At 49.7% G+C, this 115,343-nt stretch carries 96 protein-coding genes, 3 pseudogenes and 1 riboswitch (1 of these 100 running past the window's edge); of the genes and pseudogenes, 79 read left to right on the forward strand and 20 right to left on the reverse strand.

Going from position 1 to position 115,343, the window contains the following annotated elements:
* Window positions 1–173 precede the first annotated feature (173 nt).
* The 4 genes from tnpA to DWX00_RS08800 all read left to right on the forward strand — a co-directional run bounded on the left by tnpA (window position 174) and on the right by DWX00_RS08800 (window position 5,540).
* Entirely contained in the window at window positions 174–515 is a 342-nt protein-coding gene (gene tnpA, locus DWX00_RS19865) for an IS66 family insertion sequence element accessory protein TnpA (protein ID WP_199669430.1), read from the forward strand.
* Window positions 508–861 carry an IS66 family insertion sequence element accessory protein TnpB gene (gene tnpB / locus DWX00_RS08790; RefSeq protein ID WP_055227435.1) on the forward strand — a complete coding sequence of 118 codons (354 nt, stop codon included), beginning with the start codon at window positions 508–510 and terminating at the stop codon, window positions 859–861. Before tnpA ends, tnpB begins: the two co-directional genes overlap by 8 nt.
* Window positions 862–1,012: 151 nt before the next feature.
* Entirely contained in the window at window positions 1,013–2,659 is a 1,647-nt protein-coding gene (tnpC, locus tag DWX00_RS08795; protein WP_118595065.1) for an IS66 family transposase, read from the forward strand.
* Window positions 2,660–3,614: 955 nt separating this feature from the next.
* On the forward strand, window positions 3,615–5,540 hold the full coding sequence (locus DWX00_RS08800) for a hypothetical protein (RefSeq protein WP_118595066.1): 1,926 nt from the start codon (window positions 3,615–3,617) through the stop codon (window positions 5,538–5,540).
* 258 nt (window positions 5,541–5,798) lie between these two features.
* On the opposite strand, the pseudogene DWX00_RS08805 reads toward DWX00_RS08800, so the two are convergent.
* A pseudogene (locus tag DWX00_RS08805) lies at window positions 5,799–6,338 on the reverse strand (helix-turn-helix domain-containing protein); the annotation flags it as partial.
* Between the two features lie 218 nt (window positions 6,339–6,556).
* Here DWX00_RS08805 and DWX00_RS08810 point away from each other — a divergent pair.
* From DWX00_RS08810 to DWX00_RS08820, 3 genes and pseudogenes are all read left to right on the forward strand, one after another.
* The gene (locus DWX00_RS08810) at window positions 6,557–6,826 is read left to right on the forward strand and encodes a hypothetical protein (RefSeq protein WP_055227428.1); all 270 of its coding nucleotides are present in this window, start codon (window positions 6,557–6,559) and stop codon (window positions 6,824–6,826) included.
* Window positions 6,819–7,097: a DUF4160 domain-containing protein gene (locus DWX00_RS08815; RefSeq protein ID WP_055227426.1), complete on the forward strand. Its 279-nt coding sequence runs from the start codon at window positions 6,819–6,821 to the stop codon at window positions 7,095–7,097. The genes DWX00_RS08810 and DWX00_RS08815 overlap by 8 nt, the downstream gene beginning before the upstream one ends.
* A gap of 502 nt (window positions 7,098–7,599) precedes the next feature.
* Window positions 7,600–7,782: pseudogene (locus tag DWX00_RS08820) on the forward strand (AAA family ATPase); the annotation flags it as partial.
* A 140-nt stretch (window positions 7,783–7,922) separates the two neighbouring features.
* Here DWX00_RS08820 and DWX00_RS08825 read toward each other — a convergent pair.
* On the reverse strand, window positions 7,923–9,095 hold the full coding sequence (locus DWX00_RS08825) for a sensor histidine kinase (protein ID WP_118595067.1): 1,173 nt from the start codon (window positions 9,093–9,095) through the stop codon (window positions 7,923–7,925).
* Window positions 9,092–9,772, reverse strand: a complete 681-nt coding sequence (locus DWX00_RS08830) for a response regulator transcription factor (RefSeq protein WP_082424906.1) — start codon at window positions 9,770–9,772, stop codon at window positions 9,092–9,094. Before DWX00_RS08830 ends, DWX00_RS08825 begins: the two co-directional genes overlap by 4 nt.
* A gap of 99 nt (window positions 9,773–9,871) precedes the next feature.
* Here DWX00_RS08830 and DWX00_RS20555 point away from each other — a divergent pair, with 99 nt between their 5' ends.
* From DWX00_RS20555 to DWX00_RS08845, 3 genes are all read left to right on the forward strand, one after another.
* Complete coding sequence (locus DWX00_RS20555; protein WP_055218540.1) at window positions 9,872–10,015, forward strand: CD1871A family CXXC motif-containing protein; 144 nt, start codon at window positions 9,872–9,874, stop codon at window positions 10,013–10,015.
* Window positions 10,008–10,922: a 4Fe-4S binding protein gene (locus DWX00_RS08840; RefSeq protein WP_117804789.1), complete on the forward strand. Its 915-nt coding sequence runs from the start codon at window positions 10,008–10,010 to the stop codon at window positions 10,920–10,922. The genes DWX00_RS20555 and DWX00_RS08840 overlap by 8 nt, the downstream gene beginning before the upstream one ends.
* Window positions 10,923–11,005: 83 nt before the next feature.
* Window positions 11,006–11,947: a TlpA disulfide reductase family protein gene (locus tag DWX00_RS08845; protein ID WP_022461280.1), complete on the forward strand. Its 942-nt coding sequence runs from the start codon at window positions 11,006–11,008 to the stop codon at window positions 11,945–11,947.
* A 370-nt stretch (window positions 11,948–12,317) separates the two neighbouring features.
* Here the strand turns inward: DWX00_RS08845 and DWX00_RS08850 are convergent, their stop codons facing one another.
* Together DWX00_RS08850 and DWX00_RS08855 are read right to left on the reverse strand one after the other, a co-directional pair.
* Window positions 12,318–13,787, reverse strand: a complete 1,470-nt coding sequence (locus tag DWX00_RS08850; protein ID WP_117804788.1) for a PTS transporter subunit EIIC — start codon at window positions 13,785–13,787, stop codon at window positions 12,318–12,320.
* Between the two features lie 210 nt (window positions 13,788–13,997).
* A complete protein-coding gene (locus DWX00_RS08855) occupies window positions 13,998–14,477 on the reverse strand; it encodes a PTS sugar transporter subunit IIA (protein ID WP_117804787.1) in 480 nt (159 codons plus the stop codon).
* Between the two features lie 536 nt (window positions 14,478–15,013).
* Between DWX00_RS08855 and DWX00_RS08860 the strand changes: the two genes are divergently transcribed.
* The 4 genes and pseudogenes from DWX00_RS08860 to DWX00_RS20560 form a co-directional block, all read left to right on the forward strand.
* On the forward strand, window positions 15,014–16,354 hold the full coding sequence (locus DWX00_RS08860) for a TrkH family potassium uptake protein (protein WP_117804786.1): 1,341 nt from the start codon (window positions 15,014–15,016) through the stop codon (window positions 16,352–16,354).
* A 19-nt stretch (window positions 16,355–16,373) separates the two neighbouring features.
* Complete coding sequence (locus tag DWX00_RS08865) at window positions 16,374–17,021, forward strand: potassium channel family protein (protein ID WP_022462603.1); 648 nt, start codon at window positions 16,374–16,376, stop codon at window positions 17,019–17,021.
* A gap of 235 nt (window positions 17,022–17,256) precedes the next feature.
* Window positions 17,257–19,245, forward strand: a complete 1,989-nt coding sequence (locus tag DWX00_RS08870) for a DUF4118 domain-containing protein (protein WP_118595068.1) — start codon at window positions 17,257–17,259, stop codon at window positions 19,243–19,245.
* Window positions 19,238–19,324, forward strand: a pseudogene (locus tag DWX00_RS20560) (DNA-binding response regulator); the annotation flags it as partial. The gene DWX00_RS08870 and the pseudogene DWX00_RS20560, both read left to right, overlap by 8 nt.
* Before the next feature lie 285 nt (window positions 19,325–19,609).
* On the opposite strand, the gene DWX00_RS08880 reads toward DWX00_RS20560, so the two are convergent.
* Together DWX00_RS08880 and DWX00_RS08885 are read right to left on the reverse strand one after the other, a co-directional pair.
* Window positions 19,610–20,890 carry a metallopeptidase TldD-related protein gene (locus DWX00_RS08880; protein WP_118595069.1) on the reverse strand — a complete coding sequence of 427 codons (1,281 nt, stop codon included), beginning with the start codon at window positions 20,888–20,890 and terminating at the stop codon, window positions 19,610–19,612.
* Window positions 20,890–22,311, reverse strand: coding sequence for a TldD/PmbA family protein (locus tag DWX00_RS08885; RefSeq protein ID WP_118595070.1), 1,422 nt, complete (start codon window positions 22,309–22,311; stop codon window positions 20,890–20,892). The genes DWX00_RS08880 and DWX00_RS08885 overlap by 1 nt, the downstream gene beginning before the upstream one ends.
* Before the next feature lie 244 nt (window positions 22,312–22,555).
* On the opposite strand from DWX00_RS08885, the gene DWX00_RS08890 reads away from it, so the two are divergent.
* From DWX00_RS08890 to DWX00_RS08965, 16 genes are all read left to right on the forward strand, one after another.
* Window positions 22,556–23,485 carry a beta-ketoacyl-ACP synthase III gene (locus DWX00_RS08890; protein ID WP_118595071.1) on the forward strand — a complete coding sequence of 310 codons (930 nt, stop codon included), beginning with the start codon at window positions 22,556–22,558 and terminating at the stop codon, window positions 23,483–23,485.
* 51 nt (window positions 23,486–23,536) lie between these two features.
* Window positions 23,537–23,764, forward strand: a complete 228-nt coding sequence (gene acpP / locus DWX00_RS08895; RefSeq protein WP_022462597.1) for an acyl carrier protein — start codon at window positions 23,537–23,539, stop codon at window positions 23,762–23,764.
* A gap of 30 nt (window positions 23,765–23,794) precedes the next feature.
* Window positions 23,795–24,733, forward strand: a complete 939-nt coding sequence (gene fabK / locus DWX00_RS08900) for an enoyl-[acyl-carrier-protein] reductase FabK (RefSeq protein WP_022462596.1) — start codon at window positions 23,795–23,797, stop codon at window positions 24,731–24,733.
* Window positions 24,730–25,650: an ACP S-malonyltransferase gene (fabD, locus tag DWX00_RS08905; RefSeq protein ID WP_118595072.1), complete on the forward strand. Its 921-nt coding sequence runs from the start codon at window positions 24,730–24,732 to the stop codon at window positions 25,648–25,650. Before fabK ends, fabD begins: the two co-directional genes overlap by 4 nt.
* A 28-nt stretch (window positions 25,651–25,678) precedes the next feature.
* Window positions 25,679–26,419: a 3-oxoacyl-[acyl-carrier-protein] reductase gene (gene fabG / locus DWX00_RS08910; RefSeq protein ID WP_022462594.1), complete on the forward strand. Its 741-nt coding sequence runs from the start codon at window positions 25,679–25,681 to the stop codon at window positions 26,417–26,419.
* A gap of 16 nt (window positions 26,420–26,435) precedes the next feature.
* On the forward strand, window positions 26,436–27,671 hold the full coding sequence (gene fabF / locus DWX00_RS08915) for a beta-ketoacyl-ACP synthase II (RefSeq protein ID WP_118595073.1): 1,236 nt from the start codon (window positions 26,436–26,438) through the stop codon (window positions 27,669–27,671).
* Window positions 27,672–27,707: 36 nt separating this feature from the next.
* Window positions 27,708–28,223 carry an acetyl-CoA carboxylase biotin carboxyl carrier protein gene (accB, locus tag DWX00_RS08920; RefSeq protein WP_055218562.1) on the forward strand — a complete coding sequence of 172 codons (516 nt, stop codon included), beginning with the start codon at window positions 27,708–27,710 and terminating at the stop codon, window positions 28,221–28,223.
* 26 nt (window positions 28,224–28,249) lie between these two features.
* Entirely contained in the window at window positions 28,250–28,687 is a 438-nt protein-coding gene (gene fabZ / locus DWX00_RS08925) for a 3-hydroxyacyl-ACP dehydratase FabZ (protein ID WP_022462591.1), read from the forward strand.
* Window positions 28,684–30,030 carry an acetyl-CoA carboxylase biotin carboxylase subunit gene (locus DWX00_RS08930; protein ID WP_117801507.1) on the forward strand — a complete coding sequence of 449 codons (1,347 nt, stop codon included), beginning with the start codon at window positions 28,684–28,686 and terminating at the stop codon, window positions 30,028–30,030. Before fabZ ends, DWX00_RS08930 begins: the two co-directional genes overlap by 4 nt.
* A gap of 557 nt (window positions 30,031–30,587) precedes the next feature.
* A complete protein-coding gene (locus DWX00_RS08935) occupies window positions 30,588–32,297 on the forward strand; it encodes an acetyl-CoA carboxylase carboxyltransferase subunit alpha (RefSeq protein ID WP_118595074.1) in 1,710 nt (569 codons plus the stop codon).
* Between the two features lie 705 nt (window positions 32,298–33,002).
* Complete coding sequence (locus tag DWX00_RS08940; RefSeq protein ID WP_118595075.1) at window positions 33,003–33,407, forward strand: YbaN family protein; 405 nt, start codon at window positions 33,003–33,005, stop codon at window positions 33,405–33,407.
* Window positions 33,404–33,751: a nitrous oxide-stimulated promoter family protein gene (locus DWX00_RS08945; RefSeq protein WP_022462170.1), complete on the forward strand. Its 348-nt coding sequence runs from the start codon at window positions 33,404–33,406 to the stop codon at window positions 33,749–33,751. The genes DWX00_RS08940 and DWX00_RS08945 overlap by 4 nt, the downstream gene beginning before the upstream one ends.
* Window positions 33,752–33,764: 13 nt before the next feature.
* The gene (locus tag DWX00_RS08950) at window positions 33,765–35,504 is read left to right on the forward strand and encodes an ABC transporter ATP-binding protein/permease (protein ID WP_118595076.1); all 1,740 of its coding nucleotides are present in this window, start codon (window positions 33,765–33,767) and stop codon (window positions 35,502–35,504) included.
* Window positions 35,504–37,234, forward strand: a complete 1,731-nt coding sequence (locus DWX00_RS08955) for an amino acid ABC transporter ATP-binding/permease protein (RefSeq protein WP_118595123.1) — start codon at window positions 35,504–35,506, stop codon at window positions 37,232–37,234. Before DWX00_RS08950 ends, DWX00_RS08955 begins: the two co-directional genes overlap by 1 nt.
* A gap of 63 nt (window positions 37,235–37,297) precedes the next feature.
* Window positions 37,298–37,491, forward strand: a riboswitch (cobalamin riboswitch).
* Between the two features lie 294 nt (window positions 37,492–37,785).
* Window positions 37,786–39,090: a sirohydrochlorin cobaltochelatase gene (locus DWX00_RS08960; protein ID WP_117761012.1), complete on the forward strand. Its 1,305-nt coding sequence runs from the start codon at window positions 37,786–37,788 to the stop codon at window positions 39,088–39,090.
* 139 nt (window positions 39,091–39,229) lie between these two features.
* Window positions 39,230–39,841, forward strand: coding sequence for a hypothetical protein (locus DWX00_RS08965; protein WP_022462174.1), 612 nt, complete (start codon window positions 39,230–39,232; stop codon window positions 39,839–39,841).
* Between the two features lie 112 nt (window positions 39,842–39,953).
* Here the strand turns inward: DWX00_RS08965 and DWX00_RS08970 are convergent, their stop codons facing one another.
* On the reverse strand, window positions 39,954–40,412 hold the full coding sequence (locus tag DWX00_RS08970; RefSeq protein ID WP_022462175.1) for a DUF2798 domain-containing protein: 459 nt from the start codon (window positions 40,410–40,412) through the stop codon (window positions 39,954–39,956).
* Between the two features lie 359 nt (window positions 40,413–40,771).
* On the opposite strand from DWX00_RS08970, the gene DWX00_RS08975 reads away from it, so the two are divergent.
* Window positions 40,772–41,596, forward strand: coding sequence for a TrmH family RNA methyltransferase (locus DWX00_RS08975; RefSeq protein ID WP_022462176.1), 825 nt, complete (start codon window positions 40,772–40,774; stop codon window positions 41,594–41,596).
* Window positions 41,597–41,687: 91 nt separating this feature from the next.
* Here DWX00_RS08975 and DWX00_RS08980 read toward each other — a convergent pair whose 3' ends face one another.
* The gene (locus tag DWX00_RS08980; protein ID WP_158568545.1) at window positions 41,688–42,563 is read right to left on the reverse strand and encodes an AraC family transcriptional regulator; all 876 of its coding nucleotides are present in this window, start codon (window positions 42,561–42,563) and stop codon (window positions 41,688–41,690) included.
* Between the two features lie 198 nt (window positions 42,564–42,761).
* On the opposite strand from DWX00_RS08980, the gene DWX00_RS08985 reads away from it, so the two are divergent.
* Complete coding sequence (locus DWX00_RS08985; protein ID WP_117761016.1) at window positions 42,762–44,306, forward strand: alpha-amylase family glycosyl hydrolase; 1,545 nt, start codon at window positions 42,762–42,764, stop codon at window positions 44,304–44,306.
* Between the two features lie 58 nt (window positions 44,307–44,364).
* Here DWX00_RS08985 and DWX00_RS08990 read toward each other — a convergent pair whose 3' ends face one another.
* Window positions 44,365–46,416: a HelD family protein gene (locus tag DWX00_RS08990; protein ID WP_118595078.1), complete on the reverse strand. Its 2,052-nt coding sequence runs from the start codon at window positions 46,414–46,416 to the stop codon at window positions 44,365–44,367.
* 136 nt (window positions 46,417–46,552) lie between these two features.
* On the opposite strand from DWX00_RS08990, the gene sigK reads away from it, so the two are divergent.
* The 11 genes from sigK to DWX00_RS09045 all read left to right on the forward strand — a co-directional run bounded on the left by sigK (window position 46,553) and on the right by DWX00_RS09045 (window position 59,376).
* Entirely contained in the window at window positions 46,553–47,179 is a 627-nt protein-coding gene (gene sigK, locus DWX00_RS08995) for an RNA polymerase sporulation sigma factor SigK (RefSeq protein ID WP_022462180.1), read from the forward strand.
* Between the two features lie 195 nt (window positions 47,180–47,374).
* Window positions 47,375–48,898 (forward strand): YifB family Mg chelatase-like AAA ATPase, encoded by a 1,524-nt coding sequence (locus DWX00_RS09000; RefSeq protein WP_117509525.1) that lies wholly within the window; start codon window positions 47,375–47,377, stop codon window positions 48,896–48,898.
* Between the two features lie 3 nt (window positions 48,899–48,901).
* On the forward strand, window positions 48,902–49,771 hold the full coding sequence (dprA, locus tag DWX00_RS09005) for a DNA-processing protein DprA (RefSeq protein WP_022462182.1): 870 nt from the start codon (window positions 48,902–48,904) through the stop codon (window positions 49,769–49,771).
* Window positions 49,772–50,138: 367 nt separating this feature from the next.
* Complete coding sequence (topA, locus tag DWX00_RS09010; protein ID WP_055227381.1) at window positions 50,139–52,220, forward strand: type I DNA topoisomerase; 2,082 nt, start codon at window positions 50,139–50,141, stop codon at window positions 52,218–52,220.
* A 259-nt stretch (window positions 52,221–52,479) separates the two neighbouring features.
* Window positions 52,480–53,301: a GTP-sensing pleiotropic transcriptional regulator CodY gene (gene codY / locus DWX00_RS09015; protein WP_022462184.1), complete on the forward strand. Its 822-nt coding sequence runs from the start codon at window positions 52,480–52,482 to the stop codon at window positions 53,299–53,301.
* Between the two features lie 347 nt (window positions 53,302–53,648).
* On the forward strand, window positions 53,649–53,933 hold the full coding sequence (groES, locus tag DWX00_RS09020) for a co-chaperone GroES (protein ID WP_022462185.1): 285 nt from the start codon (window positions 53,649–53,651) through the stop codon (window positions 53,931–53,933).
* A 36-nt stretch (window positions 53,934–53,969) separates the two neighbouring features.
* A complete protein-coding gene (groL, locus tag DWX00_RS09025) occupies window positions 53,970–55,595 on the forward strand; it encodes a chaperonin GroEL (RefSeq protein ID WP_022462186.1) in 1,626 nt (541 codons plus the stop codon).
* 268 nt (window positions 55,596–55,863) lie between these two features.
* A complete protein-coding gene (locus tag DWX00_RS09030) occupies window positions 55,864–56,535 on the forward strand; it encodes a hypothetical protein (RefSeq protein ID WP_118595079.1) in 672 nt (223 codons plus the stop codon).
* A complete protein-coding gene (locus tag DWX00_RS09035) occupies window positions 56,528–57,037 on the forward strand; it encodes a DUF6106 family protein (protein WP_022462188.1) in 510 nt (169 codons plus the stop codon). The genes DWX00_RS09030 and DWX00_RS09035 overlap by 8 nt, the downstream gene beginning before the upstream one ends.
* 69 nt (window positions 57,038–57,106) lie before the next feature.
* Window positions 57,107–58,564, forward strand: coding sequence for an IMP dehydrogenase (gene guaB, locus DWX00_RS09040; RefSeq protein ID WP_117509520.1), 1,458 nt, complete (start codon window positions 57,107–57,109; stop codon window positions 58,562–58,564).
* Between the two features lie 101 nt (window positions 58,565–58,665).
* Window positions 58,666–59,376 (forward strand): peptidoglycan recognition protein family protein, encoded by a 711-nt coding sequence (locus DWX00_RS09045; RefSeq protein ID WP_117761020.1) that lies wholly within the window; start codon window positions 58,666–58,668, stop codon window positions 59,374–59,376.
* A 97-nt stretch (window positions 59,377–59,473) separates the two neighbouring features.
* On the opposite strand, the gene DWX00_RS09050 is transcribed toward DWX00_RS09045, so the two are convergent.
* The 4 genes from DWX00_RS09050 to DWX00_RS09065 are packed head-to-tail and all read right to left on the reverse strand — an operon-like array spanning window position 59,474 to window position 62,463.
* Window positions 59,474–59,998: a VanZ family protein gene (locus tag DWX00_RS09050; protein WP_055227373.1), complete on the reverse strand. Its 525-nt coding sequence runs from the start codon at window positions 59,996–59,998 to the stop codon at window positions 59,474–59,476.
* A 43-nt stretch (window positions 59,999–60,041) separates the two neighbouring features.
* Window positions 60,042–60,866, reverse strand: coding sequence for a metal ABC transporter permease (locus DWX00_RS09055; protein ID WP_117801495.1), 825 nt, complete (start codon window positions 60,864–60,866; stop codon window positions 60,042–60,044).
* Entirely contained in the window at window positions 60,863–61,570 is a 708-nt protein-coding gene (locus DWX00_RS09060; protein WP_022462193.1) for a metal ABC transporter ATP-binding protein, read from the reverse strand. The genes DWX00_RS09055 and DWX00_RS09060 overlap by 4 nt, the downstream gene beginning before the upstream one ends.
* Window positions 61,570–62,463, reverse strand: a complete 894-nt coding sequence (locus DWX00_RS09065) for a metal ABC transporter substrate-binding protein (RefSeq protein WP_243037992.1) — start codon at window positions 62,461–62,463, stop codon at window positions 61,570–61,572. The genes DWX00_RS09060 and DWX00_RS09065 overlap by 1 nt, the downstream gene beginning before the upstream one ends.
* Before the next feature lie 13 nt (window positions 62,464–62,476).
* On the opposite strand from DWX00_RS09065, the gene DWX00_RS19870 reads away from it, so the two are divergent.
* On the forward strand, window positions 62,477–62,830 hold the full coding sequence (locus tag DWX00_RS19870; protein ID WP_173815799.1) for a hypothetical protein: 354 nt from the start codon (window positions 62,477–62,479) through the stop codon (window positions 62,828–62,830).
* Between the two features lie 2 nt (window positions 62,831–62,832).
* Here the strand turns inward: DWX00_RS19870 and DWX00_RS09075 are convergent, their stop codons facing one another.
* Window positions 62,833–64,617, reverse strand: coding sequence for an ABC transporter ATP-binding protein (locus DWX00_RS09075; RefSeq protein WP_022462195.1), 1,785 nt, complete (start codon window positions 64,615–64,617; stop codon window positions 62,833–62,835).
* Window positions 64,618–64,684: 67 nt separating this feature from the next.
* Window positions 64,685–66,448: an ABC transporter ATP-binding protein gene (locus DWX00_RS09080; protein WP_118595081.1), complete on the reverse strand. Its 1,764-nt coding sequence runs from the start codon at window positions 66,446–66,448 to the stop codon at window positions 64,685–64,687.
* Window positions 66,449–67,242: 794 nt separating this feature from the next.
* On the opposite strand from DWX00_RS09080, the gene DWX00_RS09085 reads away from it, so the two are divergent.
* The 3 genes from DWX00_RS09085 to DWX00_RS09095 are packed head-to-tail and all read left to right on the forward strand — an operon-like array spanning window position 67,243 to window position 71,123.
* Window positions 67,243–68,082: a carbon-nitrogen hydrolase family protein gene (locus tag DWX00_RS09085; protein ID WP_117761031.1), complete on the forward strand. Its 840-nt coding sequence runs from the start codon at window positions 67,243–67,245 to the stop codon at window positions 68,080–68,082.
* A 23-nt stretch (window positions 68,083–68,105) separates the two neighbouring features.
* Window positions 68,106–69,290 carry an iron-containing alcohol dehydrogenase gene (locus DWX00_RS09090; protein ID WP_118595124.1) on the forward strand — a complete coding sequence of 395 codons (1,185 nt, stop codon included), beginning with the start codon at window positions 68,106–68,108 and terminating at the stop codon, window positions 69,288–69,290.
* Between the two features lie 15 nt (window positions 69,291–69,305).
* Complete coding sequence (locus DWX00_RS09095; protein WP_117804118.1) at window positions 69,306–71,123, forward strand: N-acetylmuramoyl-L-alanine amidase; 1,818 nt, start codon at window positions 69,306–69,308, stop codon at window positions 71,121–71,123.
* A gap of 97 nt (window positions 71,124–71,220) precedes the next feature.
* Here DWX00_RS09095 and DWX00_RS09100 read toward each other — a convergent pair whose 3' ends face one another.
* Entirely contained in the window at window positions 71,221–72,453 is a 1,233-nt protein-coding gene (locus DWX00_RS09100) for an argininosuccinate synthase (protein ID WP_055218598.1), read from the reverse strand.
* A 282-nt stretch (window positions 72,454–72,735) separates the two neighbouring features.
* Here DWX00_RS09100 and argC point away from each other — a divergent pair, with 282 nt between their 5' ends.
* The 11 genes from argC (at window position 72,736) to holA (ending at window position 85,107) form a co-directional block, all read left to right on the forward strand.
* Window positions 72,736–73,776, forward strand: a complete 1,041-nt coding sequence (argC, locus tag DWX00_RS09105) for an N-acetyl-gamma-glutamyl-phosphate reductase (protein WP_022462202.1) — start codon at window positions 72,736–72,738, stop codon at window positions 73,774–73,776.
* 52 nt (window positions 73,777–73,828) lie between these two features.
* Entirely contained in the window at window positions 73,829–75,052 is a 1,224-nt protein-coding gene (gene argJ, locus DWX00_RS09110; RefSeq protein ID WP_022462203.1) for a bifunctional glutamate N-acetyltransferase/amino-acid acetyltransferase ArgJ, read from the forward strand.
* A 48-nt stretch (window positions 75,053–75,100) separates the two neighbouring features.
* Complete coding sequence (gene argB, locus DWX00_RS09115) at window positions 75,101–75,997, forward strand: acetylglutamate kinase (RefSeq protein WP_118595082.1); 897 nt, start codon at window positions 75,101–75,103, stop codon at window positions 75,995–75,997.
* Window positions 75,984–77,174: an aspartate aminotransferase family protein gene (locus DWX00_RS09120; protein WP_022462205.1), complete on the forward strand. Its 1,191-nt coding sequence runs from the start codon at window positions 75,984–75,986 to the stop codon at window positions 77,172–77,174. Before argB ends, DWX00_RS09120 begins: the two co-directional genes overlap by 14 nt.
* 292 nt (window positions 77,175–77,466) lie before the next feature.
* The gene (locus DWX00_RS09125) at window positions 77,467–77,898 is read left to right on the forward strand and encodes a DMT family transporter (protein WP_118595125.1); all 432 of its coding nucleotides are present in this window, start codon (window positions 77,467–77,469) and stop codon (window positions 77,896–77,898) included.
* Window positions 77,899–78,011: 113 nt separating this feature from the next.
* A complete protein-coding gene (locus DWX00_RS09130; protein ID WP_117801488.1) occupies window positions 78,012–78,716 on the forward strand; it encodes a helix-hairpin-helix domain-containing protein in 705 nt (234 codons plus the stop codon).
* A 17-nt stretch (window positions 78,717–78,733) separates the two neighbouring features.
* Window positions 78,734–79,423: a response regulator transcription factor gene (locus DWX00_RS09135; RefSeq protein WP_022462209.1), complete on the forward strand. Its 690-nt coding sequence runs from the start codon at window positions 78,734–78,736 to the stop codon at window positions 79,421–79,423.
* A complete protein-coding gene (locus DWX00_RS09140) occupies window positions 79,368–80,846 on the forward strand; it encodes a sensor histidine kinase (RefSeq protein ID WP_022462210.1) in 1,479 nt (492 codons plus the stop codon). The genes DWX00_RS09135 and DWX00_RS09140 overlap by 56 nt, the downstream gene beginning before the upstream one ends.
* Window positions 80,847–80,858: 12 nt before the next feature.
* Window positions 80,859–81,782 (forward strand): GerMN domain-containing protein, encoded by a 924-nt coding sequence (locus tag DWX00_RS09145; RefSeq protein ID WP_055227346.1) that lies wholly within the window; start codon window positions 80,859–80,861, stop codon window positions 81,780–81,782.
* Entirely contained in the window at window positions 81,779–84,052 is a 2,274-nt protein-coding gene (locus DWX00_RS09150; protein ID WP_117804122.1) for a DNA internalization-related competence protein ComEC/Rec2, read from the forward strand. The genes DWX00_RS09145 and DWX00_RS09150 overlap by 4 nt, the downstream gene beginning before the upstream one ends.
* A gap of 71 nt (window positions 84,053–84,123) precedes the next feature.
* Window positions 84,124–85,107: a DNA polymerase III subunit delta gene (gene holA / locus DWX00_RS09155; protein WP_118595083.1), complete on the forward strand. Its 984-nt coding sequence runs from the start codon at window positions 84,124–84,126 to the stop codon at window positions 85,105–85,107.
* A gap of 169 nt (window positions 85,108–85,276) precedes the next feature.
* On the opposite strand, the gene rpsT is transcribed toward holA, so the two are convergent.
* Complete coding sequence (gene rpsT, locus DWX00_RS09160; RefSeq protein WP_022462214.1) at window positions 85,277–85,540, reverse strand: 30S ribosomal protein S20; 264 nt, start codon at window positions 85,538–85,540, stop codon at window positions 85,277–85,279.
* Window positions 85,541–85,721: 181 nt separating this feature from the next.
* Here rpsT and gpr point away from each other — a divergent pair, with 181 nt between their 5' ends.
* The 18 genes from gpr (at window position 85,722) to DWX00_RS09250 (ending at window position 109,228) form a co-directional block, all read left to right on the forward strand.
* A complete protein-coding gene (gene gpr, locus DWX00_RS09165) occupies window positions 85,722–86,609 on the forward strand; it encodes a GPR endopeptidase (protein ID WP_055218620.1) in 888 nt (295 codons plus the stop codon).
* Between the two features lie 23 nt (window positions 86,610–86,632).
* Entirely contained in the window at window positions 86,633–88,039 is a 1,407-nt protein-coding gene (locus DWX00_RS09170) for a stage II sporulation protein P (protein ID WP_243030489.1), read from the forward strand.
* A 111-nt stretch (window positions 88,040–88,150) separates the two neighbouring features.
* Window positions 88,151–89,965: a translation elongation factor 4 gene (gene lepA / locus DWX00_RS09175; protein ID WP_022462217.1), complete on the forward strand. Its 1,815-nt coding sequence runs from the start codon at window positions 88,151–88,153 to the stop codon at window positions 89,963–89,965.
* Window positions 89,966–90,053: 88 nt separating this feature from the next.
* Window positions 90,054–91,187, forward strand: coding sequence for a radical SAM family heme chaperone HemW (gene hemW, locus DWX00_RS09180; protein WP_117804123.1), 1,134 nt, complete (start codon window positions 90,054–90,056; stop codon window positions 91,185–91,187).
* A 124-nt stretch (window positions 91,188–91,311) separates the two neighbouring features.
* Window positions 91,312–94,140: an excinuclease ABC subunit UvrA gene (uvrA, locus tag DWX00_RS09185; protein WP_117509506.1), complete on the forward strand. Its 2,829-nt coding sequence runs from the start codon at window positions 91,312–91,314 to the stop codon at window positions 94,138–94,140.
* Between the two features lie 168 nt (window positions 94,141–94,308).
* The gene (locus DWX00_RS09190; protein ID WP_117761048.1) at window positions 94,309–95,307 is read left to right on the forward strand and encodes a rod shape-determining protein; all 999 of its coding nucleotides are present in this window, start codon (window positions 94,309–94,311) and stop codon (window positions 95,305–95,307) included.
* A gap of 6 nt (window positions 95,308–95,313) precedes the next feature.
* A complete protein-coding gene (gene recD2, locus DWX00_RS09195; protein WP_055264890.1) occupies window positions 95,314–97,569 on the forward strand; it encodes an SF1B family DNA helicase RecD2 in 2,256 nt (751 codons plus the stop codon).
* A gap of 66 nt (window positions 97,570–97,635) precedes the next feature.
* Window positions 97,636–98,355, forward strand: coding sequence for a ComF family protein (locus DWX00_RS09200; RefSeq protein ID WP_158578787.1), 720 nt, complete (start codon window positions 97,636–97,638; stop codon window positions 98,353–98,355).
* A gap of 89 nt (window positions 98,356–98,444) precedes the next feature.
* Window positions 98,445–98,876 (forward strand): hypothetical protein, encoded by a 432-nt coding sequence (locus DWX00_RS09205; RefSeq protein WP_022462226.1) that lies wholly within the window; start codon window positions 98,445–98,447, stop codon window positions 98,874–98,876.
* Entirely contained in the window at window positions 98,873–100,051 is a 1,179-nt protein-coding gene (locus tag DWX00_RS09210; protein ID WP_118595085.1) for a hypothetical protein, read from the forward strand. The genes DWX00_RS09205 and DWX00_RS09210 overlap by 4 nt, the downstream gene beginning before the upstream one ends.
* Window positions 100,052–100,107: 56 nt before the next feature.
* The gene (gene cdaA, locus DWX00_RS09215; protein ID WP_022462228.1) at window positions 100,108–100,995 is read left to right on the forward strand and encodes a diadenylate cyclase CdaA; all 888 of its coding nucleotides are present in this window, start codon (window positions 100,108–100,110) and stop codon (window positions 100,993–100,995) included.
* Window positions 100,992–102,308, forward strand: coding sequence for a CdaR family protein (locus DWX00_RS09220; protein ID WP_158578789.1), 1,317 nt, complete (start codon window positions 100,992–100,994; stop codon window positions 102,306–102,308). The genes cdaA and DWX00_RS09220 overlap by 4 nt, the downstream gene beginning before the upstream one ends.
* 11 nt (window positions 102,309–102,319) lie before the next feature.
* Window positions 102,320–102,592: an HPr family phosphocarrier protein gene (locus DWX00_RS09225; RefSeq protein ID WP_022462230.1), complete on the forward strand. Its 273-nt coding sequence runs from the start codon at window positions 102,320–102,322 to the stop codon at window positions 102,590–102,592.
* 12 nt (window positions 102,593–102,604) lie between these two features.
* Window positions 102,605–103,705, forward strand: coding sequence for a UDP-galactopyranose mutase (gene glf / locus DWX00_RS09230; RefSeq protein ID WP_118595087.1), 1,101 nt, complete (start codon window positions 102,605–102,607; stop codon window positions 103,703–103,705).
* Window positions 103,706–103,833: 128 nt separating this feature from the next.
* Window positions 103,834–104,934, forward strand: coding sequence for an LCP family protein (locus DWX00_RS09235; RefSeq protein ID WP_158578791.1), 1,101 nt, complete (start codon window positions 103,834–103,836; stop codon window positions 104,932–104,934).
* 191 nt (window positions 104,935–105,125) lie between these two features.
* Window positions 105,126–107,726, forward strand: a complete 2,601-nt coding sequence (locus tag DWX00_RS09240; RefSeq protein ID WP_118595089.1) for a L,D-transpeptidase family protein — start codon at window positions 105,126–105,128, stop codon at window positions 107,724–107,726.
* A 111-nt stretch (window positions 107,727–107,837) separates the two neighbouring features.
* The gene (gene larE / locus DWX00_RS09245) at window positions 107,838–108,719 is read left to right on the forward strand and encodes an ATP-dependent sacrificial sulfur transferase LarE (RefSeq protein ID WP_330416931.1); all 882 of its coding nucleotides are present in this window, start codon (window positions 107,838–107,840) and stop codon (window positions 108,717–108,719) included.
* Entirely contained in the window at window positions 108,716–109,228 is a 513-nt protein-coding gene (locus DWX00_RS09250) for a dihydrofolate reductase (RefSeq protein ID WP_055218639.1), read from the forward strand. Before larE ends, DWX00_RS09250 begins: the two co-directional genes overlap by 4 nt.
* An 80-nt stretch (window positions 109,229–109,308) precedes the next feature.
* Here the strand turns inward: DWX00_RS09250 and DWX00_RS09255 are convergent, their stop codons facing one another.
* On the reverse strand, window positions 109,309–110,457 hold the full coding sequence (locus DWX00_RS09255) for a toxic anion resistance protein (protein WP_117801477.1): 1,149 nt from the start codon (window positions 110,455–110,457) through the stop codon (window positions 109,309–109,311).
* A 73-nt stretch (window positions 110,458–110,530) separates the two neighbouring features.
* Complete coding sequence (locus DWX00_RS09260; protein ID WP_118595090.1) at window positions 110,531–111,883, reverse strand: 5-bromo-4-chloroindolyl phosphate hydrolysis family protein; 1,353 nt, start codon at window positions 111,881–111,883, stop codon at window positions 110,531–110,533.
* Window positions 111,884–112,129: 246 nt separating this feature from the next.
* On the opposite strand from DWX00_RS09260, the gene DWX00_RS09265 reads away from it, so the two are divergent.
* The 3 genes in view from DWX00_RS09265 to DWX00_RS09275 are tightly spaced (at most 18 nt apart) and all read left to right on the forward strand, a layout consistent with a single transcriptional unit that may run on beyond the window.
* Entirely contained in the window at window positions 112,130–113,248 is a 1,119-nt protein-coding gene (locus tag DWX00_RS09265; RefSeq protein ID WP_118595091.1) for a DUF362 domain-containing protein, read from the forward strand.
* Window positions 113,249–113,266: 18 nt separating this feature from the next.
* Entirely contained in the window at window positions 113,267–114,259 is a 993-nt protein-coding gene (locus DWX00_RS09270) for an alpha/beta hydrolase (protein ID WP_117761068.1), read from the forward strand.
* Between the two features lie 13 nt (window positions 114,260–114,272).
* Window positions 114,273–115,343: the 5' portion of a DUF6320 domain-containing protein gene (locus DWX00_RS09275; RefSeq protein WP_117509492.1), read on the forward strand. 738 nt of this gene lie beyond the right edge of the window; 1,071 of the gene's 1,809 nt are visible here — the first part of the coding sequence; its start codon is at window positions 114,273–114,275; its stop codon lies off the right edge, out of view.

The raw sequence follows: 115,343 nt of genomic DNA on the forward strand, positions 1-115,343 counted from the left end.
TGGTGTGAGAGGTCGAAAATTCCTCATCAAGAGGAATTTTCTCCTACTCGATTACCCATTTTTATACCCATTTTTAGCCTGTCTGCTCGTAAGTAGGTAATCATCCGTATCTGTTTTTTTGTTTTTTATTCTGCTACAATCTCCTTAAAACTCAGGAGGTATTCTATATCACTATGAATAAAGAAGAAAAAGCAAAACTCTGGTCTGACCGTATCCAACAATACCAGACCAGTGGACAAACATGTAAACAATGGTGTACAGAAAACGGTATCCATTTATCTACGATGGGATATTGGATCCGCAGATTTGCAAAAGAAGAGCCGGCATCCGAATCTGAACAGGATATGGTCTTTGTCAGACTTCCATCTGAACAGGAAGCTGCCAGAAAGCTGCTCTCTGAGGAATCTTCATCGGTGCGTATTTTTATTTCAGACAGTATCCGTATTGAAATATCTGATTCCTGCAGACCGGAACTGATGGAATCTATACTGGGATTCCTGCAGCGCCATGCTTGACCTGGCAGGAGGAACAACGGTATATCTTTCCTGCGGAGTCACTGATCTGAGAAAAAGTTACAATGGTCTGGCCGCCATCATCAAATTAAAATTTCACCTCGACCCATACTCACGCTGCATGTTTGCGTTCTGCAACCGTCGGCGTACTTCTATAAAGATCCTTCAATGGGACGGATCCGGATTCTGGATCCTGATGAAACGGCTCGACCGTAATGCTTTTCACTGGCCGGATACTCCAGATGAACTCCGTCAGGTGACTCTGAAAGAGATCCACTGGCTGTGTGACGGGCTCTCTTTAAATCCCAGGGGTGCATTTGAGGAACACCATCCAAAGATCATCCTGTAAGCATAAGACAGCGGAGCTGTCAATCCCGTAAAAATCATGAAAAACATGGCATTCCCAGCGTATTTCCTATATCCGGAAACGCAGTTTTTTATAGGAAAACAGCTGGAACCATGATATACTTTTTATAACGCTAAAGCAGGGAGGACAGGACATGGAACCGATCTTTACAGATAAACAGCTGAATAACATGAGCCGTGAAGATCTGATCTCATTGATGAAGATCGTACAGGAACAGACAAAGAAGAAGGATACAGAGATCCAGCTGCTGAAGGATAAACAGAAAGAACTCGAATTTTTAAATGCCATGCTCTCTGACCGTCTTACCCTTGCGCAGAGAAAACAGTTTGGGGCATCCAGTGAAAAGTATGCCGAAGGCTATGAACAGATGAGACTGTTCAATGAGGCGGAAGCCAATGCGGATGCGGAAACAGAGGAACTTTTTGAAGAGATCCGGCCATCCTCTTATAAACGTAAAAAAAGAAAAGGAAAGAAGGAAGAAGATCTTTCCAATTTTGAGACCGTTGCGACCAGGACCTATAAACTGGAAGGGGAAGCCCGTTACTGTCCGGAATGCGGAAAAAAATACAGCGTAGTAACAAAGGAGACCGTAAAACGCCTGCGTTTTATACCTGCAAAGTTTGAGGTTGAAGAAGAGATCACTTATGTATACAGCTGTCCGGAATGCGGATCCATGAAACGTCCGGAAAAAGAACCTTCCCTGATCCGTAGGAGCATTGCTACACCTTCCCTCGTAGCAGGTATCATGAACGCTAAATATGTAAACGGGATGCCTCTGGCACGTCAGGAAAGAGAGTTTGCCAGATATGATCTCGATCTCTCCACAAAGACTATGGCGAACTGGATCATAAACTGTGCAGACAGATACCTGAAACCGCTGTATCAGCTGATGAAAGAGGAACTTCTGGAAAGCAGATATATCCATTGTGACGAAAGCCGGATCCAGGTACTCGGAGAACCGGATCAGAAAGGGACGACCCAGAACTGGATGTGGGTATATCTCACGGATGAATTCAGTGGTTCCCCGCAGATGGTACTCTTCGATTATGAAAGGACCCGTGCGGGATATCCTCCTGTAAACTTTTTAGGGGACAGGTTTCATGGGTATCTGACCTGTGATGGATATCAGGCTTATCACAGTTTAGGAGAAGGTATCATAGTAAGCGGGTGCCTTACCCATGCAAGACGACGTTTTGATGCAGCCCTCACAGCATTAAAAAAAGACTTTACAAAAGAACAGCTGAAAGAGACCATTGCATATCAGGCGATGTCAAGGATCGGGATCCTCTATAAGATCGAGGAAATGATCCACAATAAAACACCGGAAGAAAAATATGAGGAGCGCCAGAAACAGTCCCGTCCGGTTATGGATGCCCTGTTTGAATGGCTGCATACGATGGAAGATTCTGTAGACAGGTCTTCCCTTATTGGTGATGCCATTTTGTATACGCTTAATCAGGAAGCATATCTGAAACGCTATCTGGAAGATGGCCATCTCAGTATAGACAACAACAGTGCAGAACGTGCATTGAAAAACTTTGCAGTGGGACGCCGCAACTGGCTGTTTGCCAAAAGTGTACGGGGAGCTGGTGCCAGTGCCCTTGTTTACAGCATTACAGAAACGGCACTTCTGAACCATCTGAAACCATACGCATATCTGACTTATATATTGGATGAACTCAGAAAAATGGGAGCTTTTCCTAAAGAGGAAGAGTTAAAGAAACTGCTTCCATGGTCAGAAGATCTTCCGGAATACTGCCGTACTAAACTAAAAAAATAATACTAAGCCATCTGATATAGAATTTGGCAGACAGCCAGAAACAGTATCAGATGGCTTTTATAAAATGTCAATATACGGATGATTACCTACTTACAATTATCAGATAAAGTTCGGATATTATTAGAATTTTATAAATTTAATTACTGGCATCTTACGATGCCAGTAAAAAATAACAAAAAACTTTAGTAAGTTAATTTTAAAAAGCAAAGAGATTAAATTAAAACATATTTTCAGTTGATAGAAAATTAGTGGAGAGATATAATGAAGCAAATTAAATATTATGACAGAGTGTACATGTTTCGAGTGCGAAAGGTAAATAAACAGAAAAATACAGGGAGATTCGCACCGGAAAATGACAGGATGAAGAGAAAAGCGAAGAGAAGCTAGGTGAAAAAGAAAAGCTAGAATGAGAAATTTGGAAAAAATTAATAAAAATAAGAAGTGTTTAGCAGCAAAAATTATTTGAATTTGCAGTCGCCTTCCGTGAAGGCGTGAGTTGAGAAGTCCATGAGAAAGCCGTTCAAATATTCCACCGTGTCGCCTTCCGTGAAGGCGTGAGTTGAGAATACTAGCATTTAGACCCTATAAATGTGCTGTTATAGAACGCCTATAAAGATGTTCCTCCTGCTCATTTGAATATTCTTGGAATATAAGTCTTCAATAGCATAAATACGGACCAAGGAAGCTGTATGAGAAGAAACAGAAGAGTAGAAAGTAAATGCTAAAAGAAAAGATATTATAATAGGAAGAAACACGAGTAAAAAATATTATAAAAAGAAAAAAACAAAAAGTCATGAATTGATTGTTATGCTGGAACATAGGTGTTAAAATCAAATTATATTGTAAGTACGGGGTATATATACAGTAATAAATTTGAGAAGTTTGTGAGCGTTATTTGCGTATACAAAAAGTTTGCATTTCCAAGAAAGAATTGTATAGGTTTGGAGGGATGTCAATGAATACAAGAGCGTATATTCCAATGGATTTTTTGAATGTTCCAGGAACACAGCTTGAGAAACTGCCATGGGAGCATGAACAGATATTGCGGCGGTATCTCAGCATGTCACAGCATATTTGTGAATTGGATGAGTTATATAGTATGATGGTTTTTAACTTGGAAAATATGTTTGAGAAATTCTCTTTACAATTTGACGATCGTATATTCGCTAAGAGAGGAGAAACTGTAGATGTGATTCAGATCAATGCGTTGCTTTGCAATGCCGTCAGCGCAGGGCGGACATTGATAGAATCTATGGAGAAATTTGATGAATTCTATATTTCTAAGGATAAAAGTTTTAAGAAAAACTTCATTTCGAAAGCATATGATCAATATTCGGAGTATAAAATTGTAGACTTTCTGCGAAACTATATGCAGCATGGCCATATACCGATTCATTATGATGAAGAAAAAATTTATTTAGATCTGTCAGAAATTCTGGAGACCACACATCTGAAGATGAATAAAAATCTAAAAAGGATGTTACAAAAGGCCAAAAAGGATTTGTTAGAGTATGGAGTAGCAGATACAAGACTTTGCTGTGTCCCGCTTTTTTATAAGTATTTTCTTTTGATTCATAGATTGTATCGGGCATTTTATTCGTATGCTGAGTATACATTGATGCAGATAGGAGAAGAAAAGCGAAAATTATTGCAGGATCATCCAGAATATGTACGGCAAGTGGATGAGATTGCTTTTGCGCCAGTTTATCAGGATGAATTGGGGCAGCTTCATGGAGTAGCGGTAGAGGACGGTTATGAAGAGAAAATTCGGGAAAATATAACGTATGCAGAAGAAAAACTTCAGGAATACATAAAAGGAAATGGACAGATCTGCAGTTTACAGATTGACTATTGCCTGGAATATCGTATTCCGGAAATGATCCTGATTCATGAGGAGGAGCTGTCGGAAAATCTGGTGTCTTATTGCAAAAAGCATGGACATGAGATTCGGCATGTTTCTTTTTATACGTATTATAAAGATGATATGGATAGCTATACACGCTATAAAATGTTTCCGTATATCCAATTTGAGGAGAGTGTCGAATGGAATGTCCCATATGACAGGGTGACGATTCGGGATTTCCTTCGCACATTTCCAGAGGCAGAGGAAAAAGGAATTCTTGTACAAGCCAACAATATGGGCGGGGATGGAATACAGATCGCGCAGGCGGTTTTGCAGGGATGGAAAACATTTTTATATCACAGTTCCCAGATATTGGACACGCTGGGAATAAACTCCCTGGCTGATGCAATCGACTGGGCGTCACGGGTAGTTTTTATTTATCAGAGTATTGGATGGCTGAAGAAGTCATTTGGAAAAAGAATCGAGAAGAAACCGACTATTGAGCAATTGGAAGAATATATCAGGAGAGCAGAACGGTGGGAGCTATCGCAGCTTTCATCTACACTGCATGCAGCGCCGGAATTGTTGAAACTGGTATTGAGCGAAGTGGGATATATCAGCCAAGATGGTGAGTTGTTTGTATATGATGAAGTAATAGCTACGCAAAGAAAAGAGGAAGAACGAAAACGTAAGGCAGAAAAAGAAAATTCGCATGGAACCCAGGTAGACTGCAGGAAAATGAATAAGGTGATAGAAGAGCTTAATGTCACGATTTTGTATTATGCAAGTTTACAGAATGAGAAAAAGGCAGAGGAATGTGGGAAAGAGACGAGGATAGGAAAATGCGTGGAGCAGGTGATCTGCAAGTATAGAGAGTTTCTATGGTGGGACGAAGTGAGAGAAGAGCTGAAGGTGAGAGATCCATTGCCGGAAAAATTTACAGAGGAGATCCAAGGAAAGATTTGCAGGGATGTGAGAGCGTTGGAGGAAGAGCTTTCTGGAAAATGCAGGGAATTAGAAAAGAATGAGAGCTTCTGAAAATAGAAGAAATGAACATAAGATTACAAATAAAAAGAATAAAAAAGAAATTCTGTAATTTTTTTAAAATAGTGCATATTCCGCAAGAACTGCGCATCCGTTCCAGAGGAACGGAGCGCCATTCCGCTTCAAACTGAGCAAAGCTCAGCAGGTTTATTAGTTACCGTTGTTTACTCTACGATCTCTGCCAGGAAATTCAAGACGATATGCCTTGGATGTCATTCGGCTTAAGCAGGCATCTGCATAGGTGGAATCTCCAGATTGTCCCTGATAAATAAGAGGCGAAATGACCATGTCCTTTTGACGTAGTTCATGCTTTGTCATGTTTATACCAGCCCTGGACGAAGACAGACATTCCTTGTATTTGCGGTCTGCAAAGACAGCATCGTAACGGTACTTGTGAGCAATGGAACAATGATGGATGGCTTTCGGACATCCATTACAGACGTAAGGAGCCTTATCAAGACGGTTACACTGTTCTTTAACGAAATCAGGACAGGTTTGGTTACAGGTTGGACAGGAAGTACACTTAATGTTGCAGAGTATGATTTTCCTGCATACATTTGTTTTTCTGCAGTGATATCTATGAATGCAGAAGTTGTGAGCGTTAAGGAAGGATCCTTTATGATACCAATCACTTACACGATGGAGTTTCACTTCCTTCGAAATAGTTGTAGGATCTTTGCATAAGAAGCGGGCGATATCTTTAAAAGTGCTGCCGTTATTCAGGGAACGCTCAATGTATTTACGGTCTTCAAGGGAAAGATGTTTCTGGTTACCAGGAATATATTTACTCATAGAGATCTCCTTCTACTGCTGTCAGAAGGTCTTCATGAGCATAGCACGAATATATGAAAGATTAAACTCCACTCATGTAGGAGTAAATTCCACCGCATAAGCGGACGATGGAATTTACTTTTGAAATTTTCAGTGAAAGAATTTAGCTTTTAATCACATGACAACGACAGGGTATGATGCTATAATGAGTTTAAAAATAAGAAACGGGGTGACGTTGTATGATGTATCCATATATGACACTGGCAGATGAAACGGAGATTGTTCATTCACAAATTGTTGAAAAAGATGGAATGAAAAAAGTTATTGTAAACTTTGAACGACCAACAGAAGATGGATTTGATTCGGCAAGGTGTGAATTGCCTGATTACAAATGGACAGAACGCCAAGGATATTCGGATGAAGAAATAGCAATGTTTGAAGAACTCCTGCATAGTAATGCTCATTTGCTATACCGGTATGCGGAGAATGGGGGGATTCAAATTGCCTAAATTGTTTATGGTATGTGGATATACGGTATATTTTTGGTCTAATGAAAATGGAGAACCAATTCATGTTCATATATCAAAAGGTAAGCCTACTCCAAATGCGACTAAAATATGGCTTACAAAGTCAGGTGGATGCATTTTGGCAAGTAATGGAAGTAAAATTTCCAAGAAAGAGCTGAATGAATTGATGGAATTTATATCAGCACAGTTTTTCTTTATTTGTGCAAAATGGAAAGAGGCATTTGTGACGGATGAGATAGGATTCTATTGTTAAGCATATTGTAACTTATAGTACATCGGGGACCGGTCCCAAGGCGGTCAATCCAAAAGAAGATCACTATAATTCTGATACAAAGATAAGATTAAAAGATTTTCCTAATATTCCCATGACCTTAGCAAACGAGACACATGGGGGTATGCCCTATGAAAATGAATAGAAAAAGCGAGTAAAACGGCAGGGGTCTCGAAAAGGAGACGGCTGCCGTTTTACTCGCTTTTTACCAGGGTTTTCCAGCAGTACGATAGTTCCCGTCTACTCAGATTTTCATAGGGTCAGACCCCTAGAGTTGCGTGGACCAAAGGCTCTGGGCGACATCCGGGGCGTGACCTACATATACGGAATGTTCTACCGCTTCGGACTGATTGATGTGCCGTAAACGAGGCAAAGCAGAAGATAGGATCAACTTGCCATTTGAGTTCCCAAATGGTAAAATCAAAATGCACTGGGATATAATATCCTTTGCCTGTTAATGTAGCTTCGGAAAGGGCGTGGAAGAATGGCAGCGACGTTAAAACTTCCGGTTGGTATCGAAGATTTTAAGAAAATTCGCCAACAAGGTTTTTACTATATTGATAAGACAAGACTGATTGAACAGCTTCTTGACAGCTGGGGAAAGGTAAATCTTTTTACAAGGCCCCGCCGTTTTGGTAAGACCTTAAATATGAGTATGCTCCGAAACTAACGGATAATGAAAAACAAAGATATGGCGCGCTTGTCCGAATGCAGGACGGAAAATACGCAATGGACGAAGATACGCTGGAATCGGCACTCCAGACATTGCAGAACAGATGATATCATCGACTGGCTTTTGGGATGATGTCACTGTGTAAAGACTACCTCAAAGATCGTTCCGCCGGACGGGCTGGACTGAACGGTTATTCTGCCGTCATGTACGCGCACGATTTCACGAACTAGGGCCAGCCCAAGGCCTACTCCGCCGAGCTGGCGGCTTCTGGATTTATCTACACGAAAGAATGGTTCAAATATGCGTTCTTTTAATTCAGCCGGGATTCCGCTTCCGGTATCTTCTACGGACAGGCAGATGCTTTTTCCCTTCCGGTATGCGGTTACGGTAACCTGTCCGCCGAAATGGTTGTATTTGATTGCATTCTCAACAAGATTGTATACCATCCGGTAAATCAAAATGTCACTTCCGACCATAGTGGTATCTTTACAGTTCCCGATCAGTTTTATCTCCTTTTCCTGGGCAAGCGGTTCCAGATCCACCAGTACTTCATCGACAAGGGCGTCAACGGCAATGGTTTCATCCCTGCTTACTGTTTGAAGCTCACTCATATCGAGCAGTGTCTTGACCATTTTGCTGAGCCGGCCGTTTTGCTCTGTCACCATTTTCAGTGTTTGTAAGGTGTCGGCGTCATTGCCTGGATGCGGGGTGGAATGGTATAAATCGAGCTGTACCTGCATGACAGACAATGGGGTTCGAAGCTCGTGTGCTGCATTTGCCGTAAATTGTCTCTGGATTTCAAAAGCATCTGCGAGACGTTCCAGCATCTTGTTATACGAAATACGAAGCTGGTTCAGCTCTTTTACTTTGTTTTCTTCAATGCGCGAATCGGCCAGATTCTGTGCCTGCACCTCCTCGATTTTTTCGGAGAACTCACGAATGGGCCGAAGTGCATGGCCACTGATAAAATAGGTAGCGACACCGCCAAGAAGGGCCAATAAAGCGGAAAGGATCAGGCTGTTTCTTTTGTAGTCTGCTTTGTTGTTGTACACCTGAACAGAGAAATCTCTGGCAAATTCATCCCAATTGTCCTCCGGAATGCTGATATAGATTTGATCGGAACCGTCTGCGGTACCGTCTCCGCCCTGATCTCCGGCATCATCGCCCCGGGCATCTACGGTCTCCTGCAGGGAATCGATATAATAAATTCCGTTTTTATAGACAAGCAGGGTCAGACATCCACAGATGACCGCAATATACAGGGTAATGATACAGGTAAGTCTCCACTGCAGTGATATTTTTTTCATCGGTCGGACTCCTCTCGTATTTGATATCCTTCGCCTACTTTATTCAAAATCGGATCGTATCCAAGTACCGCCCTGAGCTTTCGCCGAAGCGAAGACATATGGACGCGGATGGATCCGCTGAAGCTGTCCACGGAGGCATCCCAGACATGCTCGATCAATTCTTCCTGGCTTACCGGTCTGCCAAGGTGGAGAAGCAGATATTCCAAAATTCCGTTTTCTTTTCTTGTCAGGGAAACCAGGGTTCCGTTGGCATAGGCCTCTCGCTTGATGGTATCGAATTTGATCCCGCCACTTTCCAGACAGACATCCTTCTGCACAAATTTTCTTCTTGTCAGACTGCGGATCCGCGCTTCCAGCTCCTGCAGATGGAACGGCTTTTCCATATAATCATTTGCCCCGGCATCGAGTCCTTCTACTTTGTCTGCAATCTGTCCTCTTGCAGATAAGATCAGCACCTTCGTTTCTTCGTTTTCCTTTCGGAGCTCTTTTAGAAGATCCATTCCGTCCATGCCGGGCAGATTGAGATCCAGGACAATCAGATCATAATTTTCTGCCAGGATGCATTCCAGAGCCTCCGCCCCATCATAGCAGGTATCTACCTCGTACCCGGCGGCGTACAGACTTCTGGCAACTGTGTCACACATTTGTTTCTCATCTTCCACGATTAATAATCTCAAAATTTTTTCACCTGCCCATTTCTTAACAATGATTTTACAACAGCTATTGTATAATATCAGAGTCAGCTGGTCAATCAATAAAATCAAAGGAGCAACCACATTTTGAAATGCAGAAAAATATCTCAAATTGTTCTAGTTATCACAGGCATAGCGATGATGGGCTATGGCGCCGTCAGAGGGGAAGCGGCTGCTGTGCTTGGGAAAGCAATTAAATTATGTCTGGAGTGTGTCGGAATTGGATAAGAAAAAGAAGTTACGATCAAAGAAAATAGCCGGAATACGCGGGTGGATCCAGGCAGCGGCCACACTGCTTACCAATCCTCATATCCCCAATTTTTTTCAGGGCAAAATATATCAGGGCAAAGCGAAAACGGTATGCGTACCGGGACTAAACTGTTATTCCTGTCCTGCCGCGACGGGAGCGTGCCCCATCGGAGCCTTTCAGGCGGTTGTCGGATCATCCAAATTTAAGTTTTCCTACTACATAACCGGGTTCCTGATTTTACTCGGCGTGACACTGGGAAGATTCATCTGTGGTTTTTTGTGTCCGTTTGGATGGTTTCAGGATTTGCTTCACAAAATCCCCGGAAAGAAATTCTCTACGGCCAGACTGAAGCCGCTGCGGTATCTGAAATATATCATCCTTGTTGTTTTTGTAATTCTTCTGCCGATGTTTGCAACGAATTCGATCGGGATGGGAGATCCGTTCTTCTGCAAATATATTTGTCCGCAGGGCGTTCTGGAGGGGGCGATCCCGCTTTCCATCGGAAATGTCGCAATCCGGTCTGCACTGGGCAAGCTGTTTTCGTTTAAATTCGGTATTCTGATTACGGTTGTCGTGCTCAGCATCTTGTTTTACAGACCTTTCTGCAAATGGATCTGTCCTCTTGGGGCAATCTATTCCTTATTTAATAAGGTAAGCTTTTTACATATCACGATTGAAAACAGCAAATGCGTCGGATGCAACCAGTGTTCCAGGGCATGTAAAATGGATATCGACGTGTGCCGGACCCCAAATCATCCGGAATGCATCCGATGCGGAGCCTGCATCAAGGCCTGCCCGAAGGATGCGATCCACTATCAGTTTATGGGAAAAACGTGTCAGAAAAAGGACACCGGAGATCAACAGTCAGAGATCAGAAACCATTGATTAGCAGCAGATCACGAAGCATCGAAGGATGATATTGAATTTTTGTTTTTTACATTATACTATCTTAAAAGGAGCCATAACTTATGAAAACCAAAAGAACTTTTATCCCTGTTTTTACACTCAGCGTAGCATTATTACTTACCGCATGCAACGGAAAAGAGGCTGCAGACACAAAGAAAACGCAGACAACCCAGACGGAATCCGGCACAGAAGCTGTTACGGGATCTGTTGCGGAATCCGGAACCGAAACGGCAGGGGCTTCCGGCACAAAGCTGGACGATTTATATCAGCAGGAGAACCAGATTTTTTCAGATCATGCGGATGTATGGAACAAGGTGTTTGGCATGATGAATAAAAGCACGGCTGATCCGAGCGGAAATTATGGGGATTATCTGGCAGACACGGTTGAAGCCAACAAGGACTCTTTTTCAGAGGACGAGCTGAATACACTGACGGATGATATTGCAACGATACGAAAAATCGAGGAACAGATAGCGGAAATGGAAAATGGCAATACAGCATCGGAAGATAGCAACGCGAAAAACGATTCCGAAGAGGCATCTCCGTTCCGGGATTTTTCGGGTCAGGATTATGATGGCAACACAGTTGACGAAAGTCTGTTTTCCAAAAATGCGGTAACGGTCGTGAATTTCTGGTTTACCGGCTGCAAGCCTTGTGTTGCTGAGCTATCCAAGCTGAACGAATTAAACGATGCAATCAAATCCATGGGAGGCGAGGTTGTAGGCATCAACACAGAAACCTTCGACGGAAATCAGGATGCGATCAAAGAAGCAGCAGCGGTTCTTGAAAGCCAGGGTGCGAAATACCGCAATCTTTCCATTGACTCTGCTTCCGCTGCAGGAAAGTATGCTTCCGATATTATGGCATTTCCTACCACAATCTTGGTCGATCGAAATGGAAATATTGTGGGAGAGCCGATGCTCGGCGGAATCGACAATCAGGAGAATTATGATACGCTGATGAAACAGATCCAGTCCGTGATTGATGCAGACAGCGCGAAGTAAGACGAGAGCTGCGGCGTTTTTTGGGAGAGAAAATGGGAGTGCGAAAAAACAAAGTTACGTTTTTTCGCACTCCTTTTCATAACAAGATTTTAAAAAAATACATTTACGAAACGATGTACTGTGCTGTACCTGTCCCGAAAAGCTGCTCGGTGCTTAGAACAAGAGCTGAGGTCACACGGCGATTCCCCACATATATGCACACGTTTTCGGAACCACCAGTAATCCGACCTTTGGTTTTGATAGCAGCCATTTGACAAACAACAGCCGGGTTCCTGCTCTGCGAAAGGGCAGAAAATAAGGAAAACTTTGCGCAATTAAAAGGAGCATACCGCAGCAGCGATATGCTCCTTTTGAACTACCTGGGTAAATATTATTCACAAAGTTTGGAGAAAGCGTCAGCTACGAACTGAACTTTTGTTCCAACGATAACCTGTACAGAGGTTTTGCCAGGTTTGATCACGCCTGCCACGCCGGCAGATTTGATTACCTTGTCGTTTACGGCAGTGATATCTTTCACTTCCAGTCGCAGTCTTGTAACGCAGTTATCAATGCTTGTGATGTTTTCTTTTCCGCCGCAGCCTTCCAGAATTTTAGCTGCGATTGCGGTATAGTTATCACTTGCCAGTTCTACTTTTTTCTCTGCTTCGAGATCGTCATCTTCGCGTCCAGGAGTCTTCAGATCCCATTTCTTGATAGCAAACAGGAATACGAAGTAGAATACGAGGAATGCTGCGATTCCAAGCGGAATGATCAGCCATATTTTCTGTGCTGCGGGCAGTGAGGATGAGAACAGGAGGTCCATAGCACCGGCGGAGAAGCTGAATCCTGCACGGAAGCCGAGAGCAACTGTGATCATAGTAAAGATACCATACAGTAATGCATAGATTACGTACAGAACAGGAGCAAGGAACATAAATCCGAACTCAAAAGGTTCTGTAACGCCACAGATGAATGCGCAGACTGCAGCAGAAGCTACCAGACCGATCGCAGCTTTTTTCTTTGCAGGTTTTGCACATCTTACCATAGCAAGTGCAGCACCAGGAATACCGAACATCATACATGGGAAGAATCCGGACATGTACATACCAAGGCTCCAGGTTACATCAGCAGATGTTTCACCAGCCCAGAAGTGCTTCAAGTCACCAAGACCGATCGTGTCAAACCAGAATACATTGTTCAGAGCGTGATGTAATCCGGTCGGGATCAGCAGACGGTTCAGGAATGCATAGATACCGGCACCGACAACATCAAGGCTGACAATAGATTTACCGATTGCTACCAGAGCACCGAACAGTAATGGCCATACCAGTAACAGAACAGCAGATACAACGATAGAAACAACACCGGAAACAATTGCTACACAGCGTTTGCCGCTGAAGAAGGATAACCAGTCCGGAAGCTTGGTGTCTTTGAAACGGTTATAGCAGGCAGATCCGATGATACCGGCCAGGATACCGATGAACGGGTTTTCGATCTTGTCAAAGGCCAGCGTCTTTGTAGCACTCTCAGCGATGGACGGGATGATAGTTGTAACAACTCCGGTAGAAAGAAGTGTTGTGATCATCAGCCAGGATGCCAGAGCTGCGATTCCGCCGGTACCGTCATTCTTTTCTGACATACCGACACCAACGCCGATTGCAAAGAGAATTGCCATGTTGTCGATCAGAGCTGCTCCTGCTTTTACGAGAAACAGACCGATCAGGTTTACTGCGCCCGAGATCTCGCCGCCCTGCATCGTTGCCGGACACAGCCGGTATCCGATACCCATCAGGATACCGCAGATCGGCAGTACTGCTACAGGAAGCATGAGGGCTTTCCCTAGTTTCTGAAGAAATTTCATATATTTCTCCCTCCTTAAAAGATAATTTATATAACTGGATACCTCCAATTAGATACGTGAATTTACCGAATCCATCCAATATACTTACAAAAGCAAGTGCAGAAAAGACATTGAGAGTGCATTTCACAAAAGCAAGTGAGAAAAGACTTCAAGCGTACATTTCATAAAAGAAGAGGATGAAGATTCATCTGACGAAAGATCAAAAAAAGATCAGGAAATACTGAGAACGGCTTCGTCTAAGGAAACTTCGCCCTCTTTTTTCAAGCTGATTTTCCCGTAATCATCGGTATTGCAAATCAGTACCGGAGTGACTGTGTTCAATCCGGCCCCGGTGATCTTGTCCAGATCGACATCCATCAGAAGATCTCCTTTTTTGACCTGATCGCCGGCTGCAACGTGTGCGGTAAACGGTGCGCCCTTTAGTGTAACCGTATCCAGGCCGATGTGGATCAGGATTTCGGTTCCGGAGCTGCTTATGAGCGTGATGGCATGAAGAGTATCAAATACCATGGCTATTTCACCGTCTGTCGGTGCATAAATTTTTCCCTCAGACGGAATCACTGCAAATCCGTCCCCCAGGATTTTTTCGGAAAAGGTAGGATCCGGGACTTCGGAAAGCGGAACTACTTTTCCTTTGCAAGGTGCGTAAAGAACATTTTCTTTGTTCTTTCCTTTTAGAAAATGAAACATAAAATTGATATCTCCTTTCGAAAATAAGGTGCGATGTTTTTTCGGGATAGGGATCCGAGTTCATCTGTAATTACGTTGAGTGATTTTTTGTGAAAAAATTTGGTGTTTTACCCTTTGATCCGTTCTGTTTGACGTAAAAAGTCAACAAAATGCCGTTGGAAAAGGAAACAGAGTATTTATTAAAAACAAAATTGCATAATTCTGCACGAACTTCTCAATAGATTATATACATAATAACTGATACGTAAGGATTTGTAAATACTTTTTTGATATTTATGACAAAAGAATCTACTTTCAAAAGGAGAAAAATCGGTAGTTTAACCAACTAATGCGTTACTGCGATAAAAGAAGAATATACACACATTGGGGTCAGACCCCATTACTGTTGTGGGAAACTTTTGGGCGGTTCCTGTTTTTTGGTTTGAAATTCGAAAAATCTTTATACAATCTTAATGCCATGGAAAAGGTATTTATACGTTTTTAAAGCGGAAGTCTCTAAAATAAGGAGGAATCAAAAAGAAGGAGTAAAAAGAGAAATGTGGAGTATAAAACTGCGATACAGGAAACAATGGTCGTCGTTTGAAATTATCATTCTTGGATTTGCGGGGGTAATTCTGGCAGGAGCACTGCTTTTGATGCTTCCTGTGGCTTCGCGGGAAGGAAATGTAACGCCATTTACAGAAACACTGTTTACTGCAACATCAGCCGCCTGTGTGACAGGACTGGCAGTCAGAGATACAGGAAGCTACTGGTCCGTCTTTGGACAGAGCGTGATTTTGCTGCTCATTCAGATCGGCGGTCTTGGTGTGGTTACGATCGCTGTTTCGATTGCGATGCTTTCCGGGAGAAAAATTTCCCTGATGCAGCGAAGCACGATGCAGGATGCGATTTCTGCCCCGAAGGTGGGCGGAATTGTGCGCCTGACGCGTTTTATCCTCAAAGGAACCTTTGGAATTGAACTGTTGGGGGCGTTGTTTCTTCTGCCTGTTTTTTTACGGGATTACGGCGGAAAAGGAATCTGGATGGCGTTGTTTCATTCTGTATCCGCATTCTGCAATGCAGGATTTGATCTTCTTGGAAAAACGGATCATCTGTATCCGTCCCTGACTTCTTATGTGGGAAATCCACTGGTTAATCTTACGATTATGGGGCTGATTGTAACAGGTGGAATCGGATTTCTGACCTGGGATGATATCTATACAAAAAAATACCATTTTCGTCAGTACTGCATGCAAAGCAAGGTGATCCTGCTTACAAGTCTGTTTCTGATTTTTGTTCCGGCGGCCTTCTTTTTCTTCCGGGATTTCGCCGGAATGCCGGTCAAGGAGCGGACGCTCTGCGCATTGTTTCAGTCCGTGACAACAAGAACGGCCGGATTTAATACGGCAGATCTTTCCGGGATGACAGGTGCTTCCCAGGCGATTATGATTGTTCTGATGATGATTGGCGGAGCACCGGGATCAACGGCTGGCGGAATGAAAATTACCACATTTGCCGTGCTGACAGCTAATGCGTCTGCTACGTTCCGTCAGAGAGAGGACACACAGATGTTTGGACGCAGGGTGGGCCAGGAGGTATTAAAAAATGCATCTACGATTCTGATGATGTATCTTTTTCTGGTGCTGATGGGAGGAATGGTGATCAGTGTGGCAGAAAATCTGCCGATTTCTGAGTGTCTGTTTGAGACAGCATCTGCTGTTGGAACGGTTGGCCTGACGCTTGGAATTACGCCGCAGCTCGGTGTTCTTTCGAAAGGAATTCTGATCGCACTGATGTTTCTTGGAAGGGTTGGCGGTCTGACGCTTGTTTATGCTGCGATGCCGGGGAGAAAGAGCGCACATGCAAAAATGCCGCTGGAAAAAATAAATGTAGGATAAGAAGAGAGGAAGAGATGAGATGAAAAATATTTTACTGATTGGAGTAGGAAGATTTGGGAGACATATTGCCATGCATCTGAATCAGCTTGGACATCAGGTGATGGCGGTAGACCGAAATGAGGAACGGATCGACGCCGTGATGCCGTATGTGACAAATGCACAGATCGGTGACAGTGTCAATGCAGACTTTCTGCGATCCCTTGGTGTTGGAAATTATGATGTCTGTATTGTGACGATCGGAAGCAGCTTTCAGGATTCGCTGGAAACCGCGTGTCTTTTGAAGGAGCTGGGCGCAAAATGGGTCGTGTCCCGGGCAGAACGGGATGTACAGGAAAAATTCCTGTTGCGGAACGGAGCGGATCAGGTTGTTTATCCGGAAAAACAGATGGCAAAATGGACAGCGATTCGTTACAGCTCGGATCATGTGTTTGACTATATTGAAATTGACAGTCAGTATGCGATTTTTGAGGTTGAAATCCCGGAGAACTGGATTGGAAAAAATGTCGGCCAGCTGGATATCCGGAAAAAATACGGTATTAATATTCTGGCAACAAGAAAATATGGAAAAACAGATGTTGCGGTATCTCCGGAGACAGTTCTGGATGGCGATGCTACCATATTGGTTCTTGGTGAATATAAAGCGATCCAGAAATGTTTTCGGATCTGAAAGAGAGGTGATTTCTGTGTTAAGTGTAGGACTGCTCTTCGTTACCCTGGTCGGTTTTTTGTCTGGAGGTGTGCTCGTGGATCAGATAGAGACATTTTTCACGGAAAACAGAAGAGAGGAACCGGAAACGGGACAAAATTTCACGGAAAACAGAAAACAAGAACAGGAAACGGGAGAAAAAAAGATTTCCTGACTATAGCTTTCTCTTCATTTATGATCTACAATAGGAGGTGGGGTGAGACAGTTGGAAAAAGAAAAACAAAAAAAAGAGCATATCCTGGTGTGTCTGTCCTCTTCGCCATCCAATGAAAAAATTATTCGGACTGCGGCGCAGATGGCGCAGGCGTTTCAGGCCGGATTTACGGCATTGTATGTGCAGACAGCAGAAAAAACAGAAAAAACACCGGAGGATCTGGCAAGGCTGCAGAAGCATGTTCGTCTGGCAGAGCAGAGCGGGGCAGAAATTGTAACGACACACAGTGAGGATATTGCCCTGCAGATTGCAGAATACGCAAGAATTTCCGAGGTGACGCGGATTGTCATTGGAAAGAGCATGACGAAGCAGGGCTATTTCCATCAGCGAAGGGTGTGGACCGAGCGTCTGACGGATCTTGTGCCTGATCTGGAAATTCACATCATTCCAGACTCAGACGTGTACCGGAGATATCAGAAACGAAAAAATTTTCCGGAGTGGATGGAGCTGCCTTCCTGGAAAGAACTGATGCTTACGGTTCTGATTCTGGCTGCTACGACCGGAATTGGAGAAATCTTTTTTCGGCTCGGTTTTACCGATGCCAATATCATTACCGTATATTTGTTTGGCGTCATGCTGACATCTATTCTGACCAGCGGTTATACCTGTAGTGTAATCAGTTCTGTGGCAAGTGTTATCCTGTTTAATTATTTTATGACAGAGCCAAGGCTTTCGTTGTATGCGTATGGTTCCGGCTATCCGGTGACCTTTGCGATTATGCTTGGCACTTCAATCCTGACCGGTACGCTTGCTTCAAAATTGAAAGAAAATGCAAAGCTTTCTGCACGAGATGCCTTTCGAACCAAGATTCTTTTTAATACCAGCCAGCTTCTGCAAAAGGCAGATGATGCGTCGGAAATTTTTGATATTACGGCAACGCAGCTGATAAAGCTTCTGGGAAGAAATCTGGTTGTGGCGCCGGTAGAAAAAAAGAAAAACGGCATTGTGCAGGGAACTCTTTATAACGCCGAAACAGGAATAAAATCAGAAAAAGTTTTTAATGAGAAAGAACAGGAAATCCTGCAGTGGGTTCTGAAAAACCGGAAACGGGCGGGAGCCATGACAGAACGTTTTTCTGAAGAACCGTATCTGTACCTTTCCATCTATGCGGCACAGAACAGATATGGTGTGATCGGCATTTTCATCGGACAAAAGCTACTGGATGCGTTTGAGAACAGTATCCTGCTTTCTATTCTGGGAGAGTGCGCCATGGCACTGGATCGGGAACAAAGTGCGAGAGAAAAAGAAGAGGCGGCAGTCATGGCGAAAAATGAGCAGCTTCGGGTGAATCTGCTGCGGACGATTTCCCATGATCTGCGCACACCACTGACATCAATTCTCGGCAATGCAGACTCTTTGATCAGTAACTTTGACGCACTGGACGAAGGGATGCGGAAACAGATTTTTTCGGATATTTATGAGGATGCCGGATGGCTGATTGAACTGGTGGAAAATCTGCTTGCGCTTACGAAAATAGAAGATGGAAGTGTAAAACTGCAGTTATCTGATCAGGTGGTTGAGGATGTAGTACGTGAGGCGCTGCGCCATGTAGAACGGCGGAAAAACGAACATAAAATTACGGTGGACTGCGGGGAAGATGTACTGCTCGCCCGCATGGATGCAAAGCTGATTGTACAGGTATTGGTAAACCTGATCAACAATGCAGTAAAATATACACAGGCAGGATCCAAGATCCGGATTACAGCCGGAAAAGAAGAAAAAAACGTATGGATTGCGGTGGAGGATAATGGACCCGGCATTCCGGCGGAGTGCAGGGAGCATGTATTTGAAATGTTCTATTCCGGAAAAAATAAGGTGAGTGACAGCCGCAGAAGCCTTGGCCTTGGGCTGGCGCTGTGCCGTTCCATTGTAAATGCGCATGGCGGGGAACTGGTGCTTCGTGACTGCGCTCCGCACGGTTGCCATTTTCGTTTTACGCTGCCGCTCAGTGAGGTGAATTTAAATGAATAAGACATTGATACTGGTCGTGGAAGACGATACGCCGGTCCACAACCTGATTACGACAACACTGAAAACACACGATTATAAATAACCACATTGGGGTCAGACCCCATTACTGTTTAGAAATTTTGTTCTTGTTTTGGCAATTCTGACACTGCAGACTGTACTGAATGACAATATCAAAACGGCAGAAGATGTTGAAACTTATCTGGGTCTTAACACCCTGGTCGTTGTTCCGGATTTTGGAAGCAAAAAGAAATCCAGAAGACGAAGAAAAGACTGAACATAAACACAGAAAATTAAAAAGGAGCATCTCCGGTTTCGAACTTGAAACCTGGAGATGCTCCTTTTTCGTATGCTGCAGAATGAAAAATTATTCTCCCGCCACCGTCACATCCCGCAGCAGTACCGCACACGGTACCACGCGGTTGTTGAGCTGCTGTGTCTCTTTCGAGAAAGTCAGATTTTTCAGCACATCGTCATAACGGGCGGAAAGTGATCCGCTGGTTGTCGGATGGGAGGTGGTTCCGTCGCTCTCATATGCGAGACGGATCTCACCGCCGCAGGTGCCGCTTACGGCATCCATATCAAACGCACTGAAATCGGTGATTTCTATATGCGGAATGCTGCGCAGCTCGTCGAGTGTTTTCGAACCGCCTTCAACTACCATGTTATTCATGGAAGTAGTATCCTTCATGTCGATATAATGGGCATGCTGAAGGCTGCCCCAGTAGGAGCGGCAGATGCCGTTTTCAAACAGAACGCGCTCGGCTACCGGCATACCGGTTTCGTCGTATGGCGCGTTTTTGGCAGAGCCGTCGAGCGTCGGCACGAGGCGGATATTCAGCGGATCGGCATCTGCGCCGGTGATGGCTTCGCCGATTTTTGTTTTTGCAACGCCCATATACTGATAAGAAGCGTTGGTATGCATAGCAAAATACTGGAAGAAGCTGCCGACGGCGTCTCCGCTTAAGAGAACATCGGCGTGCTCGTTCTGCCGGGTCGGAACAGCATTCAGACGCTGGCGGCCGGTGTGGAACATTCCGCGCACTTCGGCGATGATCTTCTCGGCAGATTTGTCGGAGAAGCGGAGATCCCTGTAGATCTCAATCTCATGATCATCCTTGCGGGAGTTTGTGACAACCTCGATCTCACAGTCAAAGCCGGAGAATGTGACATCGACACCGCGGGAATTGCGGATGCGTGTCTGCTTCTGATTGACAAAAATCTCATAGGAGTTTACGCGGGAATCCTCTTCCGATTTGATTTCCTGCATGGCCTGCACCAGTTTTACGAGTTCAGAGGTAAGATCGCGGGAGGCATCAGGCATTCCATCATTTGCCGGTGCATCCGATGGCTCTGCAATCGGGTACCATGGGTTCTGCACGAACTGTGCAGCGAACAGCGCCTGGTCAATTTCCTGCTGCATTTCTTCGCGGGAAATGCCCTGGTGGATTTCTTTTTCTGCGCTTCCGCGGAATTTCCCATCCTCACTGTCGAAAAAGACAGTCAGAAACGTGTGCGTTACTTTTTTCGCGCGGCTCATGTCGAGCTTCTGACCGATGAAAAATGCCTCGCGGGATTCGGTCTGCTCTTCGCGGATCAGAAAGTCGCTGGCTTTGCTTGTTTTTAATACATCGTATAATTCGTTCATCAGCCTAACCTCACTTTACATTTCAGATACGGGCCGCCATCGCTGACTTTGACCCATTCTTTGTGACCTTTTCCGCACATGCCGGAGCCGAAGAGCTCTTCTTTGTCGGAAACCATGGAGATGCTCTTTAAGAGATCCGGAACGTAGCCGGTCAGGGTGACAGGAGATACGACTTTTCCGGTCAGCTTACCGTCTTTGATCTCGCGGCCGAGTCCGACCATGCACTGGATGCCCCAGTGTTTCGGGTCTTCCATACCGGACTGAACGCTTTCGAGAAGATAGCCGTGCTCAATCGAAGCGATCATATCATCGAGTTTGTCTGTGCCTGCGGTGAAGTAGGTGTTGGTCATACGGGAGTAGACTTTGCGCTCGAAGCTCTCGCGTTTTCCGTTTCCGGTCGGCGTGGTGCCGAGGCGGAGTGCGCTTACGAGATCGCTGATGCCGGTAACGAGTGTACCGTGGTCGATGACTGTGGTGTCGGTGCCGAGCGTTCCCTCATCATCAAAAAGATAACTGCTGACCTGCTGTGCGCCGACTGCTCCGTCGTGCATGGAGGAGAGCTGGGAGGCAACAGGCTTGCCGATATACTCTTTGGCGAGTGCACGGTCTTTGACAAACATATCCATCTCGACACCGTGGCCGAATGCCTCGTGTGCAATCACGCCGGTGACATCCGGTGCGGTGATGACATCGTACATGCCAGGGGTGACCGGATCGGAGTGGAGCTTGTCGTACAGAACGGCGATGATTTCCTCAACAATCGCATCCATCTCATTTAAGATTTCCACGCCTTTCAGGCCGGAGCAGGAACGGTACGACATATTCTGTTTTCCGTTTTCTGTGCCGATTGCGGAAAGGGAGCCCTCCGAGAAAGCGTAGGACTGCATCAGATCCTTTTTGGAGGAGAGGAACAGCTTGTTGACACGGGCAAAGCTGACGGTACTCTGGAATTCCAGAATTCCTTCATGGGCAGCGCCGGCGTCGCAGAGCTTCCGAAGGTGGGAGAGAATCTCCTCTGCGGAGACGGTCTCCGGGTCAATCTCGATTTCGTTCTGCATCGTTTTGGTGATGGCTTCTTCCTGCACGAGAGGAGACTCCATCTGCGCAATGCCGAGTGCCTTTAATGCCTGAAATTCGGATTTCAGCGCGGAAGTAATTTCCTCCGCAAGATCTGCGGCATCGGTGAGGTTGTTGAAGGAATATTCGGTGTAGGAACCGTCCTGCCATGCACGGACAACGAAGCCGCGTTCACAGAAGTGATAATCGCCGACGGTGGTCTGATGCATGCTGACGCGGTAGGTCGTGCCTTTGACATCGGTGCAGAGCACGCTGACATAATCGAATTCGCGCTCGAGCAGACGGATCAGTTCCTGAATCTGTGGTTTGATTTCCACAAGATAGGATGACATTGGAACCTGCATAAGTCTGGTGTCCTTTCTGGAGCCTGCCGGAGTGTTCGATAGAGAACCTGCGCCGGGGCTCAAAATAATAGAATCCGGAAAAAATAGTTTCGAAAAAATCCCGAACATAGTTTCATTATAGAAGTGGGAAATGGAAAAAGCAATAAAAAAAGGTTGACAAAATGAATTTTGATGATATACTTTGAATATCAAAACATTTGAAAAGAAAAATGTTTGAGAATGAAATAAGCAAGAGGACAGTAAGGTGAAAAACGGCAGAATTGCGGGAACCGGTTCTTACGTACCGGAGACGATATGGAAAAATGAAGATCTGGAAAAGATGGTGGAGACGAGCGATGCCTGGATCCGGGAGCGGACAGGAATCGGTGCGCGCCACATAGCCGGGGAGGAGACGGTTGCCCAAATGGCAGTAAAGGCGGCGAGAAGAGCGCTGGAAAATGCCGGGATCTGTTCGACAGAACTGGATCTGATTCTCGTCGGAACCTCCTCGTCGGAGAGCATCTTTCCGAATACCGCCTGTCTTGTGCAGGATGAGATCGGAGCTTTCCGTGCCGCCTGTCTCGATGTCAGCGCCGCCTGCACCGGATTTCTTGCGGTGTATGAGCTGGGCCAGATGTATATCCGGAGCGGCAAGGCAAAAAACGTGCTGCTGATCGGCGCGGATGCCCTGAGCCGCCTGGTGGACTGGAGTGACCGCGGAACCTGCATTTTGTTCGGGGACGGCGCGGGAGCCGTTGTGCTGACGGCGGAGGAGCAGGAGACAAAAGCGTGCGAAAAGATCCATTCCGATGGAGAAAAAGGCGTGTCGCTGACCTGCGAAAAGGGAACGTATCTGCAGATGGACGGCCGTGCCGTGTTCCAGTTTGCCTTATCCCGCGTGCCGGAAGTCATCCGCGAGGTGCTCGCGGAAGCCGAGGTGCCGGTCGAGGAGATTGATGCGTTTATCCTTCATCAGGCAAACAGCCGCATCATCGACGGCGTGGCAAAACGACTGAAGGCGCCGAAAGAAAAATTTCCGCGGAATATCGAAGCATACGGCAATACGTGTGCGGCGAGCATTCCGATTCTGCTGGATGAGTGGAACCGGTCCGGCAGAGCCCAAAAAGGACAGAGAATCGTTCTCTCCGGTTTCGGAGCAGGACTGATCTGGGGCGCGGCGTACCTGGAATGGTAAGAAACGCCCATATAAAATAAGAAGAATAAGAAAAAAAGTGAGGACAAAAACATGTTAGAAAAAGTAAAAGAAACCGTAGCAGAAGCACTGGGAGCAGACATCGATACTATCACAGCGGAGACTTCCTTCAAAGAGGATCTCGGAGCAGATTCCCTGGATCTGTTTGAAATGGTCATGTCCCTCGAGGACACCTGCGGCGTGGAAATCCCGACCGAGGATCTGGAAACGATGGTAACTGTCGGTGATGTTGCAGAGTATCTGGAGCAGCACAAAAACTAAGAAAGATCGGGAAGCAGGAGGAAGCGATTCATGATCACAGAAGTGACAAAATTACTCGGGATTCAGTATCCAGTCATTCAGGGCGGCATGGCCTGGGTGGCGGAGCATCATCTGGCAGCGGCAGTTTCCGAGGCCGGCGGCCTTGGCCTCATCGGAGCATCGGCGGCACCGGCAGAGTGGGTTCGGAATGAAATCCGCGAAGCAAAAAAACTGACGGACAAACCGTTCGGCGTCAACATCATGCTGATGAGCCCGTATGCGGATGAGGTGGCAAAAGTGGTTGCCGAGGAAGGCGTAAAAGTCGTTACGACGGGCGCAGGAAATCCGGAGAAATATATGGAACTGTGGAAAAACGCTGGTATCCGCGTCATCCCGGTGGTCGCTTCCGTGGCTCTTGCAAGACGAATGGAGCGCGCAGGCGCAGATGCCGTTGTGGCAGAAGGATGTGAGTCCGGCGGCCATATCGGCGAGACGACAACGATGGCACTCGTTCCGCAGGTGGCAGATGCCGTAAAAATTCCAGTCATTGCGGCCGGTGGAATTGCGGACGGACGCGGCATGGCAGCAGCCTTTATGCTGGGTGCCGAGGCGGTTCAGATGGGAACGCGTTTTGTCGCTTCGAAAGAGGCCGTTGTGCATGAAAATTACAAGCAGCTGGTGATCAAGGCGAAAGATATTGATACCCGCGTGACAGGCCGCACAACCGGTCATCCGGTGCGGGCGATCCGAAATGAGATGACACGCCATTATCTGGAACTGGAAAAAGAGGGAGCTCCGTTCGAAGAGCTGGAAAAACTGACGCTCGGCGGTCTTCGAAGAGCCGTTGTGGACGGCGATGTCAAAACCGGAAGCGTGATGTCCGGTCAGATTGCAGGTATGGTAAAAGACGAGAAAAGCTGCAAAGAAATCATAGAGCAGATGATGAATGAGATGGAAGAACTTCTGAAAGGAGCACCGGCGCGGTTATGAGTAAAACAGCATTTATGTTTCCGGGACAGGGTTCCCAGTGTGTCGGCATGGGCGCGGATTTTTATGAAGCATGTCCGAAAGCGAGAACCGTCTACGATATGGCATCCGAGCTGATCGGGATTGATATGAAAAAACTCTGTTTTGAGGAAAATGAACATCTGGATCAGACAGAGTTTACCCAGATTGCACTGCTGACAACCGGAATGGCGATGGAGCAGTCCATCCGGGCGTGCGGCCTTACGCCGGATGTGACAGCGGGCCTCAGCCTTGGCGAGTACAACGCGATTGTGTCCGCCGGCGGTATGGAAATGGCGGATGCGATGAAGGTCGTCCGCAGAAGAGGCATCCTGATGGAGGAGGCCGTTCCGGCAGGCGAGGGCGCGATGGCGGCGGTGCTCGGCATGGAAGATGCAAAAATCGAAGAGATTTTGAGCGGGATTTCCGGCGCCTACATTGCCAATTACAACTGCCCGGGTCAGATTGTCATCACTGGATATGAGGCGGCAGTGGCAGAGGCTTCGGAAAAGTTAAAAGAAGCAGGCGCAAAGCGGGTACTTCCGCTGAACGTAAGCGGCCCGTTCCATTCCCCGATGATGGAAGCTGCGTCCCAGGGGCTGACCGAAGCGCTCGAGGGCGTCGGTTTTATGGAGTTGAAGATTCCGTATGTGACGAATGTAACCGGCCAGTATGTGCGTGATACTGCACTGACGCGCGGCCTTCTGATCCAGCAGGTGGCATCCGGTGTGCGGTGGCAGCAGAGCATCGAGGCAATGATTGCGGACGGCGTTGATACCTTCGTGGAGATCGGACCGGGAAGAACACTGACCGGCTTTTTAAGAAAAATCAACCGGGATGTAAAAGGTTACAATATCCGCACCTATGAGGAAATGCATCAGGTGTGCGAAACTTTATTATAGATAGTGGATTATGCAGCAGGAGAATGAGATGTTAAGTGGAAAAACAGCAGTAGTAACGGGCGCATCCCGCGGAATCGGGCGTGCGATTGCAGAAAAACTGGCGGCGGAGGGAGCCTTTGTTGTCATCAATTACAATGGTTCGAAAGAGGCGGCCGAAACCGTGCTTGCGGGAATCCGCGCGGCAGGAGGAGACGGCTGTGTGATGCAGTGCAATGTATCGGATTTTGCGGCGTGTGAAGCGTGGATGAAGGAAATTCTTGCTTTGTATGGGAAAATCGATATTCTGGTCAACAACGCGGGCATCACAAAGGACGGCCTTCTGATGGGCATGTCGGAGGAAGCCTTCGATCGTGTCATTGAGACAAACCTCAAGGGAACGTTCAACTGCATCCGCTTTGCGGCACGGCCGATGATCCGTCAGAAGAGCGGCTGCATCATCAACATGGCTTCTGTGGTCGGCGTGGCAGGAAACGCAGGACAGGCAAATTATGCGGCATCGAAAGCAGGTGTGATCGGCCTGACGAAAACAGCGGCACGGGAACTGGCATCCCGCGGCATCCGCGTCAATGCGATTGCGCCGGGCTTTATTGAGACCGATATGACGGAGGTTCTTTCGGATAAAGTGAAAGAAGCATCCGTATCCCAGATTCCGCTCGGCCATTTCGGAAAGCCGGAGGATGTGGCAAACCTGGCTGCATTTCTGGCATCTGAAGCGGCAGCTTACATCACCGGACAGGTGATTCACTGCGACGGCGGCATGGTGATCTAAGAAAAGGAGAGTTGGAATGAAGAGAAGAGTAGTCATCACAGGGCTGGGTGCGGTAACCCCGATTGGAAATACCGTGGAGGAATTCTGGAACGGCGTCCGCAAGGGAGCCTGCGGAATCGGAACGATTACGAAATTTGATACAGCAGAATATAAAGTACATCTGGCAGGCGAGGTCAAAGGCTTCGTGGCAAAAGAACGCATGGATTTCAAGGCGGCAAGACGAATGGGAACTTTCTCCCAGTATGCCGTTGCGGCAGCAAAAGAAGCGTTTGCAGATGCCGGCATTTCCATGGAGAATGAAGATCCGTTCCGCGTCGGCGTTCTGGTGGGCTCCGGCGTCGGTGATCTGAATGCATGCGAGCAGGCGAAAGCCAAAATTGATGCCGGAAATCAGTCCCGCGTCAACCCGTTTACCGTTCCGGTGATGATTGCGAACATGGCGGCGGGAAATGTTGCGATTGCACTCGGCGCGAAAGGAAAATGTACCAGCGTGGTAACGGCGTGTGCGACAGGAACGCACTGCATTGGCGATGCCTTCCGCGCAATTCAGTACAACGACGCGGACATCTGCGTGGCAGGTGGTGCGGAGAGTGCAATTACGCCGGTCGGCGTGGCAGGCTTTTCGGCACTGACCGCACTTTCCGAGTCGGAAGATCCGCTGCGGGCTTCGATTCCATTTGATAAAGACCGGAACGGTTTCGTCATGGGCGAGGGCGCCGGCATTCTCGTACTTGAGGAGCTGGAGCACGCGAAACAGCGCGGCGCGAAGATCTATGCAGAGGTAGTCGGATACGGCGCAACCTGCGACGCGTACCACATTACTTCTCCATTGGAAGATGGAAGCGGTGCGGCACGTGCGATGGAGCTTGCGATGGAAGAAGCGGGAGTAAAACCGGAAGAAGTTACTTATATTAATGCACACGGAACGTCCACACATCACAACGATCTGTTTGAAACGCGTGCGATCCGGAAAGCCTTCGGTGATGCGGCAGACCATGTGCTGGTCAACTCGACGAAATCGATGGTCGGTCATCTGCTCGGCGCGGCAGGCGGTGTGGAAGCTGTTGTCTGTGCGAAATCCATTCAGGACGGCTTCGTGCATCAGACGATTGGAACAAAGGAAGCAGATGCGGAATGCGATCTGAATTACTGCATCGGCGCTCCGGTGGAAACCGATGTGAAACTGGCAATGAGCAATTCCCTTGGTTTTGGCGGCCACAATGCGGTGCTGCTGTTTCAGAAATATGAATAAAGCGGCATCGTGTTCCGGTGCAGAAAGGAAAATAAGATGGAATTAGATCAGATTTTACAGTTGATTGATAAAGTTTCGGATTCTTCGCTGACCGCGTTTGATTACGAGGCTGATGGGATCAAGATTGCCATGGAGCATGGAAAAGCAGCTCCGGTGCAGGTGCAGATGAGCGGGGTTCCATCCGGTGCCGGTCTGCAGATGGCAGAGATGATGGGCGGAGCAAATGGCGTGACAGCGAAAGAAGCAGCCATGCCGGAGAGAAAAGAAACGGCAGGAAAAAGTACAGCGGCTGAGGATCACAGCGAAGCAGAAGAAGGCGTTTTTGTGACATCCCCGCTGGTCGGAACGTTTTATACAGCTCCGGCAGAGGATGCCGAGCCGTTTGTGAAGGTCGGCGACACCGTGAAAAAGGGACAGGTTGTAGCGATTGTGGAGGCCATGAAGCTGATGAATGAGATTGAGAGCGAAGTGGACGGCGTGATTGCGGAGGTTCTGGTGAAAAACGGCGAGATGGTTGATTACGGAAAACCGCTGTTCCGGGTAAAAGCGTAAAGCCGGGACGAGAAAGGAAGCAGCGAATGAACAGTTTGACAACGAAACAGATTCAGGAGATTATTCCACACAGACATCCGTTTCTGCTGGTGGATTACATAGAAGATTTTGAGCCGGGCGAATTCGGCATTGGGTATAAATGTGTGACGTACCGCGAGGATTTTTTTGCGGGTCATTTTCCGCAGGAGCCGGTGATGCCGGGCGTGCTGATTATCGAGGCGCTGGCGCAGGTCGGTGCGGTTGCGATTCTTTCTCTTGACGAGAATAAGGGAAAAATTGCATTTTTCGGCGGCATCAACAAGTGCCGCTTTAAGGGAAAAGTGAAACCGGGAGACAAGCTTCGTCTGGAGACGAAAATTATCCGCCACAAGGGACCGATGGGCGTCGGGGAAGCGGTTGCTTCGGTCGACGGCAAGGTGGTCGCGCAGGCGGAACTGACCTTTATGGTGGGGGCAGCACAATGATTCGAAAAGTTTTGATTGCAAACCGTGGGGAGATCGCGGTCCGGATTATCCGGGCATGCCGTGAGATGGGAATTCTCACGGTTGCTGTTTATTCGGAGGCGGACCGGGAGGCACTGCATGCGCAGCTCGCGGATGAGGCGGTGTGCATCGGGCCGGCGCCGTCGAAGGACAGTTATTTAAATATGGAACGTATTTTGAGTGCGGCGCTTGTGACGGGGGCGGATGCGATTCATCCGGGATTTGGATTCCTGTCGGAGAACAGCACGTTTGCGCGGAGATGCCAGGAGTGCCACATTACGTGGATTGGTCCATCTCCTGAGGTGATGGATCGGCTGGGTAATAAGTCTGAGGCACGAAATACGATGCAGGCAGCCGGTGTGCCGGTGATTCCGGGGACGAAGGAACCTGTTTTTGACTGGGAGACGGGTCTTTCTGAGGCCGACCGGATTGGTTTTCCGGTGATGATTAAGGCGGCGCTTGGAGGCGGCGGCAAGGGTATGCGCATGGCGGAGACGCGCGGGGAGTTCCAGAGTGCGTTTCAGACGGCGCAGAAGGAGGCTAAAAGTTCGTTTGCGGACGAGACGATGTATGTGGAGCGGCTGATTCGTCATCCGCGTCATGTGGAGTTTCAGATTATGGCGGACTCGTTCGGGAATGTGATTCATCTTGGGGAGCGGGACTGCTCGATTCAGAGGAATCATCAGAAGATGATTGAGGAGTCGCCTTGTGTGGCGATTGATGACACGCTGCGGGAGCGGATGGGCTCGGCGGCGGTCCGGGCGGCGAAGGCGGCGCATTATGCGAATGCGGGGACGATTGAGTTTCTGCTGGAGCCGGACGGGAATTTTTATTTTATGGAGATGAATACGCGGATTCAGGTGGAGCATCCGGTGACGGAGTGGGTCACGGGGGTGGATCTGATTCAGGAACAGCTTCGGGTGGCTTCGGGGATGCCGCTGTCGGTGACGCAGGGGGAGGTCCGGCTTTCGGGGCATGCGATTGAGTGCAGGATTAATGCGGAGAATCCGGCGAAGAATTTCAGGCCTTGTCCGGGGAAGATTACGGAGATGCATCTGCCTGGGGGATTTGGAGTACGGGTGGATACAGCGGCGTATGACGGGTATGTGATTCCGGCGTTTTATGATTCGATGCTGGCGAAATTGATTGTGCATGGGAGGACGCGTGAGGAGGCGATTGCGCGGATGAGGAGTGCGCTGGGGGAAGTCGTCATCGAGGGAGTCGACACTAACGTTGATTATTTGTATTCTATTTTAAATGAAGAGGAGTATCTGGCCGGGAGGGCGGATATTGAGTTTGTGGAGCGGTTGACGGAGAGATTGTGAGAGACGGACGCCGCCCGGCAGTACAGCAGAGGGGGACGGCGCGGTTTCAGAGGAAAGAAACACTAAGGTCTCCAGCATTTGCTAAAACCATTTTCAAAAATCCAAAACTCGCTGTCGCTCAGACAGTTGGATTTTTGAAAATAACGCAAATTCTGGAAGCCTAAGTGTTTCTATAGCAATCCCCGAAAATAATGCAAAAAATTCAGCACCGCAGAGCGTGAATTACTGCGTCACAGATTTTCGTCGTACCCCGGGACGCCTTCAAATCTGTTCCTTGCAATTCGCGCTCTGCAGCACTGCCTTTTTTGCATTATTTTCGGGTCTTGCTATAGTTCCTCCTGCAAATGCGCCGTCCCCCTCTGCTGTACTGCCGGGCGGCTGAGATCAGACACACGACTGGGAGAGTGTGGTCAGCGACACCGCAGGGCGGTGCGGCTGGGATGACAGGAGTGAGCGGTGAAGAGAGAATGAATGCCTCGATGGGTGAGGTGTGAGGTTGGAAGATTGTTATGGTGACAATAGAGTGAAAGTGTTATGACGTAAGGAGTGATGGTGGTATGATGCTGGGTAAGTATTTTAAGAAGACGGTGTTTCGGAAGGAGCACACGGCGGATGGGGTGGTGCCGGAGGCGCCGCAGGGGATTTTGAAGAAGTGTAATGCTTGTAAGGGGGCTATTTTTACGGAGGATGTGAAGAGGAATCTTTATATTTGTCCGAAGTGTGGGAATTATTTTCGGGTGCATGCGTATCGGAGGATTGAGTTTCTTCTGGATGATGGGAGTTTTGAGGAATGGGATCAGGGGATGACGGCGGGGAATCCGCTGGGGTTTCCGGGGTATGAAGAGAAGGTGAGGACTCTGCAGGAGAGAACAGGACTTACGGAGGCTGTTGTGACTGGTAAGGGACGGATCAACGGGATGGAGACGGTGATCGGGGTCTGTGATGGCAGGTTTATGATGGCCAGTATGGGTGAGGCTGTTGGGGAGAAGATTACGCGGGCGGTGGAGAGGGCGACGAAGCTTTCGCTGCCGGTGATTTTGTTTGCGTGCTCGGGAGGGGCGCGGATGCAGGAGGGGATTGTTTCTCTGATGCAGATGGCGAAGACGTCGGCGGCGCTGAAAAGACACAGTGATGCGGGGCTTTTGTATGTGAGTGTGCTGACGGACCCGACGACGGGCGGCGTGACAGCAAGCTGGGCGATGCTGGGGGACATTATTCTGGCGGAGCCGCATGCGCTGATCGGGTTTGCGGGACCGAGGGTTATTGAGCAGACAATAGGACAGAAACTGCCGAAAGGATTCCAGCGGGCGGAGTTTCTGGTGGAGCATGGGTTTGTGGATCGGATTCTGCCAAGAGAAGAGGCGAAAGAGGTGCTGTCGGAGATTCTGCGGATGCATGGGAAAGATATCGAAGTTTCCTCGGAAGTGCTGACTTTGGGGGATGGAGACGTGAAGCGGTCTTTGGCAGCACCAGAAACGGGAGAGAAAACATCGGCTTGGGACTGTGTGCAGAAAGCGCGGAAAAAGGACCGACCGGTGGGAGAAGATTATATTCGGGAGCTGTTTCCTGATTTTATTGAGTTTCATGGTGATCGACTGTATGGCGATGATGCGGCGATCATCGGCGGTATTGCATCGTTTGACGGCACACCGGTCACGGTCATCGCCGAGGCGAAAGGCGCGGATACGAAAGAAAACATCCGCCGCAATTTCGGCATGCCGTCCCCGGAGGGCTACCGCAAAGCCCTGCGTCTGATGAAACAGGCCGAAAAATTCCACAGGCCTGTTATCTGTCTCGTAGACACCCCAGGCGCCTTCTGCGGAATGGAAGCCGAAGAACGCGGCCAGGGCGAGGCGATTGCGCGGAACCTGTATGAAATGTCAGCGTTAAAAACGCCGGTTCTTTCTATTGTCATTTCAGAAGGCGGCAGCGGCGGTGCACTGGCACTCGCCGTGGCGGATGAAGTGTGGATGATGCAGAATGCCATCTACTCCATCCTGTCGCCGGAGGGATTTGCAAGCATCCTGTGGAAAGACGGCAAACGCGCGCTGGAGGCCGCCGAGGTGATGAAGCTGACGGCGGGGGATTTGAAGGAACTGGGAATTGTAGAAGAGATTGTGGAAGAGCCGGGGGAGTTTACGGTGGACACAATGCCAGTGGTGTGTGAAGAATTGAGAGGCAAAATTCTGAGATTCCTGGAAAAGTATGAGAAGATGGATGGGGAAGAACTGGTAGAGGAGAGGTATCGGAGATTTCGGGATATGTGAAAAGAAGATTTTGACATATTCTGAAATGCATGATATTATGATATTGAAAAGAGTGCTACCGATAGACGGTTAGTCCATATTTATTGGTTTATGTAAAAATAGTCGCCAAAGTTTGCAGGACTGGGCGGCTATTTTTGTGATTTCGCAGTATCTTTGCCGAAGTTGTATCCAAGGCTAAAGCAGGTTAAGCCGAAACTTACAACTGCTATGAAGTCGATAATACTCATGGCTTAGCCCTCCTTTCCAAGGAATTCCCATATAAAGGGTTTCTATGTAATCGGAGAGTCACAGTCCCTCCGTAGAAGGACTAACCGCCTACCGTTATGGCAGCACCCGTATATTGAGTATAACATCAATGGATTGACGGATGAACTGAAGGCGCAGCGTCGCCCTCCGTGAGGGCGTGAGTTGAAATGATGCGTCCCCACACAACCGGCCCGATTCCTTTGTCGCCCTCCGTGAGTTGAATCTTCAAACATTGGCGGAATTATTTAGAGTATGATGTATCACACTTCGTGAGTTGAAATAACAGCAGTTATTCTGCAAGCAGAGGAGCGTTCTCTCAGGAGTGAAATGTGTTTGACATGAAAGTTAAATAATGTTAATCTATAACTAGCGTAAGCGACAACTAACCGCTCATGTATTCGCAAGAACCATGAGCGGCTATTTTTCTATTTTAATATTCGGTGAGAAAGGAGGAAAATTGTGAAGAGTCCATTTAAAATATTTTGGATCGTACTCGGCTTTCTGTGCCTGGGATTTGGCACCATCGGCATTGTGCTTCCGATTCTGCCGACAGTTCCATTCTATATGGCGACCCTGTTCTGCTTTGCGAAAAGTTCGGAACGGCTGCACAGCTGGTTTATTGGAACTCAATTATATAAGAAGCATCTCGACAGCTTCGTACAGCATCGGGCGATGACGGTAGGAACGAAATGTAAAATCATCGGGATGGTAACGGTTGTGATGGCGATCGGCTTTTTTGCTATGAAGAATGTGCCGATTGGAAGAATCTGTATTGCTGTGGTATGGATGTGCCATATTTTGTATTTCTTCCTGCGGGTCAAAACCGTAAAAATAGAAGATCATATCCTAGGAGAAACAAAATGAACAAAGTAGAAAAAAAGCGGCAGAAAGAACAGTACGTCGTGGAAGAGATGATCCGCCTGTACTGCCGGAAGAACCATGGAAAAGAGGGGCATGCATCCGGCGGAATGTGTCCGGAATGTCAGAAATTAGCGGACTATGCAAAACAGCGGAGCCAGAAATGTCCCTTCATGGAACAGAAAACATTCTGCGCAAACTGCAAAGTACACTGCTACAAGCCGGAAATGCGGGAAAAGATCCGCGCCGTTATGCGGTTTTCGGGGCCGAGGATGCTGCTGTATCATCCGATTTTAGCTATCTGGCATTTAATCTGCAGCATGAGAGAGAAGCGAAAAGCAAAAGCATAAAAGAGAGGTACTTATGATTAAAACAAGACTGGTGGGGCTGCTGTCCCACGCGAAAAAGTATATCGTGTACACGATTCTGTGGCAGTGGGCGGCGCTTCTGTCGCAGGTGATCGCGGTATTTACGGTCGCCGATCTGCTGGAACGGGTCGTGTATGGTGCGGTAACGGCAGCGGCTGTGAAACGGACGATTTTTACACTGGCAATTGTTGTTGTGATCCGCTTTTTCTGCGAGCGGATGGGCGCGCGGTCGTCGTATCTTGCGTGTGTGGATGTGAAACGGATTCTGCGTGAGAAAATTTATGAAAAAATGCTGAAGATCGGTGCATCGTACAGCGAGCAGGTGTCTTCCTCAGAGGTCGTACAGGTGTCCACCGAAGGTGTGGAGCAGCTCGAAACATACTTTGGAAAGTATCTGCCGCAGCTGTTTTACAGCCTGCTCGCACCGCTCACGCTGTTCGCCATCCTCTGCCGGGTGAGCTTGAAAGCGAGCATGGTCCTTCTGATCTGCGTGCCGCTGATCCCAGTTTCGATCGTAGTGGTACAGAAGATTGCGAAGAAGCTGCTGAACAAATATTGGAGTATTTACACAGGGCTCGGCGATTCGTTCCTTGAAAATCTGCAAGGCCTGACGACCTTAAAAATCTATCAGGCCGACCAGCAGAAAGCCGACGAGATGGATGTGGAATCCCAGAACTTCCGCCGGATCACGATGAAAGTTCTGACGATGCAGCTCAACTCAACGAGCGTGATGGACATCGTAGCATACGGCGGCGCGGCGGTTGGCATGGCGGTGGCGGTATCGGAATTTCTGAAAGGAAACCTCACCGTGTCCGGAACGCTCTGCATTGTGCTGCTGGCGAGTGAGTTTTTCCTGCCGCTGCGTCTGCTCGGATCGTTCTTCCACATCGCGATGAACGGCATGGCGGCGAGTGACAAGATTTTCAAAATCCTTGATCTGCCGGAGCCGCAGGCGGGAGAACGGACGCTGCCGGACGGACCGCTGGATGTTGTGTTGGAGGATGTGCATTTTTCCTATGAAGAAGACCGGGAAATCTTAAAAGGCATTGACCTTACACTCCCGGCGGGCAGTTTTGTATCGCTGGTCGGCGAATCCGGCTGCGGAAAGAGTACGATTGCGGGTATCCTTGCGGCAAAGAACCGTGGATATACAGGGCGCATCACCCTGGGCGGTGTGCCGCTCTCGGAAGTCGCTGAGACGGATCTGATGAAGCACGTTGTTCTGGTCCGCCACAACAGTTACTTATTTAAAGGAACCGTAGAAGAGAACCTGCGCATGGCGAAACCGGATGCGACGAAGGAGGAGATGGAGGCGGTTCTGCAGAAAGTCAATCTGCTGGGATTCTTACAGACACAGAACGGACTGCAGACAGGGCTTCTCGAAAAAGCAGGAAACCTCTCCGGCGGCCAGTGCCAGCGTCTTGTGATTGCGCGGGCGCTGCTTCGGAGCGACAGTGCGGTGTATATCTTTGATGAAGCCGCATCGAATATTGATGTCGAGAGTGAAGAGCTGATCATGAATGTGATTCATGAACTCGCAAAGACGAAAACGGTATTGCTGATTTCCCACCGCCTTGCGAACGTCGTACAGTCAGATCAGATTTATTTCCTGAAAAACGGTACCATCTGCGAGCGTGGAACGCATGCGGAACTGATGGAACAGAACGGCGCATACCGTCATCTGTACGACAGCCAGATGGTACTGGAAAACTATGGAAAGGAGGGGAATGCATGATGAACGAGAAGAAAAATACAGCAAAACGCAGAAGCGCCCTCCGGATTATGGGAAGCCTGATCGGGCTGGTGAAGCCATTGCTTCATATTATGATGGCGGCAATTATTCTTGGAACAATGGGATATTTATGTGCGATCTTCCTGACGATTCTGGCAGGACAGGTCATCGTGCATGGCTTACTGACGGGCGCGGCAGGGACGAGCCTTTCGGTGCAAAACATGTGGCTTGTACATACCCCGGTAAAAACGATACTCACGGTGATGATCGTGATCGCGGTGCTGCGCGGCATTCTGCATTATGCGGAGCAGTACTGCAACCACTTTATTGCTTTTAAACTGCTGGCGATCATCCGCCATAAAGTGTTTGCAGCTTTGCGGAAGCTCTGCCCGGCGAAGCTGGAAGGACGGGACAAAGGAAATCTGATTTCGATTATCACAACCGATATCGAACTTCTGGAAGTATTCTATGCGCATACGATTTCCCCGATTGCGATTGCAGCATTAACTTCTCTGATTATGGTATGCTTCATTGGAAGATACCATGTTCTGGCAGGGCTGCTTGCACTTGCGGCGTATCTGACGGTCGGCGTTGTGATCCCGATGTGGAACGGAAAGCGCGGAAGCCAGAAAGGAATGGAGTTCCGGACAGGCTTTGGCGAGCTGAACAGCTTCGTGCTGGATTCCCTGCGTGGCCTCGACGAGACGATTCAGTACGGACAGGGCGAAAAACGGAAAGAGCAGATGTCAGGGCGGTCGAAAGAACTGGCTTCTGTGCAGGAAAACTTAAGCCGCATGGAAGGCTCCCAGCGGTCTGTCACCAACATGGTGATTCTTCTGGCATCGTTCGGCATGCTGGCACTGACGATCTATCTTTACACGAAAGGCGGGATCGGATTTGAGGGAGTCCTGACCTGCACAGTCGCGATGATGGGTTCCTTCGGCCCGGTCGTGGCGCTGTCCAGCCTGTCGAATAACCTGAATCAGACGCTGGCAAGCGGCGAGCGTGTGCTTTCCCTTCTCGAGGAAGCGCCGCTGGTGGAGGAAATTCCGGGAGATGCGGCATCCGGCGGTGACCACGCATTTGCAGGAGCCGAGGCGCAGAATGTAACGTTTGCCTACGAAGACGAGACGATTCTGGATCAGTATTCGCTGAAACTGGAACCGGGAAAAATCACCGGCATCCACGGCGCGAGCGGTTCCGGAAAATCGACGATCTTAAAACTTCTGATGCGCTTCTGGGATGTCCAGACGGGGCGCGTTTCCGTGGACGGAGCCGATGTCCGCAAAATCCCGACAAAGCATCTGCGCGATATGGAAAGCTATGTGACGCAGGAGACACACCTGTTCCACGATTCGATTGCGAACAATATCGCTATTGCAAAACCCGGCGCGACGCGGGAAGAAATTATGGAGGCGGCGAAGAAGGTGTCCATACATGATTTCATCATGACACTGCCAAACGGCTACGACACCGAAGTCGGAGAACTCGGCGATACGCTGTCCGGCGGAGAAAAACAGCGGATCGGTATCGCGCGGGCATTCCTGCATGACGCATCCATGATCCTGCTGGACGAGCCGACATCGAATCTTGATTCCTTAAATGAAGGAATTATTCTGAAATCCCTGAAAGAATCGGCAGAAGAGAAAACCATTGTGCTCGTATCGCACAGAGTGTCCACGATGAACGTCGCGGATGTGGTATATGAAATGGAAAATGGCCGGATTTCCTGATTTTACAGCACTTGACAGAGAAAAGACGATGTGCTACACTAACAGTCGTTAAAGAAAAGACAATTAAATATCGATGTGTAAGGTGTCGGACATACGTGTCCGGTGAAAAGGGAAGCAGGTGTGAATCCTGCACGAACTCGTCACCGTATTTTGCAAGCAGGGGAATGATCCACTGGGAAACCGGGAAGGAGACCGATGCGCTGGAGTCAAATCCTGAAGCAATGAGCCGGGAGACCTGCCTTTCGCAGTACAGGAACGTTACGTTCGTGCCACGAGGAACTGGCAGTACAAAACAGGAAAGCGGACATTTGCCCCACAGCGGGTGAGATGGTTTTCTTTGTGATAAAAATACTGGAAGCCCCTCGTTGAAAAACGAAAGGGCTTCTTTCTATTTACGCGGGCAACGAGCCAAAGTCCGTGCTTGCACGAGACCTTAGCGACTGCCGCGATAACTTGAGAAACTCGCGGAGCGTGTTTCTCATAGTTTGAAATGTAAAACGTCCCCGATATTGGTTGTTGCAAAGATACCAGCAAATGGGAGGAAAACAAAAATGAAAAAGAAACTTGTAGTCGCTTTAATTTCAGCAGCTATGGTAACATCTATGCTCGGCGCATGCGGAAGCAGCAACGCATCCAGCAGCAGCGCAAGCAGCACAGCAACAAGCAGCGTAAGTGCATCTTCCGCATCTGAGGAAGACACCACAGCAGCAAGCAGCAGCGTAAGCGCATCTTCTGCATCTGAAGAGGTATCCGCAGATGCAGACCAGGAGGCAGCAGATAAAGTGGCAGCTTTGATTGACGCAATTTATGTACAGGAAAGAAATGATAACACCGACGAGCAGTGCAAAGAAGCAAAAGAGGCATGGGATGCCCTGACAGACGCACAGAAAGAACTCGTAGAAGGTGAGAACGCAGATCCGGATTACTTCGGAAGAGACACAGGGGATGCTTCCAAGGATGATCCGTTAAACGGAGACGAGATCGGCGAGAATGAGCTTCTGGTTGTAAGCTTTGGTACTTCCTTCAACGACAGCCGTGCTGAGGATATCGGAGGCGTTGAGAAAGCTCTGCAGGCTGCATATCCGGACTGGTCCGTAAGACGTGCCTTCACTGCACAGATCATCATCAACCATGTACAGGCCCGCGATGACGAGAAGATCGACAACGTAGATCAGGCACTGGAAAGAGCTGTAAGCAATGGCGTGAAAAAACTGATTATTCAGCCGACTCATCTGATGCACGGCGCAGAGTACGACGAGCTGAAAGAAGCAGTAGATAGCTATAAAGATAAATTTGAGTCCGTAACCATCGCAGAGCCGCTGCTTGGCGAGGTTGGAAGTGACGCTACCGTAATCAACGAGGACAAACAGGCCGTTGCAGAAGCAATCACGGCACAGGCAGTAAAATCTGCAAATTATGACAGTCTGGATGCAGCAGCAGAGGACGGCACTGCTTTCGTATTTATGGGACATGGTACTTCCCACAATGCAAAAGTAACTTACAGCCAGATGCAGACACAGATGGATACTCTTGGATACAAAAACGTATTCATCGGAACCGTTGAGGGCGAGCCGGAAGAGACCGCCTGCGAGAATGTGATCGAGGCAGTAAAAGCAGCCGGATACAAGAAAGTAATTCTTCGTCCGCTGATGGTTGTTGCAGGTGACCACGCAAACAACGATATGGCAGGCGAGGATGAGGATTCCTGGAAGAGCCAGTTTGAGGCATCCGGTGCATTCGATGAGATCAACACTCAGATCGAAGGTCTTGGAAGAATTGATGCTGTTGAGCAGCTGTATGTACAGCACACCAAGGCAGCTATGGACGGCAACGGCGTTCAGGACGATGCTGAATAATTAGGGGTTGTATTCCGAACGTAAAATAGAGTAAAATAAGATCCGGCAGTACGGCTGAAGAGACTCAGTGTGCTGTCGGATTTTAAGTTGAGCGGATGAAAAAGATCCGCTTCAAGGTGATACAAGGAGGAATTTTATTATGAGAAAAAAATTGGCAGTTCTTTTTCTTGGAGCAGCACTGACTGTATCCATGCTCGGCGCATGTGGCGGAAAGGATGCAGCGTCATCTTCTGCATCTGCAGTATCTGCGTCTTCTGCGGCAGACGCATCTTCCGCTTCTGTACAGGATGCATCTAAGGCAGAGAGCAGTACATCCACATCAGATGTTTCAGCAGAAAGCGCATCGGCAGCGGAGACTGCAGGAGAAAGCAGCGCATCAGAGCTGGAAGACGGTACGTATACGGCAGACTTCAATACAGACAGCAATATGTTCCATGTCAATGAAGCAAAAGAAGGAAAGGGTGTCCTGACGGTAAAAGACGGAAAAATGACCATCCACGTCAGCCTGGTATCCAAAAACATTGTCAATGTCTTTGTGGGAACAAAAGAAGAAGCACAGGCAGACGGCGCAGAGCTGATCGAGCCGACCACAGATGAGGTAACGTATTCTGACGGAACCACAGATGAAGTGTACGGCTTTGATATCCCGGTAGAAAAACTGGACGAGGATTTCAATGTTGCGATCATTGGTAAAAAAGGAACCTGGTATGATCATGTAGTCAGCGTATCCAATCCGGTACCGCAGGAGTAATCCCGGAAGAAAACAAAAGATATCCACAGAAGGCGAACCATTTTGCACCGTCTGTCCACAGAAATTGTGGAAAGAGAGGGGAAAAGCGGTTCGCCTTTGTGGATATCTTTTCTTATTTTTCCGGAAACAGTTTGCGGAACAGAAAACGGATGAAGGGTCCGCAGTACATGAGCTGCCAGAAGAAGGCAACCGGGAAGTTTAAAAACGTGGTCTGGAGCCAGACAGCAACGAATTCCTTTCCGGCATTTTTAAACAGCAGCGTTGCAATAAAACTCATAATCGGACACATAATAGCAATAATCATAATGGAAATTGCCAGCGTGATTACGATCGGACGATCCTGCGGTGTTACCATGCAAAAAGCTAATTTGTGAGCCAGATGATCCACGAGGAAAAACTCGAGGATAAAAGCGGCCGGCCACATGATTATCATCTCGTGAAACGCCATCAGAAAGACCTGATTTGTCATTCCGCCGATGTTCATGGAAATGTTGTAGCAGATCATGGCATAGACCATCAGAAAGGACATCATGAGGGTAAATACAACGTTTTGAAATTTTGTTTTTGGCATCGATTGTTCTCCTTTTCTTTGCAATTTTGAAAAATGGGCGCAAAAAAGACACATGTGTTGTTCGTTAACCAAGCAATGCACTTGTGCCGTTTCCAATCTGATACCAATCTTTTCTGCAGTTTTTAATTTTGAACCGTCGATTATTATAACGTCTCTGGCGGCGTTTGGCAAGAGGAAATTGAGAAATTTTTAAAAAAGACAGATAAACAAGAAAATTCGATGCGTGCTGGAAGCACGGTTTGGCGAATGGTGCGGGGAACGGCACCGGCGGGAAAAAGAATGGATTGCGAAACGGGAGCGGGATTGCTACAATAGAACATAGTGAAAACAAAGAGAAAACGCAAAAGGAAATCAATATTATGTCAGAGATCAGAAAAATCGAAAACTTTGCGGCGCCGGAGCTCGACGTGTATGCGCGTCTTTCAGAACCGCAGTTATTGCACTATTATGAACCGCAGCCAGGCCTTTTTCTTGCGGAGAGTCCGCGTGTCATCGAGCGTGCGCTGGATGCCGGATATGAACCGGTTTCGTTCCTTGCCGGAAGCGCAGAGCTTGCCGCAAACGAAGCACTCTTTGCGCACTGCCCGGACGCGCCGGTCTATACAGCAGAGACGAAGGTGCTGGAACAACTCACAGGCTTTGCCCTCACGCGCGGCATGCTCTGCGCGATGCACCGCCGCACGCTTCCGGCTATGGAGGAAATCTGCCGGAATGCCCGCCGCGTGGCGATTCTGGAAAATGTCGTGAACCCGACGAATGTCGGTGCGATTTTCCGTTCTGCCGCCGCGCTTGGCATCGATGCCGTGCTTCTCACATCAGGCTGCAGCAACCCGCTGTACCGCCGCGCCATCCGCGTGAGCATGGGAAATGTCTTCCAGGTCCCATGGACCGTGCTGCCAGGCGGCAGTTACTGGCCGGAGCAGGGAATTGCTGCACTGCAGGAACTTGGATTTTATACCGTTGCGATGGCATTAAAAGAAGACTCCGTTCCGATGGATGATCCGTCGTTGAAAACGCATGAAAAGCTCGCCATTCTGCTCGGAACCGAGGGTGACGGACTGGCAAGTGATACGATCGCTGAAACAGATGCAACCGTGCTGATTCCGATGACACACGGTGTGGATTCACTGAACGTCGCTGCGGCGAGCGCTGTCGCATTCTGGGAGCTGGCGGGAAGAAGATAAAGATGTTCCGTCGGTACCGGAGATTACGGAATAAAAATAGGATCAGAGATAGATTTTCGGGATGCATATTTTGATGCATCCCTTTTTGAATTTATGAATTTTGAAATTCCTTCCGATACATCTGCGGCGTACATCCCACTTTGCTTCGGAACTGCCGGTTGAAGTTGGAAAGGTTGCGGAAACCATTGTCGTACGCGATTTCGGACACACTCCGCGTCGTACTGCGCAGCGCCTCGCAGGCGGCTTTGATCCGAAGCTGTGTCAGATATTCAACGGCCCCGAGTCCGAAGGTCTGCTTAAAACAGCTCATAAAATAGCTTTTGCTCAAATGCGACAGCCTGGCAAGTTCCTCTATGGTAATCGGGTCGGCGAAGTGCTCCTGGATATAGGCGAGCACAGGCCGCAGGTTTTCAGCAGCCGCAGGCATGGCGGGACGATCGGTGCAGAGTTCCGGCGATGCGGCGAGCAGATAGAAGAAGCGGAGCAGCTCACTTTTCAGCAGAAGATCGGAGACAGCAGAGTTTTCACGGATGCAGCGGAAAATCTGATGGACGGATGCAGAAAGTGCAGCATAACCGGAATGTTCGGGTGAAATCGGTGCCTGGATGCGGCGCCGGGCGGAGAAAAACGGCTGCAGAATTTCCGTGTAGCTGCGGTCGTCATACCCGCCGATCAGCATATTCTGGTGGAAAACAATCGTATCATAAAACATCGACTCCTGCTCGGCGGGCAGAATGGCATGTACGAGGTTCGGCTGAATCAGAAAAATATCACCGGCATGCGCCGTAAGCAGACGGTCCTCATACTGAAAATACCCCGTTCCGCGTTTGATATAATTCAGCTCCATCTCCCCGTGCCAGTGCAGCGGTACGCCGGGAAAATAGTCGGGCATCCGGCAGTCATAATAACTGTAGGGAACCTGCATGGAGCCGTGCTGGCGTTTTTCTTTCGCAGCAGAAAGCATCATAAAATCATCCTCCAAAAAGCATGTCCGTAAAATGCCGGAAATGGCAGAGCGCGGCATGCATAAAATCATAGAATAGTATTAGAATGAAATAGGAAATTACTGGTATTTCAGCGGATACAGTAGTAATATATCATATAGAAACACTTGCTGCAACGACGAAAATACAGCAGAAATAAGAGCGAAAGAGGAAAAGAAAAAATGTCAAAATGGTTAGATAACGCAGTATTTTATGAGATTTACCCGCAGTCCTTCAACGACACCAACGCCGACGGAATCGGAGATTTCCAGGGTATCATCGAAAAATTAGACTACATCAAGGAACTGGGCTGCAACGCCATCTGGATCAACCCGTGCTTCCTGTCCCCATTCGGTGATGCAGGATACGATGTCGCAGATTACTGCCGCGTTGCACCGCGCTACGGAACGAATGAGGATCTGAAGAGAGTTTTCGAAGAGGCACACAAACGTGACATGCACGTTCTGCTCGACCTGGTTCCGGGCCATACATCTGTTGAGCATCCATGGTTCAAAGAATCCATGAAAGCAGACCGCAATGAATTTACAGACCGCTACGTATGGACCAATAACGTATGGGAAGCACCGGAAGGAATGGGAAGCCTGCGCGGCATTTCCGAGCGTGACGGCGCCTGCGCCATCAACTTCTTCTCCAACCAGCCGGCCCTGAACTACGGCTTTTATCAGCCGGATCCGGAAAAACCGTGGCAGCAGTCCTTTGATGATGAGGGACCGCAGGCAACGCTGGCAGCGATGGAAGATGTCATGAGATTCTGGCTGAACATGGGCTGCGACGGCTTCCGTGTCGATATGGCGGGCTCTCTGGTAAAGAACGATCAGGAAGGCAAAGGAACCATCCGCCTGTGGCAGCAGGTACGGAAATTCCTCGACGCCGAGTTCCCGGATGCAGCCATGGTATCCGAGTGGGGCGAGCCGGACAAATCCTTACAGGGCGGCTTCCACATGGACTTCCTGCTTCACTTTGGACCGTCCCATTACAACGATCTGTTCCGCTGCGATGAGCCATTCTTCTCCAAACGCGGAAAAGGAGATATCTCTGAGTTTGTAGAGACCTACAAAACCAACTACAATAAGACCGCACAGAAAGGCCTGATCTGCATCCCGTCCGGAAACCATGATATGGACCGTCTGGCACGCCGTCTGCAGGGGGATGAGCTGAAAATTGCTTTCGCTTTCCTTCTTTCCATGCCAGGTGCGCCGTTCATCTACTACGGTGATGAAATCGGTATGCGCTACGTCGAAGGCCTGAAATCCGTTGAGGGCGGATACAACCGCACCGGTTCCCGTTCTCCGATGCAGTGGGATGACAGCACCAACGCAGGATTCTCCAGCGCACCGGCCAGTGACCTCTACATCACCATGGACCCGGGCAAAGACCGTCCGACCGCCAAAGCACAGATGGCCGATCCGGATTCCCTGTACCACGAAGTTAAAAAACTCATCCAGATTCGCCAGAGCAGCAAAGCACTCTTAAGCCGCGGAACCATCGAGTTCGTTTATGCAGAGAAAAACCAGTATCCGCTGGCATACGTCCGTGAGGCTGAGGGTGAAAAAGTCCTCGTTATCATCAACCCATCCGACAAAGAGCAGTCCTTCCCATACAGTGCAGAGCTGAAGGATGCCCTCTACACGATCGGAGGAAAAGCAGAATCCAAAGACGGAACCATCACCATCCCGGCACAGTCCGCAGGATTCTATCATATCTGATCGAAAATAAAAATGACAGGGAGATCCAATCGAATTTTTTCGGAGGATCTCCCTGTTTTTAAATATGATACACTCTCAGCTCATGCAATGCCCTGGTCGCTGCAATATACTGCGCCTGCATCATTATCTCCCGTTTCTCGTCCTTCGGGAAAATAGAGAACACCTGATCAAACTCCAGCCCTTTCGCCAGATAAAATGTGGTAACCGTCAGTCCTTTCTTAAAACTGGAGCTGTCACGGTTCAGCCAAGAAAGCCGCTTTTCACAGTCAAAATCTTTTTCTGCCAGAATCTCCCGCAAAATCAAATAAGCCCGTTCCGCCGTCTTCTCATCCGGTACAATCACCGCCGCCGTCTCATACGTTTTCTCATCTGGAAACAGCGTATCCACTGCCTCCCGCAGAGCCGCCTCAAGATCCGTGACATCCCGTTCCAACACCGGCATTCCGTGCCGTTCAAACAGCTCCAGATCCGTCACGCCAATGAGATTTGCCGCATACGACGCAATTTCCACCGTATTCCGGTAACTCTTCCGCATCTCAATCCGCCGCAGATCCTTCCCGAAAATCCCCGGTAAAAACTGCAGTACATCCTGCTGCTGATCCGCCATCGTCTGCGCCCGGTCGCCGAGAATCGTCATCTTACAGGAAAACATCCGCCGGATAATCAGATACTGGAGCCGCGAATAATCCTGCATTTCATCAATCACCAGATGCTTAATATTCGACCGCTCCGCCTGCCGCGACAGGCGGTACTTCAGATACAGAACCGGATACACATCCTCATACCGCAGTTTCCGCTTCTCCAACGGCCGCCGCGGCAGCGTCTGATATCCCTCTTTCTTCAGAAAACGATTGTAGAGAACATAAAAATCCATCGTCTCATACATCTTCTGGAATTTTTCGATGAGCGGAATCCGCTCCTCCTCCGGCAGATCCCGGTTCAGCAGCGTCTCGATCTCGTCAATAAACGTCTCCGCCACCGCATCCATCCGCGAGAGCAGCGGAATATCCGCAAACTTGTCATAAAACAGCGTAATAATCTCCGATTCTGACTTCACAAACGACTTATACGAAACGTCTGAGAAATTCATCAGCTCGTCCTCAAGCTCCAGCGCAAATCCCTCCATCTGGTCCACAAACGCCTGCGACTGTTTTAAAGCAAACCGTTCTGCGGCTTTTGGATCCCGCATCTCCCGCTCAATCTGATCACAGCGATCCTCACAGTCCGCCGCCGTGTCCTGTAATTTGCGGTAAGCAAAGAGATCAAAACTCATCTCCTGAATATTCTCCTCACCGAGCTCCGGCAGAATATGTGAAATATAATCCGAAAATACCCCGTTCGGCGATAAAATCAGAATATTCGAAGACTTCAGATTCTGTCTGTCATGATACAAAAGGTAGGCAATCCGATGCAGCGCCACCGATGTCTTGCCGCTTCCCGCCGCTCCCTGAATTACCAGAATCCGGTCCTTCGTATTGCGGATGATCGCATTCTGTTCCTTCTGAATTGTGCGGATAATATTTTTCAGCTGTACCTCGCCGTTGCTGCCAAGCTCCGCCTTTAAAATATCATCATCAATTTTCACATCACTCTCAAATCCGTAAATCATCTTTCCATCCCGGATCTTATACTGCCACTTGGAACAGATTTCCCCTGTCATCTCGCCGCCCGGCGCCAGATAGGAAGCCGGCCCGCGGTCAAAATCGTAGAAAAGACCGCTGACCGGGCTTCTCCAGTCGTAAATCAGCGGCAGCTCGCCCGGCCGCTCCGCAAAATTGCCGATGCCGATATAGAAAATTTCCGGCTCATCATCCCCGTCATAGCGGAAATCCACACGCCCGAAGAACGGAGAATCCAGCATTTTCCGGAATCGGCTCCGCAGAAGAAGCTGCTCCTGATTCGCATTCACCTGATGCAGCAGTGCCTGCTGATTGTCGTAATCCTCATATCCGTACTGGTCCATCTCGGTATAGTTCTGCCAGTAATAATCGTGCATATTTTCAATCTCTTTCTGTCCGTCCAGCAGAGACTGGCTGATCTCGGCAAGACGCGCCTGCAGCTTTTCCAGCACAAAAGAAAGATATTCCTGTCCGTTTTTCTGGTCTGTCATAAAAGGAAACCTCCTCTTAAAAATATAATGTCGAGTGCCGGAAAACCCGGCTGATCTTATCAGTATAGCAGACAGGCACGTTTCCTGCAATTCAAACATAAAATAAAGAAAAATCCCCTTTGAGGTGCCGCTTTTCTTGGAACCCTTTTTAAAACCACTGTCTGCACAGGAAGAAAAAAGCTGTCTGGATGCGTATCAGAGGGGCGATACAAAAGCCAGAGACATTCTGGTCGAGCGGAATCTGCGCCTGGTCGCGCACGTTGTGAAAAAGTATCAGGGCCTGCCCGATGATCTCGACGATCTGATTTCCATTGGAACGATCGGCCTCATCAAGGCGGTGATGACATATGATTCGAAAAAAGGAAACCGGCTGGCCGCATATGCCGCCCGCTGTATTGATAATGAGCTGCTGATGTATCTTCGGAGCAAAAAGAAAACGGCACGGGAGATTTCCCTCTACGAGCCGATCGGAACCGACAAGGAGGGAAATGAGATCCATCTGCTCGACATCGTGGAGGGCGGCGGGGAGGATATCGCGGAACAGTACAACCGGAAAGAGGACGCGGTGCGGCTGTACTGTTATCTGGATTCGGAATTAAAAGAGCAGGAAAAACAGGTGCTTCTTCTCCGGTACGGCCTTGGCGGAAAAGCAGAATACACACAGAAACAGGTCGCTGCCCGGCTTGGCATCAGCCGTTCGTACGTGTCGCGGATCGAGAAGAATGCAATTGAAAAGTTGCGGTTACGGTTTGCCGCTTCGTAAATGCTTGACATTTCAAACGGACTGCTTCTATAATAAAGGGTAAGGAAATCAGGTGCAGAAAAGGTTTCCTTATCCTTACTTTTTCGAACAAAAATCAAAGATAATATCTTCCCGGTGTTCTTGCCGGACATTTTCCCAAAATGAAAAATAAATAGGAACTATACGACCTGCTACTGAAAGAAAAGGAGGTTTTCTTTGTATTGCAGTGTATTATCAGCCACCGTCTCGGGCATGGAGATGATTCCGGTGCAGGTGGAGGCGGATGTCAGTGACGGCATGCCGCAGTTTACGATGGTCGGCTACGTGAGTGCCCAGGTAAAGGAGGCGCAGGACCGCGTGCGGACAGCCCTCAAAAACATGGGAATTTCCCTGCCGCCGAAACGAATTACGATTAATTTATCCCCGGCGGACGTCCGAAAAGAAGGATCGCGTTTCGATCTTCCGATTGCAGCGGGCGTTCTGATGACGCTCGGCCGGATTCCGCCCGGGTCACTCCGGAAAACGATGGTGCTCGGCGAACTCGGCCTTGACGGCCATGTGCAGGAGATCAGCGGTGTATTTCCGGCAGCGGCGAAGGCGCGGGAGCTTGGATGCACAACGCTTCTTGTTCCAGCCGGAAATGCCGCGGAAGGGGGTCTGGTCGGCGGGCTTCACGTCGTTGGAATCCAGAATTTACAGGAGCTTTTGAACTACTGCTGTGAAGGGAAAATGCCGTCGCTTCCGTCTATAGAAAATCAAAAGAAGGAGGACGGAAAAGAGCCGGACTTTTCCGAAGTGCAGGGCCAGACGGCGGCGCGGCGGGCGGCGCTCATCGCTGCGGCCGGATTTCACAATCTGCTGATGCTGGGGCCGCCGGGCAGCGGAAAATCCATGATCGCAAGGCGGATTCCGACGATCATGCCTCCGATGTCTGAGGAGGAGCAGATGGAAGTAACGCGGATCTACAGCATCGCCGGAATGCTTGCCAAAGGAGAGGGTGTCCGCCGGGAGCGGCCCTTCCGTGCTCCGCATCACACGATGTCGCCGCAGGCTCTTGCAGGCGGCGGAAAACAGCCGTCTCCGGGCGAAATTACGCTGGCACACCGCGGCGTTCTCTTCCTTGATGAACTCCCGGAGATGACGCGCACAACCATTGAGATCCTGCGCCAGCCGCTCGAGGAGCACCGGATTGTGATTTCCCGTGTCAGCGGAAACTATGTGTTCCCGGCGTCATTTCTGATGGTGGCGGCAATGAACCCCTGCCCCTGCGGCTTTTACCCCGACTTATCGCGCTGTACCTGCGCACCCGGCGACATCAGCCGGTATCTCTCGAGAGTCAGCCAGCCGTTCCTCGACCGCATGGATCTCTGCGTGCAGGTGGAAGCACTTTCCTACGAGGATCTGCACGGCGAGGAGCGGTGCGAATCCTCGGCCAGGATGCGGGAAAAAGCGACGGCAGCGGCGCAAATTCAGGCGGCGCGCTACCGGCAGGAGTCGATTCATTTCAATAGCGAACTGAAAGCAGGCCAGATCGAGAAATACTGTATCCTGGAAAAGGCAGCGGAAGAGCTTTTAGAGGATGCCTTCCGCCGCCTGCGCCTCAGCGCGCGTTCCTACCACGGGATTATCCGCACCGCGCGGACAATTGCGGATCTGGACGGGGCGGTCAAAATCGGCGTGCCGCATATCAGCGAGGCGATCTGCTTTCGGAGCGCCGACAAAAGTATATGGAGGATCTGACGTATGGCGATGGAAATCTTTACAGTCGGCCGCGGGCAGGAGGGCTATCCGGAGCGGCTTATGCCGTTCGCGGACATGCCGTCCCGCCTTTTCGTGCGGGGCGCGCTGCCGGCGGATGAGCAGAAAACAGCGGCGATTGTGGGCGCGCGGATATGTACGGCGTACGGAAAGAGCCAGGCGGCCTTTTTCGCGCAGGTGCTGGCGGCAAACGGCGTGGCGGTGATCAGCGGACTGGCGTGCGGAATCGACGCGGCGGCGCACGAGGGGGCACTGCGCGGAAAGGGAAAGACGTTTGCCGTGCTTGGCTGCGGTGTGGATATCTGCTATCCGAAACAGAATTACCCGCTGATGCGGCGGATGCTGGAAAACGGAGGCGGTGTCTTAAGCGAATTTCCTCCGGGCGCAGAGCCGCTTCCGTGGCATTTCCCGATCCGCAACCGCGTGATCAGTGCGCTGGCAGATGTCGTTCTGGTAATTGAGGCAAAAGAGAAGAGCGGCTCGCTCATTACGGCGGACTACGCGCTGGAGCAGGGAAAAACGGTATTTGCCCTGCCCGGACGGACAACGGATGCGACAAGCCGCGGCTGCAACCGCCTGATCGCGCAGGGAGCGGAAATTGCGATTTCACCCGAAACGATTCTCGAGGAGCTGGGCGTGAAAAAGGCCGGGACAAAAAGAGCCGCACCGCGTCCGCGCTATGGAAAAGAGGCGGAAATGGTTCTGAAAACACTCGCGGCAGAACCGCAGAATCTTGCACAGCTTGCCGGCAGCACCGGAATCCCGCTGCAGGAGCTGACCGGCATTCTGCTGGCACTCGAAATTGACGGCGTTATTGCGGAAAATCCGCCGGGCGTGTACATGGCGTTATCGTAAAAGGGACGAGGAAAAGAAAGGTTTTGTGATATTCCGCCCGGTGCACAATTATAATAGAAGAAAAAGAAAAAAGGGGGCTCTTCTGCGCCGCGTGCATGTCTGAAAAAGGAAAAAGAAAAGAAAAAAATCAGGAAAAATCGTTAAAAAATTGAAAAAATCCTGTTATTTTGTCGGGAAACATCGAAAAATGGTACATTTTAAAAATGGAAAACACTTGCAAGAAAAAACTTTTTGGTGTATAGTCAGTGGAAGTTACGACTAATTTAGGAATTATTCTGGAATTTGTAATGATGCAGAACTATGCGATATGAAAAACGCAATATAGATCTGGACAGTTATAAAAATATGTATTCAGGAGGCATCAGAGGTGGCAAAATATCTTGTAATAGTGGAATCACCGGCAAAAGTCAAGACGGTGAAAAAGTATCTCGGGGCAAATTACGAAGTTGCAGCATCTATGGGCCATGTGCGCGATCTGCCGAAAAGCCGGCTTGGAATTGATGTAGAACATGACTTTGAACCAAAATATATCACCATCCGCGGAAAAGGAGAGCTTCTGGCATCTCTTCGAAAAGCCGCAAAAAAAGCAGATAAAGTTTATCTCGCAACTGACCCTGACCGCGAGGGAGAGGCAATTTCCTGGCATCTGTCGATTGCGCTGAATCTCGATGAGAACAAGATGCGCCGCATCACCTTCAACGAGATCACAAAATCAGCAGTCAAAGCGTCGATCAAACAGGCACGCGACATCGATATGAACCTGGTGGACGAGCAGCAGGCGCGCCGCTGCCTCGACCGTATGGTAGGTTATGAAATCAGCCCATTGTTATGGAAGAAAATCAAACGCGGACTTTCCGCCGGCCGTGTGCAGTCCGTTGCACTGCGCATCATCGGCGACCGCGAGGATGAGATCAATGCGTTCATTCCGAAAGAATACTGGACACTGGAAGCAGATCTGAAAATTCCAGGCGAGAAGAAACCGCTCGTCGCAAAATTCCACGGAAAAGGCAGTGAAAAGATGGCGATCGAGACGAAAGAGCAGCTCGATGAAATCTTAAAGGGACTGGAAAATGAGACCTTTACCGTATCCGAAGTGAAAAAAGGAGAGCGTTCCAAGAAAGCGCCGCTTCCGTTCACCACGAGTACCCTGCAGCAGGAAGCATCGAAGGTGCTGAACTTCTCCACGCAGAAGACGATGCGTCTGGCGCAGCAGCTCTACGAGGGCGTGGAAGTAAAAGGAAAGGGAACGATCGCTCTGATTTCCTATCTGCGTACCGATTCTACACGAATCAGCGAGGAGGCCGATGCGGCAGCACGTTCCTTTATCCAGGAGCAGTACGGCACAAAATATACCGCAAGCGGGGACACGACGGAGAATAAAAACAGCAAGGCACAGGATGCGCACGAGGCCATCCGTCCGACCGATGTGACGAATACACCGGTAATGGTAAAAGAATCCCTGCCAAGAGATCTGTTCCGCCTGTATCAGCTGATCTGGAAACGCTTTGTGGCAAGCCGCATGCAGCCGGCCGTCTATGAGACAATTTCCGCACGGATCAATGCAGGAGAGTATCTCTTTACAGCAGCTTCCTCCCGTCTGGCATTTGATGGTTTCATGTCCGTTTACACCGATCCGGATGAGGAAAAGAAAGAGAAAAACGCCGCTGTCCGGAGTCTGGAGGCAGGAACGGAGCTGGCACTGGAAAAGATGGATCCGCAGCAGCACTTCACACAGCCGCCGGCACACTACACCGAGGCATCCCTTGTCAAAATGCTTGAGGAACTCGGCATCGGCCGTCCAAGTACGTATGCGCCGACCATCACAACGATCATCAACCGCCGTTACGTGGCAAAGGAGAACAAGAACCTTTACATGACAGAGCTCGGCGAGGTGGTCAACAACATGATGAAAGAGGCATTCCCGAGCATCGTGGATGTCAACTTTACGGCAACGATGGAAGCTCTGCTCGACAGGGTTGGAGATGGAAGTGTTCCGTGGAAGACAGTAGTCGAGAACTTCTGGCCGGATCTCTATGAGGCGGTCACAGAGGCAGAAAAGAACCTCGAAGAAGTTAAGGTAGAGGATGAGGTGACGGATGTCATCTGCGAGAACTGCGGCCGCAACATGGTGGTCAAATACGGCCCGCACGGAAAATTCCTCGCCTGCCCGGGATTCCCGGACTGCAAGAACACGAAGCCGTATCTGGAAAAGATCGGTGTTCCGTGTCCGAAGTGCGGAAAAGAAGTGATCCTGCGCAAGACGAAAAAAGGACGGAAATATTATGGATGCGAAAACAATCCGGAATGCGATTTCATGTCCTGGCAGAAACCGTCTGCCAAGAAATGCCCGCAGTGCGGCGGCTATATGCTGGAAAAAGGCAATAAGCTGGTCTGCGCGGACGAGCAGTGCGGATATGTAGAAGCACGCGAAAAGAAAGACGAAGACTGAGAATGACAAAGCGGTCTGTACTGGTGAAAAACTGGTGCAGGCCGTTTTTTTGCTTATCGAGGCGGAAAAACAGGAAGATCCGAAAAAATTTAGCATGAATTTTTATAAAATTTATAGTTTTCTGAAAAATATATTGATTTCCGGAAAACTACATGATAGAATGAGCTTAGTTTTAAGGGTTGTCTGAAAAAGGCATCAGTGTGCATTTTTTTCGGCGGATACGCAAAAAAAATGCAGAAAATAAAGAAAGGAGAAGAACATGAGCGTACAACTGCTGGATAAAACCAGAAAAATCAACAAACTGCTTCATAACAATCACTCCACGAAGGTCGTGTTCAACGATATCTGTGAAGTCCTGATGGAAACGTTAAGTTCCAATATCCTGGTGATCAGTAAAAAAGGAAAAGTGCTGGGCATCAGCCTTTGCCCGGGCGTGGAAGAAATTACGGAGCTGATCGAGGATAAGGTGGGCGGTTATGTCGATGCCGCATTAAACGAGCGTCTCCTCGGCGTACTCTCCACAAAAGAGAACGTCAATTTACAGACCCTCGGCTTTGAGCGGCCTGGTGTAGAGCGCTACACCGCAATTATCTGCCCGATCGAGATCGCCGGAGAACGCCTTGGTACCGTATTTATGTACCGCTGCACCCCGCAGTACGATATCGACGATATCATCGTCAGTGAGTACGGCACAACCGTTGTCGGACTGGAAATGATGCGTTCCGTCAACGAGGAAAATGTGGAGGAAAACCGCAAGGTTCAGGTGGTTAAATCCGCATTCAACACGTTGTCCTTCTCCGAACTGGAAGCCATCATCCATATCTTTGATGAACTGAACGGGGATGAGGGCATTCTGGTTGCAAGCAAAATTGCAGACCGCGTCGGCATCACAAGATCCGTCATTGTAAATGCCCTCCGCAAATTCGAGAGCGCAGGCGTCATCGAGTCCCGTTCCAGCGGTATGAAGGGAACGTATATCAAGGTATTAAATGATTATATCTTTGATGAACTCGACGAGATCAAAGCAAGAAAGAACCTGAAAGGAAAGGGCGATGCCCATCCGGACGAGGCGAAAAAATAAAAAAGTGGAATGTAGAAAAGAATCGGAGCCGTTTAAGAATGGCGCCGTTTCTTTTTGTGCAAAAAAGCATTCGTGGAGCGGAAAAAAATGGTATCATTCCCGTTTTTAGGAATAAACTATAATTAGATTCTAAAGAGAGTATAAAATATGAAAAAGTTGCCAAAATAAGAAAAAACGAGAAAATAAGAGAAATTAAGAGCTATCATGAGAAAAAAAAAGAGAATTACAAAATTCATGCATTTGCGAAATGAGGTGGAAAACACTATAGTAAGAACCATCAAGTAGCACTCGAATGAACTGAGTGCTAATAAATAAAACTGAATGAAATCTTGAAGGAGGAAACATAAATGAAGTTAGTACCTTTAGGTGACAGAGTTGTATTAAAAGAGTTAAAAGCAGAGGAAACCACAAAATCCGGTATCGTACTTCCGGGACAGGCACAGGAGAAACCGCAGCAGGCTGAGGTTATCGCAGTAGGACCTGGAAAAGTAGAAGACGGCAAAGAAGTAAAAATGGAAGTTGCAGTCGGAGATCAGGTAATCTATTCCAAATATGCAGGAACCAACGTCAAACTGGAAGACGAAGAGTACATCATCGTAAAACAGGATGATATTCTGGCAGTTGTAAAATAAAGAATAATCAAGTAAAAATCAGGAGGCATGACAATCATGGCAAAAGAGATTAAATATGGAGCAGAGGCAAGAAACGCTCTTCAGAATGGTGTAAACCAGCTTGCAGATACCGTACGTGTAACCCTTGGACCGAAAGGAAGAAACGTTGTTCTGGACAAACAGTACGGCGCTCCGCTCATCACAAACGATGGTGTTACGATTGCAAAAGAGATCGAGCTGGCAGACGGCTTTGAAAACATGGGCGCACAGCTCATCAAAGAAGTTGCTGCAAAGACCAACGACGTAGCAGGTGATGGTACCACAACCGCAACCGTTCTGGCACAGGCTATGGTAAACGAAGGAATGAAAAACCTGGCAGCAGGTGCGAACCCGATCGTTCTTCGTAAGGGAATGAAGAAAGCAACCGATAAAGCTGTTCAGATCCTTGCAGAGATGAGCCAGCCGGTAGCAGGCAAAGAGCAGATTGCAAAAGTTGCAGCTGTTTCTTCCGGAAGCGAAGAAGTAGGCCAGATGGTAGCTGACGCTATGGAAAAAGTTTCCAAAGACGGCGTTATCACCATCGAGGAGTCCAAGACCATGCAGAACGAGCTGGAGCTGGTAGAAGGTATGCAGTTCGACCGTGGATATATCTCCGCTTACATGTGCACCGATATGGAGAAAATGGAAGCCGTTCTCGACAATCCATATATCCTGATTACCGATAAGAAACTGTCCAACATTCAGGAAGTTCTTCCGCTGCTGGAGCAGATCGTACAGAGCGGCGCAAGACTGCTGATCATCGCTGAGGACGTAGAGGGCGAGGCTCTCCAGACACTCGTGATCAACAAACTGCGCGGAACCTTCAACGTAGTAGCTGTCAAAGCACCGGGATACGGCGACAGAAGAAAAGCAATGCTCGAGGATATCGCAATCCTGACCGGCGGCCAGGTGATCTCCGAGGAAGTTGGTCTGGAATTAAAAGACGCTACTCTGGAAATGCTCGGACGTGCAAAATCTGTTAAAGTTCAGAAAGAGAACACCGTTATCGTTGACGGTGCCGGCGCAAAAGATGCCATCGCAGCAAGAATCGGCCAGATCAGATCCCAGATCGAGGAGACCACTTCTGAGTTCGATAAAGAGAAACTGCAGGAGAGACTGGCAAAAATGGCAGGCGGCGTAGCTGTTATCCGTGTAGGTGCAGCAACCGAGACCGAGATGAAAGAAGAAAAACTCCGTATGGAGGATGCTTTAAATGCAACGAGAGCAGCCGTAGAAGAGGGTATCATCGCAGGCGGCGGTTCTGCATACATCCATGTAACAACACAGCTTGCAGAGCTGATTGACAGCCTGGACGGCGACGAGAAGATCGGTGCAAGAATCGTACAGAAAGCACTTGAGGCTCCTCTGTTCCACATCGTAACAAACGCAGGTCTGGAAGGCGCTGTTGTTATCAACAAAGTAAAAGAGTCCAAAGTAGGTGTTGGATTTGATGCATACAACGAAGAGTATGTAGACATGATCCAGGCTGGTATCCTTGATCCGGTTAAGGTTACCAGAAGCGCACTGCAGAACGCTACCAGCGTTTCTGCAACCCTGCTGACCACCGAGTCCGTAGTTTCCACCATCAAAGAGCCGGCTCCGGCTATGCCGGCAGGCGCAGACGGCGGAATGGGAATGATGTAATTTCCGGGATAAAAATGTCTGGTAAAACAAAATAAGAAAACCGGCTGGCAAAGACCGTAGCGGAACATGGGTTCCGAAGTCCTGTCTTTGCCGGCCGATTTTTTAGTGGAAAGTTTTTCTTCCATTTCGCATGGCCCTGAATCGTTACAAAAAATTTCAGAAAGTTTTCATGCTTTCGCCGGGCGGCGTATATGGACGCTTCCGGCGTTTTATGCTATACTGATTTGTAGGATGTTGGGGGAAATACAACAAAGGAGAAGAAACACACATGGCAAGTCGTTATGAATCCGACATGACAAGGAAGGAGAAGATGCAGCTCGAAAAAGAGAAGCTGTCGAAAATGAATTTTAAAGAGAAACTGGCCTATATCTGGGAATACTACAAGGCTGTCATTTTCGGCATCATCGCTGTTATCTTCATCATCGGCACGATTGTGAATATCCATGAAAATGCGAAGTATTATGACCTCGTGAGCATTGCCGTAGTGGATTACGCAGGACTGCAGGATGTAAGTCCGTTCGAGGAGGACCTAAAAGAAGCGCTCGGAACCGGAGATAAGTACGAAAAGGTAAGCATCGATACAAGCTACAGCTTCGGTGAAAACCTGGAAAACGCGGATTACAACACGCTGATGAAATTCACAGCCGTGATTGCCGCACAGAGCATGGATGTTCTGATCTGTTCACAGGCCGTGTACGACAACTACAGCAAAGACGATTATTTTCTGGATCTGTCCACACTGTTTGACGAAGCGACGTGTGAGAAGTACGGGATAAAGGCGGGAGATACCTGCCTCGACATTTCCAAATTGAAAAAGTACCAGGATATGGGCCTTACGTACTATGAGCCGTGTTATCTGACCGTGTTGGTCAATACAAAGAACGCGGACAATGCAGCAAAACTGATCGAATATCTTGAGGAGGATGGAGTAAATGAGTGATCTGTACACAGAAGTGCTGGTGAAAAAACAGCAGACAGGAAAAGACAAGGCGATCAAAGGAGTTCTGATCTTCTTTACCGTTCTTTTTGCAGCCGCAGGAATTATGATGAATCCGCTGATTCTGCTTCTTGCGCTGGTACTTGGAATCGTAGACTATATTTTTATCCCGAAGCTTTCGGTAGAGTTTGAGTATCTGTACGTCAACGGCGAGCTCGACATCGACCGTATCTATTCGCAGTCAAGAAGAAAAAGAGCCGCAAGCTATGAGCTTTCCAACATGGAAATCCTGGCTCCGTACCAGTCCCATCAGCTCGATTCCTACAAAAACAATCAGAGCATCAAACGTTACAACTATTCCTCCGGAATCGAAGGACAGGGTCACAAACCGTATGCATTTGTTATTTCAAAAGACAACACAATGCAGATGGTCATCTTCGAGCCGGATGAGGTGATGTTAAAGGATATCCGCAACCGCGCACCAAGAAAAGTATTTATGGATTGACAGCGTTTTCGTTTTTTGTTAAACTAGGTGATAAATCAAAAAAACTTAAGAAGAAAGGAAGAAATGAAAATGGGTACAATTATTGGTGATGGTATTACCTTCGATGATGTGCTTCTGGTTCCGCAGTATTCTGAAGTAACCCCAAACATGGTAGATCTGACTACGCATCTGACCAAGAAGATCAAGCTGAACATCCCGATGATGAGCGCCGGCATGGATACGGTTACAGAACACCGTATGGCAATTGCCATGGCACGTCAGGGAGGAATCGGTATTATTCACAAGAATATGTCGATTGAGCAGCAGGCAGAAGAAGTAGACAAAGTAAAACGTTCTGAGAACGGTGTTATCACCGATCCGTTTTATCTGTCTCCGGAGCACACCCTGGAAGATGCCAATAATCTGATGGCAAAATTCCGTATTTCCGGTGTCCCGATTACCGAGAACGGAAAACTGGTTGGTATTATTACAAACCGTGATCTGAAGTTTGAAACTGATTTCACCAAGAAAATCAAAGAGTCCATGACCAGCGAAAACCTGATTACTGCAAAAGTAGGCGTTACGCTGGATGAGGCGAAAGCAATTCTTGCAAAATCCAGAAAAGAGAAACTTCCGATTGTCGATGACGATTTCAACCTCAAAGGTCTGATCACCATCAAAGATATCGAGAAAACCATCAAGTACCCATTGTCCGCCAAGGATGAGCAGGGACGTCTGCTCTGCGGTGCCGCAGTCGGCATCACGGCAAACGTGCTCGATCGTGTCGATGCGCTGGTAAAAGCACACGTAGACGTGATCGTCATCGACTCCGCTCACGGACATTCCGCAAATATCTTCAAAACACTTCGCCTCATCAAAGAGCATTATCCGGATCTGCAGGTAATCGCCGGAAACGTGGCAACCGCAGAGGCAACAAGAGACCTGATCGCAGCCGGAGCAGACGCTGTTAAAGTCGGTATCGGACCTGGTTCTATCTGTACGACCCGTGTCGTTGCAGGTATCGGTGTACCGCAGGTCACAGCCGTTATGGACTGCTATGAGGAAGCAAAGAAGACCGGAACTCCGATCATCGCCGACGGCGGTATCAAGTACTCCGGAGACATGACAAAGGCTATCGCAGCCGGTGCCAATGTCTGCATGATGGGAAGCATCTTCGCAGGATGCGATGAGAGCCCGGGAGATTTCGAACTGTTCCAGGGAAGAAAATACAAAGTATACCGTGGAATGGGATCCATTGCAGCTATGGAGAACGGAAGTAAAGACCGTTACTTCCAGACCGGCGCCAAGAAACTGGTTCCGGAAGGTGTGGAAGGCCGTGTGGCATACAAGGGTCTTGTAGAGGACACTGTATTCCAGCTGATCGGCGGACTTCGTTCCGGTATGGGCTACTGCGGAGCGAAAGATGTTGAGACCTTAAAGGAGACCGGAAAATTTGTGAAGATTTCCGCAGCATCCTTAAAAGAGTCCCATCCGCATGATATCCACATCACCAAAGAGGCTCCGAACTACAGCGTGGACGATAAATAAGAATAAAAAGTCGCAAAAGGCAGAAGGGGGAAAGGGCAGAAACTTTTCAGCTTCTGCCTTTTCAAATGAGGGAGCGCTTATTTGCAGCGGGGAGAGAACATATGGCACAGAAGAGACGGGGAAAAACGACAAGAAAACAGAGGCAGCGCCAGCTTCACCGCAGAATGTTTCTGACGGGAGTTCTGGTGGTGCTGATCTGCGTCGGCATTTACAGCGGCATCCGCCGTGTGGCAAAAACGGCAAGTGATATCACGGCCGTTGATTATTCCGGTTCTGATTATGAGGACAACGATATCACCGACTGGACCGGCGCTCCGCCGATTGATGTGGAGCTTCTGACGCCGAACAGCTGGTCCAGACCGCAGACGAGGCTGAAAAAGGTGGACGGTATCGTTATTCACTACACCGCAAACCCGGGAAGCACGGCGATGCAGAACCGTGATTACTTTGAAAACCTGCCTGAGACGCAGGAGGCGCAGGCCAGCAGCCATTTCGTCGTCGGCATCGAGGGAGAAGTCGTTCAGTGTATCCCGACGAGTGAATGGTCGTATGCATCGAACCAGCGTAATTTCGATACGATCTCGATTGAATGCTGCCACCCGGATGACAGCGGTGAATTTACCGATGAGACATACAATTCTGTGGTCCAGCTCGCCGGTTTCTTATGCAAGCGGTTCAATCTGACTTCGGACGATGTGATCCGTCACTATGATGTAACCGAAAAGCTCTGCCCTCTGTACTACGTGGAGCATGAGGATGCCTGGATTCAGATGAAGGCAGATATTCAGGCATATGCGGATTCACTTTCCTAAGAGCTGTTTTTAAGAAAAATGAAAAAATCCCCGTTGGGAAAATCAGTTTCAGGAGAAATGATTTTTCCAACGGGGATTTTTCTGTTATCCAATATTTTTAGTAATAGTAACGCCGTCTGCGCCGCTTTCTTTTTTTCGTATTTCCGCCGAGTGCAATCCAGCAGAACAGCCGTACAAACGTGATGCCGAAGAGAACGCCGATGCTGTCGATGCCGACGTCCTTTACGGACGGGCCGCGGTTGGCGACCATCGTCTGGTGGAACTCATCGCTCGCGGCAAAGGCGACACAGAGGATGCCGGCAAGAAATGTGAGCGCGAAGCCCCGCAGGCCGTAGACGTAGAGCGGAAGCGAAACACAGATTGCAAGCAGACAGTACTCTGTCATATGAGCCAGCTTCCGCACCGGGTATTGATACTCGTCAGCCAGTTCCTGGATCTTCTCATCATCCCATCCGCGGTCCATGACGTGGTCGATCGTGATGAAAATGCCGCGCGCCACTTTTTCACTGAACTGTGAGGATTCCGTTCCGTTCTGGGAAGAGAAGGAGAAAATCATCGACATCATCAGAATCGCCGGGATGAAGGAAAACGGTTTTAACAGTGCAATTACAATTCGATTCATAAAATACCTCCAGTAAAACAAAGCAGGTCAGATCGGAAACTTTTTATGCGGTATGCTCGCGGATTCTGGCAATCGCAGAAAAGATCAGGAATGCCAGCAGGTTCACGATTACGACCGTCGCTCCGGCAGGGGAGGACAGGAAAAACGAGAGGGACATGCCAAGAAGGAAGCATACCACGGAAAGAACCGCGGAGCAGATTACCACGCTCTGGAAGGTATGGCAGAGACGCATCGAGGTCAGTGCCGGGAAAATCAGCAGGCTGGAGATCAGAAGTGCGCCCATCATGCGCATGCCGAGCACGGTTGTGATAGCGGTTAAGAATGCCAGCAGCATGTTGTAAACCTCTGCGCGGACACCGGTTGCTTTGGCAAATGTCTCGTCGAAAGTGACGGCAAAAATACGGTTGTAATACAGGACGAACAGGAGCAGCACGACGATGGAGAGCACCACGGAGAGAACGACGTCCTCATCACTCATCGCAAGGATGCTTCCGAACATGTAGTTGTTGACATCGGTGTTCATGCCGCTCGACCACGAAACCGTGATGACACCGATCGCAAGCGCAGAGCTTGAAATCAGACCGATGGCGGCGTCGCCTTTGATCTTGCTGGATTCGTTCATGCGGAGCAGCAGAAAGGCGGCAAGCACGACGACAGGGATTGTGAAGGCAAGCGGAGCAAAACCGAGTGCCGTTGCAATCGCAAGAGAGCCGAATCCGACATGGGAGAGGCCGTCGCCGATCATGGAGTAGCGCTTTAACACGAGGCTGACGCCAAGCAGTGCGGCACACAAAGAGACGAGAATGCCGACCACAAGGGCACGCTGCATAAACGGATAAGAAAGCATTTTCAGCAGATTCGAAATCATAAGTCAGCACCTCCTAAAAACTGTTTTCCCGCCTCGGTTTTCAGATACTCGTCCATCGGACCGAAGAAGACCTGCTTCTGGTCGAGCTGGAGAATGTGCGTTGCGTCCGGCAGAATATTGCGGATATCGTGGGAAACCATGATGATCGTAACGTTCTGCTCGCGGTTGATGCGGCGGATGAGCTGGTACATTTCGTTTGTCATGACCGGGTCAAGGCCAGTGACCGGCTCGTCGAGGAGCAGCAGTTTCTTTGTGGCGCAAAGCGCACGAGCGAGAAGCACACGCTGCTGCTGGCCGCCGGAGAGATCACGGTAGCATCGTTTCTTTAATGGAAGGAGGTCGAGAAGCTCCATATTGCGGAGCGCGTCCTCTTTATCTGCCTTTGTGTAAAACGGCGGGAAATGCGGGTGGTTCTGCCGGCCGGACAGCACGACTTCCCAGACGCTCGCCGGGAAATCCTTTTGTGCGGCGGTCTGCTGCGGCAGATAGCCGATCTCGCTTGGATGAAGCCCGTCGCCGGTTGTGATCGAGCCGGTGGACGGATTTTTTAAGTGAAGCAGTCCCTTGACCAGAGTACTTTTTCCGGAACCGTTCTCGCCCACAATACAGAGGTAGGAGCCGGCTTCCAGGGCAAAGTTGACATCGGTCAGGACCGGGATGCCCTCGTAGGAGAAGGTGACATCACTGCAGGTAAGTAGAGCCATTAGTTCAGAGCCTCCTTTAGTGCGGCGACATTCTGTTCCATCAGGGAAAGATACGTGGCGCCGTTTTCGAAATCATCTTTGGATACGTTGTGACAGGAGTGAAGCAGCAGCTTTTTCGCGCCGGTCGCCTCACAGATGCAGTCCGTCATTTTTTCGTTGGACAGCTCGGTGTGGAAGACGACAGGAATCTGCTCTTCGTTGATCTTGTCAATTAAAAAAGAAAGTGTTTTGGCACTCGCCTCGGATTCCGAGGAGCAGCCGGGGAATGCCGCGTAATAGTCGAGGCCGTAGGCGTCCGCGAAATAGCGGAACGGAAAACGGTCGCCGAAAACGATGGTGTGGCGGCTGGCATTCGCTGTGACATCGGAAAATTCCTCATCGAGGGAGGTAAGCGAAGCGAGGTATGAAGCAGTGTTTGCCTGATAATCGTCCGCGTTTTCCGGGTCGAGGCGGCAGAGCGCATCGCAGAGCTTCTGGACAATCCGCATTGCATTTTTCGGTGAAGTCCAGACGTGCTCGTCCTGTTCGCCGTGGGATTCGTCTTCGTGATCGTGGGAATCCTCGTCGTGGTCCGCATCCTCGTCTTCATGATCGTGTGCGTGGCCGTGGGTCTCCATTCCCTCGACCGTTTCCTCGGCAACGGTGTCGACGCAGTCCATCAGCGTGACGACTTCTTTGTTCGAGGTATCGACGGAATCGAGAATCGTTTCCACCCAGGCATCGGAATCGCCGCCGACGTAGACGAAGAGATCGCATTCGGAAACTGTGATCATATCGCCCGGTGTCGGCTCAAATGAGTGGCTTTCTGCGCCCGGGGAAAGCAGCATGTGGAGATCGAGATGATCGCCGCCGATGGCGCGCAGAAAATCATACTGCGGAAAAATCGTAGCCACGGCGGAGAGTTTCGTGTTCTCCTGGGAATCCGCCGTCTCTTTTGAGGATCCCGCACAGCCCGTCAGAAGAAGGAGGGCAGGAAGGAGGAGAAGGCGTAACGTTTTTTTTGAAAAAAATGTCATGATACTCCTTTCTGAAAGAAAACACGGAGGCATTCGAAAAAGCTCCGTATCAGACTGTTTCGTGACAAATGCCGCAGGAGTGGGAAGCGGCAGACGGGAACAAATGTCCCCGAAAAAAGATCAGTTATCATCATATAGCAGGGAGGATTCATTTGTCAAGGAAAGGAAAACCAGTTATAGAAAAGAGGGAAAAAAACTGCCTTTCCCTGTAAAAAAGAAAGGCAGTTTTGAGAAAATTTCTTGATTTTAGGATACCCGGCGGAACTGTGCCTGGTAGAGCTGGTAGTACGCGCCCTGTTTTGCCATCAGTTCGTCGTGGGTTCCCTGCTCGAAAATCTTTCCGTGGTCGATCACGAAAATCCGGTCCGCATTTTTAATAGTAGAAAGACGGTGCGCAATGATGAACGAGGTACGGCCCTTCAACAGGCTTTCGATTCCCTGCTGCACCTGAATTTCTGTCTGTGTGTCGATGCTGGACGTCGCCTCGTCGAGAATCAGAATCCGCGGATCGGACACCATCGTTCTGGCAAAGGCGAGAAGCTGGCGCTGGCCGTTGGAAAGACGGGCACCGCGCTCGCTGATCTCGGTGTCATAGCCGTCCGGCAGCTCTATGATAAAGTCATGGGCATGCACGGCCTTTGCGGCGGCAATGATTTCTTCCTCCGTGGCATCGAGCTTTCCATACGCAATGTTGTCGCGGATCGTGCCGGAGAAGAGAAAGTTGTCCTGTGTCATCACGCCCATCTGGGCACGCAGGCTGTTGATGGAGACATCCGTCAGGCTGTGGCCGTCGACGCGGACCGTTCCCGAAGTAATATTGTAGAAACGGCTGATCAGATTGACAATGGTCGTCTTTCCGGCGCCGGTCGGGCCGACGAGTGCGATCGTCTCACCGGGAGCCGCTGTAAAGCTGACATCTTTTAAAACCAGCGTGTCCGGATCATCGGAGTAGGCAAAGCTGACATGGTCGAATGTTACTTCTCCTTTGATCGGCGGCAGTTCTGTGACGCCAGGCTTGTCGGCAACCTCCGCCGGTGTGTCGAGGATCTCAAAGATTCGCTCCGCAGCGGAAAGGTTCGTGATCAGCTTGTTGTAAAAACCGGCCAGGTTCTGGATCGGATCCCAGAACATCGTCAGATACATCGCAAACGCCGTGAACGTACCGATCGGAACGGCATCCACGCCGAGCACGGAAATACCGATAAAATACAGAAGAAACGTTCCGATGCCCCAGGTCACCTCGATCACAGCGGAAAAACCATCCGCCAGGCGGACCGCATGGATGAAGGAGTTCTGATGCTCAAGAAGAAGCCGGTCAAACTCGCCCTGCGATTCCTGCTCTGCGGTAAAGCTCTTGATGATGCGGATACCGGAGAAGTCCTCGTGGATATATGCCGTAACATTGGAAGATTTTTTCCGGAACGTCTGCCATCTCTTGTGTGCGACGATCTGAATAAAATACATGCCGACAGCGATCAGCGGCAGCACGAGAATCGCACTTAAGGAGAGCCAGATGTTTTTGATCATCATGATCACCAGAATGGCGATGATCGTGAGAATGTTTGGAATCAGCTTTGTGACACCGTCGTTCAGCACATCCTTTAACGAGTTGACATCGCCGATGATGCGCGCCAGAATCTTTCCGGCCGGGCGGGTATCGAAAAAGCTGAAGCTTAAGGTCTGGATATGCGTGTAGAGCTCGTCACGGATTTCCAGAAGAATGTTGTTGGTAATACGCGCCATCAGAAGCATCCGCAGGCGGACACCGGCCGCGTAAACCAGGTTGATCACAACCATGAATACGCAGAGGGCAACAAGCCCGCGCCAGTCTTTCTGCGCAATATTGACGTCGATGGCGTACTCCAGGAGCAGCGGGTTCACAGTGGAAATCGCGATGGTAACGGCGAGAACCACGAGAACGACGGCAACCTGGCGTTTATAATTTTTTAAGTAGGAGAAGAGGCGGCGGATGGTCGCGCTCTTTAAGACCTCTTTCTGCTCTTCATCTACTTTACTGGAATTGATAGCCATAATCGTATTGTTCCTCTCTTAACGGGTAAGTAAATACAGAAGTTGTCGGGTAACAAATTAAATTGAATTAAGCATTGGCAGGAAGTGCCTGCTCGAGGGCTGCCTTTGCTTTATGGTAATCACCGTACTGAGCCTCCCAGGTGGAGTAGTACAGGCCTTTCTGTGCCATCAGACTCTCATGCGTGCCGCGCTCGGCGATGCGTCCGTGATCGAGATACAGAATCTCATCGGCACTCTGCACCGAAGAAATGCGGTGGGCAATGATGATCTTGGAAACATCTTTTTTCTCGGCGAGATGGCTCTGGATTTCGTATTCGGTCTCCATATCGAGCGCCGAGGTGGAATCATCCAGTACGAGGATCGGAGCCTGTTTTGCCAGGGCGCGTGCGATGGAAAGACGCTGCTTCTGACCGCCGGAAAGTCCCATGCCGCGTTCGCCGATGACGGTTTCGTACTGATCCGAAAGATGGTCGACGAACTCGGAAGCACATGCAGCGGAGACAGCGTTATGTACCTCCTCGGATTTCATCGTGCTGCGGCTGCCGAGGCGGACATTCTCAGAAATGGTATCTGAGAACAGGAAGACGTCCTGCATGACGACGGAAGAAGTATCGCGCACGGTGCGCAGCGGCAGGGTGCGGATATCGTGGCCGTCGAGACAGATGGAACCGTTGGTGACATCGTAAAAACGCTCGAGCAGATTGACGATGGTTGTTTTTCCGGAACCCGTCATACCCATGATGCCGAGTGTGTGGCCCTGCTTTAAGGTAAAGTCGATATCCTGCAGAATCGGTGTGTCATGCAGGGAGAAATCGACGTGATGGAATTCCAGGTCACCCGGAAGTTTTGAAAGCTCCACCGGATTTTCCGGTTCTGCGATCTGCGGCTTCTCTGCGAGAATTTTGTTCAGCTTCTTGTTGGAAGCAATCGCAGAAGCGAAGCAGTTGCCGAGCCAGCCGACGTTTTCGATCGGCCAGGTGATCTTGGAGGTGTACTCCATAAAGGCCGTTAAAACACCGAGCGTAATGCGCCCGTGGATGACACCGTAGCCGCCCGCGAGAAGGACGAGCACGCGCATCAGCTTCGTAAGAAACGAGATGGCGGGATCGTATTTCATCAGGACGCGCGCCTGATCCATGTTGAGATCGCAGTATTTCTGATTGTGTTTCCGGAATTTTTTGATCTCATACGGTTCCCGTGCAAAGGATTTAACGGTGCGGACACCGGCGAGATTTTCCTGTGCAACGGTATTCATGACGGCGTTTTCCTCACTGATCGCATCGTAGACACGGTCGAGTTCTTTTTCGAGGCGGATTGCGATGCCTGCGACGAAAGGAAGGATCGCCACGGAGACGAGTGTCAGCGGCAGATCCAGTTTGACCATACTGACCATTGCCATCATGATACAGATCAGGCCTTCTAAGATCAGCATGCCGGCAAAGCCGAGGATATCCCAGATCCGGTCGACGTCATCGCGCACGCGGGCGAGGAGTTCGCCGGTATTGTTTTTGTCAAAGTATTCCACCGAAAGCCGCTGGACGTGGCGGAACAGGTTGCCCCTCATCTGGCTGGCGACGCGGACGCTGCTGACATCGAATAAAAATTCTTTAATGTACTGAAACAGGGCTTTTGCGGCACCGATCAGAAGAAAGGCGGCAAGGTATTTCCAGAGCAGTTCCATTTTGTGACCGACCAGCACGTCATCCACGATGTGCAGCGTGACAAGCGGCGCGAGCATATCGAGAAAGACACTTAAGGCCATGGAACCAAAAGCGAAAACGTAGTAGTACCAGTTCTGGAGCAGGTACTTACCGATTGGATTTTTCTTCATGAATGTTAAAACCTCCTCATTGATGTCGTTTGGGTGTCTGGCAGAACATAGGCTTTCAAAAGCTCCGTAAGTGTGGGAACGGAACAACGGGAAACGAAAGCGAAGGCTGCGTTTGTATATAAAAGAAGGGAATCGATGCGGTAAGAAGACCGCGGAATCTGCCTGCCGGAAACGGAGCGAAGCCGGAAAGAACGGTTTCGTACTGTTTATAGCAATAAAAAAAGCCGCAGTATCGACGTACCGCGCCTTCTGTGCGAAATAGCAGGCATAAAGAATGCATAGAGATTTGTTATGCAGAGTTAATGCTTACAAAGAATTTCGAAAGAAGGGCAGCCACCTGGTTTGATCGCCATACGAAGTTTATTCTGTTTTACGCTGGATGCATAAATAAGATTGATCATAAGTGGTGTTCTCCTTTCATGATTTTTTCTGCCGCATCTGATCGAACACGACAGCTTATGATTCTAAGCTACTCCTGTTTTCCGGATTTGTCAATTGTTATTTTCAAAAATTAAAAAATAAAAGCTGCAAAAGGTATGAAAATTGCGAATTTGGGTAGCTGTTTTGGGGAATATGAGATATAATATTACTGTTCAATCAGCAGTGAAACACTTGCTGTTTCGCTGCGTAAGAAAGTGATTCAGGTGTGAGCAGCCCTCCTTTTGCGCAGCAAAACTTTCAATGAGGGCTGCGAATGTTACAGTTCGCAGGTATCTGTGAACTGTAACGATATAATAAACGAGAGTATAAGCGGAAAAATCACAAGATAACATGTGAAACGAGGGGACAAAAAGATGGAAAAAATAATTGCAGGCCTGGTGCAGATGGATTCCGGGCCGGATATGAATGAAAATATGCGTATGGCCGAGCAGTATGTGCGGGAGGCGGCGGAACAGGGAGCGAAGCTGATTCTTTTCCCGGAGACCGCAGAATACACGGGAGCAGACATGCCGGGCCACGCAAGTGCAGTGCCGGGCTACGTCAGCCGCCGGTTTTCCAGCCTTGCCAAACGGTACGATGTCTATCTGCACTGCGGCAGCATGACGGTACGGCGCCATCCGGGGCGTCCGTCCAACACGTCGTTTCTGTTCGGACCAGATGGAGAAACGATTGCAGAATACAGCAAAATACATATGTTTGACGTAAATATTCCGGGCAGTGTCTCCTACGAAGAATCACGCGAGATCTGCCCGGGAAATGAAATTGTTCTTGCGGACACGGCGCTTGGCCTGTTCGGCATGAGCATCTGCTACGATATCCGCTTTCCGGAACAGTACCGGCTGATGGCATCCTCCGGAGCAGATGCATTTCTGATAGCGGCGGATTTTACGAAAGCAACGGGAGAGCGCCACTGGGAAGCACTGCTGCGCACGCGCGCCATTGAAAACGGATGCTACGTGCTCGCCGCCAACCAGTGCGGCCAGAAAGCGCGGTTTGAGGCGTACGGCCATTCCATGATCATTGCGCCGGACGGCGAAATTCTTGCGGAGGCAGATGATACCCCGCAGGTACTCATCGCAGAGCTGGATCCGGAAGTGCTGGAGCGGACAAGAAATGAAATCCCGTCTCTGGAAAACAGGAGAGACGATCTTTACCGTGTAAGCTCGGGAAACGTACGGATTTATGAAGAATAAAAATGCAGGGAGGAAATAAGAAGATGGATCAGTTTATACAGTATACCCCGACGGAAGTCGTGTTCGGAAAAGAGACCGAAAACCAGGCAGGCGCTGAGGTAAAGAAATGGGGCGGCACAAAGGTGCTCGTCGTTTACGGAGGCGGAAGTGCAAAACGGAGCGGTCTTCTGGACCGAGTGGAAGCATCTCTTGCAAAAGAGGGCCTTGCCTTTGAAGAGCTTGGCGGCGTAAAACCAAACCCGAGACTTGCCCTTGCCGAGGAGGGTGTGAAAAAAGCAGTGGAAATGCAGGCAGACTTTATTCTTGCCGTCGGCGGCGGAAGCTCGATTGACACCGCAAAAGCCGTTGCACACGGAGCTGCAAATCCGGAGGAGGCACTCTGGGATATCTGGACGAAAAAAGTACCGCTGACAAAATCTCTCCCGGTAGGAGCGGTTCTGACGATTCCGGCAGCCGGAAGCGAGATGAGTGATTCCGCCGTTCTGACAAACGAGGCAATCGGCAAAAAGGCAGGCATCAACACGCCGTTCAACCGCTGCAAATTTGCCATCATGAATCCGGAGCTGGCAGCAACCCTGCCGAAATACCAGATTGCCTGCGGCGTAACCGACATCATGATGCACACGATGGAGCGCTATTTCATTCCGGAGAGCCAGTGCGAGATGACGGACGAGATCGCAGAGGGACTCCTCCGTACCGTAATCAAAAACGGACCGAAGGTTCTGGAAAACCCATCCGATTACAATGCGATGGCGGAAATCATGTGGTGCGGAAGCCTGTCACACAATGGACTGACGGAGTGCGGACGCGGCAAAGATTTTTCGGTACATAAATTCGGCCATGCGTTAAGTGCAAAATACGATGTAGCACACGGCGCATCCCTGGCGGCAGTCTGGGGTGCCTGGGCGAAATACCAGTACGATGATGAGACGGTTCTCTGGCGGTTTGCACGGTTTGCAGAAAAAGTCTGGGGCATCACAGAGGGAAGCGATCACAAACGGGCAACGGAAGGCATTGAGCGCACAGTAGCGTTCTTCCATTCGCTCGGCATGCCGACCTCCCTGCATGAGCTTGATATCCCGAACCCGTCGGATGAGGATCTGCGTGCCCTTTCCATGGATGCAACACAGCAGGACACTGTAAAACTGTCCCGCATCCGCAAGCTGGGCGCACAGGAAGTATATGAGATTTACCAGATGGCGCGATAAAAGGAGGAAAACCAGATGGCAAAAAAGAAAATCGCAGCACTGCTGATCGCAGCGGTCGTTGCGGCAGGAGGCTGGGCGCTTCCGGCAAGGGTAAGCGCAGCAGAAAATGACGGCACGGCCGTAACCTGGCAGCAGGATGAGACGGAAAGTTCCGAGCAGAATTCGGATGAGGAAGCGGCAGTGCAGGAGCAGAGCGGTACTTCGGAAAACGAGACGCCGGCTGTTACGATTCCAGGTGAGGACAACGAACAGGAGCCGGAAGAGAAACTTCCTGCCGGCTGGGTGAAACAGGAGGACGGAAGCTGGAAATACAGAAAAGAGGACGGCACGATGGCCGCCAGCGAGTGGATCACCCATCTGAACCGGAGATATTATCTGAATGCAGACGAAATCATGTGCACGGGTCTTTCGATGGTCAACGGAAAGCTCTATTATTTTGAGAGCTGGGGCGGAGCCGGATACAAAGGCTGGAAAAAAGTCGGCGGGGCATGGTACTATCTGAACGAGGACGGAAGCGTCAAAACGAATGAATGGTTCGTTCACGACAAGAGAACATACCATGTAGATGAAAACGGTGTGATGAGCACCGGACTGCAGAAGATTGACGGAACGCTCTACTACTTCGAGAGCTGGGGCGGAGCCGGATTCCAGGGCTGGAAAAAAGTCGGCGGAACATGGTACTATCTGAATGAGGACGGAAGTCTCAGAACGAATCAGTGGTTTGTGCATGATAAAAGAACGTACCATGTAGACGCAGACGGTGTGATGAGTACCGGCTGGCAGACGATTGACGGCGTTGATTATTACTTTGAAAGCTGGGGCGGCATGCGCGTGAACGCCTGGGCGGCCAAGGGCAGTGACTGGTATTACATGGACAGCAACGGAACCCCAAAAGGGGAAGGCTGGCTGCTGTATGACAAGAACTGGTATTATCTGAGGCAGGACGGCAAAATGATGCACAGTGAATGGCTGTGGTATGATAATAACTGGTATTACCTGCAGAGCTGGGGCGGCATGTATAAGAGCCAGTGGGTAACGATCAAAGGCGCAACGTATTACTTCCGGAGCTGGGGCGGTATTTACAAGAACGGCTGGCAGGAAGTGGACGGAAAAACGTATTACTTCCGAAGCTGGGGCGGCATCTATAAGGATACCTACATCGACGGCTATTACGTTGATAAAAACGGTGTCCGCCGGAACAGCAAAAATATCTGCGTGGCAATCGACGCAGGACACCAGAGAAGAGGAAACAGCGAGAAAGAGCCGATCGGACCGGGATCATCGACCTATAAGGCGAAGGTTGCTTCCGGAACATGCGGTGTGGCAACCGGCATCAATGAGTATGAGCTGAACCTTGCGGTATCCTTAAAGGTACGCGATATCCTTGAGGAGCGCGGCTACGATGTTTACATGATCCGCGAGACGCACGACGTCAATATCAGCAATTCCGAGCGTGCAAAACTTGCCGCGCAGAACGGAGCAGACATTCTCGTGCGTGTACACGCGAACGGCGATTCGAACCAGTCGGTTTACGGAGCACTTACGATGGCACCGAGCAGCAGAAATACGTATCTTTCCGGTGATGTGGTCAGCAAGAGCCAGAAGCTCTCCCAGAAGATGATCGCAGCATTCTGCAAAGACACCGGTGCGAAGAACCGCGATGTGATTTACACCGATTCCATGAGCGGCATCAACTGGAGTACCATTCCGGTCACGATCATTGAGCTTGGCTTCATGAGCAATCCTTCCGAGGACCGTTTGATGGCAACCGAGGATTACCGAAACAAGATGGCACAGGGAATTGCGGACGGAATCGACGCATATTACGAATAAACAAAGGGACCTGCCTGAAATGGGCGGGTCCTTTTTGCATGCAAAAAAAGAAAGCGGAGCGAGTCCGCTTTCTTTTGGGAATCCATAGGATCAGATCTTATTTGTTGTTGTTTTTCTCCAGCTCCTGCATTTTCATCGCACGAACCTTCAGCGGCAGACCGAACAGTGTGATGAATCCGTCTGCATCGTGGTGATCGTAGAGATCGCCGGTGGTGAAGGAAGCAAGAGACTCATTGTACAGGCTGTACGGAGAAGACTCGCCGGCTTTGATGATGTTGCCTTTGAACAGTTTGAATTTTACTTCGCCTGTTACGTATTTCTGGGTTACATCAACGAATGCCTGGATTGCTTCGCGCAGAGGAGTGTACCATTTTCCTTCGTAAACAACCTCAGCAAGCAGGTTTCCGAGATCTTTCTTTGTTTTCAGGGTCTCACGGTCGAGAATCAGCTCCTCTAACTGCTCATGTGCAGCCATCAGGATGGTTCCGCCAGGAGTCTCATAAACACCGCGGGATTTCATGCCGACAACACGGTTCTCAACGATATCAACAATACCGATGCCGTGTTTTCCGCCCAGCTTGTTCAGCTCGGTGATGATTTCAGAAACTTTCATTTCTTTTCCGTTTAAGGTCTTCGGAACGCCGGCCTCAAAGGTCATGGTTACGTACTCGCCTTCGTCCGGAGCTTTTTCCGGAGGAGTGGTCAGTACGAGAAGATCGTCGTAGTTCGGCTCGTTGGACGGATCCTCAAGCTCAAGTCCCTCATGGCTGATGTGCCACAGGTTACGGTCACGGCTGTAGCTGTGGTTTGCATCAAACGGAAGGTCGATGCCGTGTGCTTTACAGTAAGCCAGCTCGTCTTCACGGGACTGCATGGTCCATACATCGGTCATTCTCCAAGGAGCGATTACTTTGATATCCGGAGCAAGGGCTTTGATGCCGAGCTCGAAACGGATCTGGTCATTTCCTTTACCGGTAGCGCCGTGGCAGATGGCAACAGCACCTTCTTTTCTTGCGATCTCAACGAGTTTCTTTGCGATAACCGGACGTGCCATGGAAGTACCGAGCAGGTATTTGTTCTCATAAACAGCGCCTGCTTTTACGCACGGCATGATGAAGTCTTCACTGAACTCGTCGATAACGTTTTCGATATATAATTTGGAAGCGCCGGAAAGTTTTGCTCTCTCATCGAGGCCAACCAGCTCGTTTCCCTGGCCGCAGTCGATGCAGCAACAGATTACTTCGTAGTCAAAGGTCTCTTTCAGCCACGGAATAATGGCAGTAGTATCAAGTCCGCCGGAATAGGCAAGTACAACTTTTTCTTTCATAATGTAAGATCCTCCTTGGATTTCTCGTGCACCTATATGCGCGGTGCATCGTCAATGACTAAAATATACATCATACGACAGGATTATGCAAGCTTTTTTTCAGAAATTCAAAAAAAACTTGCATAATATACATTTGAGGTGTATACTTATGCAATCGACGGTATATGACAGCAGAAAACAAAGATTTTTCATTGAAAAAAGAAAATAATTGAGCTATCATAAAGAGAAAAGAAAAAATGTCCGGCAAGACAAGAAAACGGGCGAAAGAAAAAAGGAGAAAAAGGTATGATCAGAGCAGGAATTATCGGTTCTACAGGATATGCAGGAGGCGAGCTGGTGCGTATTCTCCTGGGACACAAAGATGTGGAGATTAAATGGTATGGTTCCAGAAGCTATATCGATAAGAAATATGCGTCGGTTTACCAGAATATGTTTCAGTTAGTAGACGATGTCTGCAAGGACGACAACATGGAGCAGCTTGCAAAGGAAGTAGACGTCATTTTTACAGCAACTCCGCAGGGACTCTGTGCTTCCCTGGTAAATGATGAAATTCTTTCGAAAGTAAAGGTCATCGACCTGAGCGCCGATTTCCGTATTAAAGATGTAAAAACGTATGAAGAGTGGTACAAGATCGAGCATAAATCCCCGCAGTATATCGACGAGGCGGTTTACGGACTGTGCGAGATCAACCGTGAGAAAGTAAAACAAGCGCGCATCGTGGCAAACCCGGGATGCTATCCGACCTGCTCAACTCTTTCGATTTATCCTTTATTAAAGGAAGATCTGATTGATGGAAACACCATCATTATTGATGCAAAATCAGGAACTTCCGGAGCAGGAAGAGGAGCGAAAGTGGACAACCTCTACTGCGAGGTTAATGAAAATATCAAGGCATACGGCGTTGCCGGCCACCGCCACACACCGGAGATCGAGGAGCAGCTTTCCTATGCAGCCGGCTACCCGATCACCCTGAACTTCACCCCGCATCTTGTTCCGATGAACCGCGGCATTCTCGTAACGGCATATGCATCCCTGAAAAAAGATGTGACTTACGAAGAGGTTAAAGCCGTTTATGATAAGTATTATGCCAACGAGCAGTTTGTACGTGTTCTCGATAAGGATGTCTGCCCGCAGACGAAATGGGTCGAGGGAAGCAACTATGTGGATGTCAACTTCAAGATCGATCCGAGAACGAAACGAATCATCATGATGGGTGCGATGGACAACCTGGTCAAAGGCGCAGCAGGACAGGCGGTACAGAATATGAACCTGATGTTCGGCCTGCCGGAAAACGAAGGCCTGTGCATGCCGCCGATGTTCCCGTAAAAAAGACAGAAGCAGACAACAGACGGAATTTACGAAAAGTGAGGATAAAAGAATGAAAAAGATTGAAGGAGGCATCACTGCTGCAAAAGGTTTTCAGGCAGCAGGCGGCGCAGCAGGAATTAAAAAACAGGGCGTAAAGGATATGGCACTTGTCTACAGCGAGGTACCGTGCGTAGCAGCAGGAACCTTTACTACAAACATCGTAAAAGCAGCTCCGGTCAAATGGGACCAGGAGATTGTATACAACCATCCAACCGCACAGGCAATCGTCTGCAACAGCGGAATCGCCAATGCATGCACCGGCGAGGAGGGCTATGGCTACTGCAGAAAAACCGCAGAGGCAGCATCAGCTGCACTTTCCATTCCAGAGGACTCCGTTCTCGTTGCATCGACCGGTGTTATCGGAAAACAGATCCCGATCGATAAGATCGCAGCCGGCGTGGAAATGCTGAAACCGCAGCTTGCAGCTACAAGAGAAGCCGCAGCTACAGCAGCACAGGCGATCATGACAACCGACACCGAGCCGAAGGAAGTTGCTGTTCAGATCGAAATCGGCGGAAAAACCGTAACGATCGGCAGCATGTGCAAGGGCTCCGGCATGATCCATCCGAATATGTGCACCATGCTGAGCTTCGTGGCAACCGATGCCAATATTTCAAAAGAGATGCTGCAGAAAGCGTTAAGCGAAGTCGTACCGGACACCTACAACATGGTTTCCGTAGACGGGGATACTTCCACAAACGATACCGTTCTCCTTCTGGCAAACGGTCTTGCCGGAAACCCGGAAATTACGGAAGAAAACGAGGATTACAAGATTTTCAAAGAAGCACTCTTTGAAGTCAATAAAACACAGGCGATGCACATCGCAGGCGACGGCGAGGGCGCAACCGCACTGTTCGAAGTGACGATTCAGGGAGCCGAGAGCAAAGAGCAGGCCGTGACACTGGCAAAATCCGTCATCACATCGAGTCTGACGAAAGCGGCAATCTTCGGCCATGACGCCAACTGGGGAAGAATCCTCTGCGCGATGGGTTACTCCGGAGCAAAATTCGATCCGGAAAATGTAGATCTCTACTTTGAGAGCGCAGCCGGAAAACTGCAGATTATCACGAAAGGTGTTGCCGTTGACTACAGCGAGGAGGAGGCAACGAAGATCCTCTCCGAGCCGAAAGTAACTGCGACCGCCGACATCCACATGGGAGAGGCGACAGCAACGGCATGGGGCTGCGACCTGACCTACGATTACGTAAAAATCAACGCAGATTATCGTTCCTGACCGGATCCGGAACAGGCACGGGAAAAGAGCATAAGAGGAGAAAAAATCATGGTAAATCAGATGTATCTGGACAAAGCAAATGTGCTGATCGAGGCACTTCCTTATATTCAGCGGTTCAACCGCAAAATCATTGTCATCAAATACGGCGGAAGCGCAATGGTGGATGAAGAGTTAAAGAGAAACGTCATCCAGGACGTAGTTCTTCTGAAACTGGTCGGCTTCAAACCGATCATCGTACACGGCGGTGGAAAGGAAATCAGCCGCTGGGTCGGAAAAGTCGGCATGGAACCGAAATTCGTCAACGGCCTTCGTGTAACGGATGCCGATACGATGGAAGTGGCAGAGATGGTGCTGAATAAGGTCAACAAAGAGCTTGTCACCATGATTCAGTCACTCGGTGTCAACGCGGTCGGCATCAGCGGAAAAGACGGCGGACTCTTAAATGTAGAGAAGAAGCTGTCCAAGGGCGAGGATATCGGCTTCGTTGGAAATATCAAGAACGTAAACCCGAAGGTGCTGTACGATCTTCTGGAGAACGACTTCCTTCCGGTTGTCTGCCCGGTCGGCATGGATGATGATTTCAATACTTACAATATCAACGCAGACGACGCGGCATGCGCCATCGCTGAGGCGTTAAATGCAGAAAAACTGGCATTCCTGACCGATATCGAGGGTGTCTACAAAGATCCGAAGGACCCGGAGAGCCTGATTTCCGAGCTCCACGTACAGGAAGCAAGAGATCTCATCACCAACGGAAATGTCGGCGGCGGTATGATTCCAAAGCTCCAGGGCTGTATCGACGCGATTGAGAACGGTGTTTCAAGAGTCCACATCATGGACGGAAGAATCCAGCACTGCCTGCTGCTTGAGATCTTTACGAACAAAGGAATTGGTACGGCGATTTTAGGGGAAAACAAGGAGAAATTCAATCATGAAGACAAATGAGTATATGGAACAGACCGAGCAGTACGTGCTCCACACCTATAACCGGTTCCCGCTTGTGATCGACCACGGCGAGGGCGTTCATCTGTATGACACCGACGGAAAAGCATATCTGGACTTTGCGGCAGGTATCGCGGTATATGCGCTCGGCTACAGCAATGACGATTATAAAAAAGCAGTGAAAGACCAGGTGGACAAAGTCATCCATGTTTCCAACCTGTTCTACAATGTTCCGATGGGCTCCGCGGCAGAAAAGCTGGCGAAGGCATCCGGCATGGATAAAGTATTCTTTACGAACAGCGGTACGGAGTCGATCGAGGGAGCCATCAAAGTAGCGAGAAAATACGCTTACTTAAAAGACGGCAGCAACGATCACGAGATCATCGCGATGAACCATTCCTTCCATGGAAGAAGCCTTGGAGCGCTTTCTGTAACAGGAAATACGCATTATCAGGATCCGTTCAAACCGCTGATCGGCGGCATTAAATTTGCGGATTTTAATGATCTGGAGAGCGTAAAGGCACAGATTACCGACAAGACATGTGCGATCATCATGGAGACTGTACAGGGCGAGGGCGGTATCTATCCGGCAACGAAAGAATTTTTACAGGGCGTGCGCGATCTGTGTGACGAGCACGACATCCTGCTGATTCTCGACGAGATCCAGTGCGGTATGGGAAGAACGGGAAAACTGTTCGCATGGCAGGATTACGGCGTACAGCCGGATGTCATGACGTGTGCAAAAGCACTTGGCTGCGGCGTTCCGGTCGGCGCCTTCGTGCTGAATAAAAAGACGGCAGAGCATTCGCTCGTTCCGGGAGACCACGGAACGACATACGGCGGAAACCCGCTGGCCTGCGCGGCTGTCAATGCTGTATTTGAATGCTATGAGAAACAGCATGTCGTAGAGCATGTAGCAGAGACGGCTCCGTATCTGGAGAAAAAGCTGGACGAGCTGGTGGAAAAATATGACTGCCTCGCAGCACGCCGTGGAAAAGGCTTTATGCAGGGCCTTGTCGTAACGGGACGTCCGGTCGGAGAAGTCATCAACCGCGCGATTGAGAACGGACTTCTTGTGATTTCCGCCGGAAGCGACGTTCTTCGTATGGTACCGCCGCTTGTGATTACGAAAGATGACATCGATGAGATGATTGAAAAACTGGAGAAAGCATTACAGTAATGTGAAATAGACAGCCGTCTGGTTTCCTAGGCAGGAGACCGGTCGGCTGTTTTCCTGCTGTCCCTGAGTTCTGTATAAAAACGGGGAAAAAAGGAATAGTATAAAATGTACTCTCGGGGCCTTTCTGCACTTGCTTTTACGGCCGATTTTCCGCCAGCTGCACCCAAATTTCATCAACGTACGCACCGCGTACGCCTCAGAAATTTGGGTGCAGCTGACAAAAAATCTTCTCGTAAAATCAAGCGCAGAAAGACTCCGAGAGTACATAAAAAAACAGCAGGAGGAAAAATCAATGGCGGGAATTTTAACAGCGCTGCTTTCCGGCGCACTGATGAGTATTCAGGGCGTTTTCAACACAGAGGTGACGAAACAGACGAGTACATGGCTGGCGGCCGGCTGGGTGCAGATCAGTGCGTTTGCCGTCTGTCTTGCGGCATGGTGCATCACCGGGAGGGAGCCCATCGGGGATCTGTTCCGCGTAAAGCCGTGGTATCTGCTGCTCGGCGGGGCAATTGGCGCGTTTATCACGATCACGGTTATCTGGAGTATGGCAGGGCTCGGCCCGGCGAAGGCGGCGATGCTGATCGTCATTTCCCAGCTCGCAGCGGCGTGGCTGATTGAACTGTTCGGCCTTTTCGGTATGGAAAAAACGGATTTCACCGTGCGAAAACTGATCGGCATGGCGATCGCCGTTGTGGGAATTGTAGTGTTTCAGTGGGAATAACGATTAAGATTTCTACTTGTATTTTTATGGTTTCTTCGATACAATAGAAACGTAGTTATGCGTACACAAGGGACCCTTGCGCGTCAGATGCGAAGCGGAAGGGAGTACACAGCATGAAATTGAAAAAACAGCAGGACAGAGGCAGAAAACATGCAAAAATACTGGCGGCGATGCTGGTTTTTTTGCTCTGCGGATGCAACCACAGGGATACAGAATACAAACTGTCAGATAGCACAGGCGGGAGCACGGCGGAAACCGTTTTCGGGAATCAGAAGGAAGTGGATGAGGAGCAGACGGTTTCCGAAAAAAGCGCCGGAGAAACCACAGGCATTCCGGAAAAACGTGAGGCACAGGAGGCAGCACCGGAAGAAACAGTGCAGGTTTATATCTGCGGTGCGGTCGCTTCCCCCGGTGTCTACACGCTGCCGGGCGGAAGCCGCGTAGTGCAGGCTGTGGAAGCGGCAGGCGGATTTCTGCCGGATGCTGAAGAAAAAATCCTCAATCTTGCACGGAAAATCGAAGACGGAGAGCAGATCACCGTCTGGACGCGCGAGGAGGCAGAAAACATGGAAATCACGGAAACGCCGCAGCAGAATACGGGCGGCACGGAGCAGGCTTCCGGTTCCGGCAAAGTCAACCTGAACACGGCCGGAAAAGAAGAACTGATGACACTCTCCGGCATCGGAGAGAGCCGTGCGGATGCCATCATCGCCTACCGCGAAGCAAACGGCCCGTTTGGTTCGATTGAGGAGATTATGAACATTGAGGGCATCAAGGGAAAGATGTTTGAAAAGATAAGGGGTTCTATCGAGGTTTAGAACAAGAAGGAGAAGAAATGGCAAAGAAAGTTCTTGTAGTTGATGATGAAAAACTGATCGTAAAAGGAATCCGCTTCAGCCTGGAGCAGGACGGCATGGAGGTTGACTGCGCATACGACGGCGAGGAAGCACTCTCCATGGCAAAAGAAAAAGAATACGATATGATCCTTCTGGATCTGATGCTGCCAAAGCTGGACGGATTGTCCGTCTGCCAGCAGATCCGTGAATTTTCCAACGTTCCGATCGTTATGCTGACCGCAAAGGGCGAGGACATGGACAAAATCCTGGGACTGGAATACGGCGCAGATGATTACATCACAAAGCCGTTCAACATTCTGGAAGTAAAAGCACGCATCAAGGCCATCATGCGCCGTGCGGCCCGCCAGGAGCCAAAAGAAGAGAAAGCAAAAGTCGTACAGGTGAAAGACCTGCGGATCGACTGCGAGAGCAGAAGAGTCTTCATCGGAGACCGCGAGATCAATCTGACTGCGAAGGAGTTCGATGTGCTCGAGCTTCTCGTCTTCAATCCGAACAAGGTGTACAGCAGAGAGAACCTGCTGAATATTGTCTGGGGCTATGAGTACCCGGGCGACGTGCGCACCGTAGATGTACATATCCGCCGTCTGCGCGAAAAGATTGAGAAAAATCCAAGTGAACCGAAGTACGTTCACACAAAGTGGGGAGTTGGTTACTATTTCCAGGCTTAAAAACAAAGAAAAATGGAAGTTTCTGCGGAGTCTGCGCTTCCGCATCACGGTGATTCTTGTGATCATCGGCATTGTACCGTGTGTGATCCTTGAGAAGAGCATCGTAAACAGCTATGAGGACCGTGCGGTATCGGTGCGCAGCATTACCGTAAAAAATCAGTGCGATATTATCTGCAACCAGCTCATCCAGCAGAATTACATGGAAGATCCTGGATCGGATGTCATCAACGGACAGCTCAGTATGCTGACAAATATCTACGGCGGCAGAATCCTGATTATCGACCAGGATTTCCGCGTCATCAAAGATACGTACGATATGGACCGCGGAAAGACGATTATCTCGCAGGAGGTCATCCAGAGCTTTCAGGGCAAGGAGACGAGCCAGTACGACCGGAAAAACAGCTATCTGGAAATGACGGTGCGGATTCAGAATACCGAGACGAAGGAGACGCTCGGCGTTATGCTCGTCAGCATTTCGACGGATGAGATCCGTGCGAATATGAAAATTCTGGAGACGAAGGGAATGACGATTCTTTCGATCATTGCGCTTCTCGTGCTGGTTTTTGGCTATCTGCTCGCGGGCATTCTGATGAAGCCGTTCCAGAAGGTCACCCGTTCCATCGAGGACATCACCGACGGCTATCTCGACGAAAGCATTTCTGTTCCGGATTACCTCGAGACAGAGCTGATCACGGACGCATTCAACAAGATGCTGACCCGCGTCCGCACGCTCGACGATTCCCGCCAGGAATTTGTTTCGAACGTCTCGCATGAGTTAAAGACGCCGCTTGCGTCCATGAAGGTTCTGGCGGATTCGCTGAACGGGCAGGAGGGCGTTCCGGTGGAACTTTATCAGGAGTTCATGCAGGATATTACCTCGGAGATCGACCGCGAAAACCAGATTATTACCGACCTTTTGTCGCTGGTCAAGATGGATAAAAAGGTGGCAGACCTCAATATCACCCAGGTCAATATCAACGAGCTGTTAGAGCAGCTGCTGAAGCGGCTTCATCCGATTGCCGCACAGAAAAATGTGGAGCTCATTCTCGACAGCTTCCGCCCGGTCAATGCGGAGGTGGATGCGACGAAGCTCTCGCTGGCGTTCTCGAACCTGATCGAAAACGGCATCAAATACAACAACGAGAATGGATGGGTGCGTGTATCCTTAAATGCGGATCACAAATATTTCTACGTGACGGTGGCAGACTCCGGCATCGGCATCCCGGAGGAGTCGATTGCGCATATCTTCGAGCGTTTCTACCGCGTGGACAAGTCCCACTCGCGGGAAATCGGCGGAACCGGCCTTGGCCTTGCGATTGCGCGGAGCGCGATTGTCATGCACCGGGGAGCGATCCGTGTATACAGCAAAGAAAACGAGGGAACGACATTTTCCGTGCGGATTCCTCTGAATTACGTGATGTAGGAGGTGGCGCACATGAAACGGATACTTGGCGTACTGCTGGCCGGCGTGCTGCTTCTTAGCGGCTGCGGGCAGTGGCAGAAGAGCCAGAAGGAGTCGGCGTATCACCTGTACTGCCTGGACAAAACCGGCACAACACTGGTGCAGGAGCCGTATGAACCAAAAGAAGGAACGGATCAGAAACTGATCAAGGAGCTGGTTGACGCGCTGCAGGAGAAACCTGCCAAGGACGGAAACCAGGCACTTCTTTCCAATGGGATTTCCATCAAGACGTATACGCTGGAGAACGGGCTCCTTACGCTGAACTTAAGTGGAGAGTACGGAGAGCTTGCGCGGCCGCAGGAGGTTTTGGTGCGTGCAGGACTGGTGCGTACCTTTGTGCAGGTTCCGGAGGTGGAGCGCGTGACGCTTCTGATCGACGGGGATCCGTTAAAGGATTCCAAAGGACGCGAGATCGGAACGATGACGGCGGACAGCTTTCTGGAAAATTCCGGAAGGGAAATTTATCAGTATCAGTATGCGACGCTGACACTGTATTTTGCAAATGAAGCAGGCGATCATCTTGTGAAAGAGACGCGGCGGGTGCCGTACAGCACGAACATTCCGCTGGAACGTGTCGTGGTGGAGCAGCTGATGAAGGGACCGAAAGAAGACGGCCACTATGCAGTGCTGCCGGATACGATGAATGTCTTAAGTGTCACGACATCCGATCGGATTGCCTATGTGAATTTTGACAAATCTTTTAAGGATTCTGCGCTTTCGAGTGTGGCGGAGCAGATTCCGATTTACGCGGTGGTGGATTCCATCACGGCGAACTGTAAGGTGGATAAGGTGCAGTTTTCCATCAACGGAGAGAGCGATGTAACCTTCCGTGAAACGATGAAACTCAATCAGTTCTACGAGGAAGACCTGTCTTATCTGGAGGAAAAAGATACATGAGAAAACGGCCCATGTGCCTGGCGTGTCTTGGATTCATGCTGGTGCTTGTGCTGCTGCGGATTGCGGGCGTGCCTCTTGGCACGCCTTTTTCTGACCCCAAATACGAAAACAAAGCGCAGCAGGGCAGGAAGGTGTGGATTGCAGGGACAATTGAAACGTATGAGAAAAAGAGCAGCAACAACGGGTATGTGCTGCGTGGGGAGGGAAGCAAAGGGAAAATTTATCTGCTCGCAAAGCGGGGAGATCTGCCGGTCGGAGCCGCTGTGCGGGTGTACGGAACTGTAAAAAAGCCGGAAAGCCCGCGCAATCCGGGGATGTTTGATGAGAAAACATATTATGAGGGAAAAGGCTGTGCGTTCTACGTGATTTCGGAACGGGAGGAAGTTGTGGATGTCGGGCGGTGGAATCTCGGCGAAGCGCTCCGGCTGGAGCGGGAGCGGTGCTGTGCCGTTTTAAAAGAAATGATGCCGGAGGAGGAGGCAGGTGTGCTTTCTGCGATGCTGCTCGGGGAACGGTCGGAACTCACGGAGGAGACGTATCTGGCGTATCAGCAGAGCGGTCTGCTGCACCTGATTTCCGTTTCCGGCATGCATCTGATGCTGCTCGGCATGGCACTCCGACGGCTGCTGATGGCACTGCATCTGCCGAAAACTCCCGCATCTCTGGCAGCGGCCGCCGGTATGGTGCTGTATGGCATGTTTACCGGCAGCGGAACGGCGACCGTGCGTGCAGTGGTGATGTTTGCGGTGCGGATGGGAGCTGTCGCAGTGGGAAGGACGTATGATTCCTTAAGTGCGCTCTCTCTTGCGGCAATTCTGATGCTGGCGGAAAACCCCTCGTATCTGGAGCAGAGCGGGTTCTGGCTTTCGTTTGGAGCAGTAACAGCCATTTCCGGGGTTTATCCGGTTCTGGCGGGGGAGAAGGCGGAACGGAAGAGACGCGGGGAAAAAACGGGGCTGGAAAAGCTTGCGGCGAAAGGAAAAGAGGCTGCGATGGTGTACCTTTCCCTGCAGCTTGTCATGATCCCGCTGCAGGCGTGGTATTTTTATGAGATTCCGCTCTTTGCGTTTCTGCCGAATCTGTTTGCAGGAGCTGTCATGACGGCGGTGCTGCTGACGGGTGCTGCGGGGCTTCTGGCGGGACTGGCAAGCGTGAAAGCGGGAAGTGTTGTTCTGCTTCCGACGCGGTTCCTGCTCACACTTCTGCGGCAGATGACAGCGGCGGTCGCACAGATTCCGGGAAATGTGTGGATCTGCGGTCAGCCGGAAAAATGGCAGATGGCAGGATATGGAATCATTCTGACCGGTCTGCTGGTGATACTGTATGTGCGAAAACGAAAACGGGAGATGAATCCGGATGGGGCAAAACGAAAAGGTGCGCAGGCACGAAAGCGGGAGCGGATGCTCTTTGGTATTACCATGTTTTTTGCCTGTGTTCTGCTTTTTTACCGTCCCCGGGAAACGTTTTCCATTACAGCGCTGGACGTCGGCCAGGGCGATTCGCTGGTGGTGGAGAGCGGCCGTTTTGTGATGCTGAATGACGGCGGGAGCAGCAGTGCGTCTGCGGTCGGGGAAAAAAGGATTCTCCCATATCTGAAACAGCGCGGCATTGCCGCTCTTGATGCCGTTGTTGTCACGCACCCGGACGCAGATCACACGAACGGAATCCTCGAACTGCTGGAGCTGATCGGGGAGCAGAAAACGGCGCTTCGCATCCGCCATCTGTTCCTGCCTGTGTGGATGAAAGGAAGCGAAAAAGAAAATCCTTTTATTTTAGCCGCACAAAAAGCGGGAATTATGGTAGAATATCTAAAAAAGGGAGACGAGATCCGTGCAGGAGAACTCACCGTATCGGTACTTCATCCGGGAGCGGGCGAAGACTATACGGGAGAGGAAAACGCCGGAAGTGTTGTATTACAGCTTTCCTGCGGTGCCTGCCGCGCACTTCTGACGGGAGATCTGGAGGGAAGCGGAGAAGAAGAGGTCCTGGGGGCGGCAGAGCGGTGCCAGATTTTAAAGGTGGCGCACCACGGCTCGAGAAATTCAACGAGCGAGGCATTTCTGAACCGCATACAGCCGCAGATCAGCCTGATTTCCTGCGCGTGGCCGGGACGGTACGGCCATCCGCACCGGGAGCTGCTGGAGCGGCTTCGTGCCTGCAAAAGCCATATCTACGGAACACCGGTGGATGGAGCCGTGACAGTACAGCTGAAGCGTGACCGCCTGGCGGTTCACGGATACCGGTCGGATGTGGAATTTCCCGTCTCCTGAATGGTCAAAAGCTCCGGCTGCTGCGGCACTGCGCAAACGTGCTTCTGCCGGAACAAAAGAAAGAGGATGGAATGAAAAGCATTTTAGAAGATATCAAAACGCAGAATTTTAAGCAGGCCTACCTGCTCTACGGAGAAGAAGCCTATCTGAAGCATCAGTATAAAAACAAGCTGAAAAACGCACTGCTGCCGGAGGACGACACGATGAATTTCTCCCGCTTTGAGGGAAGAGGAACCGAGATTCCCAAAGTGATTGACCTTGCGGAGACGATGCCGTTTTTTGCGGACCGCCGTGTGATTCTGCTGGAAAATACAGGATTTTTCAAAAACAAAGCCGACGCGCTGGCAGACTACATGGGATCCCTGCCGGATTATCTGGTGCTGATCTTCGTGGAGGAGGAAGTCGATAAGCGGAACCGTATGTACAAGGCGGTGCAGAAGCAGGGAAGAGCAGTGGAATTTGCTCGTCAGGACGAAAAGACGCTGATGACCTGGGTACTCGGCATGATGAAAAAAGAGGGAAAAAAGATCACGCGCCAGGATATGGAAGATTTTCTGGAAAAGACGGGCACGGATATGGGAAATATCTCGCAGGAGCTGGAAAAACTGCTCAGCTATACGATGGGAAGAGATGTGATCACGCGGGCGGATATCGAGGCAGTCTGCACAACGCAGATTACGAACCGGATTTTCGAGATGATCCGCGCGGTAACGGAGAAGAAGCAGCGGAAAGCGCTCGATCTGTATCAGGATCTGCTGGCTTTAAAGGAGCCGCCGATGCGGATTCTCTTTCTGCTGGCACGCCAGTTCAATCTGCTGCTGCAGGTCAAAGAGCTGCTGGCAGAGCATTGCGATCAGGCGACGATCGCAAAACGGACGGGACTGCAGAGCTTCGTTGTGCGGAACTATATTCCCATGTCGCGCCAGTATGCGGCGGAGGAATTAAAAGCGGCGGTCAATGACTGCGTGCAGATGGAAGAGGACGTGAAGACGGGAAAAATTTCCGATCTGCTGAGCGTGGAGCTGCTGATTACGAAATACAGCAGGGCGGCGTAAGAGCAGAGTTTTCTAAAAAGAACAAGGCGTATCGGCCAGTTTTCCTGTACCGGTACGCCTTGTTCTGTGTTTATCAAAAGATCTGTCGCGGCGCACTCTTTTGGTAAGCATAAAAAAAGAACCCAGCCACATGACGGTATGACTAAGTTCTCTTTGGTTTATATCTTTATTATGCGATTGAGTTTACAGCTTTGCTCAGATTGGATACTTTTCTGGCAGCGTTGTTTTTATGATAAACGCCTTTAGAAGCAGCCTTGTCGATGGTAGAGATCGCATTTACTAATGCAGCAGCAGCAGCCTCTTTATCGTTTGCAGCAACAGCAGCATCTACTTTTTTCATAGAAGTCTTAACTGCAGAACGGATTGCTTTGTTGCGGTCTGCCTTTGTCTGATTTACCAGGATTCTTTTCTTTGCGGATTTAATGTTAGCCAAACTGTACACCTCCAATATTTTTAAAATTAATGTGATTTAAGGGATGTTATTCAATGGAACAGACACGGGCGCTCCACTGAAACATGCTTTATTATCCTATAATATTTCGCATGGTTTGTCAATACATATTTTTGGAAAAATTGCAAAAACTACAACAAAAATACAGGAGAAGGAGAAAAGTATGATAGGAAAGTATAGGATGCGGACAGACCTGGCGATGGAGAATCAGGAAAAATTTGAGAGGGACCATGTGGAGATCTCCGGGGTCGAGATTGAGAAGAAGAAAAGAAAGGCGGAAATTCAGACAACCATTGTGAAAATCACATCGGAGCAGGGTGCAAAAATGATGGGAAAGCCGAAAGGGACGTATGTGACGATCGAAGCGCCGCTGCTTTTGACGGCAGACGAGGAGGAGAGCCGGAAAGCGGCGGAGGAGTTTTCCCACTGTCTGATGGAAATGGTGCCGGAAGCGTGCGGATCCGTTCTTGTGGCCGGCCTCGGCAACCGCGGCATCACGCCGGATGCGCTCGGGCCGGAGACGGTGGAGCAGCTTAACGTTACGCGCCATCTGGTGCGCACCTACGGAAAGAAGGGCCGGGAAGTGAGTGCCCTTGCTCCCGGCGTTATGGCACAGACGGGCATGGAGGCAGTGGAAATCCTGCGCGGAACGGCAGAACAGACCCATCCAGATGTGATTCTCGCCGTGGATGCCCTTGCCGCATGCAGTATTCACCGGCTGAACTGTACGATCCAGCTTGCCGACACCGGAATCTGGCCGGGCTCGGGCGTCGGAAACCACCGCAATGCCTTAAATCAGGAGACGCTCGGAGTGCCGGTCATCGGAATCGGTGTGCCGACCGTTGTAGGGGCAGGAACGATCGTCCACGATGCCGTCGCAGGCGTTCTGGAATCGCTGGAGGAGTCCGAGATGGATGAATTTCTGGGAGAAGTCATTTCACCGGCGCTCGAAAGCCTTTACGTGACGACAAAAGAGATCGACGAGATGGTCCGCCGCCTGGCCGGAGTTCTTGCGGCAGGTATGAATCAGGCATTTTCCGGGGAACTGTAACATATCATGAATATGGTGATAATATGTGGAATGCCAGGCGAAATGGACGATGGTTCGGATGGGGATGTCTTTTCCTGTCCTGCAGTATACTGCTGTTCCGCAGTGCAGCGGTTCTCCGGAAAAATCATTTCTTAGAGGGGAAAGTTCTGCTGCAGCGGGCGGCAGCACAGGCGGAGCAGTTATCCGTGGATGTGATGATGCCGCTTCTTTTTTATGACGGAAAAGAGGACGGAAGGGGATGGATGGAAAATCTCCTCGCGGCAGTGCGGGATCAGATACCGGCGCTTCGGGAGGGAAGCACGGCAGAAAATACGCTGTCTGCCGGGACAGAAGCAGCGGAAACGGATACGGCGAAGCAGGATTCGTTTCCGGGACCGGGAGCAGAAAGAGGGCAGACAGAATCGAAGGAGCAGGGAACTGAGGAAGATCAAAAGGATGGAACTCAAAAAGATGAAACTCAAAAAGATGGAATGGAAATCACGGAGCCGGAGCAGACGGAAACAGGAATCACAGAACCGGCAGCCGGAGAGTCGGCATCAACGGCAGAACCCGAAGCGCCGCAGTCTGTCCCGGAGGAGACCATCGAAACCGGCGGCGCACCGCGTGAGATTCTCTACCCGGAGGCCGACACGATTCAGGAGACAATTTCACCTGACCTTCTTGCTGACCCGCAGGCGCTCCTGAACCGCTTCTTCGTTGTCGATCCCAACACTTCGGTCCTGCCGGGCGAGATCGACGGCAGCACCCTGCTCGGAAAAGACCTGACCCTGCCGGAAAATGCCGAAGGCCCGCAGATTCTGATCTATCATACCCATTCGCAGGAAACCTTCGCCGATTCCCGTCCGGGAGAAAGAGCGGACACGGTAATCGGCCTCGGTGATGATCTGCAGGAGCTTCTGGAAAAGCAGTACGGATACGAAGTGCTTCATATTACAGAGGCATTTGACATGAAAGAAGGCTGTCTCGAGCGGAGCCGCGCCTACAACTACGCGGAGCCGGTCATCGCAGCGGCGCTGGAAGAACACCCGTCCATTCAGGTCGTGATCGACCTGCACCGGGACGGGGTCAATGGTTCAAAACGTCTTGTGACAGAAATCAACGGAAAGCCGACCGCGCAGATCATGTTTTTCAACGGCCTTTCCCGCACGAAAGAAAGCGGCGAACTGACAAGCCTGCCCAATCCGTATCAGGCGGAAAACCTTGCATTTTCCTTTCAGATGGAGTATGAGGCAAAACAGTATTATCCCGGCTTTTCGCGCTGTATCTATTTAAAAGGCTACCGCTACAACCTCCATCTCCGCCCGAGATCTGTTCTTCTCGAGGTTGGTGCGCAGACGAATACGGTCGAGGAGGTGAAAAATGCAATGGGGCCGTTTGCGGATATCCTGCATAAGGTTCTGTCGGGCAAAAGTCCGGCATCAGGCGGATAAATTTATCTTGCTTTTTTGAGTGGAATTTCGTATCATACAAAATAGACAGATTGCGGGAGTACGAAATATGGAGCAATCTGGTATCGTAGGGAAAAAGCAGGAGGAAAAAACTTGTCAGGAATAGATCAGAGTAAAATTCGTAATTTTTGTATTATTGCCCATATCGACCATGGAAAATCAACCCTTGCGGACCGTATTATTCAGAAAACAGGCCTTTTGACCGAGCGTGAGATGCAGGATCAGGTGCTGGACAATATGGATCTGGAGCGTGAGCGCGGCATCACGATCAAGGCACAGGCAGTCCGTACCGTATACAAAGCGGCCGACGGCGAGGAGTACATTTTAAACATGATTGACACCCCGGGCCATGTTGACTTCAACTATGAGGTTTCCCGAAGCCTTGCCGCATGCGACGGCGCGCTGCTCGTTGTCGATGCATCGCAGGGTATCGAGGCGCAGACCCTTGCCAACGTCTACCTCGCCCTTGACCATGACCTGGATGTGTTCCCGGTCATCAACAAAGTAGACCTTCCAAGCGCCGAGCCGGACCGTGTAATTGCAGAGATCGAGGATGTCATCGGACTGGAAGCGCAGGATGCTCCGCGGATTTCCGCAAAAACCGGCCTGAACGTGGACGAGGTGCTCGAACAGATCGTACAGAAAATTCCGGCACCGGAAGGTGATCCGACGGAACCGTTAAAAGCACTGATTTTCGACTCCGTCTACGATGCATACCGCGGCGTCATCATTTCCTGCCGTGTGATGGAAGGAAGCGTGAAAAAAGGAACGAGAATCCGCATGATGGCGACAGGCGCTGTCGAGGAAGTTGTCGAGGTCGGCTACTTCGGCGCAGGCCGTCTGATCCCGTGCGACGAGCTCTCCGCCGGAATGGTAGGCTATATCACCGCCAGCATCAAAAACGTGCGCGACACCCGCGTGGGTGATACCGTAACCGATGCCGACCGTCCGTGTGCAGAAGCACTGCCGGGCTACAAAAAAGTCAACCCGATGGTATACTGCGGCATGTACCCGGCCGACGGCGCACAGTACGGCGATCTGCGCGACGCGCTGGAAAAACTGCAGTTAAACGATGCATCCCTCTTCTACGAGCCGGAGACATCGGCAGCACTGGGCTTTGGCTTCCGCTGCGGTTTCCTTGGACTGCTTCACCTGGAAATTATTCAGGAGCGCCTGGAGCGTGAGTACAATCTGGATCTCGTGACGACCGCACCGAGCGTTATCTATAAGGTTCACAAAACCGACGGAACCGTCATTGACCTGACCAACCCGTCGAATCTGCCGGACCCGTCCGAGATTGATTATATGGAAGAGCCGCTGGTAAAAGCAGAGATTATGGTGACGACCGACTACATCGGACCGATCATGGAGCTCTGCCAGCAGAGACGAGGCCAGTATCAGGGAATGGAATACATGGAGACGACGCGTGCGATGCTTCATTACCATCTCCCGCTGAATGAGATTATCTACGATTTCTTTGATGCTTTAAAATCCCGCTCCAAAGGTTACGCGTCATTCGACTACGAGCTGCTCGGCTATGAGAGAAGCGAGCTTGTAAAACTCGATATCCTCGTCAATAAAGAAGAAGTGGATGCGCTGTCCTTCATCGTATTCGAGGGATCTGCCTACGAGCGCGGAAGAAAGATGTGCGAGAAGCTCAAAGAAGAGATTCCGCGGCAGCTCTTCGAAATCCCGATCCAGGCGGCTGTCGGATCGAAGATTATCGCCAGAGAAACCGTCCGCGCGATGCGCAAAGACGTCCTCGCCAAGTGCTACGGCGGCGATATTTCCCGAAAGAAGAAGCTGCTGGAGAAGCAGAAGGAAGGTAAGAAGCGGATGCGCCAGGTAGGAAACGTGGAGATTCCGCAGAAAGCCTTTATGAGCGTACTGAAACTGGATGAAAATTAAGAAATAAAAATGAGACCGGCCTGTCGGCGCCGCCTGCTGTTGCGGGAGCGCAGGGGCCGGTCTTTCGATCGTACGGAGGAAAAGCAGAATGAATAAAAAAAGAAAACCACTGGAACTCTATGTGCATATCCCGTTCTGCATCCGGAAATGCGCCTACTGTGATTTTGTCTCGGGACCGGGCACGAAAGCAATGCAGAAGGAGTATGAAGAGGCTCTGCTGGCAGAAATCGATGCAGCGGAAGAGACGGCAGAAAGTGAAGTGATTTCCGCCTTTTTCGGCGGCGGAACACCATCCGCAGTGGATGCCGGAATGCTCGCCCGTGTGATGGAAAAACTGCGGAGCAAGTACATTTTTTCAGAGGATGCTGAGATTACGCTGGAGGCCAATCCGGGAACGCTGGATGCGGAAAAACTGAAATGTTACAGGAAGAGCGGCTTCAACCGGATCAGTATCGGCTGTCAGTCGGTTCACGATGAGGAGCTGAAACGGCTGGGAAGAATCCACACGTTTGCGGAATTTCAGGAGAGTTTTGCACTGGCACGGGATGCCGGGTTTGCGAATATCAACGTGGATCTGATGTCAGGTCTGCCGGAGCAGAGTGAAGAGAAATGGGAAGAGAGTCTTCGGACGATCGCGGAGCTTTCTCCGGAGCACATTTCCGCCTACAGCCTGATCGTGGAGCCGGGAACCCCGTTTGCGGAGCAGAAACTGGATCTGCCGGATGAGGACACAGAACGCGAAATGTATGCCAGAACGGCGGAAATCCTCGCAGAATACGGCTTTTTCCAGTATGAGATTTCCAATTATGCAAAGCCGGGCTTCGCATGCCGCCACAATATCGGCTACTGGAAAAGGACGGATTATCTGGGGTTCGGGCCTTCCGCGGCATCGTTATTCGGAAACCGCCGGTGGACGAACACGGCAGATCGATCTTTGTATCTGAAAGCGTGCGGAGCACTGGAAAAGATCCGTGAGGATGAGGAAATTCTTTCCCGGCAGGATGCCATGGAAGAATTTATGTTTCTCGGCCTTCGAATGACACAAGGGATCTCGACGACGGAGTTTGAGGAGAAGTTTGGAAAGGAGATCCATGCCGTATACGGCGGGGTTCTGAAGAAATACGAAGCGATGCATCTTTTACAGGAACACAGCGGGCGCCTGGCTCTGACACGCGATGGGATTTCCGTCAGCAATGTGATTCTGGCAGATTTTCTGCTGTAAAAAGATGATAAAGAAATAGAACAAATGTTTGCACAACGCACGGCGGTGTGCTATAATGGGAGAAAACGAGACAAGATTCCTGTCCCTGTCCGGACAGGGATTCCAATTAATAAGAGGAACAGTTATGGCAGAGAAAAAAGAGTTTATCAGAATACGGGGAGCCAGGGAGAACAACCTGAAAGCACTGAATGTCGATATCCCCAGAAACCAGTTTGTTGTATTTACGGGCCTCAGCGGTTCAGGAAAGAGTTCGCTTGCGTTTGACACGATCTATGCGGAGGGCCAGCGGCGGTACATGGAGAGCCTTTCCTCCTACGCGCGCCAGTTCTTAGGACAGATGGAAAAACCGAATGTGGACAGCATCGAAGGCCTGCCGCCTGCTATTTCGATCGATCAGAAATCGACGAACCGGAACCCGCGTTCCACCGTCGGAACCGTGACGGAGATTTACGATTACTTCCGTCTTCTGTACGCGAGAATCGGTATTCCGCACTGCCCGAAGTGCGGAAAAGTCATCAGCCGCCAGTCGGTGGACCAGATGGTCGATCAGATCATGGCACTCCCGGAGCGGACGAAAATCCAGCTTCTCGCGCCGGTTGTGCGCGGCCGCAAGGGAAGACACGAAAAGGTGCTCGAACAGGCAAAACGCAGCGGCTATGTCCGCGTGATGATCGACGGCAGCCAGTATGAGCTGTCCGAGGAGATCACGCTGGATAAGAACCTGAAACACAACATTTCCATTATTGTGGACCGTCTTGTAGTCAAACCGGACATTGAGAAACGTCTGACGGATTCCGTCGAGAACGTACTGGATCTGGCGGACGGCCTTCTGGTGGTCGACACGATGGACGGAAATCAGCTCAACTTCAGCCAGAGCTTTTCCTGCCCGGACTGCGGCATCAGCATGGAGGAGATTGAGCCGAGAAGCTTTTCCTTCAACAACCCGTTCGGCGCCTGCCCGAGCTGTGCCGGCCTTGGCTACAAGATGGAGTTCGACGAGGATCTGATGATTCCGGACAAGACCGTATCCATCGCAGACGGAGCCATCACCGTGCTCGGCTGGCAGTCCTGCACGGACAAATCGAGCTATACGAGAGCCATTCTCGATGCGCTCGCAGAGGAGTACGATTTTTCCCTTTCCACTCCGTTCTGTGAATATCCGAAAAAAATCCACGATATCCTGATTTACGGAACGAACGGAAAATCCGTCAAGGTGCATTACCGCGGTCAGCGCGGCGTCGGTGTGTACGATGTGGCTTTTGAGGGGCTGATCAAAAATGTAGAGCGCCGCTACCGTGAGACCGGATCGGATTCTACAAAACAGGAATACGAAACCTTCATGCGTGTGACCCCGTGCCAGGCGTGCCATGGCCAGCGTCTGAAACCGACGTCGCTTGGTGTGACGGTCGGAGATAAAAATATTTTTGAAGTAACATCCCTTTCCATCGACAATCTGCAGAAGTTTATGCAGAACCTCGAACTCTCCGAACAGCAGCTGCTGATCGGAAAGCAGATTTTAAAAGAGATCCGTGCGCGTGTGAGCTTCCTTGCGGATGTCGGATTAAACTATCTGACCCTGGCGCGTGGAACGGCATCGCTGTCCGGCGGTGAGGCGCAGAGAATCCGTCTGGCAACGCAGATCGGCTCCGGCCTTGTCGGTGTCGCCTATATTCTCGACGAGCCGAGCATCGGTCTTCACCAGAGAGACAACGACAAACTTCTCGCGACGCTGAAACATCTGCGTGACCTCGGAAACAGCCTGATCGTCGTGGAGCACGACGAGGATACGATGCGCGCCGCTGACTGCGTTGTCGATATCGGTCCGGGAGCCGGTGAGCACGGCGGAGAGCTGGTGGCGATCGGAACGGCGGAAGATCTGATGAAAAATCCGAATTCCATCACCGGAAAATACTTAAGCGGAGAGCTGAAAATTCCGGTTCCGTCTGAGCGCAGAAAGCCGACGGGCTGGCTGAAGGTAGTCGGAGCAAAAGAGCACAATCTGAAAAATATCAACGTGAATTTCCCGCTCGGTGTCATGACCTGCGTGACCGGAGTCTCCGGATCGGGAAAGAGTTCCCTTGTCAATGAAATTCTGTACAAACGGCTGGCAAGAGATCTGAACCGTGCGCGGACGATTCCGGGTGCACACAAAGACATCATCGGTATGGAACAGCTCGATAAGGTCATCGACATCGACCAGTCCCCGATCGGAAGAACACCGCGTTCCAATCCGGCAACGTACACAGGTCTGTTCGATCAGATCCGCGACCTGTTTGCGGCAACGCAGGATGCCAAGGCGCGCGGCTACAAGAAGGGAAGATTCAGTTTTAATGTGAAGGGCGGCCGATGCGAGGCCTGCGGCGGCGACGGTATCCTGAAGATCGAAATGCACTTCCTGCCGGATGTCTATGTGCCGTGTGAGGTCTGCCATGGAAAACGGTACAACCGTGAGACACTGGAAGTCAAATACAAAGGAAAGAGCATCTACGATGTGCTGAATATGACGGTCGAGGAGGCACTGGAATTCTTCAGGCCGGTACCATCGATTTTCCGGAAATTACAGACCCTGTACGATGTCGGCCTTTCCTACATCCGCCTCGGCCAGCCGTCCACCACGCTGTCCGGTGGAGAAGCGCAGCGTATCAAGCTCGCAGCAGAGCTGAGCCGCCGCGGCACGGGAAAAACGATCTACATTCTCGACGAGCCGACGACGGGACTTCATTTTGCGGATGTCCACAAACTGGTGGAGATTCTGCACCGCCTGTCCGAGGGCGGAAATACCGTCGTTGTTATCGAACACAATCTGGATGTCATCAAGACGGCGGACTATATTATTGATATCGGACCGGAGGGCGGAGACGGCGGCGGAACCGTGATTGCGTGCGGAACGCCGGAGGAAGTGGCCAAGAGCCCGGTATCCTACACCGGAAAATATGTCGAAAAATATCTCTAAAAAATCCTTTCCATTTTAAAAGGGATTGTATATAATAAGAAGCGGGTTGGGTTCAGAGCACATTCGATCCTTTTGGGTTTCGGGTGTTTTGAACCCGAACTTATTCTATACAAATTTCAAACAGATTAAAATAAAGAAAAATAAAAGAGAACAGGAAAGGGGATTACTATGGCTGCAACGACCGATATCGGAATTGATCTGGGGACGTCCAGCATCCTGGTCTATGCCAAGGGAAAAGGCATTGTATTAAAGGAGCCGTCCGTAGTTGCGTATGATAAAGATGCAGATAAAGTACGGGCAATTGGAGAAGAAGCGCGTCAGATGATTGGACGGACACCGGGCAATATTATGGCGGTCCGGCCCATGCGGCAGGGCGTGATCACGGACTTTCTGATCACCGAGCGCATGCTGCGCTACTTTATCCAGAAGGCAATGGGAAGAAGAGCATTCCGGAAACCGAGAATCAGCATCTGTGTGCCGTCCGGTGTGACGGAAGTAGAGCGGAAGGCTGTGGAGGAGGCAACGTACCAGGCGGGAGCCCGGGAAGTGCTGATCGTGCCGGAGCCGGTGGCAGCGGCAATCGGATCCGGAATTGACATTACGAAACCATGCGGAAATATGATCGTGGACATCGGTGGAGGCACGACGGATATCGCTGTGATCTCGCTTGCGGGAACCGTTGTTTCCAATTCGGTCAAGATTTCCAGTGAGACATTTGACCAGGATATCATCCGCTATGTACGGAAAACATACAACGTATTTATCGGAGAACAGACCGCAGAGGCAGTGAAAATCCGGATTGGTTCCGCTTATCCGCGGGCCGAGGAGAAAACGATGGAGATCAAGGGAAGAAACGTCATCACCGGACTTCCGGCGACGATTACGGTTTCCTCCGACGAAATCCGAGGTGCCCTTGCCCAGACGACAAACCAGATTGCGGACGCGATCTGTGCCGTGCTGGAAAAAACGCCGCCGGAACTGGCATCCGATGTTTCCGACCGCGGCATTATCCTGACCGGAGGCGGCAGTCTCCTTGCCGGAATGGACGAGCTGATCCAGGAGCGGACCGGCATCAATACCGTGACAGCAGAAAATCCGGCGAGCGTCGTTGCCCTTGGAACCGGCCAGTACCGCGAAGTGATGAATGAATTTGAAAGCCAGTTTTGATAAAAGATGAGTGAAAAAGAAAAAGTAGAAGGCTACGTAGAACACATTATTTTCCGAAATGAGGAGAACGGATATACCGTCCTGAATCTGAGCATGAAGGGGCGCGAGCTGACATGCGTCGGCACGCTTCCGATGATCGGAGAGGGCGAGCTGATCGAGGCTTCCGGAGATTATATTGAACATGCTGCCTATGGAAAGCAGTTCCGCATTGAATCCTATGAGACGAAAGTTCCACAGGATTCTGTTGCATTGGAGCGGTATCTCGGTTCCGGTGCGATCAAAGGAGTCGGTGCGGCGCTGGCGGCAAGAATTGTGCGCCGCTTCGGTGACGATACGCTTCGGATCATCGAGGAAGAGCCGGAGCGCCTCGCGGAGGTAAAGGGAATCAGCGAGCGGAAAGCGCGTGAAATTGCACAGCAGGTGGCAGAAAAAGCCGAAATGCAGAATGCGATGATTTTCCTCTCGGGATATGGCATTGCACTGAATCTCGGTGCAAAGATTTATCAGCAGTACGGGGACAATGTGTACCGGATTTTAAAGGAAAACCCGTATAAAATGGCGGAAGATATCGCAGGCGTGGGATTTCGGACAGCGGATGAGATTGCCGGAAAAATCGGGATTGCCGTGGACAGCGAATTCCGCATCAAGAGCGGTCTTTCGTATGTGCTGAATCAGGCGACGGCAGAAGGCCATGTCTATCTGCCGGAACCGGTGCTGCTTCGGAGAGGGCAGGAACTTCTCGGCGTAGAACCGGAGCGGATGCAGAAATCTCTGCAGGATATGGCAATCGACAAAAAAGCGGTCATCCGCGAGCTCCCGGCCGAACGGGAAGGGGATGAGCCGCTGCGGATTGTGTACGCCAGCCAGTATTATTATCTGGAACTGAGTACGGCGCGCATGCTGCATGAGCTGAATATTACATGCGAGGAAGACCGTGAGGCAATCGAAAAGCGGATCGGAAAGATCGAGAAAAAATATCAGATCGAGCTGGATGAGATGCAGAAGACGGCAGTCGTTGAGGCGGCATACAGCGGTCTTATGATCCTGACCGGAGGTCCCGGAACCGGAAAAACGACGACCATCAATGCGATGATCCATTATTTTGAGGCAGAAGGCCTCGACATTTTCCTGGCAGCGCCGACCGGAAGAGCGGCGAAACGAATGACAGAGGCAACTGGCTGTGAGGCATGCACGATCCATCGTCTTCTGGAACTGACGGGAAATGTGGATGACTCCTCGGCAAATGTGCATTTTGAGCGGAACGCAGATAATCCGCTCGACGCGGATGTCATCATCATTGATGAGATGTCGATGGTTGATATTCACCTGATGCATGCCCTTCTTTCCGCGATTGTGCCGGGAACAAGGCTGATCCTGGTGGGAGACCAGAACCAGCTTCCAAGTGTCGGCCCGGGCAGTGTCCTCCGGGATCTGATCCGTTCGGAATGCTTTCCGATTGTCTGCCTGACGCACATTTTCCGGCAGGCATCCCAGAGTGATATTGTTGTCAATGCACATAAGATCCATAATGGGGAAGAGGTTATACTGGACAATAAGAGCAAAGATTTCTTCTTTTTGAAACGGTACGATGTCAACGTGATCTGGAAAGTGCTGGTGACGCTGGTGTCCCAGAAACTGCCGCGTTATGTGGATGCCCGCCCGCAGGATATCCAGATTCTGACTCCGATGCGGAAAGGTGCACTCGGCGTGGAAAATCTGAATCAGATTCTGCAGAAATATCTGAACCCGCCCGCACCGGACAAAGCCGAGCGGGAAAATGGAGGTAATATCCTTCGCGAGGGCGACAAGGTCATGCAGATCCGCAACAATTACCAGATGGAGTGGGAAATCCGCGGCATCAACGGAATCGTGGCGGAGCGCGGTATGGGTGTATTCAACGGAGACCTCGGCATGATCCGGAGCATCAACCCGTATACCGAGGTGATCACCGTGGAGTTTGAGGAAGGAAAATTCGCAGACTATACGTTCAAACAGGCGGACGAGCTGGAGCTCGCCTACGCCACAACGATACATAAAGCGCAGGGAAGCGAGTACCCGGCGGTTGTGATTCCGCTGCTCGGCGGCCCGCGCATGCTGATGACGCGGAATCTTCTGTATACGGCCGTGACGAGAGCCAGAAAGTGCGTCACCATCGTTGGAAGTGATGTGACATTCCAGGCAATGATCGGAAATCATATCGAGGCGAACCGGTATACAACGCTCGCCAGAAGAATCCGGGAAATGCAGGAAGAAAACGCGTAAACACGTTTTTCCGGGGCATGGATGCGGCTGCATCCGGCAGAGTGGATAAGGGAAAGCGCAGGTTACATGAAAGAAAAAAATAAAACAGGAAACTGGCTCTTAAACGCAGTTTATCCGAGACGATGTCCCATCTGTGACGGACTGCTGTCACGTGAGGAGCTGTATCTATGCCGGAATTGTGTGGAAAAGATCCATCCGATTCTGGGCGCGCGGTGCAAAAAATGCGGGAAACCCGTGGGCAGTGAGGAAGAGTTCTGCCGGGACTGCAGCAGAACGAGGCACAGCTTCGACCGCGGTTTTGCGCCGTACGGTTACCACGGGGAACTTGAGGCTTCCCTGATGCGGTTCAAATATCATGAACGGCAGGAATACGCCGGATTTTATGCTCACGCGGCGTTTTTCTATGTGGGAAAGCAGATCCAGAGAAGAAATCCGGAGGTGCTCGTTCCGGTGCCGCTTCATCCGGCAAGACAGCGGCAGCGCGGCTACAATCAGGCGGAGGTATTTGCAGAAAAGCTGGCAGAAGAAATGGAACTTCCCATGAATGCCCGCCTGATCCGCCGTGTGAAAAAAACAAAACGCCAGAAAGAGCTTGGTCCCGCCGAGCGGCGGAAAAACCTGGAGGGAGCTTTTGCATTGGCAAAGCCGGGACAGATGAAATACTGCCGGATTCTTCTGGTAGATGACATTTACACAACGGGAAGCACGGTTGATGCCATTGCGTCACTGTTGAAAGTGAATGGAGCAGAACAGGTGGATTTTGTTTGTGCGGCAATTGTAAAATAGTGTGTGAATATTTTGAGAATAGCTTTCCAATATCGGAAACATATGGTAAAATAAACATAATTTAGAACGGGAAGAGGAGACCAAGAGGCATGTTGGACGAAAAAAGGATTCGTCAGATGACAAAACTGGCTTTTTTCGAAAAAAAAGAAGAAAAAAATGCCTTACGAATCGGCCGCTATTTTCGGAGTGATTACATCGGAAAAGAGCTTCTGAAAAATTTTTTTCTGGCTTCCATCGGATACATTCTGGTACTTGCGGTTGCAGTCTTATATCATATTGAATGGTTGGTGGACGAGATAGACACAATCGATCTGCAGTTTGCAGCAGGGTGTCTGATCGCGTCCTATCTGTGTTTTCTGGCAGTCTATTCCATTGCCGTGTATGTGATCAGCACGATCCGTTACCAGGGAGCACAGAAAAAGCTGAAATGGTATGGAAAAGAGCTGGATGACCTGCAGAACATGTATGAGGAACAGGAAAAAAGCGGGAAGAAATCCGGGCGCAGGAGGAAGGAAACATGACAGTATTGATCGAACTGAAAGAAAAATTAAAAGAGTTTTACGGCTCCTGCAGCGGAATCGTACTTCCGATTGTGAAATTTCTGCTCGCTCTTGCTGTATTTCGTGGTATTAATTCCAATCTCGGCTATCTGAAGATGCTGAACAGCATGTATGTGGTATTGATTCTGTCGCTGATCTGCGCCATCCTGCCATTGAATGGAATGGTTTTCCTTGCAATGCTGGTAATCATCGGTCACTGCTTTGCACTTCACATGGTAATCGCGGGTCTTGCGGCGCTGGTTCTGCTGGTGCTCTGGTTTCTATATCTTCGCTTTGTGCCGAAGGATGCGCCGGCACTCCTTTTGACACCGCTCGCATTCTGGCTTCACGTGCCATCTGCCGTTCCGGTTGCCTATGGTCTTGCCGGCACGCCGCTCTCTGCATTTTCAGCAGCCTGCGGTGTCGTTGTCTACTATATGTGCGACATGATTCACGGAAAAATGGAGCCGCTGCTTCATGCGGCGGAAGCACCGGAGATCACGGCAGTCGTACAGGAATTTTTCAACGGCCTCTTCCGCAATGAGGAAATGCTGCTGGTTCTGATCGCCTGCGCACTGACCGTACTTCTTGTCAATGCAATCCGCCACAGCAGTGCGGACTATGCATGGCAGATTTCCATTGTGGCAGGTTCGGTTGCCTATGCGGTTATTATGATTGCCGGAAGCCTGGCACTGGATGTACAGATTGCACTCCCGATGGTTCTGATCGGGGCGGCGGCCGGCTGTCTGGTTGGATTTGTTCTGGAGTTTTTCCTGTTCGGTGCAGACTACACCCGGACAGAATACCTGGAATATGATGACGACGATTATTATTACTACGTAAAAGCCGTTCCAAAATTCAATGTGACAAAGGCACAGCGCCGTGTGACTTATATTCGGAATGAAAAGAAAAAAGAACCGGATCTGACAGACGAGGAACTCGATGCGCTGGCAAATCTTGGACATACAGAAGAATCCGGGAACAGCAGGGATCTTGATGAGATCGAGGAAAAAGAAGAAATAGAAGAAATAAACGAAACAGAAGAAATAAACGAAACAGAAGAAATTCAGGAAGAAGAAATTCCGCCGCTGGACGAGGGCGATTATCAGGATGTGGATTATAAGAGCATGCTGGAGGACACCTTAAAGGATCTTTAAAAGAATTTTGAAAATCAGAAGAAAACCGGCCGGGGGAAAAGAAAGGAAGTGACAGTGTGCGTGGCGTGTGGAACTGGATTGTCACAAGAACGGCAGACTACGGGCTGCCAAAACAAATTGAACTGATTGATATTGTGCAGATTCTGCTCATTGCATTTTTCGTCTATCACCTGATCCGCTGGCTGCAGAATACAAAGGCCTATACGCTGATGAAAGGTATTTTTCTGATTGGTGTCTTTGTCATCATTGCAAACGTGCTGAAAATGCAGACGATTCTGTGGCTGTTCGGAAACATCGGCGGGGCGGCGATCACAGCGGTTGTAATTATCTTTCAGCCGGAGCTTCGAAGAGTGGTCGAGCAGATTGGAGAAAAGAATCCGCTGTCTGCCATTTCTTTTGCGAGCGGCCAGGAGGAAAATGAACGGTTCAGTGATAAAACCATCAATGAACTGGTAAGGGCCAGTTTTGAAATGGGAGAAGTAAAGACCGGAGCGCTGATCGTCATCGAAAAGACCATCACCCTGGAGGAATATGAAAAGACCGGAATCCCGATTGACGGCGTTCTGACCAGCCAGCTGCTGATCAATATTTTCGAACACAATACGCCGCTGCACGACGGAGCCGTGATTGTACGGAACAACCGTGTCACGGCAGCAACATGTTACCTGCCGCTGTCCGACAACATGGATCTGAACAAGAATCTTGGAACACGCCACCGTGCAGGTGTCGGCATCAGTGAGGTGACGGATTCCTTTACGATTATTGTCTCCGAGGAAACCGGAAATGTGTCGTATGCTTCCGGCGGAGAACTCCACACGGCAGTAACACCGAGCGACCTTCGGGACCAGCTTCACAAAATCCAGAAGCTCGCGAAAAAACCGGAAGAGAAGAAAGGATGGCATATCCGCGGAATGCGTCAGAAAGTGGAGGGAGAGAAGAAATGAAAAAGAAAATTCTGAAAAAGCTTCTGAACAATCTCCCTTTAAAAATTCTTTCTATCCTGATTGCCATTGTAATCTGGTACGTTGTGGTCAGTGTGAATGACCCGATTGTGAAAGAGCGCTTTGATGTCCCCGTGCAGGTGACCAATGAAGCCTACATCGCAGCCGGAAAGAAAACATACCAGATTGCGGAGGAATACCAGACGGTCACGGTTACTGTCACGGACAACAACTCGGTTGTCAGCCGGCTGAAGGCATCGGATATCACCGTCACGGCCGATCTGACCCAGATTGTGACGATGGATACAAACCCGGTTTATGTGCCGATCAAGGCAGCGTGCTCCATGGTAAAACAGGAAAAACTGAGCACAGTGACAGCAACGATCCCTGTGGAAATCGAGGATGTGGACAGCGAAAAATTCCCGATCACAATTGACGCAGGAAATACGAAACCGGCAAAAGATTACGAAGTGGGAACGATGACTTCCGATCCGGAGAGCATCACCATTTCCGGCCCGACGTCCCTGATCAATAAGATCAGCAGTGTGGTGGCAAAAGTAGATGTAACCAATATGCGGAATTCCGGAACCGTCACGGCGGATCTGATGATTATTGATAAAAACCAGGATGAGATGCCGGAATCCCAGATGGAATTTTTGAATTTCGACAGCGGCTCCCCGCAGGTGGATGTGGATATTGAACTGTGGCGCCGTGTATCCGGTATTAAGCTGAGTGCACTGTACAGCGGAACTCCGGCAGACGGCTATCAGATTAAAAATATCTATACCACACCGGAGGAAATCACCGTTGTCGGATCCGAGGAGGCACTTGCAAAGCTGGCGGATGAAGGCAATACGATTGAAATTCCGGAAGACTATACCTCCGTTGCAGGACAGCGCTCCGATGTGGAGACGACGGTTGACTTAAGCGATGTTCTCGCCGATGTGACAGATCTGAAAGTATCCTCCAGTTCGTCTGCATCCGTTACCGTTCACGTAACGGTTATGCCGAATGAGAGCAGGGAATTTGAACTTGATGTCGATCAGATCGAGACGGGCAATCTTCAGTCCACTTATACCGTTCTGTATGATCAGACACAGCTTGCAATCCGCATTAAAGCATCGGACAAAAATCTGGCCAAATTAGATACTTCCCAGATCAACGCATCCATAGATCTGAATGGAATGGGTGTCGGGGATTACGAGGTACCGGTAAAAATCACACTGCCGGATGGCTATGAGCTCGTAGACAGTGTCAAGACAACGATTCATATCAAAGAAAAAGCAGTAGCAAATAAAACGACAGGAACAAATTAGGAGGGAAACCAATGGTAAGCGGAAAAGTGACCGTGAAAAATCCAACCGGCCTTCATCTTCGCCCGGCCGGAACCCTGTGCAAACAGGCGATGCAGTTTAAATCATCTATTACATTCCACTACGGAGATGGAAATACAGCAAATGCAAAGAGCGTCTTAAGCGTCCTTGGCGCATGCGTCAAATGCGGAGACGAAATTGAGCTGTTCTGCGAGGGAGAGGACGAGGAGGAAGCTCTGCAGTTCCTTGTCAATTCCATCCGGACGGGACTTGGGGAAGAACTGTAAGGAGAAAGAACAATGAAGAAATATGATTATGTTCTGGTTGGCGCCGGTCTGTATTCCGGAGTGATTGCTTATCTTGCCGGTCAGGCAGGGAAAAGCTGTCTTGTACTGGAACGAAGAGATCATACAGGCGGAAATATTTACTGCGAAGAAATCGAGGGAATTCATGTACACAAGTATGGAGCGCATATTTTCCATACTTCGAATAAAGAGGTGTGGCAGTTTGTCAATTCGCTGGCAGAATTCAACCGTTATACAAACTCGCCGATTGCCAACTACAAAGGCGAAATTTATAATATGCCGTTCAATATGAATACCTTCAGTAAAATGTGGGGAATCCGCACACCGGAAGAGGCGAAAACAATCATCGAAGAGCAGAGAAAAGCTGTTCCGGGAGAGCCGAAAAATCTGGAAGAGCAGGCGATCAAACTGGTTGGAAAAGATATTTATGAAAAGCTGGTTAAGGGTTATACAGAAAAGCAGTGGGGAAGAGACTGCAGTGAGCTGCCGAGCTTTATCATCAAACGGCTTCCGGTGCGCTTTACGTATGACAACAACTATTTCAATGACCTTTATCAGGGAATTCCAATTGGAGGCTATAACGTTCTGACAGAGCGGCTTTTTGAAAAAGCGGATGTACAGATAGGTGTTGATTTTCTGGAAAATAAAGAAAAGTACCTGGCGATGGGTGAGACGGTGATTTACACCGGAGCGATTGATGCGTTTTACGATTATGCACTTGGCAAGCTGGAATACCGTACGGTGCGCTTTGAAACAGAAGTGCTGGATACCGACAATTATCAGGGCGTAGCTGTAGTAAACTACACCGATCGGGAGACACCGTATACGCGTGTGATCGAACACAAGCATTTCGAATTCGGAACCCAGAAAAAGACCGTCATTTCCAGAGAGTATTCCACCGACTGGAAAGAGGGGATGGAGCCGTACTACCCGGTGAATGATGCCAGAAACCAGGAACTTTATCAGAAATATGCCGCACTTGCGGAAAAAGAAGAGAAGGTTATCTTTGGCGGAAGACTTGGAGAATACAAGTATTACGATATGGACAAAGTCATTGAGGCTGCACTGAACCAGTGGGAGAAAATGCAGCGGTAGGAAAAAGAACTGCAAACGGAAATCAATCAAAACGGACTGCACACTTGACAGCAGTCCGTTTTTTGACTATATTATAAACGATATCCGGCTGGAAAATACCGGAAAATAAGAAAATGAAAGAGGTCGTTATGAGAAAAGAATATGATGACGAGGATGAAATCCCGGAAAGACGCCATTCCTCAGGAAAGAAAAAGAAGAAATTCGGCTGGGTTAATGTGCTCACCATCCTTCTCGTAGTTGTACTGGTTGTGCTCGTCGGTGTCTATGCTGTAATCAATCACTATTACAGCAAGAGTAACTACGTAAGCGACGATAAAATCACGATCAATAAATCCACAGAGGTTGAGACCGAAAGTACCGGGTTGACTGATGAGGAGACGGATGCCCTGCAGTCTGAGATTTTAAATGAGACACAGGACATTGAACTTCCAAACAACAGCAATGTATACAATATTCTGCTGATCGGTGTTGACCGTCGTGACAAAACGTGGTATGGAAACTCAGATTCCATGATTCTGTTATCCGTCAACAAAGATACAAAGCAGATTCACATGACATCCTTTATGCGTGACCTGTATGCAAATATTCCGGATGTCGGTGTAAAGAAGCTGAACGCAGCCTGCGCATACGGCGGCGGCCCGCTGGTTGTCCGTACCATTGAAGACAACTACAAGCTGCCGATTGATAACTACGCAAGCGTTGACTTTGATTCCATGATCGATATCATTGATGCCGTCGGCGGAATCGAGCTTTCCCCGAGTGATGATGAGGTACGTGTGGCAAACAACTATATTAACGAAATGTGCAAGCTTCGCAATGCAGATGCATCCGCACATCAGTATACGTCAAGCGGCGATCAGCACGTGGACGGTTATCAGGCGGTTGCATATGCACGAATTCGTTACGTCGGAAACTCGGATTATCAGAGAACCGAGCGCCAGAGAGAGGTATTAAGCAAAATGATGCAGGAGATGAAATCTTCCAGCGTAACAGAACTGAGCGCGCTGGCAGATACCATTCTTCCGAGTGTCACCCATAACATCGACCAGTCTACACTGATGACGCTGATCGGCGAGCTGCCGACGATCCTCTCCTATGAGATTGTACAGAGCCGTGTACCATACGATGATCTGTACTCCAGCAAGGGTGAGATGCTTGTTCCGGATTTCTCGGCAACCATTTCCAGACTTCAGACAGAAATCTACGGATCTACTACCGTAAACGAATAAAAAAGAAACAAATGAAAAACCTCCTGTATCCGGCAAGAAAACCGGAGCCGGGAGGTTTTTTCTGCCCGAAAAACCGGAAAAAACCATAAGAAATTTGTAAGGTATTTTACCGGCGGATAACTTGAAATAGATGGAAAAATGTAGTAAGCTATAAATTGTATAAGAGTAAAAAAATGGGAGGATGAATAAGAATGAAAAGAAAGTTTCTGGCCGCAGCCGTACTTGGCATCATGGTAAGTGTTACACCAGCCGGTGCATATGCAGCTTCTACAGAAACCAGTCCATTACCGGTAAATTCGGAAAGTGATACTGTAGCTCAGGCCGAAGACGAAGAAACGACTCCGACTCCGGCGCCAACTGAGACCCCAGAGGTTACACCGAGTGAGACTCCGGCTCCAACCGAAGCACCGACCGCAACACCAACTGAGACCCCTTCCGAGACACCGACGCCGAGCGCAACTCCGGCTCCGGAAGTAAGTAATCTGAAGGAAGGCTGGAACAGCGTTGAAAAAGATGGAAAGAAACAGTTTCAGTACGGAGTTCTGGATGAGAATAATAAGGTGGTAGCTGCTACCGGACCAATAGAAATCGACGGTGTCGGTTATGTGTTTGATGAAAACGGCTACATGCTGACCGGTGAAGTAGAACTTACGGATAAAGATGGAAAAACCGGAACCTACTACTTGGATACAGAAGGGGAAGATCCTGCAAAAGACGGACTTGGTTCGATGCAGCAGGGTATCTGTGAAGGAAAAGTATTTGCACCGGAACTGAAAAGAAATGAACTTGTTACACTCGAATTTAATGATGGAAGCGTAGACGATTACTATGCGGATGAAAACGGCTATGCCATCTGGAGCAAGACCCAGAAGGTAGGAGATAAAACATATCTGTTTGGCGATGACGGCACCCGTGTAAAAGAGGCAGGTTTCCAGACTGTTGTCGATGAAAAAGGGGTAACGCATACCTACTATCTGAATGCAGACAGCACCGTATCTCTTGGAAACCACACCGTATATCAGCAGGAAGACCGTACCGTAAGCTGGCTGACAGTAGGTTCTACCTGGTATCTGGTAGATGCAGAAACTGGAGAACTCCTTTCCGGCTGGCAAAAGGTAGATACAGCAACCTACTATATGAAACCAGGTTCCTTTGATGCGAACGGAGACATGAAAGACGGAAGCTTCGAGATGGAGACCGGCAATCAGAAAAATAAATCCGGCTGGGCTGAAATTGATGGAAAATGGTACAGCTTCCGAAGCTGGGGCGGCGTACGGACAGGCTGGTTCAATTACGATGGAAATAAATATTATCTCCACGAAGACGGCCATATGGAAGACAATGCACTGAATCTGAATGGAACCTTGTACTTCTTCCGAAGCTGGGGCGGTATGCGCGTCAATGATGTTGCTGAATATGAAGGCAATTATTACTATGTCGGAGCTGACGGAACCGTTTCGACCACAACTGGCTGGAAAAAAATTAAAACCGCAACTCAGACGATCTGGTACTGGACGACGGCAGACAGTGGAAAACTGCTGACAAATTCCTGGCTGGATTACAATGGAAACAGCTATTATCTGAAAGCCGATGGAAAAATGGCTTTTAATGAGTGGCTGGATAACACCTATTACTTCCGCAGCTGGGGTGCGGCCTACAAAAACGCATGGGCAAAAGTCAACAATGTATGGTATTATTTTGACGGAAATGGAAAGAAATATACCAGCGGCTGGCTGACCTACAAAGGAAATGAGTATTATCTGAAATCCGATGGAACCATGCTTGCCAATGAATGGCTCGATGGAAAATACTACTTCAAGAGCTGGGGTGGTATGTATAAAAACGAATGGGGCAAGTCTGGCGATACCTGGTACTGGTTTAATGCAGATGGAACCAAACGGACGCAAAAAGGCTGGTTCCTCTATGATAAAAATTATTATTATCTGGATAAAGATGGAAAAATGCTGACCGGCTGGGTTTACCATGACGGTAACTATTATTACATGAAGAGCTGGGGCGGCATGGCACATGACGAGTGGATTCTTCATGATAAGAACTGGTACTACTTCAAGAGCTGGGGCGGCATGTACCATGATCAGTGGCTGACACTGAACGGTTCTCAGTATTATTTCCGCAGCTGGGGCGGAAGATATCAGAACTGCACCGCTACGATCAATGGAAAACAGTACAAATTCGATGCTTCCGGACGCAGAATCACGGAAGGATGGGAGTACATCGGAAAATACCGCCGTTACCGCAAAGCAGACGGTTCTCTGATGGAGGATGTGACAAGCATCTTCAATCCGTCATCCAAATACATCACAGTAGACAGAACCCGCGGACGTGTCACCATTTACGGCTATAACAGTGCAACCGGTTCTTACGATACCCCGATCAAATCAATGATCTGCTCCGTAGGAAATCCAATCAGTTACACCGCAGCAGGAACATATAAAATCGGCTGGCAGTTGAAAAAGAAGCAAATGAGAGGTGAAGATTATGTGTGCTGGGCACCATATGTATCACAGATTTATGGCGCTGTTTACTTCCATGGCGTAGCAAGCAGCACACCGGATCTGAATATGATCTCTGCCGTAGACTTCAATTCCCTGGGATCACCGATGTCACATGGTTGTGTCAGACTGACTGCAATCGATGCAAAATGGATTTATGATAACGTCAGCAGCGGAACAACGGTCCGCATTGGCGACAATCTGGATTATCCGCTGACAAACCCGACCCGTTATACCTGGACAGGCGGTGCTTTCGGAAGCGATCCGACATATCGATAAAAAATAGAACAGGAATACCTGTATGAGAAAATCCATCGGGGCAGCAGTGCCGCCGATGGATTTTCTGATAAGAAGACATCGGCCATTTTACAGGAAAGGAAGACAGATACGATGGAATTACAGGAAAAGAAAAAGAGCCGGACAGAACAGAAAACAGATATGCAGAATAAGGAAAAAGCGTTGCTTACCCAACTTGACGAGATTGCAAAACAGGATCTCTGTCTGGCATTCTCCGGCGGTGTGGACAGCAGTCTGCTGCTGAAGCTTGTCATGGATGCATCTGCAAAATATGGAACAAAGGTTTATGCAGTAACCTTTCAGACACGGCTGCATCCGCCCTGCGACCTGGAGACAGCGACAAGAGTAGCAAAGGAGGTTGGCGCTGTTCATGAGGTCCTTTTTGTTGATGAGCTGGAGCAGGAGGCAATCCGTTACAATCCGGAAAACCGCTGCTATCTCTGTAAGCACTATCTATTTGGGAAACTTCTGGAATTTGCCCGCGATCACGGTGTCACCCAGGTACTCGACGGAACAAATGAGGATGACCTTCATGTCTACCGGCCGGGGCGAAAAGCGCTGAGAGAATATGGTGTCATCAGCCCGCTTGCAGCGTGTCATGTGACAAAAACAGAGGTAAAAGCACTTGCTGCAAAGTACGGCGTTTCCGTAGCACACCGTCCATCCACTCCATGTATGGCGACACGTCTTCCCTACGGGGCAGAAATTAACTATGACGTTCTGGATCGGATTGCGGACGGCGAAGCATGGCTTCATACGCTGTTCGGTGCGGAAGAGAATCTCCGCCTGCGTGTACATGGCGATGTGGTGCGTCTTGAAATTGCACCGGAGTGTATGGGGGAAGTGCTTGAGAAGAGAGAAGAAATGATTGCATATCTGAAAAAGCTCGGCTTTTCTTACCTGACGATGGATCTGGAAGGGTTCCGTTCCGGCAGTATGGATGAGAAAATAACACAGAAAGAGGAAACAAAATGAAAGCAATTTTAAGTGCGGACCGCAAATGGGGTCTGGGATATCAGGGACGGCTGCTGGTAAGTATTCCGTCTGATCTGCGGTTCTTCCGTGAAACTACGATGGGACACGTTGTCGTGATGGGAAGAAAGACACTTGCTACACTCCCGGCAGGCCAGCCGTTAAAAGGCAGAACGAATATTATTTTAAGCCGTGATCCAGAATGGACTGTCCGCGGCGCAACCGTTGTCCACAGTATCAAAGAGCTGATGGAAGTGTTAAAGCCGTATGAGGACGACGATATTTATGTTGCGGGCGGCGGAGAAATTTACCGTCAGCTTCTCCCATACTGTGATACGGCATACGTCACACGAATTGACATGACGTATCAGGCGGATACCTTCTTTGAGGATCTTGACGAATCACCGGATTGGGAGATGGTAGAAGAGGGTGATGAGCAGACCTGCTTTGATATTGAATTTTATTTCACGGAATACCGAAGAAAGAATGAAAAGGCAGAACGCCCGAGATAAGGGTAAGACAGGACGTAAAAAACGGAGAAACCACAGAAAAAGCGGCTTCTCCGTTTTTTTTATATAGGATACAAAAAGTATCAGTGCTGTCCGCCTGCAGAAAGCTCCAGCATTTTTTTCTTAATATCATTTTCGAGCTGTACCAGCTCAACTTCAGCGGCGGCACGTTTCTGGCGGCCGTCCTCCTGAATCTTCATCACTTCATCGAGGGTAGAGATCAGGCTCTGGTTCGTCTGTTTTAAGGTTTCCATATCGACGATACCGCGCTCAGATTCTTTTGCAGTCTCGATCGTTGCCATCTTCAGATTCTCCGCATTCTTTTTCAGAAGCTCATTTGTCATATCCGAAACCTGGCGCTGTGCTTTGGCAGCCTCAGTCGAGTGATGAACGCCGAGTGCAATGATCATCTGGTTTTTCCAGAGCGGAATGGTGTTGACGAGTGTGGATTGGATCTTTTCGGCCATTACAGAATCGCTGTTCTGAATCATGCGGATCTGCGGCGCTGTCTGGATCGAAACCATACGGGTCAGTTCCAGATCATACAGTTTCTTCTCAAATCGGTTGCAGAGATCTTCGAGATCCTTGGCAGCCTGTGCATCTTCGGCCTTTCCGGTCATCTGCGCTTTATTCTGCAGATCACGGAGTTCTGTGGAACGTACCAGCTCCAGCTTTTTCTTTCCAGCGAGAATGTACATGGTCAGCTCTTTAAAATAATTCAGGTTCTGTGCATACATCTGATCCAGAATGGCAATGTCTTTCAGAAGCTGCCGCTGGTGGCCGTCGAGCACGTCACAGATTTTATTGACATTCACCTCTGCCTTGTCATACTTCGCTTTCATTGCATTGATTTTGTTCGTGCTTTTCTTAAAGAAAGAGAATGGTCCCTTTTCTTCTTCTGCGTCAAACGTTTTCAGCTCTGTCACAACAGAGGTGAGCAGATCGCCGATTTCCCCGAGATCTTTGCTTCTGACGTTCTCCAGCGTTTTCTCGGAGAAGTCTGCCATTTTCTTCTGTGCACCGGCACCGTACTGCAGAATGCCGTTTGTATTGGCAAGATCAATCTGGGAAACAAAGGCATCCACCATGGCTTTCTGTTCGTCGGACAGAACAGAATCATCCATGACCTCTTTCTTTTCTTCCGGCTGCTGTACCGGAAGTTCCGGTTCCGGCTCCGGAGTGCCGAAACTTAAGCTTGGAATTTCAGTGGTGTCCTTTACAAAATCATTCATGTTTTCTATTCTCCTTTTCTTCGGTACGGAAACGTAACCGGTGATTTGATTTCAATTGTATAGCTTTGAATAGTTACATGTGAAGCGGCTCAATATCCTGCGTTGAAGGACCTGCCTGATTTGTCAGTCCCTCCTGCGCCAGCATCGTCTGCAGAACAGAGATATCAGAAGAAATATCCCATGCCGTTGTCTGGAACAGATCATCAAGCAGCTTTTCGAATGCGGCATTGATGGTATCCAGTGTGTCCTCGATTTCCTTCTTGGTTCGGAGGATATTGTCGCTTTGAATTGGTTCGTTCTCAAAGGAACGGTAAGCGTCGAGCAGCTTCCAGGTTGTCGGCATATAGTAATCCATAAATTTCCGCAGGGCGGCGGCTTCTTTTGGGCGCTTTTTTGCCTCCTCGAGAATCCGGGTAACAACCGTTTCGAGACGACTCAGCTTGGCTGTGATGACTTCACCCGGCAGATCCAGGTTGCACTGATGGATCTTCTGAATATACGATTCACATTCTTCCAGCATCTGCTGGTATTCCGGCGTTACACCGGAGGCCTCCAGCTGTTCACGTGCTTTCTGCTCAGCAATCTGCTGTTCCTTCTGGCTGGCGAGCATTGCGCGGTACTGGTCGTAGCAGTCATTTGTCACCATCAGACAGGTACCATTCTCGTCGAGGTGGCCCTGGCGCAGCATGGATTTATCAATCATGGTCGTAATATCGGTCAGAAGCTCACCTTTCTCACAGTGCATACTGTCGCAGAGTTCTTTCGTGGAAATATATTCCTTTGTGCCGATCAGCGTACAGATCTGGCGGAAATGGCGGACCAGACGCCGGTTTTTACTTCCCTTTTTCAGAAGAATGCCGCCGCCGATGGTAAATGCGGCAAAAATAAGAGAAGGAATCAGCGCGCTGTTGTCTGGACCTGCAAATAAGGAATAGAGACTAAGCGCTGTGCAGCAGCCGAACAGTCCGGTGACACCCCAGCCGGCGGCCGTCTGAAATCCGCCGACAAGTGCAAGATCGGTGGATGGCATAAAGCGCTCGCGCAGTACACGGCGTTCTTGTATGCGGCTGTTCCATTCCGTATTCTGGGGGGTCTGCCAGGTATGGGAAGGTTTGGGAACCGGGTTCGCGCTCTTACCCGGCATCGTGCCTCCCGGCCCGTAGGAATAGTGATGCGGTCCGGTCTGCTGCGCTGTATTATTATGGGAAGAATGCTGGCTGCTGTAGGAAGTATCTGCGGAATAGCCGCGGGACGGCTCCTGTGTGCCATTTGCACGGAATGGTCCCTTCCGGTTTGGGTAGACAAACTGGTTGATGGTGTCTGAAATCTTCCGGTTTAATTCCTGAAAATCCTGAGAATTTACAGCGTTATCCACAAGCTTTCCAATACTGTCGCCGACATCCTTTAAATCATCTTCAAAACTCATGACAGTTCCTTTCTGATGAGGTACTTTTTCTGTGTACCGTTTTCCATTTATTATACAATGCGATTGGAAATCTTACAAGCATACAGTGCTTAATTTTCTATGAAGCTGGAGCTGACGGGAATGGTTACAGTTCACAGGAAATGATTTTGTTTTTGGATGAGTTGAAAGAAAGCAGTAACTATTATATACTAAAGAATATCGAATGTCAGAAAAAATCAAATCAGAATAAAGGGGCCGCAATACTAAATGAATAAAAACGAAATTATCCAGATACAGGGAATGGAATATAAAGAAATGACAAAACAGCTTTTGAACAAATGTGCCTTAGCTACGCTCATTCCTTCGAAGGTCAGTCTCATCGGTATTAAGCCAAATCTGGTAGCACCTGTCCCGGCGGAGTTTGGAGGGACGACACATCCGGAGGTGGTTGCGGGGATCATCGAATATCTTCAGGAAAACGGATTTACTAACCTTCAAATCATGGAAGGCTCCTGGGTGGGAGATAAGACGGAGGAATCGTTTGAGGTCTGTGGATACCGTATGCTTTCGGAACAGTACGGCGTTCCGCTTATCGATGCGCAGAAGGAAAAAAGCATGCCGGTGCAGTGTGGTGATATGGAACTTCAGATTTGCGAATGTGCGAAAAAGGTGGATTTTATGATCAATGTCCCAGTCATGAAAGGCCATTGCCAGACTAAAATTACCTGCGCACTGAAAAATATGAAAGGTCTCTTGCCGAATAAAGAAAAACGTCATTTTCATGCCATGGGACTTCATCGGCCAATTGCGCATCTGGGGCTTGGGATTCATCAGGATTTTATTTTGGTGGATAATATCTGCGGAGACCTTGACTTTGAGGATGGCGGTAATCCGTTTATTATGAATCGCCTTTTCGCTGGGTTAGATCCGGTGTTGATCGATGCATATGTCTGCGCGGAACTGCATTATAAGCCAGAAGATGTCCCGTATGTCAAAATGGCAGAAGAGTTGGGCGTGGGCAGCGCTGATCTCACACGGCTTTCAAACCGCCAAATTGGCGAAATTGGTGAAAAAAGAGTGATTCCGGAAAAACGGAAGATCGTGGAACTGCAGGATGCCGTAGAGGAAGTTGAGTCCTGCAGTGCCTGCTACGGCTATCTGATCCCGGCGCTCGAACGGCTGAGGGAGGAAGGACTGCTACCGGAACTCCACGAAAAAATCTGCATCGGGCAGGGATACCGGGGAAAGAGCGGGGCGCTTGGTGTGGGAAGTTGTACTTCAGGGTTTAAATACAATCTGAAAGGCTGCCCACCGACCGATGAGCAGATGTATGAATTTTTGAAGCAGTACATTGCAACTAGACGAAAAACAGAAGCAGAAAAATAGCAACAGAGGAGAGAGTAAATGAAAAAAGCAGTCAAAGCCATTTTAAATGTATTGTCCTACGGCGGAATTGAAGTAGAATCCGCCCGTCGGCTTGCCGATATCAAGAAGCTGGATCCGATCCGTATTTTTCTGCGAAAATTGGATATGGAAATATATAATGGGGACTACAAGGTTCCGATTCGGCTGTTCTTCCCGGATGAAAAAATGGAGGAGCATGGTGCAAAAGAAGCGATTCTGTTCTTCCATGGCGGCGGCTGGACAACCGAGAGTGTGGAGACATACGACCGTGTCTGCGCACGCATGGCGCAGTCGACGGGGCAGATTGTTGTATCGGTAGAATACCGTCTTGCACCGGAGCATCGTTTCCCGACAGGCTTAGAAGACTGCTACGCCGCCGCCCAGGCAATGCTGCGCGGGGAGATTCTGCCGGAGGTAACGCCGGAAAATGTCACGATCATGGGCGACAGCGCAGGAGGAAATCTTGCGGCTGCGGTCTGCCTGATGGCGAGGGACAAAAAAGAACTGCTGCCGGGGAAACAGATTTTGATTTATCCGGCGGTGAATTCCTGTTACACAGAGAAATCACCGTACAAATCCGTGAAAACCAATGGAACCGGATACCTTCTGACCAGTGTCAAAATGGAAGATTATGTAATTCTGTATCAGCGGACCGAAGAAGACCGCAAAAATCCGTACTTTGCACCGGTGCTGGCAGAAAATCTGCAGGGACTGCCGGACACGCTGGTACTGACGGCGCAGTACGATCCGCTGCGCGATGAGGGCGAGGATTATGCGAAAAAGCTGAAAAGGGCTGGCAATCTGGTTGAACATCATCGGATCAAGGGCGCATTGCACGGCTATTTTGCGCTTGGCATTGAACACCTATATGTGCAGGAAAGTTTTCAGTATATGAATGCATTTTTAAGGAAAGAAAAACAGCAGAAAAATGCAGACGAAGAACTGGAAAACATAGCAGCAGTGAAGAAACAATTGACACACGGGAAGGCGTAAGGAGGCATAGAAAATGAAGAAAGAACATTCTTCGCGCTGGAGAAAGCTGGACAACGCGGCACAGGCATTTCCGGCGGCCACCGGAAAAAAGGATACGAGAGTCTTCCGGTTTTACTGCCAGCTGAAAGAGGACATCCAGGCGGATCTGCTGCAGAAAGCGCTGGAGCAGACAATGGAGCATTACCCGGTGTTTTCCATGGTACTGCGGAAAGGTCTTTTCTGGTTTTATCTGGAGCAGCGCGATCTGCCAGCAAAAGTAGAAGAGGAAAAGCGTCCGCCGTGCAGTGAGATTTACGTACCCGACCACAAAACGCTTCTTTTCCAGGTTTCTTACTATAAAACCCGAATCAATTTCGAAGTATTCCATGCCCTGACAGACGGTACCGGTGCGATGCTGTTTTTGAAAGAACTGGTAAGCAATTACCTGATCCTGCGCCATCCAGAGGAAACATTTTCCAAGGTCAGAGAAGATATGCTGACGGAAACGGATTTCGAGGAGGACAGCTTTTCCCAGTATTACACCGGAAAGAAAAATGAAAAAGAAAAAAGCCGCCCGGCATACCAGATCAAAGGCGAGTATCTGGAGCAGGAGGAGATGGAAATTACTGAGATTCTGCTTTCCGCGGAAGCAGTTCATAAGTGCGCAAAAGCACATGGCGTGTCGGTGACGGCGTACCTTGCGGCGGCGCTGGTATATGCGGTATATGAAGAAATCCCGAAAAGCAGGCTGAAAAAGCCGGTTTCTCTGATGGTTCCAGCCAACTTGCGTAACTTTTTCCCATCCGCATCGATGACGAATTTCTGGAGCTGGATCGAGATTGCCTGTGATCTTGGGCCGGAGGCATCGTTTGAGGATGCCCTGCAGATCACGGGAGCCGCGATGCAGAAAGAGGCGCTGAAGCAGGAGATTTCCACACGTATGAACGATCTGGTGCGGATTGAGCGGAATCCGGTGCTGCGCGCCGTGCCGCTGGAAATCAAAAATCTGGCGCTGATGGCGGGCACGACGCTCGGCGGACGAAGCATTACGACCGTCTATTCCAATATCGGCCGGATTCAGATGCCGCCGGAGTATGAAACATAT

This window comes from Blautia sp. AF17-9LB, from assembly GCF_003479185.1.
GTDB lineage: Bacteria > Bacillota > Clostridia > Lachnospirales > Lachnospiraceae > Fusicatenibacter > Fusicatenibacter saccharivorans.

Excerpts from the sequence above, each read along its gene's own strand:
- tnpA (WP_199669430.1), top strand. The coding sequence starts at position 174 with ATGAATAAAGAAGAAAAAGCAAAACTCTGGTCTGACCGTATCCAACAA.
- tnpB (WP_055227435.1), top strand. The coding sequence starts at position 508 with ATGCTTGACCTGGCAGGAGGAACAACGGTATATCTTTCCTGCGGAGTC.
- tnpC (WP_118595065.1), top strand. The coding sequence starts at position 1,013 with ATGGAACCGATCTTTACAGATAAACAGCTGAATAACATGAGCCGTGAA.
- DWX00_RS08800 (WP_118595066.1), top strand. The coding sequence starts at position 3,615 with ATGAATACAAGAGCGTATATTCCAATGGATTTTTTGAATGTTCCAGGA.
- DWX00_RS08810 (WP_055227428.1), top strand. The coding sequence starts at position 6,557 with ATGATGTATCCATATATGACACTGGCAGATGAAACGGAGATTGTTCAT.
- DWX00_RS08825 (WP_118595067.1), bottom strand. The coding sequence starts at position 9,095 with ATGAAAAAAATATCACTGCAGTGGAGACTTACCTGTATCATTACCCTG.
- DWX00_RS08845 (WP_022461280.1), top strand. The coding sequence starts at position 11,006 with ATGAAAACCAAAAGAACTTTTATCCCTGTTTTTACACTCAGCGTAGCA.
- DWX00_RS08850 (WP_117804788.1), bottom strand. The coding sequence starts at position 13,787 with ATGAAATTTCTTCAGAAACTAGGGAAAGCCCTCATGCTTCCTGTAGCA.
- DWX00_RS08855 (WP_117804787.1), bottom strand. The coding sequence starts at position 14,477 with ATGTTTCATTTTCTAAAAGGAAAGAACAAAGAAAATGTTCTTTACGCA.
- DWX00_RS08860 (WP_117804786.1), top strand. The coding sequence starts at position 15,014 with ATGTGGAGTATAAAACTGCGATACAGGAAACAATGGTCGTCGTTTGAA.
- DWX00_RS08865 (WP_022462603.1), top strand. The coding sequence starts at position 16,374 with ATGAAAAATATTTTACTGATTGGAGTAGGAAGATTTGGGAGACATATT.
- DWX00_RS08880 (WP_118595069.1), bottom strand. The coding sequence starts at position 20,890 with ATGAACGAATTATACGATGTATTAAAAACAAGCAAAGCCAGCGACTTT.
- DWX00_RS08885 (WP_118595070.1), bottom strand. The coding sequence starts at position 22,311 with ATGCAGGTTCCAATGTCATCCTATCTTGTGGAAATCAAACCACAGATT.
- acpP (WP_022462597.1), top strand. The coding sequence starts at position 23,537 with ATGTTAGAAAAAGTAAAAGAAACCGTAGCAGAAGCACTGGGAGCAGAC.
- fabK (WP_022462596.1), top strand. The coding sequence starts at position 23,795 with ATGATCACAGAAGTGACAAAATTACTCGGGATTCAGTATCCAGTCATT.
- fabD (WP_118595072.1), top strand. The coding sequence starts at position 24,730 with ATGAGTAAAACAGCATTTATGTTTCCGGGACAGGGTTCCCAGTGTGTC.
- fabG (WP_022462594.1), top strand. The coding sequence starts at position 25,679 with ATGTTAAGTGGAAAAACAGCAGTAGTAACGGGCGCATCCCGCGGAATC.
- fabF (WP_118595073.1), top strand. The coding sequence starts at position 26,436 with ATGAAGAGAAGAGTAGTCATCACAGGGCTGGGTGCGGTAACCCCGATT.
- accB (WP_055218562.1), top strand. The coding sequence starts at position 27,708 with ATGGAATTAGATCAGATTTTACAGTTGATTGATAAAGTTTCGGATTCT.
- fabZ (WP_022462591.1), top strand. The coding sequence starts at position 28,250 with ATGAACAGTTTGACAACGAAACAGATTCAGGAGATTATTCCACACAGA.
- DWX00_RS08930 (WP_117801507.1), top strand. The coding sequence starts at position 28,684 with ATGATTCGAAAAGTTTTGATTGCAAACCGTGGGGAGATCGCGGTCCGG.
- DWX00_RS08935 (WP_118595074.1), top strand. The coding sequence starts at position 30,588 with ATGATGCTGGGTAAGTATTTTAAGAAGACGGTGTTTCGGAAGGAGCAC.
- DWX00_RS08945 (WP_022462170.1), top strand. The coding sequence starts at position 33,404 with ATGAACAAAGTAGAAAAAAAGCGGCAGAAAGAACAGTACGTCGTGGAA.
- DWX00_RS08950 (WP_118595076.1), top strand. The coding sequence starts at position 33,765 with ATGATTAAAACAAGACTGGTGGGGCTGCTGTCCCACGCGAAAAAGTAT.
- DWX00_RS08955 (WP_118595123.1), top strand. The coding sequence starts at position 35,504 with ATGAACGAGAAGAAAAATACAGCAAAACGCAGAAGCGCCCTCCGGATT.
- DWX00_RS08960 (WP_117761012.1), top strand. The coding sequence starts at position 37,786 with ATGAAAAAGAAACTTGTAGTCGCTTTAATTTCAGCAGCTATGGTAACA.
- DWX00_RS08965 (WP_022462174.1), top strand. The coding sequence starts at position 39,230 with ATGAGAAAAAAATTGGCAGTTCTTTTTCTTGGAGCAGCACTGACTGTA.
- DWX00_RS08970 (WP_022462175.1), bottom strand. The coding sequence starts at position 40,412 with ATGCCAAAAACAAAATTTCAAAACGTTGTATTTACCCTCATGATGTCC.
- DWX00_RS08975 (WP_022462176.1), top strand. The coding sequence starts at position 40,772 with ATGTCAGAGATCAGAAAAATCGAAAACTTTGCGGCGCCGGAGCTCGAC.
- DWX00_RS08980 (WP_158568545.1), bottom strand. The coding sequence starts at position 42,563 with ATGATGCTTTCTGCTGCGAAAGAAAAACGCCAGCACGGCTCCATGCAG.
- DWX00_RS08985 (WP_117761016.1), top strand. The coding sequence starts at position 42,762 with ATGTCAAAATGGTTAGATAACGCAGTATTTTATGAGATTTACCCGCAG.
- DWX00_RS08990 (WP_118595078.1), bottom strand. The coding sequence starts at position 46,416 with ATGACAGACCAGAAAAACGGACAGGAATATCTTTCTTTTGTGCTGGAA.
- dprA (WP_022462182.1), top strand. The coding sequence starts at position 48,902 with ATGGCGATGGAAATCTTTACAGTCGGCCGCGGGCAGGAGGGCTATCCG.
- codY (WP_022462184.1), top strand. The coding sequence starts at position 52,480 with ATGAGCGTACAACTGCTGGATAAAACCAGAAAAATCAACAAACTGCTT.
- groES (WP_022462185.1), top strand. The coding sequence starts at position 53,649 with ATGAAGTTAGTACCTTTAGGTGACAGAGTTGTATTAAAAGAGTTAAAA.
- groL (WP_022462186.1), top strand. The coding sequence starts at position 53,970 with ATGGCAAAAGAGATTAAATATGGAGCAGAGGCAAGAAACGCTCTTCAG.
- DWX00_RS09030 (WP_118595079.1), top strand. The coding sequence starts at position 55,864 with ATGGCAAGTCGTTATGAATCCGACATGACAAGGAAGGAGAAGATGCAG.
- DWX00_RS09035 (WP_022462188.1), top strand. The coding sequence starts at position 56,528 with ATGAGTGATCTGTACACAGAAGTGCTGGTGAAAAAACAGCAGACAGGA.
- guaB (WP_117509520.1), top strand. The coding sequence starts at position 57,107 with ATGGGTACAATTATTGGTGATGGTATTACCTTCGATGATGTGCTTCTG.
- DWX00_RS09045 (WP_117761020.1), top strand. The coding sequence starts at position 58,666 with ATGGCACAGAAGAGACGGGGAAAAACGACAAGAAAACAGAGGCAGCGC.
- DWX00_RS09050 (WP_055227373.1), bottom strand. The coding sequence starts at position 59,998 with ATGAATCGAATTGTAATTGCACTGTTAAAACCGTTTTCCTTCATCCCG.
- DWX00_RS09055 (WP_117801495.1), bottom strand. The coding sequence starts at position 60,866 with ATGATTTCGAATCTGCTGAAAATGCTTTCTTATCCGTTTATGCAGCGT.
- DWX00_RS09060 (WP_022462193.1), bottom strand. The coding sequence starts at position 61,570 with ATGGCTCTACTTACCTGCAGTGATGTCACCTTCTCCTACGAGGGCATC.
- DWX00_RS09075 (WP_022462195.1), bottom strand. The coding sequence starts at position 64,617 with ATGGCTATCAATTCCAGTAAAGTAGATGAAGAGCAGAAAGAGGTCTTA.
- DWX00_RS09080 (WP_118595081.1), bottom strand. The coding sequence starts at position 66,448 with ATGAAGAAAAATCCAATCGGTAAGTACCTGCTCCAGAACTGGTACTAC.
- DWX00_RS09085 (WP_117761031.1), top strand. The coding sequence starts at position 67,243 with ATGGAAAAAATAATTGCAGGCCTGGTGCAGATGGATTCCGGGCCGGAT.
- DWX00_RS09090 (WP_118595124.1), top strand. The coding sequence starts at position 68,106 with ATGGATCAGTTTATACAGTATACCCCGACGGAAGTCGTGTTCGGAAAA.
- DWX00_RS09095 (WP_117804118.1), top strand. The coding sequence starts at position 69,306 with ATGGCAAAAAAGAAAATCGCAGCACTGCTGATCGCAGCGGTCGTTGCG.
- argC (WP_022462202.1), top strand. The coding sequence starts at position 72,736 with ATGATCAGAGCAGGAATTATCGGTTCTACAGGATATGCAGGAGGCGAG.
- argJ (WP_022462203.1), top strand. The coding sequence starts at position 73,829 with ATGAAAAAGATTGAAGGAGGCATCACTGCTGCAAAAGGTTTTCAGGCA.
- argB (WP_118595082.1), top strand. The coding sequence starts at position 75,101 with ATGGTAAATCAGATGTATCTGGACAAAGCAAATGTGCTGATCGAGGCA.
- DWX00_RS09120 (WP_022462205.1), top strand. The coding sequence starts at position 75,984 with ATGAAGACAAATGAGTATATGGAACAGACCGAGCAGTACGTGCTCCAC.
- DWX00_RS09125 (WP_118595125.1), top strand. The coding sequence starts at position 77,467 with ATGGCGGGAATTTTAACAGCGCTGCTTTCCGGCGCACTGATGAGTATT.
- DWX00_RS09130 (WP_117801488.1), top strand. The coding sequence starts at position 78,012 with ATGAAATTGAAAAAACAGCAGGACAGAGGCAGAAAACATGCAAAAATA.
- DWX00_RS09135 (WP_022462209.1), top strand. The coding sequence starts at position 78,734 with ATGGCAAAGAAAGTTCTTGTAGTTGATGATGAAAAACTGATCGTAAAA.
- DWX00_RS09145 (WP_055227346.1), top strand. The coding sequence starts at position 80,859 with ATGAAACGGATACTTGGCGTACTGCTGGCCGGCGTGCTGCTTCTTAGC.
- DWX00_RS09150 (WP_117804122.1), top strand. The coding sequence starts at position 81,779 with ATGAGAAAACGGCCCATGTGCCTGGCGTGTCTTGGATTCATGCTGGTG.
- holA (WP_118595083.1), top strand. The coding sequence starts at position 84,124 with ATGAAAAGCATTTTAGAAGATATCAAAACGCAGAATTTTAAGCAGGCC.
- gpr (WP_055218620.1), top strand. The coding sequence starts at position 85,722 with ATGATAGGAAAGTATAGGATGCGGACAGACCTGGCGATGGAGAATCAG.
- DWX00_RS09170 (WP_243030489.1), top strand. The coding sequence starts at position 86,633 with ATGTGGAATGCCAGGCGAAATGGACGATGGTTCGGATGGGGATGTCTT.
- hemW (WP_117804123.1), top strand. The coding sequence starts at position 90,054 with ATGAATAAAAAAAGAAAACCACTGGAACTCTATGTGCATATCCCGTTC.
- uvrA (WP_117509506.1), top strand. The coding sequence starts at position 91,312 with ATGGCAGAGAAAAAAGAGTTTATCAGAATACGGGGAGCCAGGGAGAAC.
- DWX00_RS09190 (WP_117761048.1), top strand. The coding sequence starts at position 94,309 with ATGGCTGCAACGACCGATATCGGAATTGATCTGGGGACGTCCAGCATC.
- recD2 (WP_055264890.1), top strand. The coding sequence starts at position 95,314 with ATGAGTGAAAAAGAAAAAGTAGAAGGCTACGTAGAACACATTATTTTC.
- DWX00_RS09200 (WP_158578787.1), top strand. The coding sequence starts at position 97,636 with ATGAAAGAAAAAAATAAAACAGGAAACTGGCTCTTAAACGCAGTTTAT.
- DWX00_RS09205 (WP_022462226.1), top strand. The coding sequence starts at position 98,445 with ATGTTGGACGAAAAAAGGATTCGTCAGATGACAAAACTGGCTTTTTTC.
- DWX00_RS09210 (WP_118595085.1), top strand. The coding sequence starts at position 98,873 with ATGACAGTATTGATCGAACTGAAAGAAAAATTAAAAGAGTTTTACGGC.
- DWX00_RS09220 (WP_158578789.1), top strand. The coding sequence starts at position 100,992 with ATGAAAAAGAAAATTCTGAAAAAGCTTCTGAACAATCTCCCTTTAAAA.
- DWX00_RS09225 (WP_022462230.1), top strand. The coding sequence starts at position 102,320 with ATGGTAAGCGGAAAAGTGACCGTGAAAAATCCAACCGGCCTTCATCTT.
- glf (WP_118595087.1), top strand. The coding sequence starts at position 102,605 with ATGAAGAAATATGATTATGTTCTGGTTGGCGCCGGTCTGTATTCCGGA.
- DWX00_RS09235 (WP_158578791.1), top strand. The coding sequence starts at position 103,834 with ATGAGAAAAGAATATGATGACGAGGATGAAATCCCGGAAAGACGCCAT.
- DWX00_RS09240 (WP_118595089.1), top strand. The coding sequence starts at position 105,126 with ATGAAAAGAAAGTTTCTGGCCGCAGCCGTACTTGGCATCATGGTAAGT.
- larE (WP_330416931.1), top strand. The coding sequence starts at position 107,838 with ATGGAATTACAGGAAAAGAAAAAGAGCCGGACAGAACAGAAAACAGAT.
- DWX00_RS09250 (WP_055218639.1), top strand. The coding sequence starts at position 108,716 with ATGAAAGCAATTTTAAGTGCGGACCGCAAATGGGGTCTGGGATATCAG.
- DWX00_RS09255 (WP_117801477.1), bottom strand. The coding sequence starts at position 110,457 with ATGAATGATTTTGTAAAGGACACCACTGAAATTCCAAGCTTAAGTTTC.
- DWX00_RS09260 (WP_118595090.1), bottom strand. The coding sequence starts at position 111,883 with ATGAGTTTTGAAGATGATTTAAAGGATGTCGGCGACAGTATTGGAAAG.
- DWX00_RS09265 (WP_118595091.1), top strand. The coding sequence starts at position 112,130 with ATGAATAAAAACGAAATTATCCAGATACAGGGAATGGAATATAAAGAA.
- DWX00_RS09270 (WP_117761068.1), top strand. The coding sequence starts at position 113,267 with ATGAAAAAAGCAGTCAAAGCCATTTTAAATGTATTGTCCTACGGCGGA.